At 64.8% G+C, this 115,343-nt stretch carries 99 protein-coding genes and 3 pseudogenes (2 of these 102 cut by a window edge); 59 read left to right on the top strand and 43 right to left on the bottom strand.

Annotated elements, in window-relative coordinates; all coding sequences use genetic code 11:
• The 8 genes from OKW30_RS16315 to kdsD form a co-directional block, all read right to left on the bottom strand.
• Nucleotides 1–100, bottom strand: the 5' end (the start) of a protein-coding gene (locus OKW30_RS16315) for a PTS sugar transporter subunit IIA (RefSeq protein ID WP_429347105.1). 416 nt of this gene lie to the left of the window's left edge; 100 of the gene's 516 nt are visible here — the first part of the coding sequence; its start codon is at nt 98–100; its stop codon lies off the left edge, out of view.
• A 342-nt stretch (nt 101–442) separates the two neighbouring features.
• Nucleotides 443–799 (bottom strand): ribosome hibernation-promoting factor, HPF/YfiA family, encoded by a 357-nt coding sequence (hpf, locus tag OKW30_RS16310; protein ID WP_027199628.1) that lies wholly within the window; start codon nt 797–799, stop codon nt 443–445.
• A gap of 170 nt (nt 800–969) precedes the next feature.
• Complete coding sequence (locus OKW30_RS16305; protein WP_429347762.1) at nt 970–2,487, bottom strand: RNA polymerase factor sigma-54; 1,518 nt, start codon at nt 2,485–2,487, stop codon at nt 970–972.
• A gap of 189 nt (nt 2,488–2,676) precedes the next feature.
• A complete protein-coding gene (gene lptB, locus OKW30_RS16300; protein WP_090805577.1) occupies nt 2,677–3,453 on the bottom strand; it encodes an LPS export ABC transporter ATP-binding protein in 777 nt (258 codons plus the stop codon).
• A 17-nt stretch (nt 3,454–3,470) separates the two neighbouring features.
• Nucleotides 3,471–4,142, bottom strand: coding sequence for a lipopolysaccharide transport periplasmic protein LptA (lptA, locus tag OKW30_RS16295; RefSeq protein WP_090802944.1), 672 nt, complete (start codon nt 4,140–4,142; stop codon nt 3,471–3,473).
• Nucleotides 4,143–4,181: 39 nt separating this feature from the next.
• Nucleotides 4,182–4,769 carry an LPS export ABC transporter periplasmic protein LptC gene (lptC, locus tag OKW30_RS16290; protein ID WP_184067046.1) on the bottom strand — a complete coding sequence of 196 codons (588 nt, stop codon included), beginning with the start codon at nt 4,767–4,769 and terminating at the stop codon, nt 4,182–4,184.
• Nucleotides 4,766–5,326, bottom strand: coding sequence for a KdsC family phosphatase (locus tag OKW30_RS16285; RefSeq protein ID WP_184026959.1), 561 nt, complete (start codon nt 5,324–5,326; stop codon nt 4,766–4,768). Before OKW30_RS16285 ends, lptC begins: the two co-directional genes overlap by 4 nt.
• Complete coding sequence (kdsD, locus tag OKW30_RS16280; RefSeq protein WP_090802947.1) at nt 5,326–6,309, bottom strand: arabinose 5-phosphate isomerase KdsD; 984 nt, start codon at nt 6,307–6,309, stop codon at nt 5,326–5,328. Before kdsD ends, OKW30_RS16285 begins: the two co-directional genes overlap by 1 nt.
• Before the next feature lie 206 nt (nt 6,310–6,515).
• Between kdsD and OKW30_RS16275 the strand changes: the two genes are divergently transcribed.
• The 5 genes from OKW30_RS16275 (at nt 6,516) to purU (ending at nt 11,857) form a co-directional block, all read left to right on the top strand.
• Nucleotides 6,516–8,513 (top strand): cation:proton antiporter, encoded by a 1,998-nt coding sequence (locus OKW30_RS16275; protein WP_187628775.1) that lies wholly within the window; start codon nt 6,516–6,518, stop codon nt 8,511–8,513.
• A gap of 81 nt (nt 8,514–8,594) precedes the next feature.
• Complete coding sequence (locus tag OKW30_RS16270) at nt 8,595–9,161, top strand: adenine phosphoribosyltransferase (RefSeq protein WP_184067049.1); 567 nt, start codon at nt 8,595–8,597, stop codon at nt 9,159–9,161.
• Nucleotides 9,162–9,333: 172 nt separating this feature from the next.
• Nucleotides 9,334–9,948, top strand: a complete 615-nt coding sequence (locus OKW30_RS16265; protein ID WP_184067052.1) for a LysE family translocator — start codon at nt 9,334–9,336, stop codon at nt 9,946–9,948.
• A gap of 73 nt (nt 9,949–10,021) precedes the next feature.
• Nucleotides 10,022–10,903 carry an NUDIX hydrolase gene (locus tag OKW30_RS16260; protein WP_184067055.1) on the top strand — a complete coding sequence of 294 codons (882 nt, stop codon included), beginning with the start codon at nt 10,022–10,024 and terminating at the stop codon, nt 10,901–10,903.
• Between the two features lie 84 nt (nt 10,904–10,987).
• Entirely contained in the window at nt 10,988–11,857 is an 870-nt protein-coding gene (gene purU / locus OKW30_RS16255; RefSeq protein WP_429347104.1) for a formyltetrahydrofolate deformylase, read from the top strand.
• A gap of 58 nt (nt 11,858–11,915) precedes the next feature.
• Here the strand turns inward: purU and OKW30_RS16250 are convergent.
• The 3 genes and pseudogenes from OKW30_RS16250 to uvrA form a co-directional block, all read right to left on the bottom strand.
• Nucleotides 11,916–13,141, bottom strand: a pseudogene (locus tag OKW30_RS16250) (PepSY-associated TM helix domain-containing protein).
• A 283-nt stretch (nt 13,142–13,424) separates the two neighbouring features.
• Nucleotides 13,425–14,510 (bottom strand): AI-2E family transporter, encoded by a 1,086-nt coding sequence (locus OKW30_RS16245; RefSeq protein WP_429347103.1) that lies wholly within the window; start codon nt 14,508–14,510, stop codon nt 13,425–13,427.
• A 34-nt stretch (nt 14,511–14,544) separates the two neighbouring features.
• Entirely contained in the window at nt 14,545–17,418 is a 2,874-nt protein-coding gene (gene uvrA, locus OKW30_RS16240; protein ID WP_184067066.1) for an excinuclease ABC subunit UvrA, read from the bottom strand.
• Between the two features lie 302 nt (nt 17,419–17,720).
• On the opposite strand from uvrA, the gene OKW30_RS16235 reads away from it, so the two are divergent.
• Both OKW30_RS16235 and OKW30_RS16230 read left to right on the top strand, forming a co-directional pair.
• Nucleotides 17,721–18,908, top strand: coding sequence for an MFS transporter (locus OKW30_RS16235; RefSeq protein ID WP_090802960.1), 1,188 nt, complete (start codon nt 17,721–17,723; stop codon nt 18,906–18,908).
• Nucleotides 18,909–19,054: 146 nt separating this feature from the next.
• Nucleotides 19,055–19,585, top strand: a complete 531-nt coding sequence (locus OKW30_RS16230; protein ID WP_090802962.1) for a single-stranded DNA-binding protein — start codon at nt 19,055–19,057, stop codon at nt 19,583–19,585.
• Nucleotides 19,586–19,734: 149 nt separating this feature from the next.
• Here OKW30_RS16230 and OKW30_RS16225 read toward each other — a convergent pair whose 3' ends face one another.
• Nucleotides 19,735–20,535, bottom strand: a complete 801-nt coding sequence (locus tag OKW30_RS16225; RefSeq protein WP_187628718.1) for a hypothetical protein — start codon at nt 20,533–20,535, stop codon at nt 19,735–19,737.
• A gap of 261 nt (nt 20,536–20,796) precedes the next feature.
• Between OKW30_RS16225 and OKW30_RS16220 the strand changes: the two genes are divergently transcribed.
• On the top strand, nt 20,797–22,443 hold the full coding sequence (locus OKW30_RS16220; protein WP_429347102.1) for a methyl-accepting chemotaxis protein: 1,647 nt from the start codon (nt 20,797–20,799) through the stop codon (nt 22,441–22,443).
• 45 nt (nt 22,444–22,488) lie between these two features.
• Here OKW30_RS16220 and OKW30_RS16215 read toward each other — a convergent pair.
• Both OKW30_RS16215 and OKW30_RS16210 read right to left on the bottom strand, forming a co-directional pair.
• Nucleotides 22,489–23,016: pseudogene (locus OKW30_RS16215) on the bottom strand (c-type cytochrome); the annotation flags it as partial.
• Nucleotides 23,017–23,087: 71 nt separating this feature from the next.
• The gene (locus OKW30_RS16210) at nt 23,088–23,975 is read right to left on the bottom strand and encodes a LysR family transcriptional regulator (protein WP_429347101.1); all 888 of its coding nucleotides are present in this window, start codon (nt 23,973–23,975) and stop codon (nt 23,088–23,090) included.
• Nucleotides 23,976–24,070: 95 nt separating this feature from the next.
• Between OKW30_RS16210 and OKW30_RS16205 the strand changes: the two genes are divergently transcribed.
• From OKW30_RS16205 to OKW30_RS16165, 9 genes are all read left to right on the top strand, one after another.
• The gene (locus tag OKW30_RS16205; protein ID WP_429347100.1) at nt 24,071–24,808 is read left to right on the top strand and encodes an MFS transporter; all 738 of its coding nucleotides are present in this window, start codon (nt 24,071–24,073) and stop codon (nt 24,806–24,808) included.
• Nucleotides 24,805–25,431: a hypothetical protein gene (locus OKW30_RS16200; protein WP_429347099.1), complete on the top strand. Its 627-nt coding sequence runs from the start codon at nt 24,805–24,807 to the stop codon at nt 25,429–25,431. Before OKW30_RS16205 ends, OKW30_RS16200 begins: the two co-directional genes overlap by 4 nt.
• A 266-nt stretch (nt 25,432–25,697) precedes the next feature.
• Nucleotides 25,698–26,366: a response regulator transcription factor gene (locus OKW30_RS16195; RefSeq protein WP_184053870.1), complete on the top strand. Its 669-nt coding sequence runs from the start codon at nt 25,698–25,700 to the stop codon at nt 26,364–26,366.
• Between the two features lie 369 nt (nt 26,367–26,735).
• A complete protein-coding gene (locus tag OKW30_RS16190) occupies nt 26,736–27,425 on the top strand; it encodes a response regulator transcription factor (RefSeq protein WP_090802973.1) in 690 nt (229 codons plus the stop codon).
• Between the two features lie 108 nt (nt 27,426–27,533).
• Nucleotides 27,534–28,178 carry a response regulator transcription factor gene (locus OKW30_RS16185; RefSeq protein WP_184053864.1) on the top strand — a complete coding sequence of 215 codons (645 nt, stop codon included), beginning with the start codon at nt 27,534–27,536 and terminating at the stop codon, nt 28,176–28,178.
• A gap of 244 nt (nt 28,179–28,422) precedes the next feature.
• The gene (gene aqpZ, locus OKW30_RS16180) at nt 28,423–29,169 is read left to right on the top strand and encodes an aquaporin Z (protein WP_090805580.1); all 747 of its coding nucleotides are present in this window, start codon (nt 28,423–28,425) and stop codon (nt 29,167–29,169) included.
• Nucleotides 29,170–29,240: 71 nt separating this feature from the next.
• Nucleotides 29,241–33,704, top strand: coding sequence for an ATP-binding protein (locus OKW30_RS16175; RefSeq protein WP_429347098.1), 4,464 nt, complete (start codon nt 29,241–29,243; stop codon nt 33,702–33,704).
• A gap of 440 nt (nt 33,705–34,144) precedes the next feature.
• Complete coding sequence (locus OKW30_RS16170) at nt 34,145–34,579, top strand: CHRD domain-containing protein (protein WP_184067086.1); 435 nt, start codon at nt 34,145–34,147, stop codon at nt 34,577–34,579.
• Nucleotides 34,580–34,711: 132 nt separating this feature from the next.
• Complete coding sequence (locus OKW30_RS16165; RefSeq protein ID WP_429347097.1) at nt 34,712–35,680, top strand: alpha/beta hydrolase; 969 nt, start codon at nt 34,712–34,714, stop codon at nt 35,678–35,680.
• Here OKW30_RS16165 and OKW30_RS16160 read toward each other — a convergent pair.
• A complete protein-coding gene (locus tag OKW30_RS16160; protein WP_184067092.1) occupies nt 35,647–36,486 on the bottom strand; it encodes an EcsC family protein in 840 nt (279 codons plus the stop codon). The genes OKW30_RS16165 and OKW30_RS16160 overlap by 34 nt on opposite strands.
• A gap of 137 nt (nt 36,487–36,623) precedes the next feature.
• Here OKW30_RS16160 and OKW30_RS16155 point away from each other — a divergent pair, with 137 nt between their 5' ends.
• Both OKW30_RS16155 and OKW30_RS16150 read left to right on the top strand, forming a co-directional pair.
• Nucleotides 36,624–38,219 (top strand): MDR family MFS transporter, encoded by a 1,596-nt coding sequence (locus OKW30_RS16155; RefSeq protein WP_429347096.1) that lies wholly within the window; start codon nt 36,624–36,626, stop codon nt 38,217–38,219.
• Nucleotides 38,220–38,249: 30 nt separating this feature from the next.
• Complete coding sequence (locus OKW30_RS16150) at nt 38,250–38,750, top strand: MarR family winged helix-turn-helix transcriptional regulator (protein WP_184067095.1); 501 nt, start codon at nt 38,250–38,252, stop codon at nt 38,748–38,750.
• Nucleotides 38,751–38,854: 104 nt separating this feature from the next.
• Here the strand turns inward: OKW30_RS16150 and OKW30_RS16145 are convergent, their stop codons facing one another.
• Nucleotides 38,855–40,132: an amino acid deaminase gene (locus tag OKW30_RS16145; protein WP_184067098.1), complete on the bottom strand. Its 1,278-nt coding sequence runs from the start codon at nt 40,130–40,132 to the stop codon at nt 38,855–38,857.
• Between the two features lie 155 nt (nt 40,133–40,287).
• Here OKW30_RS16145 and OKW30_RS16140 point away from each other — a divergent pair, with 155 nt between their 5' ends.
• The 3 genes from OKW30_RS16140 to OKW30_RS16130 all read left to right on the top strand — a co-directional run bounded on the left by OKW30_RS16140 (nt 40,288) and on the right by OKW30_RS16130 (nt 43,121).
• A complete protein-coding gene (locus tag OKW30_RS16140; RefSeq protein WP_090802984.1) occupies nt 40,288–41,178 on the top strand; it encodes a MurR/RpiR family transcriptional regulator in 891 nt (296 codons plus the stop codon).
• Nucleotides 41,179–41,181: 3 nt separating this feature from the next.
• Nucleotides 41,182–42,663: an N-acyl-D-amino-acid deacylase family protein gene (locus OKW30_RS16135; protein WP_184067101.1), complete on the top strand. Its 1,482-nt coding sequence runs from the start codon at nt 41,182–41,184 to the stop codon at nt 42,661–42,663.
• Nucleotides 42,664–42,734: 71 nt separating this feature from the next.
• The gene (locus tag OKW30_RS16130; RefSeq protein WP_008923846.1) at nt 42,735–43,121 is read left to right on the top strand and encodes a RidA family protein; all 387 of its coding nucleotides are present in this window, start codon (nt 42,735–42,737) and stop codon (nt 43,119–43,121) included.
• Between the two features lie 93 nt (nt 43,122–43,214).
• Here the strand turns inward: OKW30_RS16130 and queF are convergent, their stop codons facing one another.
• Genes queF through ilvA form a run of 3 tightly spaced genes read right to left on the bottom strand, consistent with a single transcriptional unit; the run spans nt 43,215 to nt 46,527 of the window.
• Complete coding sequence (gene queF, locus OKW30_RS16125) at nt 43,215–44,039, bottom strand: NADPH-dependent 7-cyano-7-deazaguanine reductase QueF (RefSeq protein ID WP_429347095.1); 825 nt, start codon at nt 44,037–44,039, stop codon at nt 43,215–43,217.
• Nucleotides 44,036–44,938: a 5'-nucleotidase gene (locus tag OKW30_RS16120; protein WP_184067104.1), complete on the bottom strand. Its 903-nt coding sequence runs from the start codon at nt 44,936–44,938 to the stop codon at nt 44,036–44,038. Before OKW30_RS16120 ends, queF begins: the two co-directional genes overlap by 4 nt.
• 23 nt (nt 44,939–44,961) lie before the next feature.
• On the bottom strand, nt 44,962–46,527 hold the full coding sequence (ilvA, locus tag OKW30_RS16115; protein ID WP_429347761.1) for a threonine ammonia-lyase, biosynthetic: 1,566 nt from the start codon (nt 46,525–46,527) through the stop codon (nt 44,962–44,964).
• Nucleotides 46,528–47,029: 502 nt separating this feature from the next.
• On the opposite strand from ilvA, the gene OKW30_RS16110 reads away from it, so the two are divergent.
• The 18 genes from OKW30_RS16110 to OKW30_RS16025 all read left to right on the top strand — a co-directional run bounded on the left by OKW30_RS16110 (nt 47,030) and on the right by OKW30_RS16025 (nt 69,502).
• Nucleotides 47,030–51,136, top strand: coding sequence for a DUF3683 domain-containing protein (locus OKW30_RS16110; protein ID WP_429347094.1), 4,107 nt, complete (start codon nt 47,030–47,032; stop codon nt 51,134–51,136).
• Nucleotides 51,137–51,169: 33 nt separating this feature from the next.
• Entirely contained in the window at nt 51,170–51,598 is a 429-nt protein-coding gene (locus tag OKW30_RS16105) for an HIT family protein (protein WP_013088371.1), read from the top strand.
• Between the two features lie 97 nt (nt 51,599–51,695).
• Nucleotides 51,696–52,109 carry a gamma-butyrobetaine hydroxylase-like domain-containing protein gene (locus OKW30_RS16100; protein WP_018419393.1) on the top strand — a complete coding sequence of 138 codons (414 nt, stop codon included), beginning with the start codon at nt 51,696–51,698 and terminating at the stop codon, nt 52,107–52,109.
• Nucleotides 52,110–52,175: 66 nt separating this feature from the next.
• Nucleotides 52,176–52,907: a bifunctional demethylmenaquinone methyltransferase/2-methoxy-6-polyprenyl-1,4-benzoquinol methylase UbiE gene (gene ubiE / locus OKW30_RS16095; RefSeq protein ID WP_090802995.1), complete on the top strand. Its 732-nt coding sequence runs from the start codon at nt 52,176–52,178 to the stop codon at nt 52,905–52,907.
• Nucleotides 52,908–52,944: 37 nt separating this feature from the next.
• Nucleotides 52,945–53,943 carry a TIM44-like domain-containing protein gene (locus tag OKW30_RS16090; protein WP_429347093.1) on the top strand — a complete coding sequence of 333 codons (999 nt, stop codon included), beginning with the start codon at nt 52,945–52,947 and terminating at the stop codon, nt 53,941–53,943.
• A 174-nt stretch (nt 53,944–54,117) separates the two neighbouring features.
• Entirely contained in the window at nt 54,118–54,762 is a 645-nt protein-coding gene (locus tag OKW30_RS16085; protein WP_429347092.1) for a ubiquinone biosynthesis accessory factor UbiJ, read from the top strand.
• A gap of 25 nt (nt 54,763–54,787) precedes the next feature.
• The gene (ubiB, locus tag OKW30_RS16080; RefSeq protein ID WP_429347760.1) at nt 54,788–56,356 is read left to right on the top strand and encodes a ubiquinone biosynthesis regulatory protein kinase UbiB; all 1,569 of its coding nucleotides are present in this window, start codon (nt 54,788–54,790) and stop codon (nt 56,354–56,356) included.
• A gap of 6 nt (nt 56,357–56,362) precedes the next feature.
• Nucleotides 56,363–56,983, top strand: a complete 621-nt coding sequence (locus OKW30_RS16075; RefSeq protein WP_429347091.1) for a methyltransferase domain-containing protein — start codon at nt 56,363–56,365, stop codon at nt 56,981–56,983.
• Nucleotides 56,984–57,156: 173 nt separating this feature from the next.
• On the top strand, nt 57,157–57,474 hold the full coding sequence (locus tag OKW30_RS16070) for an FmdB family zinc ribbon protein (RefSeq protein ID WP_429347090.1): 318 nt from the start codon (nt 57,157–57,159) through the stop codon (nt 57,472–57,474).
• Nucleotides 57,475–57,549: 75 nt separating this feature from the next.
• Nucleotides 57,550–58,206: a DUF502 domain-containing protein gene (locus OKW30_RS16065; RefSeq protein ID WP_184027136.1), complete on the top strand. Its 657-nt coding sequence runs from the start codon at nt 57,550–57,552 to the stop codon at nt 58,204–58,206.
• 75 nt (nt 58,207–58,281) lie between these two features.
• Nucleotides 58,282–60,081, top strand: coding sequence for an aspartate--tRNA ligase (gene aspS / locus OKW30_RS16060; protein ID WP_184067126.1), 1,800 nt, complete (start codon nt 58,282–58,284; stop codon nt 60,079–60,081).
• Nucleotides 60,082–60,267: 186 nt separating this feature from the next.
• Entirely contained in the window at nt 60,268–60,783 is a 516-nt protein-coding gene (gene nudB / locus OKW30_RS16055) for a dihydroneopterin triphosphate diphosphatase (RefSeq protein WP_184067130.1), read from the top strand.
• On the top strand, nt 60,780–62,039 hold the full coding sequence (clsB, locus tag OKW30_RS16050; protein ID WP_429347089.1) for a cardiolipin synthase ClsB: 1,260 nt from the start codon (nt 60,780–60,782) through the stop codon (nt 62,037–62,039). The genes nudB and clsB overlap by 4 nt, the downstream gene beginning before the upstream one ends.
• A gap of 294 nt (nt 62,040–62,333) precedes the next feature.
• Nucleotides 62,334–62,933: a TetR/AcrR family transcriptional regulator gene (locus OKW30_RS16045; RefSeq protein WP_184027146.1), complete on the top strand. Its 600-nt coding sequence runs from the start codon at nt 62,334–62,336 to the stop codon at nt 62,931–62,933.
• Nucleotides 62,934–63,031: 98 nt separating this feature from the next.
• On the top strand, nt 63,032–64,819 hold the full coding sequence (locus OKW30_RS16040; RefSeq protein WP_429347088.1) for an acyl-CoA dehydrogenase C-terminal domain-containing protein: 1,788 nt from the start codon (nt 63,032–63,034) through the stop codon (nt 64,817–64,819).
• 85 nt (nt 64,820–64,904) lie between these two features.
• Nucleotides 64,905–67,340, top strand: a complete 2,436-nt coding sequence (locus OKW30_RS16035; RefSeq protein WP_429347087.1) for a 3-hydroxyacyl-CoA dehydrogenase/enoyl-CoA hydratase family protein — start codon at nt 64,905–64,907, stop codon at nt 67,338–67,340.
• A 74-nt stretch (nt 67,341–67,414) separates the two neighbouring features.
• Nucleotides 67,415–68,614: an acetyl-CoA C-acyltransferase gene (locus OKW30_RS16030; protein ID WP_184027155.1), complete on the top strand. Its 1,200-nt coding sequence runs from the start codon at nt 67,415–67,417 to the stop codon at nt 68,612–68,614.
• Between the two features lie 117 nt (nt 68,615–68,731).
• A complete protein-coding gene (locus OKW30_RS16025) occupies nt 68,732–69,502 on the top strand; it encodes an enoyl-CoA hydratase (RefSeq protein ID WP_187627386.1) in 771 nt (256 codons plus the stop codon).
• A 65-nt stretch (nt 69,503–69,567) separates the two neighbouring features.
• Here OKW30_RS16025 and fdhD read toward each other — a convergent pair whose 3' ends face one another.
• Nucleotides 69,568–70,452, bottom strand: coding sequence for a formate dehydrogenase accessory sulfurtransferase FdhD (gene fdhD, locus OKW30_RS16020; RefSeq protein WP_429347086.1), 885 nt, complete (start codon nt 70,450–70,452; stop codon nt 69,568–69,570).
• Between the two features lie 158 nt (nt 70,453–70,610).
• Between fdhD and OKW30_RS16015 the strand changes: the two genes are divergently transcribed.
• Together OKW30_RS16015 and OKW30_RS16010 are read left to right on the top strand one after the other, a co-directional pair.
• On the top strand, nt 70,611–71,087 hold the full coding sequence (locus OKW30_RS16015; protein ID WP_184067147.1) for a nitrate reductase associated protein: 477 nt from the start codon (nt 70,611–70,613) through the stop codon (nt 71,085–71,087).
• 238 nt (nt 71,088–71,325) lie between these two features.
• A complete protein-coding gene (locus OKW30_RS16010) occupies nt 71,326–74,514 on the top strand; it encodes a sensor domain-containing protein (protein WP_429347085.1) in 3,189 nt (1,062 codons plus the stop codon).
• A 71-nt stretch (nt 74,515–74,585) separates the two neighbouring features.
• Here OKW30_RS16010 and OKW30_RS16005 read toward each other — a convergent pair whose 3' ends face one another.
• Both OKW30_RS16005 and OKW30_RS16000 read right to left on the bottom strand, forming a co-directional pair.
• Nucleotides 74,586–75,197 (bottom strand): glutathione S-transferase family protein, encoded by a 612-nt coding sequence (locus tag OKW30_RS16005; RefSeq protein WP_429347084.1) that lies wholly within the window; start codon nt 75,195–75,197, stop codon nt 74,586–74,588.
• 124 nt (nt 75,198–75,321) lie between these two features.
• Complete coding sequence (locus tag OKW30_RS16000) at nt 75,322–75,717, bottom strand: acyl-CoA thioesterase (protein ID WP_090803024.1); 396 nt, start codon at nt 75,715–75,717, stop codon at nt 75,322–75,324.
• A 206-nt stretch (nt 75,718–75,923) separates the two neighbouring features.
• Between OKW30_RS16000 and OKW30_RS15995 the strand changes: the two genes are divergently transcribed.
• Nucleotides 75,924–77,822, top strand: a complete 1,899-nt coding sequence (locus tag OKW30_RS15995) for an ABCB family ABC transporter ATP-binding protein/permease (protein WP_429347083.1) — start codon at nt 75,924–75,926, stop codon at nt 77,820–77,822.
• A gap of 3 nt (nt 77,823–77,825) precedes the next feature.
• Here OKW30_RS15995 and murU read toward each other — a convergent pair whose 3' ends face one another.
• A complete protein-coding gene (murU, locus tag OKW30_RS15990; RefSeq protein WP_429347082.1) occupies nt 77,826–78,539 on the bottom strand; it encodes an N-acetylmuramate alpha-1-phosphate uridylyltransferase MurU in 714 nt (237 codons plus the stop codon).
• 3 nt (nt 78,540–78,542) lie between these two features.
• Nucleotides 78,543–79,610, bottom strand: a complete 1,068-nt coding sequence (locus OKW30_RS15985; RefSeq protein WP_187627281.1) for an aminoglycoside phosphotransferase family protein — start codon at nt 79,608–79,610, stop codon at nt 78,543–78,545.
• A gap of 225 nt (nt 79,611–79,835) precedes the next feature.
• Between OKW30_RS15985 and OKW30_RS15980 the strand changes: the two genes are divergently transcribed.
• The 4 genes from OKW30_RS15980 to rsmA all read left to right on the top strand — a co-directional run bounded on the left by OKW30_RS15980 (nt 79,836) and on the right by rsmA (nt 85,613).
• Nucleotides 79,836–82,208, top strand: coding sequence for an LPS-assembly protein LptD (locus tag OKW30_RS15980; RefSeq protein ID WP_184067163.1), 2,373 nt, complete (start codon nt 79,836–79,838; stop codon nt 82,206–82,208).
• 65 nt (nt 82,209–82,273) lie between these two features.
• Complete coding sequence (locus tag OKW30_RS15975) at nt 82,274–83,638, top strand: peptidylprolyl isomerase (RefSeq protein ID WP_184067166.1); 1,365 nt, start codon at nt 82,274–82,276, stop codon at nt 83,636–83,638.
• A gap of 13 nt (nt 83,639–83,651) precedes the next feature.
• Nucleotides 83,652–84,662, top strand: a complete 1,011-nt coding sequence (pdxA, locus tag OKW30_RS15970; RefSeq protein WP_429347081.1) for a 4-hydroxythreonine-4-phosphate dehydrogenase PdxA — start codon at nt 83,652–83,654, stop codon at nt 84,660–84,662.
• 108 nt (nt 84,663–84,770) lie between these two features.
• A complete protein-coding gene (gene rsmA / locus OKW30_RS15965; RefSeq protein ID WP_429347080.1) occupies nt 84,771–85,613 on the top strand; it encodes a 16S rRNA (adenine(1518)-N(6)/adenine(1519)-N(6))-dimethyltransferase RsmA in 843 nt (280 codons plus the stop codon).
• 42 nt (nt 85,614–85,655) lie between these two features.
• On the opposite strand, the gene OKW30_RS15960 is transcribed toward rsmA, so the two are convergent.
• A complete protein-coding gene (locus OKW30_RS15960) occupies nt 85,656–86,603 on the bottom strand; it encodes a DMT family transporter (RefSeq protein ID WP_184067174.1) in 948 nt (315 codons plus the stop codon).
• A 219-nt stretch (nt 86,604–86,822) separates the two neighbouring features.
• Nucleotides 86,823–87,218 carry a lactoylglutathione lyase gene (gene gloA, locus OKW30_RS15955; protein ID WP_184067177.1) on the bottom strand — a complete coding sequence of 132 codons (396 nt, stop codon included), beginning with the start codon at nt 87,216–87,218 and terminating at the stop codon, nt 86,823–86,825.
• A gap of 351 nt (nt 87,219–87,569) precedes the next feature.
• Between gloA and OKW30_RS15950 the strand changes: the two genes are divergently transcribed.
• The 5 genes from OKW30_RS15950 to OKW30_RS15930 all read left to right on the top strand — a co-directional run bounded on the left by OKW30_RS15950 (nt 87,570) and on the right by OKW30_RS15930 (nt 91,439).
• The gene (locus OKW30_RS15950) at nt 87,570–88,406 is read left to right on the top strand and encodes a transporter substrate-binding domain-containing protein (protein WP_184034601.1); all 837 of its coding nucleotides are present in this window, start codon (nt 87,570–87,572) and stop codon (nt 88,404–88,406) included.
• Nucleotides 88,407–88,457: 51 nt separating this feature from the next.
• Entirely contained in the window at nt 88,458–89,174 is a 717-nt protein-coding gene (locus OKW30_RS15945; RefSeq protein ID WP_184067180.1) for an amino acid ABC transporter permease, read from the top strand.
• A gap of 21 nt (nt 89,175–89,195) precedes the next feature.
• Nucleotides 89,196–89,840, top strand: a complete 645-nt coding sequence (locus tag OKW30_RS15940; protein WP_184034595.1) for an amino acid ABC transporter permease — start codon at nt 89,196–89,198, stop codon at nt 89,838–89,840.
• Nucleotides 89,837–90,589: an amino acid ABC transporter ATP-binding protein gene (locus OKW30_RS15935; RefSeq protein WP_311539811.1), complete on the top strand. Its 753-nt coding sequence runs from the start codon at nt 89,837–89,839 to the stop codon at nt 90,587–90,589. The genes OKW30_RS15940 and OKW30_RS15935 overlap by 4 nt, the downstream gene beginning before the upstream one ends.
• A 100-nt stretch (nt 90,590–90,689) precedes the next feature.
• Nucleotides 90,690–91,439, top strand: coding sequence for an IclR family transcriptional regulator (locus OKW30_RS15930; protein ID WP_184067183.1), 750 nt, complete (start codon nt 90,690–90,692; stop codon nt 91,437–91,439).
• Nucleotides 91,440–91,448: 9 nt separating this feature from the next.
• On the opposite strand, the gene OKW30_RS15925 is transcribed toward OKW30_RS15930, so the two are convergent.
• The 8 genes from OKW30_RS15925 to OKW30_RS15890 all read right to left on the bottom strand — a co-directional run bounded on the left by OKW30_RS15925 (nt 91,449) and on the right by OKW30_RS15890 (nt 100,722).
• The gene (locus tag OKW30_RS15925; RefSeq protein ID WP_184034589.1) at nt 91,449–92,342 is read right to left on the bottom strand and encodes a M48 family metallopeptidase; all 894 of its coding nucleotides are present in this window, start codon (nt 92,340–92,342) and stop codon (nt 91,449–91,451) included.
• Nucleotides 92,343–92,390: 48 nt separating this feature from the next.
• Nucleotides 92,391–93,149 (bottom strand): lysophospholipid acyltransferase family protein, encoded by a 759-nt coding sequence (locus OKW30_RS15920; protein ID WP_184067186.1) that lies wholly within the window; start codon nt 93,147–93,149, stop codon nt 92,391–92,393.
• 39 nt (nt 93,150–93,188) lie between these two features.
• Nucleotides 93,189–93,743 carry a D-glycero-beta-D-manno-heptose 1,7-bisphosphate 7-phosphatase gene (gmhB, locus tag OKW30_RS15915; RefSeq protein WP_429347079.1) on the bottom strand — a complete coding sequence of 185 codons (555 nt, stop codon included), beginning with the start codon at nt 93,741–93,743 and terminating at the stop codon, nt 93,189–93,191.
• Between the two features lie 10 nt (nt 93,744–93,753).
• The gene (glyS, locus tag OKW30_RS15910) at nt 93,754–95,853 is read right to left on the bottom strand and encodes a glycine--tRNA ligase subunit beta (protein WP_429347078.1); all 2,100 of its coding nucleotides are present in this window, start codon (nt 95,851–95,853) and stop codon (nt 93,754–93,756) included.
• A 15-nt stretch (nt 95,854–95,868) separates the two neighbouring features.
• Entirely contained in the window at nt 95,869–96,876 is a 1,008-nt protein-coding gene (glyQ, locus tag OKW30_RS15905) for a glycine--tRNA ligase subunit alpha (protein WP_008921090.1), read from the bottom strand.
• Between the two features lie 181 nt (nt 96,877–97,057).
• Entirely contained in the window at nt 97,058–98,668 is a 1,611-nt protein-coding gene (locus OKW30_RS15900) for an FMN-binding glutamate synthase family protein (RefSeq protein ID WP_184067191.1), read from the bottom strand.
• Nucleotides 98,669–98,930: 262 nt separating this feature from the next.
• Nucleotides 98,931–100,184 (bottom strand): tRNA 2-thiouridine(34) synthase MnmA, encoded by a 1,254-nt coding sequence (gene mnmA, locus OKW30_RS15895; RefSeq protein WP_429347077.1) that lies wholly within the window; start codon nt 100,182–100,184, stop codon nt 98,931–98,933.
• A gap of 58 nt (nt 100,185–100,242) precedes the next feature.
• Nucleotides 100,243–100,722 carry an NUDIX hydrolase gene (locus OKW30_RS15890; protein WP_184034572.1) on the bottom strand — a complete coding sequence of 160 codons (480 nt, stop codon included), beginning with the start codon at nt 100,720–100,722 and terminating at the stop codon, nt 100,243–100,245.
• A gap of 251 nt (nt 100,723–100,973) precedes the next feature.
• On the opposite strand from OKW30_RS15890, the gene OKW30_RS15885 reads away from it, so the two are divergent.
• The 3 genes from OKW30_RS15885 to OKW30_RS15875 are packed head-to-tail and all read left to right on the top strand — an operon-like array spanning nt 100,974 to nt 103,908.
• On the top strand, nt 100,974–102,116 hold the full coding sequence (locus tag OKW30_RS15885) for a Re/Si-specific NAD(P)(+) transhydrogenase subunit alpha (RefSeq protein WP_184067200.1): 1,143 nt from the start codon (nt 100,974–100,976) through the stop codon (nt 102,114–102,116).
• A 13-nt stretch (nt 102,117–102,129) separates the two neighbouring features.
• Nucleotides 102,130–102,456 (top strand): NAD(P) transhydrogenase subunit alpha, encoded by a 327-nt coding sequence (locus OKW30_RS15880; protein ID WP_018419437.1) that lies wholly within the window; start codon nt 102,130–102,132, stop codon nt 102,454–102,456.
• Nucleotides 102,457–103,908: an NAD(P)(+) transhydrogenase (Re/Si-specific) subunit beta gene (locus OKW30_RS15875; protein ID WP_429347076.1), complete on the top strand. Its 1,452-nt coding sequence runs from the start codon at nt 102,457–102,459 to the stop codon at nt 103,906–103,908.
• Between the two features lie 52 nt (nt 103,909–103,960).
• On the opposite strand, the pseudogene OKW30_RS15870 reads toward OKW30_RS15875, so the two are convergent.
• Nucleotides 103,961–104,050: pseudogene (locus OKW30_RS15870) on the bottom strand (DNA-binding transcriptional regulator); the annotation flags it as partial.
• 174 nt (nt 104,051–104,224) lie between these two features.
• Between OKW30_RS15870 and OKW30_RS15865 the strand changes: the two are divergent.
• Nucleotides 104,225–104,476, top strand: coding sequence for a type II toxin-antitoxin system prevent-host-death family antitoxin (locus OKW30_RS15865; RefSeq protein WP_429347075.1), 252 nt, complete (start codon nt 104,225–104,227; stop codon nt 104,474–104,476).
• Nucleotides 104,473–104,892 carry a type II toxin-antitoxin system VapC family toxin gene (locus tag OKW30_RS15860; RefSeq protein WP_184003177.1) on the top strand — a complete coding sequence of 140 codons (420 nt, stop codon included), beginning with the start codon at nt 104,473–104,475 and terminating at the stop codon, nt 104,890–104,892. Before OKW30_RS15865 ends, OKW30_RS15860 begins: the two co-directional genes overlap by 4 nt.
• Nucleotides 104,893–105,185: 293 nt before the next feature.
• Here the strand turns inward: OKW30_RS15860 and OKW30_RS15855 are convergent, their stop codons facing one another.
• From OKW30_RS15855 to OKW30_RS15820, 8 genes are all read right to left on the bottom strand, one after another.
• On the bottom strand, nt 105,186–105,929 hold the full coding sequence (locus tag OKW30_RS15855) for a helix-turn-helix transcriptional regulator (protein WP_184067209.1): 744 nt from the start codon (nt 105,927–105,929) through the stop codon (nt 105,186–105,188).
• Nucleotides 105,930–105,969: 40 nt separating this feature from the next.
• Nucleotides 105,970–106,353: a VOC family protein gene (locus tag OKW30_RS15850; RefSeq protein ID WP_184034560.1), complete on the bottom strand. Its 384-nt coding sequence runs from the start codon at nt 106,351–106,353 to the stop codon at nt 105,970–105,972.
• Nucleotides 106,354–106,580: 227 nt separating this feature from the next.
• Complete coding sequence (locus tag OKW30_RS15845) at nt 106,581–107,867, bottom strand: THUMP domain-containing class I SAM-dependent RNA methyltransferase (protein ID WP_187627291.1); 1,287 nt, start codon at nt 107,865–107,867, stop codon at nt 106,581–106,583.
• 97 nt (nt 107,868–107,964) lie between these two features.
• Nucleotides 107,965–110,139 (bottom strand): site-specific recombinase, encoded by a 2,175-nt coding sequence (locus OKW30_RS15840; RefSeq protein ID WP_429347074.1) that lies wholly within the window; start codon nt 110,137–110,139, stop codon nt 107,965–107,967.
• A gap of 145 nt (nt 110,140–110,284) precedes the next feature.
• Complete coding sequence (locus OKW30_RS15835) at nt 110,285–111,058, bottom strand: PqiC family protein (RefSeq protein ID WP_429347073.1); 774 nt, start codon at nt 111,056–111,058, stop codon at nt 110,285–110,287.
• The gene (locus OKW30_RS15830; RefSeq protein WP_184067222.1) at nt 111,055–112,716 is read right to left on the bottom strand and encodes an intermembrane transport protein PqiB; all 1,662 of its coding nucleotides are present in this window, start codon (nt 112,714–112,716) and stop codon (nt 111,055–111,057) included. Before OKW30_RS15830 ends, OKW30_RS15835 begins: the two co-directional genes overlap by 4 nt.
• Nucleotides 112,709–113,359: a paraquat-inducible protein A gene (locus tag OKW30_RS15825; RefSeq protein WP_184034548.1), complete on the bottom strand. Its 651-nt coding sequence runs from the start codon at nt 113,357–113,359 to the stop codon at nt 112,709–112,711. The genes OKW30_RS15830 and OKW30_RS15825 overlap by 8 nt, the downstream gene beginning before the upstream one ends.
• Before the next feature lie 7 nt (nt 113,360–113,366).
• Nucleotides 113,367–114,158 carry a paraquat-inducible protein A gene (locus OKW30_RS15820; protein ID WP_429347072.1) on the bottom strand — a complete coding sequence of 264 codons (792 nt, stop codon included), beginning with the start codon at nt 114,156–114,158 and terminating at the stop codon, nt 113,367–113,369.
• Nucleotides 114,159–114,607: 449 nt separating this feature from the next.
• Between OKW30_RS15820 and OKW30_RS15815 the strand changes: the two genes are divergently transcribed.
• Together OKW30_RS15815 and OKW30_RS15810 are read left to right on the top strand one after the other, a co-directional pair.
• Nucleotides 114,608–115,168, top strand: a complete 561-nt coding sequence (locus OKW30_RS15815) for a cytochrome b (RefSeq protein ID WP_187611133.1) — start codon at nt 114,608–114,610, stop codon at nt 115,166–115,168.
• 8 nt (nt 115,169–115,176) lie between these two features.
• A protein-coding gene (locus tag OKW30_RS15810) for a YceI family protein (protein ID WP_184067231.1) crosses the window boundary here: on the top strand, nt 115,177–115,343 show its 5' portion. It continues 397 nt past the right edge of the window; the window shows 167 of its 564 coding nt (coding positions 1–167); its start codon is at nt 115,177–115,179; its stop codon lies beyond the right edge, outside the window.

Genomic DNA, 115,343 nt, shown 5'->3' with positions numbered 1-115,343 from the left:
CGACGTTCTCGAGGGGAAGAAATTTGGCTAAACGATTCATTTTGACAGGCGAAAACGTGGCCTGAGTTCTCCCCACCGGGGCGGTTGAGTGACGTTCCATTCGTTCGATGCTGGCGAAGACGGACGGTCAGAGTCGATCGCGAAAGCGTTGGATTTCGATCGGCCGTACTTCATCAGAGCTGGCTTGACCCCGATGGTAACTGGAACATTATAGAACAGGGTGACGGCCGATGGTGCGGCGCGCCATCTATGCATATCAGGTTTTTCAGCGCTTGCGCCGCGGCACGTGTCGCGCTGCGCAAACCTTTGCGGGAATGGTTGGGGTCGGCCTCGGCGAGACGCACCGCCGGTGAGCGGGAACCGGGGCGCTGAAACGAAAAACCGCCCGGTCGCGGGCGGCTCGACGAGTTCAAGGGAATTGAGGAATTTCCTCTAATTTCTCCTATTGCGGCGGCACGTCCAGTTGCGGCGCCGGCTGATACTTGATCGCTTCGTGCTGATGGCCTTGCAGACGATCCTTGTGGCGTATCACCTGCCTGTCGAGCTTGTCGATCATCAGATCGATTGCAGCGTACAAATCGCTGTCACAACTCTCGACGAAGATATCCTTACCCTTCAGATGGAGGTTGATTTCCACCTTTTGACGCTTGTCCTTTTCCTTATGGTTGTCGACCGAGAGGACCACACTGCCGTCGATGACCTGATCGAAATGTCTTAGCACCCTGTCCAGTTTGGTGATCACGTATTCGCGCAACGCAGGCGTTACTTCGAGGTGGTGTCCACTGATCTTGAGATTCATAGTGCTTCTCCAAGCTAATGGCCGCTTGGTCCGCACAATGACAAAGGTCCGGTCGATCTGACGGCTTGCCTGTGTCGCCCCCCGGTGACGGACATCTGGCAGGTCGCAGCGGCCGGCCTGTCCGCCAGGTGCGGAGCGGCCGGTAAATGCCCGCTGCAAAACGCGGCGGGCTACAGAGACTTGCGCAGGTTGACTGCCGGGATTTTGAGCGCCTCACGGTATTTCGCAACGGTACGCCGTGCGACCACGAAGCCCTGTTCCGCCAGCAGTTCGGCTATGCGACTGTCTGAAAGTGGCGATTTCGGGTTTTCCGCTCCTATCAGTTGTTTGATCAGCGCGCGAATGGCCGTGGAGGAGGCCGCGCCGCCGGTGTCCGTCGAAACGTGTGAGCCGAAAAAGTACTTGAATTCCAGCGTCCCGAATGGGGTCAGCATGTATTTGCCGGTTGTCACACGCGAGACAGTCGACTCGTGTAGGCCCAGCGTATCAGCTATTTCCCGCAAAACCAAGGGGCGCATGGCAATTTCGCCGTGCACAAAAAAGCTCTTTTGACGCTCGACAATTGCCTGCGCAACCCGCAGGATCGTCTCGAAACGCTGCTGGATATTTTTGATCAGCCAGCGTGCTTCCTGCAGTTGCTGGCGCAACGAACCACTGCCCGGATCGCCGCGGTTATTGCGCAGAATATTCGCGTATAGATGGTTAATCCGCAGCTTCGGCACTACCTCCGGATTCAGCTCCGCCAGCCAGCCCTGTGCCGTTTTGCGCACCATGATGTCGGGCACCACGTAGTCCGCTTCGGCCTTGCCGTAGGCCGCGCCCGGAAATGGTTCGAGCGAGCGGATCAGCACATGCGCGTCGCGCAGATCGTCGTCGCTGGCCTTAAGGTGCTTGCGCAGCCGCGTGAAATCGCGCGCGGCGAGCAGTTCCAGGTAATGGCTGACAATGTCTAGCGCAAGCGTGCGCGTGGGCGATGGCTCGAGCCGCAGCAACTGCAGCTTCAGACATTCGGACGCGGAGCGCGCGCCGACACCTGATGGGTCGAAGCTATGCAGCAGCGCAAGCGCGGCGTTCAGTTCGTCGACGTCGACTTCGAGTTCTTCGGGCAGGTCGGCCAGCACTTCTTCGAACGTGGCGGCGAGATAGCCGTCGTCGTCCAGCGATTCGATCAGGAACGTGATGAGCGCGCGGTCGCGCTGGCTCGCCTGGGTGACGCGCAGTTGCGCCATCAGGTGGTCGCGCAGCGACGTGCTCGATTCGTGGATTTGCAGCGGGGGCAGGTCGTCGTCGTCCGACGCGTTGCCGGAGCGGCCGTAGTCGTCCAGGTTCCACTGCGAGGTATCGCCGCCGCCGTCGCCCGAAAGGCCATTGTATTCGTCGACACCCTGCGGCTCGCCGCTTTCGGCTCGCTCGCCGTTGCCCTCGGACGATGCCGAACCGTTGCCGGCCATCGGATCGGCCGGCGCCGAGGAGCCCGGTGTCTGGGCGATCAAGGAACCGTCGGCTGCCACCCGCAACGGGCTCGCGATCCACTCGTCTTCGTTTTCGAGGAGAGGATTCTGCGAGATCGCCATGGCGACTTCCTGCTGCAGTTCGAGCGTCGATAACTGAAGCAGCCGGATGGACTGTTGCAGTTGCGGCGTGAGCGCAAGATGCTGCGATAGGCGGAGTTGGAGGCTGGCTTTCATGGCAAGTTGAGATTCATTGTAGAGAGTTTGCCACGACCGCGATACCTTGCGGCACTCGCAATTTTTGGGTACGCCCAATTTGGCGCGCCGCGCGGCGCCACCCTGCGCCGCCTGACAACGAATGTGCGGGTGCCGCAAAAATGGCGCCGCGGCCGCGCGCGCTCGCGTGGCCGGGGACGCCGTACGTGCTTACATGCGGAAGTGCTCGCCCAGATAGACGCGCCGCACGCTTTCGTTTTCGATGATGTCGCTAGGCGCGCCGGCGGCCAGCACGCTGCCGTCGCTGATGATGTACGCGTGATCGCAGATACCTAGCGTTTCGCGCACGTTGTGGTCGGTGATCAGGACGCCGATATTGCGCTGCTTCAAGAACTTGACGATTTTCTGGATTTCCAGCACCGCGATCGGGTCGACGCCGGCGAACGGTTCGTCGAGCAGAATGAAGCTCGGATTGGTTGCCAGCGCGCGCGCAATTTCAACCCGACGACGCTCGCCGCCCGACAGCGACAGCGCCGGATTTTCACGCAGATGCGCGATCTGAAGCTCGTCGAGCAGCGCTTCGGTGCGTGACGTGATCACGTCTTTGCCGAGGCGCTTGCCGTTTTCGTCGTGCTGCAATTCCAGCACCGCGCGAATATTCTGCTCGACGCTCAACTTACGGAACACCGACGCTTCCTGCGGCAGATATGACAGGCCGAGCGATGCGCGTTTGTGAATGGGCAGCAGGCTGATCGACTTGCCGTCCAGATCGATTTCGCCGGCGTCGAGCGGCACGAGGCCGACGATCATGTAGAACGACGTGGTCTTGCCGGCGCCGTTCGGGCCGAGCAGGCCGACCACTTCGCCGCTCTTCACGTCGAGCGACACGTCCTTGACGACCGTGCGCGAGCCATAGCGCTTCTTCAGATTGCGCACGACCAGCGAACTGCTGGTGCCGGCCGGCTTCCGATGGGGGAGGGGCGCGATGGTGCTGCTCATGGTGCTCACTGGTTCGGCGCTCCCTGGATCGAGTTGGACGGCGTGAGCGTGGCCGACGCGCCGGTCAGCGGCGCGGCGCCGGCGTTGCGCGGCGACAGCATCGCGCGCACGCGGCCGGTCGGGTTGCCCGGACCTGCGACGTCCTTGCCTGACTTCGCGGTGTAGAAGTCGTTCTGGCCGTCGTAGGTGATCACGCTACCGTGCACCTGGTCGAGCAGCGTCGTCATGCCCTGCAGGCGGCGCACCGTCGCGTTGGTGGTCAGCGTGGTCAGATCCTGCTTGCCGTCGTAGTCGATACGGATCGCCGTACCCTCGATGTATTCGTCGAGCCCTTCGCGCTTCTGGCGGAAATACGACAGATTGCCGCCGCTCGAGGTGCCGGTCGCGAATTGGTAGCCCTGCGGGTCTTGCGACACTTCGACGCGATCGGCCTTGATCAGGATCGTCCCTTTGGTGGCCACCACGTGGCCGGTGAAGATGCTGACCTGCCGCAGGTCGTCGTAAGTCATGTTGTCCGCTTCGATGTTAAGCGGCTTGTCTTTGTCGGCGCGGTCCGCGTGCGCAAGCGGCGCGAAGCCGACGAGCGGCAGCGCGACGACGAGCGCAGCAAGTGCGGCGCGGCACGCGGACAGCGCGCGCGAACGGCCGGTATCAAAACGGGGGTGCGATTCGTTCATGCAGTCACGCCTGGAATGGATTACCCGGTATGCGTTGGCTTAGTGGCCGGAATCGGACGCGGCGATTGCGCCTCTTACATTGCCGAACAGTTGCATAAACCGGGTGACATTGTTGTATTTCATGCCGCTGGCAGTCATCACGGACATGCCGCGCTGAAGTTTAACTGGCTTTTCAGTCTCGATCACATCGTCGTTGACGAGGACCCTGAAATGCTCGGAATCGGCCTGCATCTGCGGATCGCCGTCGCCGGGCGCGCGCAGGATGCGCGCGTTCTGGTACAGATTGACGATCGACGCATCCGCGTTGACCGTGCCCGTGTCGCCGGTCGCGGTGACGATCGGCTTGCCGGGCTGGAACGCACGCATCGCCGGCTTGACGAGGTCGCTCATTTCGTCGTCCTCGTAATGGACCAGCGACTGCGCGGTCAGCCGGTACTGCGTCGCGCCTGACTGGTCGAGCTCGGACACCGAAAAGTTGTCGGCGAAGTAGTCCGGCGTGTGTTCCTTCGGGCGCACCTCGTCGTCGGTCTTGCGCGGCAACGTGGCTTGCAGCAGCCACCACGTGATGCCGGCGAGCGCCGCCATCGCGATGAGCGGGATCAGCGAAGTCAGGCGAAACTGGTTCATCCCACGAGGCCCCGTTGCTCGCCGCTGCACGCCGCCGCGAGCAGTGCTTCATATTTGTGCTGGGCACGCAGCAGCGTGTCGCACACTTCGCGCGCCGCGCCGTAACCGCCGCGCGCCTCGCTGACCCAGTGGGCGCGCGCGATCACTTCGGGATGCGAATTGGCCGGCGCGGCCGCGAAGCCGACGCGCAGCATCACCGCGAGATCGACCCAGTCGTCGCCCATGTAGCCGCAGTCCTCGGCGGTAAGGCCGGTTTGCCGCAGCAGGTCGGCGAACGCCTGTGGCTTGTCCTGCACGCCCTGGTAGACATGCGCGATGTTCATTTCTTTCGCCCGCGCGGCCACGATGCCGGACTTGCGCCCGGTGATGAGCGCCGTTTCGATGCCGGCCTGGCGCAGCAGCTTCATGCCGTGGCCGTCCATCGAGTTGAAGCCTTTCATCGTGTCGCCTTCCGCCGTGAACAGCAGGCCGCCGTCGGTCAGTACGCCGTCGACGTCGAAAATCATCAGCTTCACGCGGCTTGCGCGTTCGGTAGCGGTAGGGGGAGCAACGGCCATCAGATCACCTTCTTCGAAAACAGGTCGTGCATGTTGAGCGCGCCGATCAGCTTGCCCGTTTCGTCGACGACCAGCATCTGATTGATACGATAACGCTCCATCAGTTCCACGGCTTCGACCGCGAGATGATCCGGCCCGATCGTGCGCGGGCCCGCGGTCATCACCGAGGCGATCGGCAACTGGCGGAAATCGCCGTCGCGTTCGAGCACGCGGCGCAGGTCGCCGTCGGTGAAGATGCCCGTCACACGGCCCTCGCGGTCGACGACCGAGGTCATGCCCATGCGCTTCGCGGTCAGTTGGAAGAGGGCATCGCTGACGGTTGCCTCAGGTGTGACCTGCGGCAACTGGTCGCCGGTGCGCATGACGTCGCGCACGTAGGTGAGCAGGCGTCGGCCGAGCGCGCCGCCCGGATGTGAGCGCGCGAAGTCGTCGCGGCCGAAGCCGCGCGCGTCGAGCACCGCGACCGCGAGCGCATCGCCGAGCGCGAGCGCGGCGGTGGTGCTGGCGGTGGGCGCGAGATTCATCGGACAGGCTTCCTTCGCGACGCCGGAATTCAGATGCACATCCGCGAGTTGCGCGAGGCTTGAGCCAGGACGGCCCGTCATCGCGATCAGCTTCGCGCCGATCCGCTTGATGAGCGGCAGGATCGCCATCAGCTCCTCGGTTTCGCCCGAATTGGACAGCGCGAGAAATACGTCGTCGGCGGTGACCATGCCGAGGTCGCCGTGGCTTGCTTCCGCCGGATGCACGAAGAACGCGGGTGTGCCGGTGCTTGCCAGCGTGGCCGCGAGTTTGCGGGCCACGTGGCCGGATTTACCGATGCCGGAGACGACCACGCGTCCACGGCAACCCAGGATGAAATCGACCGCGCCGACGAAACTGCCGTCGAGCTGGTCGCGAAGCGCGCGCACGGCGTCCGCTTCGATGTCGAGTACGTCGCGAGCAAGCGTGAGTGCCCTGTCGCCATTGATTTTCGCTATCATTCGCGGAGTATAGCAAAGGCGCCTGTTCGCCGCGCCGGGCCTGCTGTGCCGAGCCGCTGTCTGCATCGGCCTGTCGACAATCCCTTTTTCAGCTGCTTTGCCGCCTTTTTGCAGCTTTTTTGCCGGCCCAATCAATCATCTCGCACGGCGTTCTCGTGCGCGGTTCCGCTGACGAACGAGGACGCTTCACCCATGCGTTTTTGCCGATGATTTCCCCGCTCGAAATGACGCTGTTTCTGCTGCTGGCATCGGTGGCGGGCGTGGTGATCTTTCGCTTCCTGAATCTGCCGCCGATGCTCGGCTACCTGACGGTCGGCATCGTCGTCGGGCCGCATGCGTTCGGGCTGATTCCCGATTCGGCGGGAGCGCAGAATCTCGCGGAATTCGGCGTCGTGTTCCTGATGTTCTCGATCGGGCTCGAGTTTTCGCTCGCCAAGCTGCGCACGATGCGCCGGCTCGTGTTCGGACTCGGCTTGCTGCAGGTGATCGGCACGGTCGCGGTGGCCGTGTCGCTCGGCTTCGTGCTCGAGCGTTGGGTGCATATCACGTGGCAGGGGAGCGTCGCGCTGGGCGGCGCGCTGGCGATGTCGTCGACGGCAATCGTCAGCAAGATGCTCGCGGAGCGGCTCGAAATCGAAACCGAGCACGGCCGTAATATCTTCGGCGTGCTGCTGTTTCAGGATCTCGCGGTGGTGCCGCTGTTGATCATCATTTCGGCGCTCGGCGGCCGCTCGGAGAATCTGGTCAGCGCGCTCGGCGTCGCGGCGATCAAGATCGTCGTGGCCCTCGCGCTGCTGCTGATCGTCGGGCAGCGCTTCATGACGCGCTGGTTCAACGTCGTCGCGCGGCGCCGCTCGCAGGAGCTGTTCGTCCTCAATCTGCTGCTGGTGACGCTCGGCGCCGCGTTCATCACCGACAAATTCGGGCTGTCGCTCGCGCTCGGCGCGTTCATCGCCGGCATGCTGATCGCCGAGACGCCGTATCGGCATCAGGTCGAAGAGGACATCAAGCCGTTTCGCGACGTGCTGCTCGGGCTCTTCTTCGTGACCACCGGCATGCTGCTCAATCCGCGCGTGATCTGGGAGCATCCGCTGGTCGTGCTGGCCTTTTTCCTCGGCCCGGTGCTGCTGAAATTGATCATGATCACCGGCCTTGCGCGGCTCTTCGGCGCGACGCCGGGCGTCGCGATGCGTACCGGTATCGGTCTCGCGCAGGCGGGCGAGTTCGGCTTCGTGCTGCTGAACCTGATTCTCGACCGACATCTCGTCGACGCGACGCTGTTGCAGGCGATTCTCGCCGCGATGCTGCTGTCGATGCTCGCCGCGCCGTTCATGATCCAGAACGCGGACCGTGTCGTGCTGCGGCTGTCGTCGACCGAATGGATGATGCAGTCGTTGCAGATGACGCGCATCGCCACGCAAAGCCTGAAGCAGAGCGGCCACGTAATCATCTGCGGCTACGGCCGCGCCGGGCAGAACCTCGCACGCATGCTCGAGCATGAAGGGCTCTCGTATGTCGCGCTCGATCTCGATCCCGACCGTGTCGCGGCGGCCGCGGCAGCCGGCGAATCGGTCGTGTTCGGCGACGCGGGGCGGCGCGAGTCGCTGCTGGCCGCCGGCCTGCATCGCGCGGCCGCGATCGCGATCACCTACGCGAACACGCCGTCGGCACTGCGCGTGCTGCACAACATTCACGAGATGGAGCCGACGCTGCCGGTCATCGTGCGCACCGTCGACGATGCCGATCTGGAGAAACTGCTCGCCGCCGGCGCGACGGAGGTGATTCCGGAGATCGTCGAGGGCAGCCTGATGCTCGCGTCGCATACGCTCGTCGTGATGGGTGTGCCGATGCGGCGCGTGGTGCGGCGCGTCGAGGAGATGCGCGACGAACGCTATTCGCTGTTGCGCGGCTATTTCCACGGCGCCGACGACATCGACGACGACGACGGCCACGAGCAGGTGCGGCTACAATCGGTGCCGGTCGACGAGAGTGCCGACGCGGTGGGCCGTACGCTCGCCGAGGTGGGCCTGTACGAACTCGGTGTCGAAGTGACCGCGATCCGCCGGCACGGCATCCGCGGCGTCGAACCGGACCCGTCGACGAAACTGCGCGCGAGCGACATCGTGGTGCTGCGCGGTCTGCCCGAACAACTGGCGCAAGCCGAGGAGCGGCTGTCGAAGCATCGCCGCGCCGCCGCGGCTTGAACCCGTGAGCCGGGCCCGTTTTGGCGGGCGACCCTGATTCAAGCTTTTCACCGGACCTGTCGAGGTCCATCCGGAGACATCATGTCCAAGGCGCTCGCGAGCGCGCCGCTCGATGCGGCCGACTACATCAGAAGTCACATTCGCACGGTGCCCGACTGGCCGCAGCCGGGCGTGCAGTTCCGCGACATCACGCCGCTGCTGCGCGAGCCGAAGTCGCTGCGTGTGCTGATCGACCTGTTCGTGCAGCGCTATATCGACGCGAGGCTCGACTACATTGCCGGGCTCGATGCGCGCGGCTTCATCATCGGGCCGATCGTCGCCCATGAGTTGAGCGTTGGCTTCATCCCGATTCGCAAGGCGGGCAAGCTGCCGTACAAGCGGATCTCGCAATCGTATGAACTGGAATACGGTACCGCGACCGTCGAGATTCACGAGGATGCGTGCGAGCCGGGCGACCGCGTCGTGATCATCGACGATCTGATCGCGACCGGCGGCACGATGATGGCCGGCAAACTGCTGCTCGAGCGGCTCGGCGCGGTCGTCGTGGAAGGCGCGGCGATCGTCGATCTGCCGGAGCTGGGCGGCTCGAAGCTGCTGGGCGAGGGCGGTCTTGCGCTCTATACCGTGACGAGTTTCGACGGTCATTGAACTGGGAGGTAGTCACGGCGCGTGCCGTGACGCGCGCTAGCGTTTCCCGCCGTACCAGCGGCTAAAGTCGCATGAGCCGCACAAGCCCCGTTGGCCGGGCAAAACCAACCGGGCTCAACGATATCGCTCACCCATCAGGGTTCACCAGTCGCCCAACCAGAAGGCCACCACGATGCCCAACTTCCTGCTGTTTCTTGCCACCTCGATCGCGATCACCGTGGCGCCCGGCCCGGACAATCTGCAGGTGCTCGCGCGCGGCATCTCGCAGGGCCGCGCGGCCGGCCTGATCGCCGCGCTCGGCTTTGCCGCCGGCATCACGTTTCATACGACACTCGCGGCGCTCGGCGTCGCCGCGCTGCTGCGCTCGTCGCCGCTCGCGTTCGAAGCGATCAAGCTCGCCGGCGCCGCGTATCTGGTGTGGATCGGCATCAAGGCGCTGCGCAGCCAGGGCCTCGCGACCGCGCACGAGCGTGCGCCGCAGCCGCTTTCGACGGTGTTTCGCCAGAGCGTGCTCGGCAATCTGATGAATCCGAAGGTCACGCTGTTCTTCGTCGTGTTTCTGCCGCAGTTCGTGCAGCCGGACGGCGCGCAGAGCGTCACCGTGCAGATGCTGGAGCTCGGCGCGCTGTTCATGCTGCAGACCGTCGTGGTGTTTTCGCTATTCGGCGTGTGCGCGGGGATCATCGGCGGCTGGCTCAGACGGCGGCCGCGCGTGGGCCTGTGGCTCGATCGCGTGGCCGGCGCGACGTTCATCGCGATCGGGATTCGCGTCGCCTTGCGCGACTGAGGCTCGTCACGCCATCCGCCCGCTTCTGCTTTGCCCCGGTTCGCCACCACGGCGGACAGTTTGGAGTTTTCCGATGACTTTGCCCTGCATCACCGCCGCGCGCCGCTTCGACGCGAACGCGCATCGGCCGTTTCTGATCGGCGCCGAACAGGTCGGGTGGATTCGCGAGCGCGACCTGCCGCTGCTCGCGCGCTGGCCCGACGTGTTCGAGATGGCGAACGACGGCGTGACGCTCTCCGCCACGTTCGACACCGTCGATCTGCGCAGCGCGGCGCTCGCTTCCGTGATCGGCGCGCTCGCCGCCGATGGTCGCATCCCCGGCTGGCGCAACGAGACGTACGCGATCCGCAATGCGTTCGACGCGCCGCCGCTCGCGTATATCGAGCGCGCGGCGTCGCGCTTCTTCGGCACGATGACCTACGCGGTGCATCTGAACGGCGTCGTAGAATATGCGGATGGCGGAGCGCCCTTTGGCGGTGCGCCCTTTAGTGGGGCGCCGCAATTGTGGATCGCGCGCCGCAGCGACACCAAGGCGACCGACCCCGGCATGCTCGACAACGTCGTCGCAGGCGGGATCGGCTGGGGCTTCGGCATCGCCGAGACGATCGTCAAGGAGTGCTGGGAAGAGGCGGGCATTCCGGCGCAGATCGCGGCGAGCGCGGTCGCGGGCCGCACCGCGCACGTGCTGCAATCGCTGCCGGAAGGCACGCAGGCCGAGCAGATTTTCATCTACGACCTCGCGCTGCCCGCCGACTTCGCGCCGCGCAACCAGGACGGCGAAGTGGGTGAACACCGGCTCGCGCGCATCGACGAAGTCGCGCGCTGGATCGAGGAAGGCGCGCTGACCGTCGATGCCAGCCTCGCGACGCTCGATTGCCTGCTGCGCCGCCGCTGGATCGACGAGGACGCGTGTGAGGGCATCGACGCGCTGTTCGCGCCGCCGGCGCTGGCCTAGCTCAGGCTCATCAGTCGAGCTCAACCCGTGCAGCCAGTACGCACTGAAACAAACCACGCATTGAAGAAGGGAGTCACCGAGGTCATGTCGACCGATCACAGCTTTATCCTCAAACTGTCGTGCGCCGACCGGCCCGGCATCGTTCACGCCGTGTCGGGCTTTCTGTTCGAGCGGGGCAGCAATATTCTCGACTCCGCGCAGTTCGGCGACAGCCGCACCGGCGAGTTCTTCATGCGCGTGCATTTTCAGCAGGTGGGCGGCGATCAGGGGCTTGACGCGCTGCGCGCGTCGTTCGTGACACTCGCCGAGCAGTTCGGCATGAGCTGGGAATTGCACGACGCGAACGTGAAGCCGCGCGTCGTGATCATGGTGTCGAAGATCGGCCACTGCCTGAACGATCTGCTGTTCCGCTACCGCACCGGTCAGTTGAACATCGACATCCCGGCGATCATCTCGAACCACAAGGAGTTCTACCAGCTCGCCGCGAGCTACGACATCCCGTTCCATCATTTCCCGCTGCTCGGCGGCACGCCCGAAGCAAAAACCGCGCAGGAAGCGCGCGTGCTCGAAGTGATCAACGAGCATCAGGCCGACCTCGTGGTGCTCGCGCGCTACATGCAGATCCTGTCGCCGAACCTGTGCGAGGCGCTCGCCGGCCGTGCGATCAACATCCACCACTCGTTCCTGCCGAGCTTCAAGGGCGCGAAGCCGTACTACCAGGCGTTCGACCGCGGCGTGAAGCTGATCGGCGCAACCGCCCACTATGTGACGACCGATCTCGACGAAGGTCCGATCATCGAGCAGGAAGTCGAGCGCGTGGACCACAGCATGACGCCGGAACAACTGACGGCGATCGGCCGCGACGTCGAGTGTGTGACGCTCGCGCGCGCGGTGAAGTGGCACGTGGAGCATCGCGTCGTGCTGAACGGCAGCAAGACGGTGGTGTTCCGCTAGGAGTCGCGCCAGTAACACTGCGCCGGTCGAGGTCGGCGCGGTCCTTTACCTGCTCGTGTTACGAACGCGCTGCCGCGCCGCCCGTGCTTCTCGCGAGATTCGCGTTTTGCGCGGAACGACGGCGCGCGTTCAGCTTCTTCAGCCAGATCAGCAGGCCCGTGACGCTCAGCACGGCCACCGCCACCCCCACCGCGCTGATCAGAATCCGCCCCCGAGACCGAGGATGCGCCCCGAGTGCAGCGGAAACTGCACCTGCAGGAAGATGTCGCCGGCCGTGCCTTGGCCGGGAATCCGCGCGGCGAGCCGCTTGCCGGTGGCGGCGTCCCAATACATCCACGGGTTGCCGAGGCCGGTGTCGCCGTGGTCGTTGCCGGGCGTGTAGAAGCCGACGCCATACGCGTGCATGAATTCGGCGTAGTAGAGCCCGCCCGGCGGCGCGGCGACATGCATTTCCTTGCCGGCCTGCCCGGCGAGTTCGACGATGCGCTCGCGGCTCACCACCTGATCGCCGGGTTGCGGCGCGCGCAGGATTTCGGGGTTGCTGAACGGATCGGGTGTCAGCGTCGACAGTCGTGACACGATCGGCCGCACCACCTGGGACGACAGATTCATCGAAATCGACGTCAGCGCGACGATCGCCAGCAGGCCCCAGATCCATACGCCGCCGGAGCGGTGCAGATCGAACGTCAACGCATAGCCGCCGCGTTTCAGGCGGAACGTGAACGACTTGCGCCAGGCCTTCAGGCTCGGAAACGACAGGCACAGCGCAATCACGCAGTCAAGGAGCCACACGATGCCGACGATCCCCATCAGCCAGGTGCCAAGGTCGACACCGCCGGTAAACGGCAACTGCAGCGTGTAGTGCAGCTTGTAGATGAACGGAATCAGGTTGAGTCGCGCGAGCGACACGGCGCCCCACTCGCGGCGTCCCAGGATCTCGCCGGTGACGGGATCGACGGCGATCTGATTGAAAACGAGCGGATAGGGCTGCTTCGTCGCCGGATCGGTGCGCGGCAGCACCATCATCTGCAGCGTGTGGCCCGGTTCGACCGCGAGCGGCAGATAGGTCACCCGAAGACGCGGATCGGCGGCTTCGACGCGATTCGCCAGTTCGAGGCCGGACAGCGTCGGCCCGGCCGTGCGAGCCTGGTAAAACGACGGGTTCAGCGCGGCATCGAGCTCGTGGTCCCACGCGATGATTGCGCCCGTCAGGCCCGCGACGAACAGAAACAGTGCGGTCGCGACGCCGAACCAGCGGTGCAGGCGGACAAGCTGGCGTCTCATGCGCGAGCCGGCAACGCGCAACAGGGACCCAGGCGGAGACGTGGGTGGGAGATCAGGTGAAACGTCACGATGCGGACTGGGTGTAAATAGGAATTGTTCGCATCTTAGGGGTTGGCGCGGTCGGCTGCAAGTTTTCTGTCAGCAAGAGGCGACGGTGCAGGGTCGCGGGAAGCAAAAAAAGCGGCACCGAAGTGCCGCTTGCGCTTTCGTCGCCTGCGTGGACTGCCGCGTGTGCTGCAGAGCGCCAGTGAGTGCTGACTTTTGCTACTCGACCCAGCCCAACTCACACCAACCGCAAATAAATGAGCTCCCGCTTGATGTACGCATAAAAAATCGGCGCCGCGACGACCCCGGCGAGACCGAACGCCGCTTCCATCAACAGCATCGCGATCAGCAGCTCCCACGCGCGCGCCTCGATCTGCCCGCCGACGATCCGCGCGTTCAGGAAGTACTCGAGCTTGTGAATCAGGATCAGGAACACAAGTGACATGATCGCCGCCGGAAAACTCACCGACAGCGCGACTGCGACGATGATCGTGTTCGAGATCAGATTGCCGATCACCGGCAGCAGACCCACGATGAACGTGACGAGCACGAGCGTCTTCGACAGCGGCAGCCGGTCATGGAAAACCGGCAGGATCACGAGCAGGAAGATCGCGGTGAATACCGCGTTGAGCGCGGAGATTTTCACCTGCGCGAACACGATGCGGCGAAACGCGTCGGCAAACCGCGTGACGCGCGTGACGAACGCGGTGGACAGCGGCAGTCGCTGGATATGCTTCTGCGCGCCGACCGCGATGATCGCGCCGATGATCATGCCGATCAGCACGTGCGTGAACGCGCGCGCCACGGTCGTGCCGCTTTGCTGCAGCATGTTCGCGTGCGTGTGCATCAGTTCGGCGGCCTTCGTTTTCATCTGCTCGGTGTCGACCGGCAGAGAGTTCGCGACGAATTGCGGAATTCTGCCGCGCGCCTGGTCGATCAGTTGCATGGCCTGATCGAGCAGAGCCTGCACGCTCGGCACGTCGTTCTCGAAATGCGAGATGATGCCGAGCGTGAGTCCCGTCAGCCCGCCGACGATCAGCGTCGACAGAATCACCACCGCGAGCCAGCGCGCCCGCTTGCTCGACATGTGACGCTCGATGCGCGGCGCGATCGTATGCACGAGCTGAAACACCAGCAGCCCGGCGAGCAGCGCGCCGAGCAGCTTCAGTTCGATCACCGCCCACATGCCGAACAGCATCACCACGTAGCTGCCGATCTCGACCGCCGACAGCTTCGGCAGACTCATGTCGCTGGTCAGCCTGACCGGGCGCGGGTGCAGGTCCTGCACCCGATCTTCTTCGCGCGCCTGAATACGCTTGGTCATGGCTTATCCCGTCTCCAACCTCGGTAGTGCAGCGTTACTTTGTGGTGGCGGCGCGCTTGAGCAGCGGCGCCAGATATTTGCCGGTAAAACTGGCCTTCGACTTCGCGACCTGCTCGGGCGTGCCCTGGGCGATGATCTGCCCGCCGCCGGCGCCGCCTTCGGGGCCGAGATCAATGACCCAGTCCGCAGTTTTGATTACATCGAGATTATGTTCGATGATCACGACGGTATTACCCTGGTCACGCAACCGGTGTATGACTTCCAGCAACTGCGCGATATCGTGAAAGTGCAGGCCGGTAGTCGGTTCGTCAAGGATGTATAGCGTGCGACCGGTATCACGCTTGCTCAGTTCCAGCGACAGTTTCACACGCTGCGCCTCGCCGCCCGACAGCGTGGTGGCCGACTGACCCAGGCGAATATAGCCGAGACCCACGTCCAGCAGGGTTTTCAGCTTGCGCGCGACGACCGGCACGGCCTTGAAGAACTCGTACGCGCGTTCGACCGTCATGTCGAGCACTTCACTGATGTTGCTGCCTTTGTACTGGATATCGAGCGTTTCGCGGTTGTAGCGCTTGCCGTGGCACACGTCGCACGGCACGTACACGTCGGGCAGGAAGTGCATTTCGACCTTCAGCACGCCGTCGCCCTGGCACGATTCGCAGCGCCCGCCCTTCACGTTGAACGAGAAGCGGCCCGGATCGTAGCCGCGCTCCTTGGCGGCCGGCACGCCCGCGAACAGCTCGCGGATCGGCGTGAAAAGGCCCGTGTAGGTGGCCGGATTCGAGCGCGGCGTGCGGCCGATCGGCGACTGATCGACGTTGATCACCTTGTCGAAGTGCTCAAGGCCCTCGATCGACTCGTACGGCGCAGGCTCCGTGGCAGAGCCGTACAGATGATGCGCGACCGCGTGATACAGCGTGTCGTTGATCAGCGTCGACTTGCCCGAGCCGGACACGCCGGTCACGCAGGTCAAGAGACCCACCGGCAGATCGAGCGTGACGTTGTGCAGATTGTTGCCGTACGCTTCGACGATGCGCAGGCGCCGCTCGTCGGGATCCTTGCGCTCGTCGGGGTATTCGATCGTGCGCGCGCCGGACATGTATTGGCCCGTCAGCGACGCCGCGTTCTTCTGCACCTCTTTCGGCGTGCCCTCGGCGATCACCATGCCGCCGTGCTCGCCGGCGCCCGGGCCCATGTCGACCACATAGTCGGCCATGCGGATCATGTCCTCGTCGTGCTCGACGACGATCACCGAGTTGCCGAGATCGCGCAGATGCTTGAGCGTCGAGATCAGCCGGTCGTTGTCGCGCTGATGCAGGCCGATCGACGGTTCGTCGAGCACGTACATCACGCCGGTCAGCCCCGAGCCGATCTGGGAAGCGAGGCGAATGCGCTGCGCTTCGCCGCCCGACAGCGTTTCGGCGCTGCGTTCGAGCGACAGGTAATCGAGTCCAACGTTGTTGAGGAACATCAGACGCGCGACGATTTCCTTGACGACCTTGTCGGCGATCTCGCGCTTCGAGCCTTCGAGACGCAGGGTCTGGAAGTAGCCGAGCGCATCGCGCAACGGCCAGCCGCTGATCTCGAAGATGCCGCGCGCGTCGCTGTCCGCGCCGATGCGCACGAAGCGCGCCTCGCGACGCAGCCGCGTGCCCGCGCACGCCGGGCATGGCTGGTTATTCTGGTATTTGGCGAGTTCTTCGCGCACCGCAGACGAATCGGTTTCGCGGTAGCGCCGCTCCAGATTCGGGATGATCCCTTCGAACACGTGCTCGCGCACCGACGTGCGGCCGCGCTCGTTGATGTACGAGAACGGAATTTCCTGCTTGCCCGAACCGTACAGCAGGATCTTGCGGACTTTTTCCGGCAGGTCCTCGAGCGCGGTGTCGATGTCGAAGTCGTAGAACGCCGCGAGGCTCTGCAGCATCTGGAAGTAGAACTGGTTGCGCCGGTCCCAGCCCTTCACCGCGCCCGCCGCGAGCGACAGCGACGGATGCGCGACCACCCGCTTCGGATCGAAGAACGTTATCTGCCCGAGGCCGTCGCATTCGGGGCACGCGCCCATCGGGTTGTTGAACGAGAACAGGCGCGGTTCGAGTTCCTGCAGCGAATACGAGCAGATCGGGCAGGCGAACTTCGAGCTGAACAGGTGCTCCTTGTCCGTATCCATTTCGAGCGCGATGGCGCGGCCGTCGGCGAGACGCAGCGCCGTTTCGAACGATTCGGCAAGGCGCTGCTTCATGTCGGGGCGCACGCGCAGACGATCGATCACGACGTCGATCGTGTGCTTGTCGTTTTTCTTCAGCTTCGGCAGAGAGTCGACTTCATAGATTTTCGCGGTGCCTTCGTTGGCGGTGCCGCCGCCCGAGCGCACGCGAAAGCGCACGAAGCCTTGCGCCTGCATGTCCTCGAACAGATCCGTGTGCTCGCCCTTGCGATCGCTGACGACGGGCGCGAGGATCATCACGCGGGTTTCTTCAGGCAGCGCGAGCGCCGTGTCGACCATCTGCGACACGCTTTGCGCTTCGAGCGGAATCTCGTGATCGGGGCAGTAGGGCGTGCCGACGCGCGCGAACAGCAGGCGCAGATAGTCGTGGATTTCGGTGACGGTGCCGACCGTCGAACGCGGATTGTGCGAGGTCGCCTTCTGTTCGATCGAAATGGCCGGCGACAACCCTTCGATCAGGTCGACGTCCGGTTTTTCCATCAGCTGCAGGAACTGCCGCGCATAGGCGGACAGACTTTCGACGTAGCGCCGCTGTCCTTCCGCATATAGCGTATCGAACGCCAGCGACGATTTGCCGGAGCCCGAAAGCCCCGTGATAACGACGAGCTTGTGACGCGGTAGGTCGAGATTGACGTTCTTCAGGTTGTGGGTGCGAGCCCCACGAATACGGATTTGTTCCACGGATTTATTCCATGAACTGCGGAAAGGGAAAGAGGCCAAACCTGCTACTATAACGACTTTTCCAGACCGCCGTTACGGTGTGCTGACAGCGGGAAAAAGGCGTAACTGGGGCCGTTTTCCGTGAGTACAAGATGCCGCGAGGGGCGAGCGGGGGCGATGGGGCACGGGCTTTGCGCGTCTCGTCGGCGCGGACCCGCCGATATGCCGGGGCTAGCCGCCTGCCTGTTCGTTCTGCTCCACTGTGCCGGCGGCCAAGGCTGTCCCCACGGGCTCGCCGCCCGGTTCATTCAAACAACGCTTCGATGTCCAATCCGTCCGCCATCTCCACACGCATGAGCGCGCCCGAATTGCGCGCGACCGTGTCGCTTGCCGCCATCTTCGCGCTGCGCATGCTGGGTCTCTTCATGATCATGCCGGTGTTCTCGATCTACGCGAAGACCATTCCCGGCGGCGAAAACGTGCTGCTCGTCGGCATCGCGCTAGGCGCGTACGGTGTCACGCAGTCGATGCTCTACATCTTCTATGGCTGGATCTCCGACAAGGTCGGCCGCAAGCCGGTGATTGCGACGGGCCTGCTGATCTTCGCGATCGGCAGCTTCGTCGCGGCGGCCGCGCACGACATGACGTGGATCATCGTCGGCCGGGTGATTCAGGGGATGGGTGCGGTGTCGTCGGCGGTGATCGCGTTCATCGCCGATCTGACCTCGGAGGAACATCGCACGAAGGCGATGGCGATGGTCGGCGGCAGCATCGGCGTGTCGTTCGCGGTCGCGATCGTCGGCGCGCCGATCGTGTTCCACTGGCTCGGCATGAGCGGGCTCTTCACGCTGGTCGGCGTGTTCTCGATTCTCGCGATCGGCGTCGTGATATGGGTCGTGCCCGATGCGCCGAAGCCGGTGCATGTGCGCGCGCCGTTCGCCGAAGTGCTGCACAACGTCGAGTTGCTGCGTTTGAATTTCGGCGTGCTCGTGCTGCACGCCACGCAAACCGCGCTGTTCCTCGTCGTGCCGCGCATTCTCGAAGCGGGCGGGCTGCCGGTCGCTTCACACTGGAAGGTGTATCTGCCGGTGATGGGGCTGTCGTTCGTGATGATGGTGCCGGCGATCATCGCCGCCGAGAAGCGCGGCAAGATGAAGATCGTGCTGCTGTCGGCGATCGCTCTTATCCTGATCGGCCAGTTGTTATTGGGCGTTGCTCCGCATACGATTCTGAGTGTGGCGGCGATCCTGTTCGTGTACTTTCTCGGCTTCAATATTCTCGAGGCCTCGCAGCCTTCGCTGGTGTCGAAGCTCGCGCCCGGTACCCGCAAGGGAGCCGCGGCCGGCGTGTACAACACCACGCAGTCGATCGGTCTTGCGCTGGGCGGAGTGGTCGGCGGCTGGCTGCTGAAGGTTAACGGCCAGAGCGCGGTTTTCTTCGCCTGCTCCGGGCTGGTATTTTGCTGGCTTATAATCGCCGCAAAGATGAAACAGCCGCCGCGCAAGGCATAACACAGCGTACTCGGGGCACCTCCCGAATCATCCAGAACTCACCCGGCGGCGGGCAGAGGCGCTCTTCTGGTCTCGGGCCTGCCGGCCGTGAGACGCGAACCGCGTAGTGCCGCGCCGCCTGCAACAGGAATCAACAGGAGAAATTCATGGCATCCGTGAACAAGGTCATTCTGGTCGGCAACCTCGGCGCCGATCCGGAAGTCCGCTATCTTCCGAGCGGCGACGCAGTGGCGAACATCCGCCTTGCGACGACGGACCGCTACAAGGACAAGGCGTCGGGCGAGATGAAGGAAGCCACCGAGTGGCACCGCGTCGCGTTCTTCGGCCGCCTCGCGGAAATCGTGGCGGAATATCTGAAGAAGGGCTCGTCGGTGTACCTCGAAGGGCGCATCCGCACGCGCAAGTGGCAGGCGCAGGACGGCACCGATCGCTATTCGACCGAGATCGTCGCGGAGCAGATGCAGATGCTCGGCGGCCGCGGCGGCGCGTCGATGGGTGGCGGCGATGAAGGCGGTTATAGCCGTGGCGAGCCGTCGGAGCGCAGCGGCGGCGGTGGTGGTCGCGCGATGTCGTCGGGCGGCGGTTCGCGTGGCGGTAGCGGCGGTGGCGGTGCGAGCCGTCCGAGCGCGCCGGCTGGCGGCGGCTTCGACGAGATGGACGACGATATTCCGTTCTGATCGTTGCGGCTCGATGCCGAGCCGACCAGCGTCCCGCTGATCGACACAAAAACAGAGGCCCGCTTTCTGCCAGGAAAGCGGGCCTTTCTGCCTTCTGTTTGCCGGCTTTTTTTACGTCGTACGCGCGGACGGGGCATTCCGTCAGAAACTCACCGACTCAAATGCTCCAACGTATCCCGCAACGGCAGACTCGAAATCACGATCGGCCCGGTGAACGGCGTGTCGAGATCGACGATCACATAAACCGCCGAGGCAATCGACACCGCTCCCAGCGATATCGTCACCAGCGCCAACGCATTGCGCGGCGCGATCAACCCGAAGCTCAGAAAGATCACGCCTAGCCAGAACGTCAGCGTCTTGAAGAACGGCTGCGAAATCGAGCTGTGCGCTTCCTCGATGATTTTCCAGCGCGCATCGATGACGCGCCGGTACTGCGTCAACGCGTCATCGAGTGCACGTTGCTTCAACGCATCCTGCGTGCGCAGCTGTCGCAATTGCCGCCCCACCGTGGTCAGCATGTCGCCCAGATGCACGTTTTCTAGTTGCTGCGGATTGCCCGGCGGCCCGAGATCGCGCGGATAGTCGCCGCTCGGCGCGGGCTCGCGCGGCCATGTCGAAGCGATCGCCGCCGCCGTGTACTGGCGCAACAGGCGCCGCGATTCGTCGGCCGCGCTGCCGAGTTCGCGCAGCGTCGAGTCGAATTCGATCAGTTCGGCCGCATAGCTGCGCATATCGTTCGACGCGGTGTCGAAGCTCGCTTTCGCCGATGCCGTCATCAAACCCAGCACCAGCGCGGCGAACGTCACCAGCATGCCGATCACGAGCTGCACGAGCTGTACGGTCTCGTGTGCCTTGTGCTCTTCCGGCAGCAGCGGCCGCACCCCGACGCCGAGGCCGGTGGCGATCAGCAGCAGCGCGAACACGAGTACGGCCGAACCGATTTCCGACATGGGCGCGCTCCGGGCACGAAGGGGCTTCGACAGAAGGGCTTCAGCAAACGGGCTTCGAGACTCTATTGATGTAACGCAAGCCGGGCGAGCGATCAACCATAAAGTTTTCGGCCGATACGCCGTTGTCCCGAATGTGCTGTTTGCTTAATTTTCAGATAAGTTGCGGACCGGGCCGAACGGCGTGGGCGCAGCCTGCGTGGCCATGCAGCTATCGTCAACGATACGGAATCATCGGCCGGGCAGCCCAAGGAGACCAGTCCGATGTTGAAAAAGCTGTCGATTCGCACCAGCCTTACCCTGATGATCGTGTTCTTCGGCATCGTGCTGCTGCTCGGCGCGGCCGCGGGATTGTTGTCGCTGCGCTCGTCGAACGCGTCGCTGCAACAGATGTACACGGTCGACACGCCCGCCGTCGCCGACCTCGAAGGTAGCGCCGGCCAACTGCTGCGCCTGCGGCTCGCGCTCGCGACGTACGCGTCGCTCGTCGCGCTGAACGATCAGGACGGCGCGAGCGCCGTGCTCAAGCGCTTCGATCAGTACCGCAAAGCCTCTGACGAGCGGCTTGCCCACTATTTGAGCCATGCGGGCACGGATGCCGATGAGCAGCGTCTGATCGCCGACATGCAGCAGAAGCGCGACGCGTTCCTGCACGACGGCGTCGACCCGACGCTCGCCGCGCTGAAGTCGAGCGACACCAACGCCTTCCAGCAATTGCAGGCGCATAAACTGCCGTCGCTGTACAGCGCGTACGAGAAGGCCATGCTCGCGCTCGAGCAGTTGCAGCTCGATCACGGCGCACAGCGCTACAAGGATGCGCAGGACCTGTTCTACGCGATCAGCACGGCGGTGGCGATCGGCATTGCGCTGTCGCTGGTCGGCGGCTTGCTCGCCCGCTTCGTGCTCGTGCGCGCGATCGTCACGCCGGTCGATGCGACGATCGCGCAGTTCCAGCGCATCGCCAACGGCGATCTGAGCGGCCGCATCGAGGTGCTCAGCGACAACGAGACGGGCCGTCTCGCGGCCGCGCTGCGCAAGATGCAGGAGTCGCTGATCGCGACCGTCAACGCGGTTCGTCAAGGTACCGATTCGATCGATACCGGCGTCAGCGAGATCGCGGCCGGCAACGCCGATCTGTCGCAACGCACCGAGGAGCAGGCGGCGGCGCTCGAGGAAACGGCCGCGAGCATCGAAGAGCTGACCACGACGGTCAAGCAGACGGCCGACAACGCGAAAGAGGCGAGCTCGCTCGCGCAGGGCGCCTCGACACTGGCCGCGCGGGGCGGCGAGCTGACCGAGCAGGTGGTCGGCACGATGCACGGCATCGTCGACGATTCGCGGCGGATTGCCGATATCGTTGGTGTGATCGAGGGCATCGCGTTCCAGACCAACATCCTCGCGCTGAACGCCGCAGTCGAGGCGGCGCGAGCGGGCGAGCAGGGACGCGGCTTCGCGGTCGTCGCGAGCGAAGTGCGCTCGCTCGCGCAGCGCAGCGCGGCGGCGGCCAAGGAGATCAAGGGCTTGATCGACGCGTCGACCACCCGCGTGGAGCAGGGCTCGCAGCTCGTCGAGCGCTCGGGCACGACGATGAACGACATCGTCGGCGCGATCGCGCGCGTCAGTTCCATCATGAACGAGATCGCGGCGGCGGCGCTCGAACAGAGCACCGGCATCGATCAGGTCAATCGCGCGGTCGGTCAGATGGACGAGGTCACGCAGCAGAACGCGGCGCTCGTCGAGCAGGCGGCCGCGGCGGCGAGTTCGCTGGAAGATCAGGCGCGGCGCCTGTCGACGGCGGTGGCGGTGTTCCGGACCGGCAACGAATCGCGCAGCCGTGCTCCGGCGCCCGGCGCGAAGCTGGCCGGTGTTGCCGGCGAGCGGAGACTGGACAGCGAGTTTGTCGCGGCGTAACGCGAGCCGTTGCGCTGCGTCAACCCGCGACCTCTCACCGTCCCACTACTGCATGGCCGCGTAATACCTCGCCACCGCATCGATTTCCTCGGGCGTCATCTGCCGCGCGACATTGCGCATCTGCTCGTTGATGTCGTTGCGCCGCGCGCCCGAAGCGAACGCCTGCAACTGCGCGGCCAGATAGGCCGCCGACTGTCCGCCGAGCCACGGCGCCGCGCCCTTGCGATCGAGTTGGCCATGACACTCCGCACACGGTGCGATATTGCGTTGCGGGTCGCCCTGCATCACGAGCCTGGTTGCGGTCGCATCGGGTCCTTCGCCGGCTCGGGTCTTCTCGGCCGCCGCGGGGAGCGGGAGCGACGCGTAGTACACCGCCAGATCGTGCAGATCCTGGTCGCTGCGTCCCGCGATGATTGCCTGCATGACCGCGCTTTGCCGCTGGCCGCTCTGGAAGTCGCGCAATTCCTTGTAGGTCACGTCGGCGTACTGCCCGGCCAGCGCCGGCGCGGTGCCGAGTACGCCGTGGCACATCGAGCAGTGCTGCGTCGCGATCGTCGCGCCGCGGCTTATCGATCGCAATGCATCATGTAAATGTGATTAGCTGATGTCGATCGATAAATTTTGCTGTGAATTTCATTTGTGCGTCATGCGAAGAGCCGCACGAGCGCATCACGTGCATTGCTGACCAACTCGCTTTCGCCCGGACGCCGCGGCAGCAGATGAAACTCGATGGCGGGCAGCGGTGGCAAGCCGAAGTTCGCGGCACACGCCGCCACGCCGCCGCCGAGCGACGACTCGTTCAGACAGGAAATCCCGAGCCCCGCCTTCAATGCGAGCTGCAGGCCCGCGACGCCCGACGCCGAATGCGACACCACGTACGGTACCTTGTGTTGGTCGAGCAGCTTGACGACGAAACGATGCAACTGACACGTCGACGGCAGCAGCACCAGTTGATACGGCGCGATGGGGCGGGTGGCGGCATCGGCGCAACTGGCCCATAGCAACCTTTCGCGCCGCACGACGATGCTCGCGGCACCGGCACCCGCGCCGCGCGCACGCAGCTGGCCCGTGACGAGCCGCGCCGACAAACCGATGTCGAACGACGCGTGATCGTCCGCGCCGCTGTCGATCACCGCGCTCGGCAGCACCGTCACGTGCAGCTTCAGCCGCGGATGCTGTTCCGAAAACGTCTTGAGGATGCGCGCGATGTCGTGCGGCCGGTAGTAATCGGTGATCGCGATGCGCAGCTCGCCGTCGAGCGAGCGGCCTTGCAGGTCGTCGAAGGCCGCTTCGCTCATCGCGATGATGCGGCGCGCATGCTCGAGCAGGCGCTCGCCCGCGGACGTCGGACTCACACCCTGCCGGCTGCGCACGAGGAGCGGCTGGCCGGCGCGCTCCTCGAGCTTCTTCAACTGCTCGCTTACCGACGACTGCGACAGGAACACGCGCTGCGCGCCTGCCGACACCCCGCCCGATTCGGCGACGGCGACGAAGGTCCGCAACTGCGCAAGGTCGAAACCACGCTGGCTCATGATTCGGTTTTTCCGATGGTGGCGATCTAAATTTCCGGCTTTGCCGATGGAATGCCCAGCCGTAGCATACCCTCGAATGACACACGGAGGGTGTGATGGAAAACGGATCGATGACAGCGTCGGGCGGCACCGGCGAGCGCGGCGCGCGGCATCGCTGGAAGGTGCTGGGCGTTGGTTTTGCCGCGAATGCGAGCTTTTCGGCGGCATTTTCGGGGATTCCGACGACAGCGGTGTTCCTGCGCTCGGACTACCACCTGGGCAACCACGGGCTCGGCCTCGTGCTCGGCATGCTCGGCCTGGGCATTGCGGTCAGCGAGTTGCCGTGGGGGCTGCTAACCGACCGCTGGGGCGATCGCCGGGTGCTGCTGCTCGGCTTGCTGTCGACCGCGATCGCGCTCGCCGGTCTCGCGCTGTTCGTGTCGCCGGGCGGCGCGCATGTGCCCGGCATCGTCCCGCTCGCGCTCGGGCTGCTGTTGGTCGGACTGCTGGGCGGCAGCGTCAACGGATCGAGCGGCCGGGCGGTGATGGCGTGGTTTCGCGAAGGCGAGCGCGGCCTCGCGATGAGCATCCGCCAAACCGCCGTGCCGGCGGGCGGTGGACTCGGCGCAGTGGTCCTGCCGGTGCTCGCCTCGCACTTTGGTTTTGCGAGCGCCTATGCGGTGCTGGCGTTGGCGTGCGCGATCACCGCATGGTTCGGCGCTGGCTGCACGAGCCCGCACACGCGGACGATACGCCGGCGCCCAAAGGGGCGCGCGCGGCTGCGACGGCCCGTGCTGCGGCGGCCAACGGTCGGAGGTTGGACTCCTCGAACGTCAGCGCACCGCCGCCGATGATCTCCCCATTGCGCGACATCGCGATCTGGCGCGTCGCGCTCGGCGCGGGCGCGCTGTGCATGCCGCAGATTGCCGTGATCACATTCGGCACGGTGTTCCTGCACGACTTCGGGCGTGCCGGCGTGTTCGCGATCACCGCGACGATGGCCGCGGTGCAGACTGGCGCCGCGATCGCGCGGGTCTGGAGCGGCGCGTGGACCGACCGGCGCGGCAACCGCCGCGCGTATATGCGGGCATGCAGTCTGGTGACCGCCGTGCTGTTCGTGCTGCTCGCGCTCGCGACCGGGCTCATCGGCCTGCGTCGCGCCGGGACGGTCGCGCCGTTCGCGCTGATGATCGTACTAGGCGAAGTTAGCGCGTCGGCGTGGCACGGCGTCGCGTTCACCGAACTCGCGACGCTCGCCGGTACTCGCCGCGCGGGCACCGCGCTCGCGATGGGCAACACCTGCGTGTTCCTCACGCTGTTCGTGACGCCGCTCGCGATTCCGGCGCTGCTGTCTATCGGAGCATGGCCGCTGGTGTGGACGGTGGCGAGCGCTTGCGCGTTGCTCGCATTGCCGGTGTTTCCGCGCGCCGCGTCGACGCGTGCGATGCGCGCGACGCGTGCTTGCGATGCGGCGTGAGACATGGGGCGAACAGCGCGCGCTTCGCGTTGCCGAATTGATCTTGATTCGATTCGAATCACGGTGCGCATATTGCTTGGTCGAACTATAAATTATCCCGATTATTGATCTGGATTAGGAACGCTCCGATTGTCGTGAATTTGCGAGGGTGATCAGATGGCTGTTCCGGCACGTCGCTTGAGTGCCGCGACGCAGGTCGACGCCTGCCGCCTGCACAGCCACTGCCGCGCGCATTTCGACCATTCTTATAACGAGCGAGACTAATCGTGACAAATCTTCGAATCATTCTGGCGGACGATCACCCGTTCGTCCTGCTTGGCCTGAAATCGACACTGGAGGCGCACGAAGGTCTGTCCGTCGTCGGTCAGGCGCAGATGCCCACTGCGTTGATCGCATTGCTGCAACACACACCGTGCGACGTGCTCGTCGTCGATCTTTCCATGCCGGAGCCCGCCGGCGAGATTGGCGACGGACTCGGCCTGATCCGGCGCATTCGTGGCGAGTGGCCGTCATTGCGCGTCGTCGTCGTGACCGGGCAGACGAATGCCGCGATGTTGCGTGTCGTCGTCGCCGATGCCGCGGTGAGTGTGATCGGCAAAGCCGATTCGCTCGAGGAACTGCCGCAAGCGGTCTGCGACAGTGCGCGCGGCGCGCGCTACCTGGGCCGCTCGGTAGTCGAAACGCTCGCGCGTTTGCAGCCGGACAACGGTCGGTTCGTGTCGGCCCTGCTGCTGTCGAAGCGGCAGACCGACATCCTGCGCAGGCTCGTGAGCGGCGAGTCCATCGTGCAGATCGCGGCGGCGCTCGGCTGCCATCGCCGCACGGTGAGCCGGCACAAGCGCGAAGCGATGGCGCGGCTTGGCGTCAACGACGACCCCGCGCTTTTTTCCTGTGTGCGCGCCTGCGGCACGGTCCTCCTCGAATCGGAAGATTAGGGTCTGTTTACATATGGAACGCACGTGCGTTGCCGCGAGAAGGGCCGCTCGCAAGGACTGTGACGCCGCGAATACTCGACGTATTCGCAAGGAGCATGACGCAGCGAGCGGCCCTTCTCGCGGCAACCCCATTACCTGATTTCATTCCAGGGGAATGCGCGCTATCGGCAGTCCCCTTGGGGGACGGCCGATAGCGGGCATTCGCACGTGCGTTCCATATGTAAACAGACCCTAAGCATCAGGCATACGGTTGTTCGTACCATTTCAGAGCGCTCTGATGTTTGTCGCAATAGAAATGCTCGACCATTGCGTGAGCGCCGGTCACACATAACAAGGTCGAGAAATGAAAGTATCGAGGAGCGCCAGACGATGAACCTCATGGCTGCATCAGGCTCGCCTGTTCGAACGATCATTGCGGATGATCATCCGCTGGTTCTGCTGGCTATAGAAAATCTGATTGGCAACTATCCGGACCTGAAGGTGGTTGGCCGTGCGGCGGATGTCGCCGAACTGTTCATCGAAGTCGATCGCAGTCCTTGCGATATCGTGCTGATGGACCTTTACATGCCAGGAGGGCACAACGACAACCGGTTCGACGTCGTCAGGCAGTTGAAGGCGCGCTATCCCAACGTGGCGCTCGTCATTCTGACAATGGAAACGGAGGCGGCGACGCTGCGCAAAGTGATGTCGCTCGGCGTGGATGGGCTGCTGAGCAAACGTGATCGTATCGATCTGATCCATGTGGCGGTGGTCATGGCGCTGGCGCGCGAATGTTTTGTCGGTCCGGCGGTGCGCGCCATGCTGGCCGATGTCACGCTGACGAAACGTCTCGACTTCGTGCGCGCCACCCTGTCTCGCCGAGAGTTCGAGGTTTTTACGCAATACGCGTCAGGACTCGGCGTCACGGAAATCGCCACGCGGCTGGGACGTAGTGTGAAGACGATCAGCGCGCAGAAGTGCATGGCCATGCGCAAGCTGTCGCTGAATAGCGACGCCGAACTGTTTCGCTTCGCAGTCGAGTATGGCGTAGTGCCGGAAGGGCTTGGTCAAAGCCGTTAAGCGGGCGGCAACATTCTGCGCAGGCGCGCGGCGAATATATCGGCATAACCGGGGGACACATTTCGTGCGGTATGCCCGATCGACACCATAAAAAAGTCACGGAAAAGAATGCCAAACAAGATTCACGTCGTCGTGGCGGACGATCACGACTCCATTCGCGCGGGCGTCCGATCTCTGCTGCGCGACAAGCCGAATATCGAAATTGTCGGCGAAGCTGCCGACACCCGTGGTCTCGCGAAGCTGCTCGATGCCTGCGCATGCGACGTCGTCGTGTCGGACATCGGCATGCCGGGACTCGACGGAGACACCAGCGCGGTGCCGCTATTGCGCCGGCTGCTACGGCGCACGCCGCATCCCCACGTGGTCGTGCTGACCATGATTGGGCGCGCGCATGTGTTGGCCGGCTTGCGCAATATCGGCGTGACTGGAATCGTCGACAAGCGCGACGCCGTGGACGCATTGATCGACGCCATCGAAGCCGTTGCCGCCGGGGGCACCCATCTATCGGAACAGGTTCGGGCCGCGCTTGCGACCGCGGAGCCTGCGCCGCCCCGGCGCGGCGGTGTGATGAGCGCACGCGAGTGGGAGGTGTTTCAACTCTATGTGCGAGGCCTCGCGGTGCACGAGATCGCCACACGTCTGCGACGTAGCGACAAAACCATCAGCACGCAAAAACGCAGCGCGATGCGCAAGCTCGGACTGGAAACAGAAGCCGATCTGATCAACTACGCCACTCAGATTGGGCTGATATGAGGCGCAGCAACGGTCACAAATTCTTGTTCTCGATGGATTTGAGGTAGCCCTTATCAGACTTATCTGATTGCCGTGGCGTGGGGGGCACCCAATAATCTTGGCCGCCTGTCATTGCGCGCCGTGCGCCGCAACTGCCAAGCGGCTGGTTCGTGATCCGATTACCAATGGATCAGGGGAATCCGGTGCAGACCTCTTCGCGCGATCGTTTGGCGTCTGTGCCTCATACTTGATGGACGGGATAGAGATGGTTGCGCTAGGCAAGCGATTGTGCAGCGAGGGTGTGGGTACGGCTTGGCTCGTGTTTGTCGGCTGCGGCAGTACGGTGCTGGACACCACAGGCGTGCTGCAGGGCACTGGCGCGTTGCAAATGTCGTTGGCGTTCGGTCTTGCGCTTGCTACCGGCAGCTATGCCTTCGGCAAGATTTCCGGCGCGCATTTCAATCCTGCCGTCACCATCGGCCTGACGATCGCGCAGCGCTTTCCCGTGCGTGATGTCTTGCCCTATATCGCTGCGCAAATCTGGGGCGCAATAGTCGCCGCGGCGCTTCTCGCCTACCTCGCCAGCGGCCGGCCAGGTTTCGAACTCTCCGCGAGTGAATTCGCGGCGAACGGCTTCGGCGCTCATTCGCCCGCCGACTATCCATTGCATGCGGCACTCGTCGTGGAATGCGTGCTGTCGTTCGTGTTTGTCGGAGCATGCCTGCTGGTCGTCGTTCGAAAAGAGGTGGCAACCATTGCGCCATTCATCACCGGCGCATGTCTGATGCTCGTCTACCTGGTGTCCATTCCGATCACCAATGGAGCGGTCAATCCCGCACGCTCGACCGCGCAGGCGTTGTTCGTCGGCAACTGGGCGCTGGATCAGTTGTGGCTGTTCTGGGCCGCGCCGTTGGCCGGAGCAATCGCGGCTGGCGTGCTGTTTTCGTTTCTGGACGGCGGAGCCGATTCGTCTTCGGTGTCGTTGGTGGACGGGCAGGGTGACGTTTCGTGAGCGAGGGACGGTACTCACCACTTCCGGTGCGTTTGTTGCGGTGTCTTTGGCCGCGCTCGCCGCGCCACTCGATGACGCATTGGCTCGCGTTTTTCCTGCTGGCGGTTACGGATGCGGTCTGCATGGCCGGACCTGCCGGCGCTGCGTCACAGCCACCCGTAATTTCCGCAGTGGGAGCGGGTTCTTCCGCGTCGTCATCCATTGCATTTCCTGCCAGATTGACGGTCGGCATTCTCGAAGGAGGCTGGGCGCCGTTCGACATTCCGCTGGGCGGCCGGCTCGCCGGCGTCAGCGGCGACCTGTTGCGCGCGCTCGTGGGGCCGAACGTCGTCATCGAGACGAAGAGCTTTCCCGACATGGCCAAGCTGGTCGCCGCGGCTTGCGCCGGCGAGGTCGACCTGCTGACGAGCATAGCGCGCACGCCGGAGCGCGAGCGCTGCCTCAGCTTTACGGCTCCTTACTTCCACTCGTTCGCCTCGGCCGTCGTGCGTCGCGACGACGCCCGGCATGTGAACCCCACCGACCTCGCTGGCGCGCGTATCGCGATCGAGCGCGGTTTTGCGCGTGAGCGTTTGTTGCGCGCAGGTTTTCCTCGCGCGAGTATCGTCCCGTTCGCGAGCACGCACGAAGCGCTGAACGCGCTACTGCATGACGATGCAGACGTCTACTTCGGCTTCACGCCGGTCGTGCAATACGAACTGGCGACCGACGCGTATCGCAATCTGCGCGTAGCGTTCGAGCAAGGCGGCAAAGCGCTCGACCTGCGCTTTGCCGTATCGCCTCGCCAGCCTGCTTTGCGCGATCAGCTAAACCGCGCGCTCGTGTCGATGAATCCCGCCGAGGCCGCCGCGATACGCGCGCGCTGGCTGTCCGGCAACTTCAACGCGGCGCCCGCGCCGCATGCACCACGCTTCACGTTGACGCCGGAAGAGAAGAACTGGCTGCGTTCGCTGCCGCCGTTGCAGGTCGGCTTCGACAACGACTGGGCGCCGTTCAGCTATGTTGATTCCGCAGGCCGCCCCGTCGGTCTGACCGCCGATTACCTCACGTACCTGAGCAGCACGCTCGGTGTCGTGTTCAACCGCGCGCGCATGGCCGACTGGGCCGCCGCCGTCGAGGCGTTCCAGCGTGGCGACCTCGCGATGCTGTCCTCCACATCGAGTCGCGCCGCGCTTCTGGTAGGCGCCGACCATAGCCGTGTATACGAGAGCGATCCGCTGGTGATCGTCGGGCGGAGCGGCGCGCCGCCCCCATGCTCGTTCGACGACATCACGTCGTGCCGCGTCGTGATGTCGCCGCATGTGGCCGGCTCGGTGCCGCTCGCGTTGGAAACGGTGCCGGTCGATCACATCGTCGTCGCGGCGAGCCTGGGCGAGGCGATGCGCATGGTCGCGAGCGGCGAGGCCGACGTGCTGGTCGGCAACGCTGCCGCGATCAACGTGCAACTGCGGCAGCACTACGTCGGCGCGCTCAGGGTGCTCGACTCGCTCGGCGAATCCGACTCGTTGTATTTTGCTGTGCGCGAGGATCTGAGCCCGCTCGTCAAGCTGATCGATCGCGCGTTGCAGGCGATGCCGGCAGCCGAAAAGCAGCGCATCCGGCGCAAGTGGGTGAGTCCCGCCGCGCCGGACAACGCCGTATGGAGCGTGACTGCGGTGCGGCTGCTGCCGGTGCTGATCGGCATCGGCGTCGTGCTGCTGGTCACGTTGCGCGCGTACGTGCTGCTGCAACGCGAAGTCCGGCTACGCAAGCAGACCGAGCGCGAACTCGCACTGCAATTGAACTTCCAGGAAACGATGATGAAGACGGTGCCGTATCCGCTCATCGCGAAAGGCCTGGACGGACGGTACATCGCGATCAACGAGGCCTATGAGAAAGCGTGCGGGCTGGAGCGCAAGGACGTGCTCGGGCGCACGACGACCGAGGTCGGCACATGGGGCGACGCAAACAGCCGCGTGCTCGACGACATCACGGGCGAGATCCTGCGCGGCGGCGGCATCGCGAAAGTCGAACTCGAGTTCAAGGACGGCGCTGGCGAGACGCGGCATGGGATTTTCTGGACGAGCGTCTGCGAGGCCAGCGATGGGCAGCCGGCGTACGTGCTTGGCACGATGGTCGACATCACCGACATCCGGCGCGCTGAAATGCGCGCGAGCGAAACCGAACGGCGCCTGTTCGACGTCACGCGCTCGTTGCCCGCCGTCGTGTTCCAGTTGCGGCGCTCGCCGTCCGGCGCGTATTCCTTCCCGTACATCGGCGGCGACACGCGGCATCTGCTCGGCGAGGGTGATTGGCATGGGGGGGCACGAGTCGATTTCCAACGAGTGTCGGAGCTGGATCGGCCGCGCGTTCTCGCCGAGCTCGAGCGTTCCGCGAGCTGCGCCTCCCCCGTGCATATGGAGTTCCGCCTCGAAAACGCCGGTCAACCAAAGTGGGTGCGGGCCGAGCTGGTGCCGCGGCGAGAAGCCGATGGCAGCGTCGTTTGGAGCGGCTATTGGGTCGATGCGAGCGTCGAGCGCGCGCGTTCGGAGGAACTCGCGCGGGCACGCGACGTGGCCGAGGCGGCCTCGCGCGCGAAGGACGACTTCTTCGCGATGATGAGCCACGAAATCCGCACCCCGATGAACGGTGTGCTCGGTCTCGTCGAAGTGCTCGAGCGCACGCCGCTCAGTACCGATCAGAGCGAAATGCTCGGCATGATCCATGAGTCGGCGGGCGCGCTGCTGCAGATTCTCGATGATCTGCTCGATTATTCGAAGATCGAGGCGGGGCGGCTCACGCTCGAAGCCGAGCCGATCGATCTGCGCGAACTCGTCGATAACGCGGTCGGCCTGCTCGCGGGGCGCGCCCACGAAAAAGGGCTGAAAGTGCGCGTCGACATCGCGACCGACGCCGCCGCGACGCTCCGCGGCGACAGCGTGCGTCTGCGCCAGATTCTGTTCAATCTGCTCGGCAATGCGATCAAGTTCACGCCGAAGGGCGAGGTGGGTGTGAGCGTGGCGGTCGTCCAGGATCGCGCGGACTCGCAGACGTTGGAGCTGACCGTTGAGGACACCGGCATCGGCATCGCGCCGGATGTGCAGGCGGGCCTGTTCGAGCCGTTCGTGCAGGCTGAGTCGTCCACCACGCGGCGCTTCGGCGGCACGGGCCTTGGGCTGACGATCTGCCGCAAGCTGATCGACCTGATGAACGGCACGCTCGCGCTGCGCAGCGAACCGGGCCACGGCACGAGGATGATCGTGCGGCTGACGATGCCGATCGTCGAACGGCGCTATTCGATCGACGGTCTGCGCGGCAAACGCGCCGTCGTGATCACGCGAGATCCGCGCATCGGCCGCGCTCTCGCACACTTCGGCGAGGCGCTCGGGCTCGAACTGCGCAGCCTCTCGGCCGTTGGGGCGACGCAGGGCAAAAGCGATTTGCTGAGCCGCGCGGATCTGCTGTTCGTCGGCGAGGACGTCACGTTGCCCGTACGGATCGGCGCAAATGCGCGTGTCGTCACGCTGACCGAAAAGCCGATGCCGACGGGTTACCGCATCCTCGACGACAAGGTGCGCGTGAGCATCAATCCGATTTCGTGGCGCGGCCTCGGCGCCGCATGCGCGGCCGCGATGACGGGCCTGTCGTCGATGTCCCCGCTGGTACCGCGAGCGCGAGGCGTGCCGTTCTCGACCGATGGCGTCGCGCCGCCGCCTGATCGTGAACGCGCGATCGCGAGCGGGCGACTGATTCTTGTCGCGGAAGATCACCCAGTCAATCAGGAGTTGATCCGCCATCAACTCGCCCTGCTGGGGTTCGCGTGCGACGTCGCGAACGACGGCGCCGAAGCGCTTCTCGCGCTCGAGCGCACGAGCTATGGCTGCCTGATCACGGACTGTCACATGCCGAACCTGTCCGGTTACGAACTGACTCGCCGTATCCGCGAAGCGGAGGCACTGCGCGGCGGCGCGCAGCGTCTGCCGATACTCGGCATCACGGCCAACACCGCGCCCGACGACCTGAGGCTGTGCCGCGAAGCCGGCATGGACGACAGTCTGATCAAGCCGACTCGGCTCGCCACGTTGCGCGACTACCTGAGCCGCTGGTTTGGCACCGACACCGTTCGGCACCCCGCCCCGGCAGAAACATGCGGTCGCGAATCGTCTGCGCCGGCCAGCAAGCGGCAGATCACGCAGCGCGTCGGTGTCGCACCGTACGTGCCCGTCGAACTAGCACACATGACGCAGTTATGGGGAAGCGAGTCGACGGTCAAGGCGTTGCTCGGTTCATTCATCTCGTCGATGCGCGAAGACTTCAACGCGCTTGCGACGTTACTCGAACGCGCGGACACGGGGCGGGTGCCCGAGTGGCTGCATCGGGTGATGGGGGCGGCCAGCGTGCTGCGGTATCAGCCACTCGTACACGCGCTCGAAGCCTATCGTCGCGACATTGTCGCGAAGTCGCCCGAGCAGTTGCGTAACGAGGGGCATGCGCTAATCCGCCAATGCGAGGCGATGCTCGATGGCATCGAACAGCAGGCCGCATTGCTCGCCTAGCGGGCGGCGGGCGGTGACCTCGCGCGAATACGCGGCCGATTCAAACGGGCGCGACCAAAATCGGGACGAAAAAAAACGCGGCCGAAGCCGCGTTAAAGATTTGGAGACATCCTTCGATGAAGGAGTCACTTCTCGCAAATCGAAGCATACCAGGAACGGCGTCATTTATTCATTGCAAATCGCGCAATTAACTTTTTGATTAAATCGATTAAAACGATTTCGCACTACGTTTTTGCCGGTATTTTAGGCATATCGCGACGAACGCCTGTGCGCATTGCGCACCTTGCCTTCTGTTTTAATCACAGTCCGGTTCGAATTAAAGCGGCCCGCGCAAGCCACCATCCCAACCTCACCGGCTCCAAATGATTTGCACTAGTATGTGGAAGCTCCGCACGGCCGACACGGGTGCCGCGGCGGCGCGTCAATGTCCGGAGAAGACCATGATTTCGCTGCGAAAATTGAATCTGGCCGTGGTGGTGTGGGCGCTTGCGTCGGGCGCTGCGTTCGCGGATACGGTTGCGCTGAAGGCGAATCTCCAGCCGTCGAGCGAAGTGCCGCCGCGCGTGAGTCGCGGGCACGGCATGCTGAATGCGACCTTCGACACGTCCACCCAATCGCTGCAGTGGACTGTTACTTACGAAGGCTTGAGCAGTCCGGTCACCGCCGCGCATTTCCACGGTCCCGCGCCGGTTGGCCAGAACGCGAAGGTCCAGGTGCCGATCGAGAAGAATGGCCTCGCAAGTCCGATCAAAGGCACGGCGAAGCTGACCGAGCAGCAGGTCACGGATCTGATGGCGGGGCAGTGGTACTTCAATGTTCATACCGCGCAGAATCCGACGGGCGAAATTCGCGGGCAGGTGTTGCCGGCGAACTAGGCGTGGGCCTCGCGTGGGCCGAGCGCGCGTGCCGCGGCCAAAAGCAGCTTCACACCGTTAGAACCCGCCAACCAACGGCGCCCCCGCCACCGCCCGTACCATGACGGGACTTCAACGAAGGAGCATGTCCCGATGAGCTGGCAAAGCGCGCTCGCTTGCTGGTATTTGCGCAGACAGTTCCGGCCCGAAACCCTCAAACCGTCTATCAACGTCGAGCGGGCGCGCGCGCTGACCTCGAAGCGGGTGTGGTCGCCACGCGTGCCGCGCGGCTGGCATCTTCGCGAAACGTATGGCGCGGGCGAGGCGCCGCTCGTCGGCGAATGGCTGGAACGCGTGGACGGCGGCACGGCCGGCGGCGCGGAGCCGACGGTGCTGTATTGCCACGGTGGAGGCTACTACTTCTGCTCGCCGCGCACGCATCGGTCGCTAACGTTCGCTCTCGCTACCCGCGCAGACGCGCGGCTCTTCTCCCTCGACTACCGCCTCGCGCCCGAGCATCGCTTTCCGGCCGCGCTTGACGACGCCACCGCCGCCTATCGACAGCTGCTCGCGATGGGCATCGCACCGAGCTCGATCGTGGTCGCCGGCGACTCGGCCGGCGGCGGCCTCGCGCTCGCCACGCTGGTCGCGCTGCGCGACGCCGGCGCACCGATGCCCGCTGGCGGCCTGTTGTTCTCGCCGTGGACCGATCTGGCGACGACCGGCGCGAGCCTGCGCACCAACGACAGCGTCGATCCGATGTTCTGTGGCGCCTCGATCGAGCGCGCGGCCAAGGTTTATCTCGGCGACGCGCCGGCCACGCATCCGTACGCGTCGCCGGTCTACGCGGACCTGCGCGGTCTGCCGCCGCTGTTCTTGCAGGCGGGCAGCACCGAGGTGCTGCTCGACGACGCGCGCCGCGTCGCCGACCATGCGCACGCGGCAGGAGTCGATTGCGAATGCGAGGTGTGGAAAAACCTGCCGCACGCGTGGCCGATGTTCGCGCCGTTCATGCCGGAGGCGAACCGCGCACTCGATCGCGCGGCCGCGTTCGTGCGACGCGCGACGAGCCGCGCCGCGAACAGGGCTCAGGCGTCGAGCGTGACGTCGAGCGTCCGATAGACGGCTTCGATCGTTTGCTGGCCGTATTGCCGCTCGAGCCGCCGCACGGTGAAGTGCCCGTGCGCGACCTGCTGGAAGTGATCGATAAACACGGTGTTGACCATCGCGCCGAGCACCGCGCCGATCGCGGGAATCGATTTGGCAGCGATCTGTTCGCTGACCTGCACCGAAAAGCGCGCGGCGATCGCGTTGAGCAGCCGCAGCAGCGCCGCCGAGCCGTGGGTCGTGAAGCCCTTGCTGGCCACCTCGGACGACGCCCTCGACACCGCCTGCGCTAGCGCGCCGCGCATGAAGAAGTAGCCGAGGTCGGCGTCGTCGTCCTCGCTCGATGTACCACCCATGCCGAGCACGGTCAGGCATTGCAGCTGCGTGTCGACCGAGGTCAGGTCCTCGCCCTCGCTGCGCGCGATGTCGCAGATCGAGCGGAACATCAGCGTAGTCGTGACCGGCAGCTCGACTGGCAGCGCGATCAATCCAAACGCCCCGCCGGCCGCGCCGGTGGTCGCGACCGCGAACTTGTGCAGCAGGTTGTTCGGCTTGTCGGGCGCGAGAAGCCTGGCGTCGTCGCGCCGGCCGAGCGTGCGTAGCGCGATCGACAGACATTTGCGCAACGCGGCCTGCGTCGCATCGGACACTTTTTGGTTGGCGAACGCCGGGATGCGCGATAGCAGCTTCTCGATCGGCGCGCCGACGACGCTCGCGAGCTTCATCGTGAGCGCGGGGCTTTCGAGCTGGTGTTTCGCGCGCCGCAGCGCGGCGAGGTCCTGCTCCGATAAGTATGGAGTTGCGAGCGAACTCGGCTGCATGGGCCTCCCTGGCATGTCGTGTGTTGCGTACCTGGAGTCAGTCTACCGCGTTGCAAGACGCGTTCCGTCCAGCTTGGAGCGTCGCACCATGGTATGATCCACAATCTTTTGACACGTCAACTTTTGCTCCATCAAAAATGGCTGTCCATACCGCCGCTCACCATTCGAGTGGGCAAGTCTTACCGTTCCGCGAATCCCTGCTGGCCATGCTCGGCATCTCGTTCGTCACGATGCTGGTCGCGCTCGACCAGACCGTGGTCGGCACCGCGCTGCCCACCATCGTGTCCGAACTCCGAGGCTTCGAGTTGTACGCATGGGTCGCAACCTCGTATCTGCTGACCTCGGTGATCACCGTGCCGATTTTCGGGCGGCTTGGCGATTATTACGGGCGCAAGCCGTTCGTGATTGCGTCGATCGTCGTGTTCACCGGCGCCTCGGTGCTGTGCGGCGCGGCCAACAGCATGCTGTTTCTCGTGCTCGCGCGCGGGTTGCAGGGCATTGGCGGCGGCATGCTCGTCGGCACCGCGTTCGCCTGCATTCCCGATCTGTTCCCCGATTCCGTCGTGCGGCTGCGCTGGCAGGTGCTGATGAGCTCGGCGTTCGGCATCGCCAATGCGGTCGGCCCGTCGCTCGGCGGTTTTCTCACGCAGTACTACGGCTGGCGCTCGGTGTTCTATGTGAATTTGCCGGTCGGGCTGCTGTCGCTGTTTTTCGTCTGGCGTTTCCTGCCGCATCTGCGGCACGTCGAACATACCGGCAAAATGCGGCTCGACTGGCCCGGCGCGCTGCTGATCGCGATCGCGCTCGGCTCACTGCAGCTGTTCGTCGAATTGCTGCCGAAGCACGGCATCACGCTGAGCGCGTTCGCGCTGCTCGGGCTCGCCGTCGCGTCGGCCGTCACGCTGTGGAAATGGGAAAAGCGCTGCCCGACCGCGATCCTGCCCGTCGACATGTTCCGCAACCGCAGTCTGGCCGCGCTGTTCACGCTGGCCGTGCTCGGCGGCTTCACGATGTTCTCGCTGCTGTTCTACGCACCGCTGCTGTTCCAGGGCGGCTTCGGCATGTCGCCGAAAGAGGCGGGCCTCGTGATCACGCCGCTCGTCGTGTTCATCACGATCGGCAGTATCGCGAACGGGCGCGTCGTGTCGCGGGTGAAGAATCCGAACCTGATGCTGTACATCGGCTTTGCGATGGTCGCGCTGTCATGCCTTGGCATCGTCGTCGCGACCCGTTCGATGCAGCAATGGGTGCTGATGTCGTTCATGGTCGTCGGCGGCCTCGGGCTCGGCTTCGTGATGCCGAACCTGACGATCTTCGCGCAGCAGACCGCGGGCCGCGAACACCTCGGCATCGCGACCGCGCTGCTGCAGTCGCTGCGGATGATCGGTGGCATGATCGGCACGGCGCTGACCGGCACGCTCGTGACCCACATGTACAAGAGCGGTGTGCGCAATGCGCTCGAAGGCGCGGGCGCGTCGCACTGGTTCGCCGATCTCGGCGATCCGCAGATCCTGATCAACCGCGATGCGCAGACCACGCTCGTCGACCAGTTGACCCACGCTGGCCACAACGGCGCGATGTTGCTCGAAAGTGCGCGCGAGGCGCTGGTCGGGGCGATTCATCTGGGTCTCGCGATGGCCGCGGTGATCGCCGTCGTGTCGGTGTGGCAAACCCGCCGCGTGCCGCCGATCAAGCTGCAGCGCAGGCTCGAGCCGGTGATTCACGCAGACTGATTTTTGAACTTGGTGTTGGACAGGCAGATTATGGAAGAACAGGACCGCGTCGCCGTCATGCAGCAATTTGGTCGCACGTATCGGGCGTTCATGTCGGCATTCGAGGCCCAGGTGGGGCATCCGTTGCCACGCTGGCGCATTCTGCTCGCGCTGCGCGAGCAGGCCGGCGAGTCGTCGCAGAAGCGGCTCGTCGAGCGGTTGCGCGTCGATCCTGGCGCGCTCACGCGACAGCTGAAGGCGCTCGAAGGGTTGGGCTGGATCGCGCGCAGCATGGATACGCGCGATAACCGCGTGACCAACGTGCGTCTGACCGAAGCGGGCCACGCCGCGACCGAAGCGAGCCTGCCGCGTCGCAACGCGTTCTTGCACGACACGATGGCCGGGTTGCCGGATGAGGCGCTCGCGGCGTTGTCGAGCGCGCTGAAAATGTTGGAGACGCGCATCGGCGAGGTGACGGCCAACGCCGGCGCCGCGACCGTGGCCGCCGCGCCGCAGGAGACCGCTGGCGACGAGGCGGCGCAGCGCATGTGATTTTTAGTCCGCGCGTGGCGATAAAAAAGGCTGTGAGCCCAGGGGCGCACAGCCTTTTTCTTTAGCGGAACAGATCGCGCTTGAGTCAGCGCGGCGTGGTCCGATCAGAAGAACGTCTCGATCACTTCCTTCACGCGATACTGCGGATCGACGACCAGCACCTGCTTCCACTTGTCGAACGTCAGGCACGGATGCGAGATGTCGAACGCGATCATGTCGCCCACTTTCAGATCGGCGCCGGCGGGAATCCGCAGATACGCGTGCTGATCCATCAGACCGAAGATTTCCCAGCCCTCGCTCGCGGCGATGTCGCGCGGCGCTTGCTGGCCCGGGCGATAGTGGCGCGCCGGCTCCGGCATGCCTGCGTCGAACGCGGAGTCGCGTTTGCCGAGGCCGATGATCGCGCGATCCGGCTCGGGAATGGACTGCACGTACGCCCACAATTGCAGCGCCGGCAGCAACCCTTCGCCCATTTTCTTCGCGACAGGATTGCGCTTGAAAATGTCGGTCTGCGCCTTGCGATAGATGCCGACGTCATGCGTCAGATAGCAGCCGGGACGCAGCACGACCTCGACCTTGCCGGATTGCGTCGCCTGCGCGAACTCTTCGGCGACCACGTCGTACCACGCCGATCCCGCGCCCGATAGCACCGCCGGCGAGCGCGCGAAACGCCCCTGCTCGACAAGTTCGCGAGTGACCGCAACCGCGCCTTGCAGGAACGCGCGCACTTCGGGTTCTTCCTTCAGCACGCCTTCGTACAGTTCGACCCCCGCGAGCTTCAGCACGTCCGGATAGCGTGCGATCGCGTCGAGCACCGCGTTGCGCTGCGCTTCGTCGCGCACGCCGGTGCGTCCACCCGGCACGCCGAGTTCGAGCAGCACCTGCAGCGGCTTCTTCACCGAGGTGAAGAATTCGCCGAGTTGCTCGACGCCTTCAGCCGAATCGACGAGGCAGAAGAATTCGAAATCCGGATCGCTGAGCAATTCGGCGATCATCATCATGTTGTGACGGCCGACCAGCTGATTCGCCATCAGGATGCGCGAGACGCCGCCGTGGTACGCCGCGCGCACCTGATGAGCGGTGGCGAGCGTGATGCCCCACGCACCGGTTTCGAGCTGACGGCGAAACAGTTGCGGCGCCATCGTGGTCTTGCCGTGAGGCGCGAGCTTGACGCCGTATTCGGCAACGAACGCCTGCATCCACTTCAGGTTGTGCTCGACGCGATCGGCGTACAGCACGGCGGCCGGCAGGCTGACGTCCTCGGCGAGCAGGTTCCACTCGAGGCGCGCGGCGTCCGTCAACTGGATGCTCGTGCCCGGAACCATGCCCAAGCCCTTGCTATAAGGATCAATCGTCGCGCCATGATAGTTTGTAACTTTCATGTCTCCGTGCTCCATCGTCCGGGTAAATTGAGTCAGATTTGACTTTACCATGTTATCGAAAGTACGATGTCTGAACGAATGTTATTTAGTACCATGGGTTTCGAAGGCCGCCGGAAAGGGCCGCGAAAGCCGTGCCGCGAACCCCACCGCCTGCCATGAACCGTAGCGCCGAACCGCTCGCTTTCGACATCGTCGCGCGCATTGCCGAGTGCGCGCCGGAGTTGCGCTCGGCCGAACGCAAGGTCGCCGCGCTGATCCTCGACGATCTGACCGGCGCGTCGCGCGCGAGCATCGGCGCGCTGGCACAGCAGGCCGAGGTCAGCATCGCGACCGTCACGCGCTTCGCGAAGGCGGTCGGCTGCCGCGACGTGCGCGAACTCAAGCTGCGGCTCGCGCAGGCGGCCGCGGTCGGTCAGCGGTTTCTCGAGCGCGACACCGCAAGCGACGCACCCGAGCCGATCGCCACGCGCGTCTTCGACGAGCTGCAAACGGCGCTCGCGCACAATCATCAACTGCTGCGCCAGGCGCCGCTCGCCGAAGCGGCGGCCGCGCTGCGCGATGCGCGCATGATCTACGTGTTCGGCATGGGCGGCGGCTCGACCGCGCTCGCTGACGAAATGCGTTTCAGGCTCGTGCGCCTCGGCCGCCCGGTCGCGACCTATCAGGACGGGCTGTTGCAGCGCATGGTGGCGAGCACGGTGTCGCGCGAGTGCGTCGTGATCGCGCTGTCCACCACGGGGCGCGTGCCCGAGATGGTCGAGAACTGCAAGATCGCGCGCAGCTACGGTGCGACGGTGGTCGCGCTGACGGCGCCCGCGTCGCCGCTGGCGAAGCTCGCCAACTGGCTGATCCCGATCGTCGCGTTCGAAACCGATTTCATTTACAAGCCGTCGTCGTCCCGTTACGCGATGATGATGGCGCTCGATGTGCTCGTCACCGAACTTGCCGTCAGTCAGGGCGACGAAAGCCGCGAATTGCTGCGCCGCATGAAGCACGCGCTCGACGCGCACCGCGGCGGCGGCGATCGACAACCGTTAGGAGATTGATCCATGCATTCGCATCCCGAAGCGGCCGACACGCTGATCGTCGGCGCGCAACTGTACGACGGCACGGGCGCGCCGCCCGTCGAGCGCGACGTGGCGATCCGCGACGGGCGCATCGCCGCGATCGGCAATCTGTCGAACTGGCTCGCCGAAGAGGTGATCGAGGCCGAGGGGCGCGCGCTCGCGCCGGGCTTTATCGACGTACACACGCACGACGACACGCATGTGATCCGCTCGCCGCAGATGCTGCCCAAGATCACCCAGGGCGTGACGACGGTGATCGTCGGCAATTGCGGAATCAGCGCGTCGCCGGTATCGCTGAAGGGCGATCCGCCCGATCCGATGAACCTGCTCGGCGAGCGCGACGCGTTCCAGTACCCGACCTTCGCCGACTATGTGAACGCGGTGAACGCGGCGCGGCCGGCGGTGAACGTCGGCGCGCTGATCGGCCACACGGCGTTGCGCAATAACCAGATGGACCGGCTCGATCGCGCGGCGACTGCCGAGGAAATCGAGCGCATGTGCGCGCAGCTCGAAGAAGCGCTCGCGCACGGCGCGCTCGGTCTCAGCTCGGGGCTCGCATACGGTTCGGCGTTCGCCGCGCCGACCGAGGAAGTGATGGCGCTCGCCGAGCCGCTCGCGGCCGCGGGCGCGCTGTACACGACCCATATGCGCACCGAGTTCGACGCGATTCTCGACGCGATGGACGAGGCCTACCGCGTCGGTCGTCATGCGCGTGTGCCGGTCGTGATCTCGCATCTGAAGTGCGCGGGGCCGTTGAACTGGGGGCGCAGCGTCGAGGTGCTGAAGTCGCTCGAAGGCGCGCGCGGCGGGCAGCCGGTCGGTTGCGACTGCTATCCGTACAACCGCAGCTCGTCGACGCTCGATCTGAAGCAGGTGACAGGCGACATCGACATCACGATCACGTGGTCCGAGCCGCATCCGGAAATGGCGGGCAAGCTGATCAAGGAAGTCGCGGCCGAATGGGGCGTCTCGCAGCAGGAGGCGGGCAAGCGCCTGCAGCCGGCCGGCGCGGTCTATCACAACATGTCCGAAGACGACGTGCGGCGCATCCTGTCGCATCCGGCGACGATGGTCGGTTCCGACGGCCTGCCGAACGATCCGCTGCCGCATCCGCGGCTGTGGGGCGCGTTTCCGCGCGTGCTCGGTCACTATGCGCGCGATACCGCTTTGCTGCCGCTCGAGGAAGCGGTGCGCAAGATGACGAGCCTGTCCGCGCGCCGCTTCGGACTCGCGCAACGCGGCGAAGTGCATATCGGCTATCACGCCGACCTCGTGCTGTTCGATCCGGCGAAAGTGCATGACGTGGCGACGTTCGACAAGCCCCAGCAGCCCGCTGCCGGCATCGACGCGGTGTGGGTCAACGGCGTGCTGTCGTATCGCGATGGCGCGGTGACGGGCGAGCGGGCTGGCCGGTTCGTCACGCGCGGCGCGCCGTCGAAGGGCGATGCGCAGGGCGCGTTCTGATTTTTTATCGATTGATGGCGGCACGCGCGGCGAGGGCGCCGCGCGTGCCCGACTTTTTAAGGAGTGTGACGATGAAGCGATATGGCGTGGAAGGCGGAAAGGGAACGGGCGGTCAGGTGATGCCGTTCGCGCGCGCGGTCGAGGCGGACGGCTGGCTGTTCGTATCGGGCCAGACGCCGATGGAAAACGGCGAAGTGATCAACGGCGGCATCGTCGAGCAATCGCACAAGGCGATCCAGAACGTGTTCGCGATCCTGAAGGAAGCGGGCTATGGCGCCGAGCACGTCGTGCGTTGCGGCGTGTGGCTCGACGATCCGCGCGACTTCGCGTCGTTCAACAAGGTGTTTCGCGAGTATTTTGGCGAGAATCCGCCGGCGCGCGCGTGCGTGGTGTCGTCGATGGTGATCGACTGCAAGGTCGAGGTGGATTGCGTCGCTTATAAGAAGCCGGCGGCCTGATCGCTTTGATGGCTTTCATGTGACGAGGGCGCCGCAGGTCGTGATGGCCTGCGGCGCCCTCGTCGCGTTTACCGCTGTTTTTTTGCGTTGGAGTTACTGCCGCGCGAGCCGCCTGTTGTCCGGCATCGGCAGGTTGTAGTTGGTGCGGAACGGGTTGATGTCGAGCCCGCCGCGGCGCGTGTAGCGCGCATACACGGCGAGCTTCAGCGGTTTGCACATCTTCATGATGTCGACGAAGATTCGCTCGACGCATTGCTCATGAAACCCGGTGTGATTGCGGTACGAGATGATGTATCGCAAGAGGCCCGCGTGATCGATCTGCGGGCCGGCGTAGTGGATCTGCACGCTGCCCCAGTCCGGCTGACCGGTCACCGGGCAGTTCGACTTCAGCAGGTTCGAGAACAGCGTTTCCTCGACCGGCGCTTCGTCGCGCGCCGCGCTCAAAAGTGACGCGTCCGGTTGATAGACGCTCGCCTCGAGTTCGAGCCGGTCGAGCGACAGACCGGCGAATTCTTCCATTTTCAGCTTGCCGAATTCGTGCGGTGTGCTCAGATGTACCGACACGGTCGCGCCGCACGACGCGGACACGTCGCGCCTGATCGTGTCGCGCACGCTCTCGGCCGAGTCGAACGCAGTCTGCGCGAACGAGCCCAGATACAGCTTGAACGATTTCGACTCGACGATGTTCGGCGAGTCGGCCGGCACGAAGAACGTCGCGACGGCGATCTGCGGCTTGCCGCGCGCGTTCAGCCACGACAGCTCGTAGGCGTTCCAGATGTCGGTGCCGAAAAACGGCAGTCGCGCGGTAATGCCGATCGCCTCGCGCGCATGGCTGCGCGCAATCGGAAATAGCAGCGTCGGATCGTATTGTTCGGTGTAAGTCGAGGACTTGCCGAGCGGGGATTGTTCGGGGGTCATGATGCGTTCACGATGCCACTCAGCACGTGCCCGGTCGCGGTTACGACGCGGGCCGATTCGCAGTGGCCGATCTGGTCGTCGAAGAAAAAGTCGGGCTCGAACTCGCGCAGAAATGCGCTTTTGTCGAGGCCGCCGAGGAACATCGCTTCGTCGATTTCGATGTTCCATGCCATCAGGGTGCGGATCGCGCGCTCATGCGCGGGAGCCGAGCGCGCCGTTACCAGCGCCGTGCGAATGCGCATCGGCGCGGCCGCGTCCGCGAGTTTTTGCAGCCGGTGGAGTGCTTCGAGCAGCGGCTTGAGCGGACCGTCCGCGAGCGGCAGATGCTTGTTGTCGATCTCGTGACCGACGAACGCGCGCAGGCCGTCTTGCTGGAAGATGCGTTCCGCTTCGTCGGAAAACAAGACCGCGTCGCCGTCGAACGCAATGCGGATTTCGTCCGGGTATTTGCTCGCCATTTTCGCCGATTCCGGCAACACGCGTGCGGCTGGGAAGCCAGCGGCGAGCGCATCGCGCACGTCGTGCTGATTCGCCGACAAAAACAGCGAAGCGTTCAGCGGCTTCAGATAACCGAACGGCGCGCGGCCGCGCGTGAACACGCCGCGCTCGATCGCGAGCCCGTGTTCGCGGCAGGAATGAAACGCGCGCAGACCGCTGATCGGATCGCTGCGCGACAGGATCACCACTTCGACGCGATGATCGCCGGCGTTCAGCGCAAGCAGCTTGCGGATCAGCGGAAACGCGACGCCCGGTTTCGCGGGCACGTTCAGACGCTCGCGCTGCAACGCTTCGTAAGCCTTCAGGTCGCCGGCCTCGTAGACACGGTTCTCTTCCTCGAAGTCGAACAGTGCGCGCGACGAGATTGCGACCACCAGTTTGTCGACGAGCGAAAGCGCCATCGTTGCGTTCCGGTTCGAAGAGATCAGGCGAGGAAGAGACGATAGACCGGATTTTTCGTCTCTTCCCAGCACGGATAGCCGAGCGTTTCGATGAAGCGCTCGAACGCCGCGTGGTCGCTTCCGGGCACCTGAATGCCGACCAGAATCGAGCTGTAGTCCGCGCCCTGGTTGCGGTAGTGGAACAGGCTGATGTTCCAGTTCGGCGCCATCGACGACAGGAATTTCATCAGCGCGCCCGGACGTTCCGGAAACTCGAAGCGAAACAGTCGTTCGTCGCGCGCGAGCGGCGAGCGGCCGCCGACCATGTAGCGGATGTGCTGCTTCGACAGTTCGTCGAAGGTCAGGTCGACGGTGGCAAAACCGTGCGCTTCGAAGGCGCCGGCGATCTGCGCCGATTCGCTGCGATTGCGGATCTGCACGCCGACGAAAATATGCGCCGAGTTCGCGTCGGCGATCCGGTAGTTGAACTCGGTGACGCTGCGCGTGCCGAGCAGCTCGCAGAAGCGCCTGAAGCTGCCGCGCTCTTCGGGGATCGTCACCGCGAAGACCGCTTCGCGCGCTTCGCCCACTTCCGCGCGTTCGGCGACGAAGCGCATGCGGTCGAAGTTCATGTTCGCGCCCGACGTGATCGCGATCAGCGTCTGGTTCTCGATGCCTTCCCGTTCGGCATACTGCTTGGCGCCGGCCACCGCGAGCGAGCCCGCCGGTTCGAGCACGCTGCGCGTGTCCTGGAACACGTCCTTGATCGCGGCGCACAGCGCATCGGTGTTCACGAGCAGCACTTCGTCGAGATATTCGCGGCACAGACGGAAGGTCTCTTCGCCGACGAGCTTCACCGCGGTGCCGTCGGAGAACAGGCCCACTTCGTTCAGCGTCACGCGCTCGCCCGCCTGCAACGACGCGGCCATCGCGCATGAATCGTCGGTCTGCACGCCGATCACCTTGATCTCGGGGCGCACCGATTTCACGTATGCGGCGACACCGGCCGCGAGACCGCCGCCGCCGATCGGCACGAAGATCGCGTGAATCGGCCCCTGGTGCTGGCTGAGGATTTCCATCGCGACGGTGCCCTGGCCGGCGATCACGTAGGGGTCATCAAACGGATGCACGAAGGTCAGGCCGCGCTCTTCCTGCAGCTTGACCGCGTGACCATAGGCGTCGCTATACGACTCACCGAACTGCACGATCTCGACGGTCGGCCCGCCATGCGTGCGGATCGCGTCGACCTTGAGCTGCGGCGTCGTCACCGGCACGACGATGATCGCCTTCACGCCCATGCGTGCCGCCGATAACGCCACGCCCTGCGCATGATTGCCCGCCGACGCGGTGATCACGCCGCGACTGAGCGCCCCGGCCGGAATATGCGCCATCTTGTTGTATGCGCCGCGCAGCTTGAACGAGAACACCGGCTGGTTGTCCTCGCGCTTCAGATAGACCGGGTTGCGCAGCCGCGCCGACAGGTTCGGGGCGCGTTCGAGTTCGGTCTCGCGCGCCACGTCGTAGACGCGCGCGGTCAGGGTTTTTTTCAGGTAGTCGTGGGAGGCCATGCGGGTGGCGCGGTGCGCTGTGTAAAACGGGAAGACGTCAATGATAGCGCCAACGGTGCCCGCTCTGGCCGTTCGGCGCGCTCCGCGGACGGGTGCCGTGCACTTAACCGGGCCGTATCGGAATCGCGCGATCGAAGCTCGCCCAACCGTCCGGCCGGTCAATGGACGGTATGCGAAAACGCCGCCGGATCCATCGCCAAAACCTCCGAACCCCCGCCGCCGCCCGATTCCCACCGTCAACGCGTGGCGGAATGATGCGGTAGAATTTCGTTTTGGAATAAGGATCGGAAGATGCACTGGCAGCCTCGGATCGCCCATTTAATGCCCGTCCCGCGCGAATCCTTCCCCGCGGCGGAACGGCATGTCCGCCACGCGCGATCGTGTAGCTGTCTCTGAGTGCCGCGAAGCGACCGCCGTGAGTTGGCCGCCGGTCGTGCTCGCTCCCCTTGAAGCCCTAGAAGATTTCAAGCATTGCGCCCTACGCGCATTGTCCGCCGACGCCTCGTGACGAGTGCGCCAGGCTGACCTACCGAGTCGTCCAACCATGAACGCACCTCAAGTTTTCGATCCGCACGGCGCCGCCGGCGCGGTGGCCGCCGATCCCGAAGCGCGTCTGCGCGAAATTCCCTACAACTACACGTCGTTCTCCGACCGCGAAATCGTCATCCGCCTGCTCGGCAACGACGCCTGGGACGCGCTCGCCGAACTGCGCGCCGAACGCCGCACCGGCCGCTCAGCGCGCATGCTGTACGAAGTGCTCGGCGATATCTGGGTCGTGCGCCGCAATCCGTATCTGCAGGACGACCTGCTCGACAACCCGAAGCGCCGCGCGCTTCTGATCGAGGCGCTCAATCACCGTCTCGCCGAAATCGAGAAGCGCCGCCGCGCCGATCTGCGCGAACACGGCGACGAAGCCGGCGTCGAGCGCGCCGCGCGCGTCGAAAAGCTGGTGCAGGCCGCGCGCCGCGCGATCGACCAGTTCGCCAGCGAATTCCAGCAGACCTACGACCTGCGCCGCCGTTCTACGCGCGTGCTCGGCAAGGTCACGCAGAAAGACAACATCAAGTTCGACGGCCTGTCGCGCGTCTCGCACGTGACCGACGCGACCGACTGGCGCGTCGAATACCCGTTCGTCGTGCTGACGCCGGACTCCGAGGCCGAAATCGCCGGCATGATCAAGGCCTGCTTCGAACTCGGCCTGACGGTGATTCCGCGCGGCGGCGGCACCGGCTACACGGGCGGCGCGGTGCCGCTCACGCCGTTCTCGGCCGTCATCAACACCGAAAAGCTCGAACAGCTCGGCCCGGTCGAAATGACCCAGCTGCCGGGTGTCGATCGCAAGGTCGCGACGATTTTCTCGGGCGCGGGCGTCGTCACGCGCCGCGTGACCGAAGCGGCCGAGCAGGCCGGCTTCGTGTTCGCGGTCGACCCGACCTCGCTCGACGCGTCCTGCGTCGGCGGCAACGTCGCGATGAACGCGGGTGGCAAGAAGGCGGTGCTGTGGGGCACGGCGCTCGACAACCTCGCGTGGTGGCGCATGGTCGACCCGGAAGGGAACTGGCTCGAAGTCACGCGTCTCGGGCACAACATGGGCAAGATCCACGACATCGAAGTCGCGCGTTTCGAGCTCAAATGGTTCGACGGCAACTACGCGCCGGGCGAGAAGCTGCTGCGCACCGAAGCGCTGGACATCAAGGGCCGCGTGTTCCGCAAGGAAGGCCTCGGCAAGGACGTCACCGACAAATTCCTCGCCGGTCTGCCGGGCGTGCAGAAGGAGGGCTGCGACGGCCTCATCACGTCCGCGCGCTGGGTGCTGCACAAGATGCCTGCGCATACGCGCACCGTCTGTCTCGAGTTCTTCGGCCAGGCGCGCGAGGCGATTCCGAGCATCGTCGAAATCAAGGACTACCTGTTCGAGACCTCGCGCCAGGGCGGCGCGATTCTCGCGGGTCTCGAGCATCTTGACGAGCGCTATCTGCGCGCGGTCGGCTATGCGACCAAGAGCAAACGCAACGCGTTTCCGAAGATGGTGCTGATCGGCGATATCGTCGGTAACGACGCGGACGCGGTCGCGCAGGCCACCTCGGAAGTCGTGCGCATGGCCAACGGCAAGAGCGGCGAAGGTTTCGTCGCCGTCAGCGCCGAGGCCCGCAAGCGCTTCTGGCTCGACCGCAGCCGTACGGCCGCGATCGCAAAGCACACCAACGCGTTCAAGATCAACGAAGACGTCGTGATTCCGCTCGACCGCATGGGCGAATACACGGACGGCATCGAACGCATCAACATCGAGCTGTCGCTGAAGAACAAGCTGCAACTGGTCGACGCGCTCGAAGCGTTCTTCAAGGGCGGCAAGCTGCCGCTCGGCAAGAGCGACGACGCGAACGAAATCCCGAGCGCCGAGCTGCTCGAAGACCGCGTGCAGCAGGCGCTCGATATACTCGCGCGTGTGCGCACGCGCTGGGAATTCGTGCGCGGCAAGCTCGACCTGTCGCTGCGCGAGGCGCAGCACTACCTGGTTGGCCTCGGCTACGAGTCGCTCGCCGAAAAGTTCGCCGACCGCGTCGACGCGCAACCCGACGCAAACGTATTCCATCTCGCGCAGGACCGCACGATTCGCGTGTCGTGGAAGCAGGAAATCCGCGCCGAATTGCGGCAGATTTTCAACGGCGGCGAGTTCAAGCCGATCCTCGACGAAGCCCAGGCGATCCACAAGCAGGTGCTGCGCGGGCGCGTGTTCGTCGCGCTGCACATGCACGCGGGCGACGGCAACGTCCACACGAACCTGCCGGTCAACTCCGATAACTACGAGATGCTGCAGGACGCGCACACGGCGGTCGCGCGCATCATGAAGCTCGCGCGTTCGCTCGACGGTGTGATCTCCGGCGAGCACGGCATCGGCATCACGAAGCTCGAATTCCTGACCGACGACGAGATCGGCGAATTCCGCAAGTACAAGCAGCGCGTCGATCCGCATGGCCGCTTCAACGCGGGCAAGCTGCTCGAAGGCGCGGACCTGCGCAACGCGTACACGCCGAGCTTCGGCCTGATGGGCTACGAATCGCTGATCATGCAGCAGTCCGATATCGGCGCGATTTCCGAGTCGATCAAGGACTGCCTGCGCTGCGGCAAGTGCAAGCCCGTCTGCGCGACGCACGTGCCGCGCGCGAACCTGCTGTACAGCCCGCGCAACAAGATTCTTGCTACCTCCTTGCTGGTCGAGGCGTTCCTGTACGAAGAGCAGACGCGCCGCGGCGTGTCGATCAAGCACTGGGACGAATTCAACGACGTCGCCGATCACTGCACCGTCTGCCACAAGTGCGTGACACCGTGCCCGGTGAAGATCGATTTCGGCGACGTGACGATGAACATGCGCAACCTGTTGCGCAAGATGGGCAAGAAGAAGTTCAACGCAGGCAACGCGGCGGGCATGTTCTTCCTGAACGCGACGAATCCGCAGACCATCAACCTCGCGCGCACCGCGATGATGGGCGTCGGCTACAAGGCGCAGCGTCTCGGCAACGAACTGCTGAAGAAGTTCGCGAAGAAGCAGACCGCGCATCCGCCCGCCACGGTGGGCAAGCCGGTGATCACGCAGCAGGTGATCCACTTCATGAACAAGAAGATGCCGGGCAACCTGCCGAAGAAGACCGCGCGCGCCTTGCTCGATATCGAGGACAACAAGATCGTCCCGATCATCCGCAATCCGAAGACGACCACCGCCGACACCGAAGCGGTGTTCTACTTCCCGGGCTGCGGCTCCGAGCGGCTGTTCTCGCAGGTTGGTCTCGCGACCCAGGCAATGCTGTGGGAGGCGGGCGTGCAGACCGTGCTGCCGCCGGGTTATCTGTGCTGTGGCTATCCGCAGCGCGGCTCGGGCCAGTACGACAAAGCCGAGCAGATCGTCACCGACAACCGCGTGCTGTTCCACCGTGTCGCCAATACGCTGAACTACCTCGACATCAAGACGGTGGTGGTGTCGTGCGGCACGTGCTACGACCAGCTCGCCGGTTACGAATTCGAAAAGATCTTCCCGGGCTGCCGGATCATCGACATCCACGAGTATCTGCTGGAAAAAGGCATCAAGCTCGATGGCGTGAACGGCGTGCGCTACATGTACCACGACCCGTGCCATTCGCCGATCAAGACGATGGACCCGGTCAAGCTCGTCAATCAGCTGATGGGTTCGGAGCAGGACGGCTACAAGATCGAGAAGAACGACCGCTGCTGCGGCGAATCGGGCACGCTCGCGGTCACGCGTCCCGACATCTCGACCCAGGTGCGCTTCCGCAAGGAAGAAGAAATCCGCAAGGGCGCGGCGAAGCTGCGCGGCATTCCTCTCGTCGCCGAAGCGGGCGCGAATGCGATCAATCCGGCCAATGCATCGGCCGGCGCCGCGGGCGCGCCGAACGGTTCGGTGCTGAAGGCCGGCGACGGTCCGCAGCCCAAGCACGGAAACGCGGGTTCGACCGACGTCAAGATCCTCACGAGTTGCCCGTCGTGCCTGCAAGGGCTGTCGCGCTACAACGAAGACGCGGGTACCGAGGCGGACTACATCGTGGTCGAGATGGCACGTCACGTGCTCGGCGAAAACTGGATGGCGGACTACGTTCAACGGGCGAACAATGGCGGAATCGAGCGCGTGCTGGTTTAATGGCACGATCAACGATTTTTGCCGAGGACGACGATGGACTGCGTTTTTTGCCGTGAAGACGGCGGCGATGTGCTGTGGCAGGACGACGCGCTGCGAGTCGTCCTCGCCGACGAACACGACTACCCAGGCTTTTGCCGGGTCATCTGGAACGCTCACGTCGCCGAGTTTTCGGATCTTTCTGCCGACGAGCGCGATCACGTGATGAAGGCCGTGTACGCGGTCGAGCGTGCGCAGCGGCGCGTGATGCAGCCCGCGAAGGTCAATCTCGCGAGCCTCGGCAACCAGGTGCCGCACGTGCACTGGCACGTGATTCCGCGTTTCTCGAACGACGCGCATTTCCCCCTGCCGATCTGGGCGCCGCGCCAGCGCACGGTGTCCGAAGCGATGTTGTCGTCGCGCCGCGCGCACGCCACGCTGCTGCGCGAAGCCGTGCGGCAGGAAATTGAACAGGCGCTGGGCTGAGCGTCGCTGAACCCGTCGCCGCGCATCGCCGGACTGCCGTCGGCGTGCGAGGCGGCCGATCCGACGTTATCACCCGCCGTTATCTGATGAGGCCAACATGAGCGGATTGACTCCCGAGACGCCGGTGCCGACAGGCGTGATCTTGCATTCGAAGTCGCGCGTGCTCGAACTGCAGTACGCGAACGGCGAAGCGTATCGGCTACCGTTCGAACTGCTGCGCGTGTATTCGCCGTCGGCGGAAGTGATGGGCCACGGGCCCGGTCAGGAAACCCTGCAGACCGGCAAGCGCGACGTGACGATCACGATGATCGAAGGCGTCGGCAATTACGCGCTGCAGCCGACCTTCTCCGATGGACACGCCACCGGTATCTACTCGTGGGACCTGCTGTATGACATGGCCGTGCGTCAGGATGAACTCTGGCGCGCGTATCTCGCCAAACTGGCAGCGGCCGGCATCGACCGCGACACGCCGATGGTGCCCGCCGCGGCTGCGCACGGGCACTGTCACTGATACGATTCGCCCCCGAACGCCGCTCGAGCGGCGCAACATTCAAGAACACGCGAAAGGACGAGCGCGATGAGCAAAACCCACTTCGGCTTTCAATCGGTCGACGAACAGGACAAGGCGCAGAAGGTGGCGGGGGTGTTCCACTCGGTGGCCGCCAACTACGACCTGATGAACGACCTGATGTCGGGCGGATTGCACCGGGCGTGGAAGGTGTTCACGATCGCCCAGGCGAACGTGCGGCCGGGCTACAAGGTGCTCGACATTGCGGGCGGCACGGGCGACCTGTCGAAAGCATTCGCGAAACAGGCGGGCGAAACGGGCGAGGTCTGGCATACCGACATCAATGAATCGATGTTACGCGTGGGCCGCGACCGGCTGCTCGACAAGGGCATCATCACGCCGGCGCTGCTGTGCGATGCCGAGAAAATCCCGTTTCCGGACAACTACTTCGACGTCGTGACGGTCGCGTTCGGCTTGCGCAACATGACACATAAGGACATCGCGCTTGCCGAGATGCGTCGTGTGCTGAAACCGGCCGGGCGGCTGCTCGTGCTCGAGTTCTCGAAGGTATGGGATCCGCTGAAGAAGGTCTACGATCTGTATTCGTTCAAGGTGTTGCCGTGGCTCGGCGAGCGCTTCGCCAAGGACGCGGAAAGCTACCAGTACCTGGCGGAATCGATCCGCATGCATCCGGACCAGGAAACTTTGAAAACTATGATGGAACAAGCTGGTCTCGACGGCGTCAAATATTACAATTTGTCAGCTGGCGTGGTAGCTTTGCATGTGGGGACCAAATACTAGAGTCCCTAACCCATCGATTTTTAAAGGAAAGTGCGAAATGTCCGATTCGAATTTGTTATCTACTCGTAAGGTTAAGGGGGCGCTGGCGAGAAGAATCGGACTGATCGCGATGGTCGGTCTGCTGATGGCCGGCACGCTTGCCTCTCTCGACGCCGAAGCACGCCGCATGGGCGGAGGCCGCAGCTTCGGCCGTCAATCGAACAGTCTGCAGCAGCAGCGACAGACGCCGCCGTCCCAGCCGGCGCAGAACAATCAGGCCACGCAGCAGAGCGCGCAGGCGGCGCCTGCGACTAAGCCCACGCCGCCCGCCGCGCCGAACCGCAATCGCTGGCTCGGGCCGATCGCCGGTCTCGCGGCCGGTCTCGGCATCGCCGCGTTGCTGTCGCATTTCGGGCTCGGCGAGGCGTTCGCCGGCATGCTCGCGAACGTGATCGTGATCGCGTTGATCGCGATTGTGGTGATCTGGCTCATCCGCCGCTTCACCGGCCGTAAGCGCAATGCGGCGCAGCCTGCCTACGCGGGCACGGCGCCGTCGCTGAACACGAAAGGCACCGACTATATTCAGGAGCCGCGTTACACGGCGCCGCCCACCGGCTCGTATCTCGAACCGCAGGGCAACCCGTTGACCACGCCATCGCTCGGCGCGACGCCGTCGGTGCCGGCCGGCTTCGATTCGGAAGCGTTTCTGCGTAACGCAAAGGTGTACTTCGTGCGCCTGCAGGCCGCGTGGGACGTCGGCAACGTCGAGGACATCCGCGAATTCACGACGCCGGAAATGTTCGCCGAAGTGCGCGTCGATCTCGCGTCGCGCGGCACGCAGCCGAGCCAGACCGACGTCGTGCAGTTGAACGCCGAGCTGCTCGGCGTCGAGGAGCGCGCGAACGAATCCTTCGCGAGCGTGCGCTTCTCCGGTTTGATCCGCGAGGAGCCGGGCGCGGCGGCCGAGCCGTTCGTCGAAGTCTGGAATCTGACGAAGGCGAACCGCACTGGCGAAGGCTGGCTGCTTGCCGGCATCCAGCAGGTCGAGCAACACTGACATGCCGAAGCATCGAGTCGCGTTTGCCTCGAAAAGAGCCGGCCACGGCATCGCGATTCCTGACCTCGCGCATGGCTTAGGCCGTTCGGCATAGCAGGCCGCGAAGCGAACGGACGTTACAATGGGAGCCCGCGCAAGCACCTCGCTCGCGCGGGTTTTTTCTTGCCACCTTCGATGACCCTCGCCGCCAAGCCCTTCGCTGCTGCTGTCAATCATCTGCTCGCCCGCGAATCGTGGGCCCGCGAGCGCCTCGCCCCGTACGCGGGCAAGACCGCTCGCCTGTCATGTCCGCCGGTTGTGCTCGCGCTGCTCGTGCAGCCCGACGGCTATCTCGGTACGCTCGACGAAGCCGATGCGCATCAGTTCGACGTGACGATCTCGGTGCCGTCCGACGCACTGCCGGCCTTCCTGCAAGGTGGCCAGGCCGCCGTGATGAAGCACGTGAAGATCGAGGGCGACGCCGAGTTCGCGACCGTGATTGCGAAGCTCGCCGAGCATCTGCGCTGGGAGCCGGAGGAAGATCTCGCGAAGCTGATCGGTGATGGACCCGCGTGGCGCATCACGTCGCTAGTCCGCTCAGTCGGCGAGTATGTGCAGCGCACCGGTCGCAATCTGCTCGACACCGCCGCCGAGTACCTGCTCGACGAAAATCCGCAACTGGTGCGGCGCACCGCGCTCGCGGACTTCAACGTCGAGCTGGCGCGCGCGCGCGATTCGCTCGCGCGCGTCGAAAAGCGCATCGAGCGCATCGAACAGAAGGTCGAAGTCCGCGGCGCGCAAACGCCGGGCGGCGCCGCCACGTCGCGCAGCACGCGCTAGTCACCGGGCCCAGCCATGCGTTTTTCTGCGTTTTCTCAAGATATTTTTCACGGTCATCCGCTTCGGCCTCGACGAAATGATGTTGAGCCGCATCAACGACCGGCGCGTGCGTCTGCTGCTGCGCATCACGACGCTTGGCCGCAAGTTCGATGCGCCGCCGGGCGTGCGTCTGCGGCTCGCGCTCGAAAGCCTCGGGCCGATCTTCGTCAAGTTCGGCCAGGTGCTGTCGACCCGTCGCGATCTGCTGCCGGTCGATATCGCCAACGAACTTGCCAAGCTGCAGGATCAGGTGCCGCCGTTCGATTCGGCGGTCGCGATCGCGCTCGTCGAGAAGTCGCTCGGCGCGCCGGTCGACGTGCTGTTCGACGATTTCGAGCGGGTGCCGGTCGCGAGCGCGTCGATCGCACAGGTCCACTTCGCGAAGGTGAAGGCCGGCCAGCATGCGGGCAAGGCGGTCGCGGTGAAGGTGCTGCGCCCCAAGATGCTGCCGGTGATCGATTCCGACCTCGCGCTGATGCGCGACATCGCCGTGTGGGCCGAGCGTCTGTGGGCCGACGGCAAGCGCCTGAAGCCGCGCGAGGTGGTCGCCGAATTCGACAAATACCTGCACGACGAACTCGACCTGATGCGCGAGGCCGCCAACGGCAGCCAGTTGCGGCGCAACTTCCTTGGGCTCGACCTGCTGCTCGTGCCCGAGATGTACTGGGAGTTCTGCACGCCCACGGTGCTCGTGATGGAGCGCATGGTCGGCGTGCCGATCAGCCAGGTCGATACGTTGCGCGCGGCGGGTGTCGACATCCCGAAACTCGCGCGCGAGGGCGTCGAAATTTTCTTCACGCAGGTGTTCCGCGACGGCTTTTTCCACGCCGACATGCACCCCGGCAACATCCAGGTGAGCCTCGATCCCGCGCACTTCGGCCGCTATATCGCGCTCGACTTCGGCATCATCGGCGCGTTGTCGGACTTCGACAAAAACTACCTCGCGCAGAACTTCCTCGCGTTCTTCAAGCGCGACTACCATCGCGTCGCGACGTTGCATCTGGAGTCGGGCTGGGTGCCGCCGAGCACGCGCGTCGAGGAGCTCGAAAGCGCGATCCGCGCGGTCTGCGAACCGTATTTCGATCGCGCGCTGAAGGACATTTCTCTCGGCCAGGTGCTGATGCGTCTGTTCTCGACGTCGCGGCGCTTCAACGTCGAGATCCAGCCGCAGCTCGTGTTGCTGCAAAAGACGATGCTGAACGTGGAAGGCCTAGGCCGTTCGCTCGATCCCGAACTGGATCTGTGGAAGACCGCGAAGCCCTATCTCGAGCGCTGGATGAACGAGCAGATCGGCTTGCGCGGCTGGTACGAGCGTCTGAAGATCGAGGCGCCGCAGTGGAGCAAGACGCTGCCGCAGTTGCCGCGCCTCGTCCATAACATGCTGGCCGAGCGCCATCATCCGGTGGGCGGCGCGAACGACGACGTGATCCGCCAGATCCTGCTCGAGCAAAAGCGCACCAACCGTCTGCTGCAAGGCCTGCTGCTGTTCGGTGTGGCGGTCGGCGTCGGCGCGATGCTGGCGCGTGCGTTCCTGGTACTGGCTTATGGAGGATAGATTCCGATGAGCGATCCGACCCAACCCGCCGCGCCCGATTTCGCAACCCGCGATCCCGACTCGCCCGAGTTCTGGGACGAACGCTTCGAGCGCCATTTCACGCCGTGGGATCAGGCGGGCGTGCCGTCCGCGTTTCGCGCGTTCGCCGAACGGCACCGCGACGTGGCCGTGCTGATTCCAGGCTGCGGCAGCGCGCACGAAGCGGTATGGCTCGCGCGCCAGGGCAACCCGGTACGCGCGATCGACTTCTCGGCAGCCGCCGTGGCGGCGGCGCGCGAGCAGCTCGGCGCGCATGCATCGCTGGTCGAACAGGCGGATTTCTTCACCTATGCGCCACCGTTCGCACCGGCATGGATCTATGAGCGCGCATTCTTCTGCGCGCTGCCGCCGGCGCGCCGCGCCGACTATGCGCAGCGCATGGGCGAACTGCTGCCGGCCGGCGGGTTGCTGGCGGGCATCTTTTTCATCGGCGCGACGCCGAAAGGGCCGCCGTTCGGCATCGAACGCGGCGAGCTCGATGCGCTGCTCACGCCACACTTCGAGCTGGTCGAAGACGAAGCGGTCGACGACTCGATCGCTGTATTCGCCGGACGCGAGCGCTGGCTCACCTGGCGGCGTCGCGGCTAACGCCACGCGCGCCGCTCTTGAGAGGTCCGGGGGTCGTCCCCATCTGGCGCGGTGGCGGGCGCATCGTGCGCCCGCTTCCCGAAATCCGGGGAACGGACATCGTTTGCGGCTATAATTCAAGGCTTTGCAAGCGTTTACAAGATTTCAGTAGGGATTTGGAGTAAGAAAGGATCATGCCGATCTACGCTTATCGTTGCGGGTCATGCGGTTTGGGGAAGGACGTGCTCCAGAAGATGAGCGACCCCCAGTTGACGCAGTGTCCCGAGTGCGGAAAAGACACCTTTAGCAAACAACTCACGGCCGCCGGCTTCCAGTTGAAAGGCTCCGGCTGGTACGTGACCGATTTCCGCGGCAGCACGAGCGCGCCGGCCGCGTCGGAAGCGAAGTCCGAGCCGACCGCAGCCGCTGCCCCGGCTGCATCGGCTGCCGCGCCCGCGGCGCCCGCCGCAGCGCCCGCCGCCACGAGCCCGAGCGGTTCCGGCAGCGCCTAGTGGGACTGCCGCCCCGCGCGGGCGGCGTATCTACCGCGCATGGGCTTCGGCCTGCGCAGCTTTCTGGCGGTACACATGACGACGAAAAAATTCACGCTCAAATCGGTGTTTCTGACCGGCCTGCTGGTGCTGGTGCCTCTGGCCATCACACTGTGGGTGCTCGGCCTGGTCATCGGCACGATGGACCAGACGCTGTTGCTGCTGCCTACCTCGTGGCAGCCGGAACGCACGATCGGCTATCGCTTGCCGGGCCTCGGCGCGGTGCTCACGCTCGCGTTCATCTTCGTCGTCGGGCTGTTGACGCAGAACTTCATTGGGCAGAAGCTCGTGAAGTGGTGGGAACTGCTGGTCGCGCACATTCCGGTGGTCGGCCCGCTCTACACCAGCGTGAAGCAGGTGTCCGACACGCTGCTGTCGAGCAGTGGCAATGCATTCCGCAAGGCGCTGCTGATCGAGTACCCGCGCCGCGGGTCCTATACGATCGCGTTTCTGACCGGCATCCCGGGCGGCGACGTGGCCAACCATCTGAAGGAAGATTACGTCAGCGTATACGTGCCGACCACGCCGAACCCGACGTCCGGCTTCTTCCTGATGGTGCCGAAAAGCGAAGTGATCGAGCTCGACATGACGGTCGACGCTGCGCTCAAGTACATTGTCTCGATGGGCGTCGTGGCGCCGTCCGCGCCGCAGCCGGCGCCGGTGCGCCGCGCCACCGTCGAGCCCCCGCTCTAATGCCGGCGCGCAACGCTTCATGCAGGATCGTCTGTGGCGCGCCGTTCAACCAATGCAAAACGAAAGACAAACATCATGTCGATGAGATCTGAATACTGCGGTCTGGTGACCGAAGAACTGCTGGGCCAATCCGTCTCGCTGTGCGGCTGGGTAAGCCGCCGCCGCGACCATGGCGGCGTCATCTTCATCGACCTGCGCGATCGCGAAGGGCTCGTTCAGGTCGTCTGCGATCCGGATCGCGCTGACATGTTCAAGGTCGCCGAAGGCGTGCGCAATGAGTTCTGCGTGCAGGTCAAGGGCATTGTGCGCGGCCGTCCGGAAGGCACGACCAATGCATCGCTGAAGAGCGGCAAGATCGAAGTGCTGTGCCACGAGCTGATCGTGCTGAACGCGTCGGTCACGCCGCCGTTCCAGCTCGACGATGACAACCTGTCGGAAACCACGCGCCTCACGCATCGCGTGCTCGACCTGCGCCGTCCGCAGATGCAGCACAACCTGCGTCTGCGCTACCGCGTCGCGATCGAAGTGCGCAAGTACCTCGACGAGCAGGGCTTCATCGACATCGAAACGCCGATGCTCACGAAGAGCACGCCGGAAGGCGCGCGCGACTACCTCGTGCCGTCGCGCACGAACCCGGGCCAGTTCTTCGCGCTGCCGCAGTCGCCGCAGCTGTTCAAGCAGCTGCTGATGGTCGCGAACTTCGACCGTTACTACCAGATCACCAAGTGCTTCCGCGACGAAGACCTGCGCGCCGACCGTCAGCCGGAATTCACCCAGATCGACTGCGAAACCTCGTTCCTGTCGGAACAGGAAATCCGCGATCTGTTCGAGGCGATGATCCGCCACGTGTTCAGGACGACGATCGGCGTCGAGCTCGACCAGAAATTCCCGGTCATGGAATACGCGGAAGCGATGCGCCGCTTCGGTTCGGACAAGCCGGACCTGCGCGTGAAGCTCGAGTTCACCGAGTTGACCGATGCGATGCGCGACGTCGACTTCAAGGTGTTCAGCACCCCGGCCAACACGAAGGACGGCCGTGTCGCGGCGCTGCGCGTGCCGAAGGGCGGCGAGCTGTCGCGCGGCGACATCGACAGCTACACGGAATTCGTGCGCATCTACGGGGCGAAGGGTCTCGCGTGGATCAAGGTCAATGAAGCGGCGAAGGGCCGTGACGGTCTGCAAAGCCCGATCGTGAAGAACCTGCACGACGAAGCGCTGAAGGCGATCATCGAGCGCACCGGCGCACAAGACGGCGACATCATTTTCTTCGCGGCGGATCGCGCGAAGGTCGTCAACGACAGCCTCGGCGCGCTGCGTCTGAAGATCGGTCATTCGGAATTCGGCAAGGCCAACGGCCTCGTCGAGTCCGGCTGGAAGCCGCTGTGGGTCGTCGACTTTCCGATGTTCGAATACGACGAGGAAGACAACCGCTACGTCGCCGCGCATCACCCGTTCACGAGCCCGAAGGACGAGCACCTCGAGTACCTCGAAACGGACCCCGCGCGCTGCCTCGCGAAGGCCTACGACATGGTGCTGAACGGCTGGGAAATCGGCGGCGGCTCGGTGCGTATCTACCGTGAGGAAGTGCAGAGCAAGGTGTTCCGCGCGCTGAAGATCAACGCGGAAGAAGCGCAGGCGAAGTTCGGCTTCCTGCTCGACGCGCTGCAATACGGCGCGCCGCCGCACGGCGGTATCGCGTTCGGTCTGGACCGCATCGTCACGATGATGGCCGGCGCCGACTCGATCCGCGACGTGATCGCGTTCCCGAAGACGCAACGCGCGCAGGATCTGCTCACGCAGGCGCCGAGCGAAGTCGACGAGCGTCAGCTGCGCGAGCTGCACATCCGTCTGCGTACGCCGGAACCGAAGGCATAAAGCCGCGGCCGCTGCGCGCGGCCGGCGGCCGCAAAAAAACCACACGAGCGAAACGAAAAGGCGCTGAGGTGATCTCCACCTCAGCGCCTTTTTCATTTTTTGCGTTACAGTGAAGCCACCGCTTTCCAGACCCTTTCGACCGTCATCCGACATGTACCGCGCGTATCGTCGCGCCCAGTTTGAGCCATGCCGAAACCGCCGAAAATTCCGCAGTCCGTCCTCGTCATCATTCATACGCCTGCGCTCGACGTGCTGCTGCTCGAGCGCGCCGATCATGCGGCGTTCTGGCAGTCGGTGACGGGTTCGAAAGACCGGCTCGACGAACCGCTCGCCGACACGGCGGTGCGCGAAGTCGGCGAGGAAACCGGCATCATGATCGGCGGCGCACTGGTGCCGCGCAGCGGGTTGTTCGACTGGCACTACTCGATCGACTACGAGATCTACCCGGAATTTCGTTACCGCTACGAAGCGGGCGTGCTCTACAACACCGAGCACTGGTTCAGCCTGCAGGTCCCCGAGTGCATCGACGTGACGCTCGCGCCGCGCGAACACACCGCGTATATGTGGCTGCCATATGAAGAGGCCGCATCGCGCTGCTTTTCGTCGTCGAATGCCGATGCGATCCTGCAGTTGCCGCGGCGGCTCGCCGCGCGCCCGATCGACCCGCAATCCGGCCCGCTGACCGGGGAGCGTGGCCGGTGAGCGCAGGCGGCTCGGGCCGTTTGGCGCGTCTGCGGCACACGTTGCTCGGCCGTCGTTACTGGCAGCGCTACCGCTTCACCAGTAGCAACGAGGTCGAGCTGCTGCGCTCCGGCGACGATTTCTTCGACGCGCTGATCGAGCGCATCGACGCGGCCGAGCACAACGTCGCGCTCGAAACCTATATCTTCTGCGACGACGAAGCCGGCCACGCGGTCAGCGAGGCGCTGCTTCGCGCTGCCGCGCGCGGCGTCAGAGTGCGCGTGATCACCGATGGCGTCGGCACCGCACGCCTGAAGATGTTCGAGCAATGGCCGGCCGGCGGCATCGAGCATCGCATCTACAACCCGCATCTGTTCGGCCGCTTCGGCTTTTCGCGCACGCACCGCAAGCTCGCCGTGATCGACGATCAGATCGCGTATTGCGGCGGCATCAATATCGTCGACGATTACGAGAACAACGGCGAGAAGCTGCCGTACCGGCGCTGGGACTTCGCGGTCGAGCTGCGCGGGCCGGTGGTCGCCGACGTGCGCGATGCAATCGACGTGCAGTGGCGGCGGATTCGCGTCGGCCATCGGCCGCTCGATTCGATGAAGCCCGACCTGTCGTCGCAGGACGCCAACTCGCTTGGCAGTCTGCGCAGACGCCGGCGACGCCGCAACGAGGCACTGTGGGCCGGCGGCGAGCCGTGCGTCGCATTCGTCGCGCGCGATAACCTGATCAACCGCCGCGCGATCGAAAAAGCTTATCTGGCCGCGATCGGCCAGGCGCGCCATGAAATCCTGCTCGCGAATCCGTACTTCATGCCGGGACGCAAGCTGCGTCGCGCGCTGATGTTCGCGGCGCGGCGCGGCGTGGTCGTGAAGCTGATCATCGGGCGCAAGGAGTTCAAGGCGCTCGATTACGCCGTGCCGTTCCTGTACCACGCGCTGTTGCGCGCAGGCGTGCAGATCGCCGAATACGAGAAGACGCTGCTGCACGGCAAGGTCGCGGTGGTCGATTCGAACTGGGGCACGGTCGGTTCGTCGAATCTCGATGCGCTCAGCCTGATGCTGAACAACGAAGCGAACGTCGTGCTCGTGAACGATCCGTCGATCCCCAAACTGCGCGACGCGATTCTCGACGCGTTCACGGACGCGCGCCCAATCGATGAAGCGCACTACGAATCGCGACCGGCGCGCGTGCGCGCGCTGAGCTGGATCGCGTACACGAGCTACCGCGTCGCGATGAAGCTGCTGACGGTCGGCGGCTACGACTAATATCGCTCGCACGAGAGCCCGCGCTTGCCGCATCATGTCGGCCATCAATCGGCGCCAGCGAAGCGGGGCAAAGAAATAGAACACGCGCGAGAACACGCGCGCGCCGATCGGCAACCATCGATTCAAGGCAAACGCCTCTAAAAATCTGATTGATCTGATGGTCGAAAGCCGCAAAATTAGAAGCCGGTTAGAAACCGGTTTCTAATAAAGTCCTTGTTTCGCGGACGGCAAGCGCTCAATAATAGTACGGCCGTTCGATTTTCAATTCGGTCACATTAGAACGGTAAAACAGCTATGCGAAAAGGCGAACAAACCCGAGCCGCGATTCTCGACGCAGCACTCGATCTGGCAGGCCGAGACGGACTGGAAGGTCTGACGATTGGTCTGCTGGCCGAGCGCATGCAGATGAGCAAGAGCGGTGTGTTCGCGCATTTCGGGTCGCGCGAGGATCTGCAGATCGAAGTCGTGCGCGAATACCACCGCCGTTTCGAAGACGAGGTGTTTTTCCCGAGCCTGCGCGAGCCGCGTGGTCTGCCGCGCTTGCGCGCGATGATTTCCCGCTGGATCGAGAAACGCATTCAGGAAGTCACGACCGGCTGCATCTACATCAGCGGCGCCGTCGAATACGACGACCGCGCGGACAGCCAGGTGCGCGAGCAGTTGGTGTCGAGCGTGACGACGTGGCGTGCGGCGCTCACGCGCGCGATCTCGCAAGCGATGGAAGAAGGGCATCTGCGCGCCGATACCGACCCGCAGCTGATGCTGTTCGAACTGTATAGCGTCACGCTCGGCCTGCATCACGATGCGCGCTTTCTGCATCTGCCGGATGCGGTGCGTCTCACGTGGGCCGCGCTGGAAAAACTGATTAATTCGTATCAAAGCGAAAGCCGTTAGCGGCGTCGCCGGAATCTACCGGAAACGCGCGGCGCAGAAGGTCCGACCACGGACCCGGCCAACGGCCTGGCTTTTTGTCAAACCAGGGAGAGAGAGTCATGGGACAGTACGCCGCGCCACTGCGCGACATGCAATTCGTGTTGCACGAACTGCTCAACGTCGAGGCCGAACTTCGGCAAATGCCGAAGCACGCCGAACTCGACGCCGACACGATCAACGCGGTGCTCGAGGAAGCCGGCAAGTTCTGCTCCGAAGTGCTGTTCCCGCTCAACCACAGCGGCGACCAGGAAGGCTGCACGTATGCCGGCGACGGCGTCGTGACCACGCCGAAGGGCTTCAAGGAAGCCTATCGGCAATACGTCGAAGCCGGCTGGCCGGCGCTCGGTTGCGACCCGGAATTCGGCGGCCAGGGACTGCCCGCGTTCGTCAACAACGCGCTCTATGAAATGCTGAACTCGGCGAATCAGGCGTGGACGATGTATCCGGGCCTGTCGCACGGCGCGTATGAATGCCTGCACGCGCACGGCACGCCGGAACTGCAGCAGCGCTATCTGCCGAAGCTCGTCGCAGGCGTCTGGACCGGCACGATGTGTCTGACCGAGCCGCATTGCGGCACCGACCTCGGCATTCTGCGCACGAAGGCCGAGCCGAACGGCGACGGCTCGTACTCGATCAGCGGCACGAAGATTTTCATTTCGAGCGGCGAGCATGACATGGCGGAGAACATCGTTCACCTCGTGCTCGCGCGTCTGCCGGATGCGCCGAAGGGCACCAAGGGGATTTCGCTGTTCATCGTGCCGAAGTTCGTGCCGAACGAAGCAGGCGAGCCCGGTGAGCGCAACGGCGTGAAGTGCGGTTCGATCGAGCACAAGATGGGCATCCACGGCAACGCGACCTGTGTGATCAATCTCGACAACGCGAAGGGCTGGATCGTCGGCGAGCCGAACAAGGGTCTGAACGCGATGTTCGTCATGATGAACGCCGCGCGTCTCGGCGTCGGCATGCAGAGCCTCGGTCTCACCGAAGTCGCATATCAGAACTCGCTCACGTACGCGAAAGAGCGGCTGCAGATGCGTTCGCTGACCGGCCCGAAGGCGCCGGAAAAGGCCGCCGATCCGATCATCGTGCATCCGGACGTGCGCCGCATGCTGCTCACGCAGAAGGCCTACGCCGAAGCCGGCCGCGCGTTCTCGTACTGGTCGGCGCTGCAGATCGACAAGGAGCTGTCGCACGCCGACGAAGCCGAGCGCAAGGAAGCCGCCGACCTCGTCGCGCTGCTCACGCCGATCCTGAAGGCGTTCCTGTCGGACAACGCGTTCGAAGGCACCAATCACGCGATGCAGATCTACGGCGGCCACGGTTTCATCGCCGAATGGGGCATGGAGCAGTACGTGCGCGACGCGCGCATCAACATGATCTACGAAGGCACCAACGGCATCCAGTCGCTCGACCTGCTCGGCCGCAAGGTGCTCGGCGACATGGGCGCGAAGATGAAGAAGTTCGGCAAGCTCGTCGCCGAATTCGTCGAAGCCGAAGGCATCAAGCCGGAGATGCAGGAGTTCGTGAACCCGCTCGCCGAGATCGGCGAAAAGGTGCAGAAACTGACGATGGAAATCGGCATGAAGGCGATGCAGAACCCGGACGAAGTCGGCGCCGCGGCCGTGCCGTATCTGCGCACGGTCGGCCATCTGGTGTTCTCGTACTTCTGGGCGCGCATGGCTCGTATCGCGCTGGACAAGGAGGCATCGGGCGATCCGTTCTACAAGGCGAAGCTCGCGACCGCGCGCTTCTACTTCGCGAAGCTGCTGCCCGAAACGGCGATGACGATCCGCCAGGCGCGCGCCGGTTCGAAGCCGTTGATGGACGTCGAAGAAGCGTTGTTCTGACGCTCGCACATCGAGCGAGGCCACACACATCGCGCGAAGCATGGCTGACGCTTCGCGCCATCGCACAACTCTCCGGAGAAACGACGTGAGCAATCTGATCATTCGCAAGGTAGCCGTGCTCGGCGCCGGCGTGATGGGCGCGCAGATCGCCGCGCACCTGATCAACGCCAAGGTGCCCGTGCTGCTGTTCGACCTGCCCGCCAGGGAAGGCCCGAAGAACGGGATCGCGCTGAAGGCGATCGAAAATCTGAAGAAGCTGTCGCCGGCGCCGTTCGGCGTGAAGGACGACGCGCAATACATCCAGCCCGCGAACTACGACGACGACATCGACAAGCTCGCCGGGTGCGACGTCGTGATCGAAGCGATCGCCGAACGCATGGACTGGAAGCACGACCTGTACAAGAAGGTCGCGCCGCACATCGGCCCGAACGCGATTTTCGCGACCAACACGTCGGGGCTGTCGATCACCGCACTGTCCGAAGGTTTCGCGGACGAACTGAAGGCGCGCTTCTGCGGCGTGCACTTCTTCAATCCGCCGCGCTACATGCATCTGGTCGAACTGATCCCGACCGCGACGACGCGTCCGGAAATTCTCGATCAGCTCGAAACCTTCCTGACCAGCGTGGTCGGCAAGGGCGTCGTGCGGGCGAAAGATACGCCGAACTTCATTGCGAACCGCGTCGGCGTGTTCTCGATCCTTGCGGTTATTGCCGAAGCCGCGAAGTTCGGCCTGCGTTTCGACGAAGTGGACGACCTGACCGGCGCGCGCCTCGGCCGCGCGAAGTCGGCGACGTTCCGCACCGCCGACGTGGTCGGTCTCGACACGATGGCGCACGTGATCAAGACGATGCAGGACACGCTGCCGGACGATCCGTTTCTGCCGGTCTACGAAATGCCGGCCGTGCTCGCCGAACTGGTGCAGAAGGGCGCGCTCGGCCAGAAGACCGGCGCCGGCTTCTACAGGAAGGAAGGCAAGGCGATCAAGGTGCTCGATCCGAACACGGGTGCATATATCGACGGCGGCGGGAAGGCAGACGAACTCGTCGGCCGCATTCTGAAGCGTCCGGCTGCCGAGCGTCTGAAGCTGTTGCGCGAAACGCAGCACCCGCAGGCGCAGTTCCTGTGGTCGATCTTCCGCGACGTCTATCACTACATCGCCGTCCATCTGGAATCGATCGCCGACAATGCGCGCGACGTCGATCTCGCGATCCGCTGGGGCTTCGGCTGGAACGAAGGTCCGTTCGAAGGCTGGCAGACGGCCGGCTGGAAGCAGGTCGCCGAATGGGTGCAGGAAGACATCGCGGCGGGCAAGGCGCTCGCCAACGTGCCGCTGCCGTCGTGGGTGCTCGAAGGCGCGGTTGACGAGAAGGGCGGCGTGCACACGACCGATGGCTCGTGGTCACCGGCCACGCAGACCTTCGTGCCGCGCTCGTCGCTCGACGTGTACCGCAAGCAGGTGTTCCGCGCGCCGCTCGTCGGCGAAACCGGCGGCGATCCGAAGACCTACGGCAAGACGCTGTTCGAGACCGATGCGGTGCGCGCATGGGTCGACGATCGCGCGGGCGAGGACGACGTGCTGATCGTGTCGTTCAAGAGCAAGATGAACACGATCGGACCGGCGGTGATCGAAGGGCTCACGCAGGCGATCGAACTGGCCGAGAAGGACTACAAGGGCCTCGTCGTGTGGCAGCCCACATCGCTGAAGCTCGGCACGCCGGGCGGTCCGTTCTCGGCGGGCGCGAACCTCGAAGAAGCGATGCCCGCGTTCATGATGGGCGGCGCGAAGGGCATCGAGCCGTTCGTGAAGAATTTCCAGCAGGGCATGCTGCGCGTCAAGTATGCGAACGTGCCGGTGATCTCGGCGATCTCGGGCATCGCGCTCGGCGGCGGCTGCGAGCTCGCACTGCACAGCGCGAAGCGCGTCGCGCACATCGAGAGCTATCTGGGTCTCGTCGAAGTCGGCGTGGGTCTCGTGCCGGCGGGCGGCGGCCTGAAGGAAGCGGCGCTGCGCGCGGCCGAAGCCGCAAGCCAGGTCGGCGCGACGAACGATCTGCTGAAGTTCCTGCAGAAGTCGTTCGAGAACGCGGCGATGGCGAAGGTGTCGGCCTCCGCGCTCGACGCCCGCGCGATGGGCTACCTGAAGCCTTCCGACACGATCGTCTTCAATGTGTTCGAACTGCTCGACGTCGCGAAGAAGGAAGCGCGCGCGCTCGCCGCGGCGGGCTACCGTGCGCCGCTGCGCGCGACCCAGGTGCCGGTCGCGGGCCGCTCGGCGATCTCGACGATCAAGGCGTCGCTCGTCAACATGCGCGACGGCCGCTTCATCAGCGAGCACGATTTCCTGATCGCGAGCCGCATCGCGGAAGCGGTGTGCGGCGGCGACGTCGAAGCCGGCAGCCTCGTCGACGAAGAATGGCTGCTGCAACTCGAGCGTCGCGCGTTCGTCGAGCTGCTCGGCACGCAGAAGACGCAGGAACGGATCATGGGCATGCTGCAGACCGGCAAGCCGGTGCGCAATTAAGCGGCGACCGCACAATGTGCATGGGACCAGAGTAAGAGCTTTGGCCAACTCTGGTCGACAAAGGAGATTCCCAAATGGCAAAGCAATTGCAAGACGCATACATCGTCGCCGCGAGCCGTACGCCGATCGGCAAGGCGCCGCGCGGCATGTTCAGGAACACACGTCCGGATGAGCTGCTGGTTCACGCGATCAGGTCGGCCGTCGCTCAGGTGCCCGGCCTCGACACCGGCGTGATCGAAGACGCGATCGTCGGCTGCGCGATTCCGGAAGCGGAGCAGGGCCTGAACGTCGCGCGAATCGGCGCGCTGCTCGCCGGTCTGCCGAACACGGTCGGCGGTGTCACGGTGAACCGCTTCTGCGCATCGGGTCTGACCGCGCTCGCGATGGCCGCGGACCGCATCCGCGTCGGCGAGGCGGATGCGATGATCGCGGGCGGCTGCGAATCGATGAGCATGGTGCCGATGATGGGTAATAAGCCGTCGCTGTCGCCGCATATCTTCGATCGCAACGAAGACGTCGGCATCGCGTACGGCATGGGCCTGACCGCGGAGAAAGTCGCCGAGCGCTGGAAGATCAGCCGCGAAGCGCAGGACGCGTTCTCGGTCGAATCGCACCGCCGCGCGATGGCCGCGCAGCAAGCCGGCGAATTCAACGACGAAATCGCCGCGTACACGATCGTCGATCGCGTGCCCGATCTCGCGACCGGCGAGATCAACGTGAAAACGCGCGAGGTGTCGCTCGACGAAGGTCCGCGCGCGGACACGTCGATGGAAGGCCTCGCGAAGCTGCGCGCGGTGTTCGCGAACAAAGGCTCGGTCACGGCCGGCAACAGCTCGCAGACGTCGGACGGCGCGGGCGCGTTGATCGTCGTGTCGGAAAAAATCCTCAAGCAGTTCAACCTGACGCCGCTCGCGCGCTTCGTCAGCTTCGCGGTGCGCGGCGTGCCGCCGGAAATCATGGGCATCGGCCCGAAGGAAGCGATTCCGGCCGCGCTGAAAGCCGCCGGCCTGAAGCAGGACGACCTCGACTGGATCGAGCTGAACGAGGCGTTCGCCGCGCAGTCGCTCGCGGTGATCCAGGACCTCGGCCTCGATACGTCGAAGATCAACCCGCTCGGCGGCGCGATCGCACTGGGCCATCCGCTCGGCGCGACCGGCGCGATTCGTGCGGCGACCGTGGTGCACGGCCTGCGCCGCCGCAACTACAAGTACGGCATGGTGACGATGTGCGTCGGTACCGGCATGGGCGCGGCGGGCATCATCGAGCGTCTGTGAGCCGCTGATCGAACGGGGGATCCTTCTGTGATCCACCAGGGACCGCGCAACGGTTCGCAGGCCGCGCGGCTTGCGAACCGTTTCTACATTCAGCAGGAGCACAAGGAGATGAACGGGATGACGACGGATATTCTGGTCGAGCGCGCCGACGCGGTGCTGACCATCAGCTTCAACCGGCCCGGCAGGAAAAATGCGTTCACGGCCGCGATGTATCAGACGATGGCCGACGCGCTCGTAGAAGCGCAGGGCGACGCGTCGGTGCGCGCGATCCTGATTCGCGGCAGCGCGGGCATATTCAGCGCGGGCAACGATCTCGAGGACTTCATGAAGTCGCCGCCGGTTGGCGAAACCCCGCCGGTGTTCCAGTTCCTGCGCGCGCTATGTTCGGCGGAAAAACCGGTGGTGGCGGCGGTCGCGGGGCCGGCGGTCGGCGTCGGCACGACGCTGCTGCTGCATTGCGATCTGGTCTACGCGGCCGACACCGCGAGCTTTTCGCTGCCGTTCACGCAGCTCGGGCTGTGCCCGGAAGCAGCGTCGAGCCTGTTGCTGCAGCGCGTGGCCGGCTACCAGGCGGCGGCGGAAAAACTGCTGCTCGGCGAGGCGTTCGACGCGGCCGAAGCGCACCGCATGGGCTTCGTGAATCGCGTGCTGCCGGCGGGCGAAGTCGACGCGTTCGCGGCGGCGCAGGCCGCGAAGCTGGCGGCGCTGCCGGCGTCGTCGTTGCGCGTGACGAAGAGCCTGATGAAGCGCGCGAGCCAGCAGGAACTGCAGACGCAGATGACCGAGGAAGCCGTGCATTTCGGCAAGATGCTGCTTGCGCCCGAAGCGCGCGAGGCGTTCAAGGCGTTCTTCGAGAAGCGCAAGCCGGATTTCCGGCGGTTCGACTGAGGGGGGCGACGCTGGCGGGCTTCGGGTGGGTTAGCCGTGAATCGTCGCTGCGCCGCTTCAATCGCTCAAGCCTGCTGCTGCCACGTGTCGTAATCGACGTAGCTGCCTTCGCGGCAGAAGCTCACGAGCCGCACGCCCGCCTCACGCGCGATCGCAATCGCGAGCGACGACGGCGCCGAGATCGTCGCGACCATCGGCACGTCGACGCGCGCGGCCTTGCGCACCAGCTCGTAGCTCGCGCGGCTCGACAGAAACACGAAACCGTCGCGCGTATCGGCGCGGTCGAGCACGAGCTGGCCGATCAGCTTGTCGAGCGCGTTGTGGCGGCCGACGTCCTCGAACGCAGAGTGGATCGCGCCTTGCGCATCACACCACGCGGCCGCGTGGAGGCCGCCCGTCAAACGAGTGAGCGCCTGGTGCTCGGGCAGCGCGCGCGCGGCGCGTGCGATCGCATCGGGCGCGAGCCGCTGCAAGAAGCCAGTGTCGGGCACACGCTGCGGTTTCAGATCCAGCAGATCGATGCTTTCGATGCCGCACACGCCGCAGCCGGTGCGCCCGGCGAGCGCGCGGCGCTTTTCCTTCAAACCGGTGAACGCCTGCTGCACGACCTGCAATTGCACCTCGGCATGCGGCAGCTCGCCGTGCCCGTGCAATTCGACCTCGATTTCCTGAATGTCGCTGCCGCGCTCGACGATCCCCTCCGAAATCGCGAAGCCGACCGCGAACGCTTCGAGATCGCGCGGCGTGCACATCATCACCGCGTGCGAGATGCCGTTGAACACGAGCGCGACCGGCCACTCCTGGCCGACGTGATCGGTGGCGGTTTCAACCGCCGCGCCGCGATGGCGGCGCACTTCGAGTTGCACTACGCCGGGTTGTTCGTCGCTGTCGAGGGCGTGGGGCTGGCCGTTCGCCCGCCCGGTTTGGCGCCCGTTTTCCTGTCCGTTCAAGCTGCTTCACTCCTGTATCAGGCCGCGCGTCAAAGGGTGCGCCGGCCTCGCCGTATGCTTCGCGGCGGCCGCCGCGCGGGGCGCCGTCGCGCGAATAAGGTTCTAAAATACCTCAAGCGACGCCCGCACGCTGTCCGCCACCGACAAGGAGCACTGACATGGGACTCAACGAAGCACCGCTTCTGTTCGACTTCGAAGTCGCGTCTTCGGAGAATTTCACTTATATCCCGATGTCGGTGCGCTTCAATCTCGACCGTTTCGGGCTGCGCATCACGCTCGCGCAGTGGCAGCAACTGCCGCTCGAAGATCGCAAGCTGCTCGCGCGTTTCCCGGTCGAAGACGACACGCAGATCGAACCGAATTTCGATCACGCGCTGTTCGAGATGCTGCGCACGCACGCGAACGTCGAACCGGAGTGGTTTACGCCGGAGGAGTCGCCGGCCTGGCGTCAAACCGACAGCGTGCCCGACGGTGTCGCGCATCAGGCGGGGCTGGCCGGTCTCGCCGCGCCGAGCGTCGCGCGCTGGGCCGAGCTCGAACCTTTCAAGCGCTATGTGCTCGCGAAGCTGTCGCGCAAGCCCGAGGCGAGCCACGATTTCGTCCCGGCGATGAAGGAATTTGGTGCGGCCGGCTAGGTGCGGCCGGCTAGGTGCGGCCGGCTAGGCGCGGCCGGCCAGCCGCTCCCAGCCAGGCGCCCCACCAACTCGCAGCCTTCCCCCCAATCATCAGATTTTTTTCACGCCGACCCTCAACCCGCTTCCGATCGCTGCCGATATCCAAAGGATGGCGCGTAAAAGACTTGCATCGGTGCGGCCCGACGCACCGGCAGCGAGCGCGCTCTCCCGCCCTCGGAACGATTGACGTTCGGAACCCATGAATCCTTTTCTATCGAAGCGACTGCTGATCAATATTGCGGTCGTGGTCGTCGCGGTCGGTGCAAACGCGTTCGTCGCGTACACGCAGATTCGCGGGCAGCGCGACGCCGATGCGCGCCTCGCGCGCTCGACCAGCGTGCGCCAGAACCTCGATGCGTATCACGCCGCGCTCGATAACGCGCTCGCCGCTCTGCACCGCCTGAAAGAATCGGGCAAGCCGGTGCCGCCTGACGCGGCCGCTTCGATGACGAACACACTCGCGAGCCGCGAGCAATCACTGCGCGACGAGCTCGCGAGCGAGCCGTACATGTTGGGGGCGCTCGCCAGCCTGAGCGCGGCGCGGCACGCGTTGCAGCACGATCTCGAGGACACGCTGCGCAACCAGGCGAGTGACCTGCCCGGAGCGGCAAGCGCGGCGTCGGGGGCGGCGCACGCGGCATCGACCGAAGCACCGGGCGCGGCCCCCCTCGACGCGCCATTCGAGGCATCCCTCGACCCTGCGCCGTCGAACTCGCATCTTGCCCCCGCGCTAGAGCGTGTCGAAGCCGCGCTCGCCACGTTGCGCAGCGAGGAAAACCGCTCGTTGCAGACCTCGCTCGCGGCATCGGCGAGCGACAGCGAGCGCGCGATGTTCGTGCTGCTCGTGACGATGCTCACCGGCAGCGTGCTGCTGTTCCTCACGTTCGGCGTGCGCGAGAACAGCGCTCGCGAAAAACTGCGCAGCGCCCGCGCGCTGGTGCGCAACGACGAGCGTTTTCGCAGCCTGTTCGACGATCACACCGTGCCGATGTACATCTTCGATCGCGACACGCTGTGCTTTCTCGCCGTCAACAAGGCCGCGATCCAGCAATACGGCTACACGGAAGACGAGTTTCTCGGCATGACGATCCGCGCGATCCGCCCGAACTCGGAAATCGGCCGCCTGGAGACGCACTTGCAGCGTAGCGCCGATCTCCGCCAGAGCCACACGATGGCGGGCATCTGGCGGCATCGGCGCAAGGACGGCTCGATCCTCAGCGTCAACGTGTCCTATCACGCACTGAACTTCATGGGCCGCGACGCCTCGTTCGTGCTGGCGGACGACGTGACCGACCAGATCAACGCCGAAGCCGAAGCGCAGCGCTCGAATCAGATGCTCGAAGCGGTGATCGACAACATTCCGCAGCGCATCTTCTGGAAGGACCTGAACTCGCGCTATCTCGGCTGCAACATGGCATTCGCGCGCGACGCGGGGCTCGCGTATCCCGAGCAGGTGGTCGGCAAGAGCGACGCCGACCTGGCGTGGCGCGCGTTCGCCGACCTGTTGACCGAGCACGATCGCGAAGTCGTGAGCACCGGCGTGCCCAAGATGAACTTCGAGGTCGACTTCGTGATCGACGGCGTGCACCGCACGACGGTCACGAGCAAGCTGCCCTTCACCGACGGCGGCGGTCAGGTGATCGGCGTGCTCGGCTCGTACACCGACATCACCGAGCGCAAGCGCGCCGATCTCGCGCTGCGTCTGCAAAGCCGGGCGCTCGACGCGAGCGTCAACGCGATCCTGATCACCGCGCCGTCGCCGTCGGGCAATCTGATCGAATACGTGAATCCGGCGTTCATGCGCATCACCGGCTACGATCCCGCCGAGGTGATCGGCCACGACTGCCGCGTGCTGCAACGCGACGACCGTGACCAGGAAGGCGTCGGGTTGATCCGCGAGGCGCTCGCGGCGAATCGCGAGGTCAGCGCGGTGGTGCGCAACTATCGCAAGGACGGCGCGCTGTTCTGGAATCAGCTGTTCATCGCGCCGGTGCCGAACGCGGAAGGCGTGATTACCCATCATATCGGCGTCATCAACGACGTGACCGAGCTGATCCGCTATCAGGAGCAGCTCGAATACCAGGCCAACTACGACGGCCTTACGCGGCTGCCGAACCGCAACCTGCTGCGCGACCGGCTCGAACATGCGCTCGTCGTCGCGCAGCGGCATCATTCGGGCGTCGCGGTCGTGTTCCTCGATCTCGACGGCTTCAAGAACGTCAACGACAGCCTCGGCCATAGCGTCGGCGACCGGCTGCTCGGGGTGGTCGCCGAACGGCTCGCGCGCTGCTCGCGCACGAGCGACACGGTTGCGCGCCACGGCGGCGACGAGTTCGTGATCGTGATGACCGACACCGTCGACGAGCAATCGCTGATCACGTGGATGGAGCGCGTGCGCGCGTCGATCGCCGAGCCGGTGTGGCTCGACGGCACCGAGCTGTACGTCGGCTGCAGCATGGGCGCGAGCCTGTTCCCGCAGGACGGCGAGGATGCCGAAACGCTGATGAAGAAGGCCGACGTCGCGATGTATCGCGCGAAGGACATGGGGCGCAACACGTTCCAGTTCTATCAGCCGGAGATGAATGCGAGCGCGGGCGCGCGCCTGAATCTCGAACGACGCCTGCGCCGCGCGCTGCGCGACAACGAGTTCCTGCTGCACTATCAGCCGCAGGTCGATATCGGCAGCGGACAGATCGTCGGCATCGAGGCGCTGGTGCGCTGGCACGATCCCGAGGTCGGGCTCGTGCTGCCGTCGTCGTTCATTCCGCTCGCCGAGGAAAGCGGGCTGATCGGGCCGCTGTCGGAGTGGGTGCTGCGCGAGGCGTGCCGGCAGAACAAGGCGTGGCAGGATCAGGGCTTGCCGCCGGCGCGCGTGTCGGTGAATCTGTCGGCGCGGGTGTTCCAGCAGCGTGACATCGCGAAGCTCGTGATGCAGGTGCTCGACGAGACCGGACTCGAACCGAAGTACCTCGAACTCGAGCTGACCGAAAGCACGATCATGCGCAACGCGGAAGAAGCAGTGTCGATGCTCAACGAACTGCACGCGCTCGGCATCGGTCTCGCGATCGACGACTTCGGCACCGGCTATTCGAGCCTCAGCTATCTGAAGCGCTTCCCGGTGGACCGCTTGAAGATCGACCGCTCGTTCGTGTCGGATATCGGCGTATCGGGCGACGATGAGACGATCACGTCGGCGATCATCGCGCTCGCCCATTCGCTGAAGTTGCAGGTGATCGCCGAGGGCGTGGAAACGTCGGCGCAACTCGACTTCCTGAAGGAACGCGCGTGCGACGAAATGCAGGGCTTCTATTTCGCGAAGCCGCTATCGACGGAAGCGATTTCCGAACTGCTGCACGGCGGGTTGGTGCCGGAGCTGGAGCCGGCGTGAGGGGAGCGTGACGCGGCAACGGGTGTCGCCGCGTGTCGCCGCGTGCGCCGTGTGGCCGCGTCCAACGCCGGTCACTGAGCCGGCGTGTCCTTGAACACCGGCAGGCTTTCCGCGAACGCGGAAAAGTTCTCGAGCCGCGGATGATCGGCCTTGCTGACCGCCTCCGGCAGCATCATGTGCGTGAACTGCCAGGCTACGGCGACGGCCACGTCCGCCGCGCTGAACTGCCGCTGCGTGTCGGGCAGCGGCCCTTCGCCCAACTCGCGTTCGAGTTCGGCATAGGCGGCGAACAGTTGCGCGCGCACACGCTCGACCCACGGTTCATGCTGCTTCTCCTGAGGCCGCAGATTGCGCTCGTAGACGATCTGCACGCTCTTTTCGCACGCGGCGAGCGCGAGACCCGTCAGACGCGCGGCGCGCAACGCCGCGTCGGCCTGCGTCGGGAACAGCGGAGTGGGGCCGGCGAGCGTTGCCAGATACTGCAGGATCACCGTCGAGTCCATCAGGATCGCGCCGTTGTCGGCGACGAGCGTCGGCGCCTTGACGACCGGGTTGATCTTCGCGAACTGGTCGTAGGTGCGGAATACCGAAATCGACTCGTGTTCGAAGTCGAGCGCGAGCAGCTTCATGCAGATGGCGACGCGCCGCACGTAGGGCGAGTCGAGCATTCCGATCAGTTTCATCTCGTTTCCATGAGAAGAGCGACTATGGGGGCGCCCCGGGCCTCGTGCGCTGATCGGCCGGAACGGCTAGCGGGTGGCGCGGCGCGTGACGCGTGGAATCGCTAGCTTAAGCATCCTCGCCGGCTCAGTCCAGCGCGGGCAGCGCGCGCGGACGGCGGTCGCTGTCGGTGGCGACGTAGGTGAGGATCGCTTCCGTGACCTTGACGACTTCCTGCGAGAGCCTCAACCGCTGCGCGTAGACCTCGACCGACACTGTCACCGACGTATTGCCGGTCTTCACGATATCCGCGTAAAAGCTCAGCAGATCGCCGACGAACACCGGTTGCTTGAACAGGAAAGAATTAACCGCGATCGTCGCGACCCGCCCATTCGCGCGACGGCTTGCCGGAATCGAGCCGGCGATGTCGACCTGCGCCATGATCCAGCCGCCGAACACGTCGCCATGAATGTTCGCGTCCGATGGCTGCGGCATGACGCGCAGCGCGCACGGCTTGGACGGAAGCTGAAGAAGATCGGTCATCGGGACATCCTTGGGAAACGTGTTCGAGTGTATTGACGCGCATTGACGCAATGGCTGGGCCAGTTCGACAGTAGGCCATGCAAAGCGCCGCCAGTCGGCTTCTGCGACAATGGAAAGATCAGGAATTGTACGGGAAAGCACCCAGCGAAGCGCGCGAGCCGCGCGCCGCTGCGAACTCCGGCAGCTCCACACTCTCCCCACGATTTATGCGCCGCGCTCCTTCGTCCGAACCCTCGCCGATTTCCACCGCACCCCGCAACGACTGGCAAACGATCCTGTCGCTGCTGCCATACCTTGCCACCTACAAATGGCGAGTCGGCTTCGCGCTCAGCTGCCTGATCGGCGCGAAGGTCGCGAACCTCGGCGTGCCGATCGTGATGAAGCGCATCGTCGACAGTCTCGCGTCGGTCCGGCATCTGACCGCGCTCGGTCGCGCGCAGGACGCGCCCGGCATCGTGCTGCTCGGCGGCGTCGGCATGCTGGTGGTCGCGTATGCGGTGGCGCGGCTGTCCACGTCGTTTTTCACCGAGCTGCGCGAAATCCTGTTTTCGAAAGTCACGGAAAGCGCGGTGCGCCAACTCGCGCTGAAAGTATTCCGCCATCTGCACGGACTGTCGCTGCGCTTTCATCTGGAGCGGCAGACGGGCGGCATGTCGCGCGATATCGAACGCGGCACGCGCGGCATCACGCAGCTGATTTCCTATTCGCTGTACAGCATCCTGCCGACGCTCGTCGAAGTCGGTCTCGTGCTCGGCTTTTTCGTCGTCAAATACGAGGCCTATTACGCGATCGTCACGTTCGTCGCGCTCGCGGCGTACATCGCGTTCACGGTGAAGGTCACCGAGTGGCGCACGCACTTTCGCCGCACGATGAACGAGCTCGATTCGAAGGCGAATTCGCGCGCGATCGACTCGCTGCTCAACTACGAGACCGTCAAGTACTTCGGCAACGAGGAGTGGGAAGCGAGCCGCTACGACGAGAACCTGAAGCGCTATCGCGCGGCGGCGATCAAGTCGCAGCGTTCGCTGTCGGCGCTGAACTTCGGGCAGCAGGCGATCATCGGCACGGGGCTCGTGTTCATCCTGTGGCGCGCGACCCAGGGCGTGATGGCCGGGCGTCTGACGCTCGGCGACCTGGTGCTGATCAACACGTTCATGCTGCAGCTGTATATTCCGTTGAATTTTCTCGGCGTGGTCTATCGCGAGCTGAAGCAGAGCCTGACCGACATGGACCGCATGTTCTCGCTGCTCGGCGCACCGCGGGAAGTGCCCGACGCGCCCAATGCGGTGGCTTTGCAAGTGAGCGGCGCGCAGGTGCGCTTCGACGACGTGAGCTTCGCGTACGAGCCTTCGCGGCAGATTCTGCACGGCGTGAGCTTCACGATCGCGGCCGGCACGACGACGGCGGTGGTCGGCCACAGCGGCTCGGGCAAGTCGACGCTCGCGCGGCTGCTGTTCCGCTTCTACGATCTCGACCGCGCGACGGGCGGCGCGATTCGCATCGACGGGCAGGATATTCGCGACGTCACGCAGGATTCGCTGCGCGCGTCGATCGGCATCGTGCCGCAGGACACGGTGCTGTTCAACGACTCGATCTACTACAACATCGCGTACGGTCGGCCGTCGGCGACGCGTGATGAAGTGATCGCGGCGGCGCGCGCCGCGCATATCCACGAGTTCATCGAGAGTCTGCCGAAGGGCTACGGCACGCCGGTCGGCGAGCGCGGGCTCAAGCTGTCCGGCGGCGAAAAGCAGCGCGTCGCGATCGCGCGGACCATACTCAAGAATCCGCCGATCCTGTTGTTCGACGAAGCGACGTCCGCGCTCGATTCACGCTCCGAGCGCGCGATCCAGCATGAGCTCGACCTGATCGCGCGCGAACGCACGACGCTGATCATCGCGCACCGGCTGTCGACGGTCGTGCACGCACAGCAGATCATCGTGATGGACAAAGGGCGCATCGTCGAGCGCGGCACGCACGCGGAGCTGTTGCGCGCGAACGGTTTGTTCGCGCAGATGTGGGCGCTGCAGCAGCGCGCCGCGCACACCACGGATGCGGTGGAAAGAGCGGAAGCAGTCGGGGCAGGTGAGAGCCCGGCGAAGTAAAGCTCAGCGCGCGCGCAGCAGCCGATCGAGCGCTTCCAGCTGCGCCTGGGTGCCGATGTTCTCCCACGAGCCTTCGTACAGCTCGCCGCTCGCGAGCCCACGCGCGATGGTCGCGCGGTAATACGGGCTCAGCGCGCGCCGCGTGCCGCGCGGCAGATCGCGGAACATGCGCGTGTCGTACAGACCGAAACTGCCGAACGTGAGGCGCGGCTGCGCGTCGAGCGACAGCACGCTGTCGACGAGACCAAAGTCGCCGTTCGGGTGAAACGCCGGGTTCGGCACCATCACCAGATGCATGCCGGGCTCGGGCAGCGCCTTGAGCCGGCCGGCGTGCGCGTGCAGCGCGGCGTAGTCGTACTCGGTGTACACGTCGCCGGCCACCGCGACGAACAACTGATCCGCGCCCTCGTCGGTCAGTAGCGGCAGCGCCTGCGCGATGCCGCCCGCGGTCTCCAGCGCCTCGTGCTCGGGCGAGTAGCGCAACTCGACCTGCCAGCGCGAACCGTCGCCGAGCGCGGCTTCGAGCTGCGCGCCGAGCCACGCATGATTGATCACGATGCTACGGATGCCGGCCCGCGCGAGCCGTTCGATCTGCCATACGATCAGCGGCTTGCCGCCCACTTCGAGCAAGGGCTTCGGGCACGCGTCGGTCAACGGACGCATGCGCTCGCCGCGGCCCGCGGCGAAAATCATCGCTTTCTTTACGGACATCGTCATCGGTCAGAAGGTGTAGCCGATTTCCTGCGCGCGGCCGTCGAGGTCGTCGAGCAGTTTCGCGAACCCGCGCAGCGGCGCGTAACGCTCCGCCACCTTGCGTGCATAGCCGATGAAGCGCGGCAGGTCGTTCATGTAATGCGCCTTGCCGTCGCGGTAGTTGATGCGGCAGAACAGGCCGAGCACCTTGATGTGCCGCTGCAGCCCCATCCATTCGAGCTGGCGGTAGAACTCGCCGAAATCGGCATCGACCGGCAGGCCGGCTTTTTTGGCGCGCTCCCAGTAGTACGCGAAGCAGTCGAGCTCGAACTCCTCGTCCCAGCTGAGGAACGCGTCGCGCAGCAGCGACACGACGTCGTACGTGATCGGCCCGTACACCGCGTCCTGGAAGTCGAGCACGCCTGGGTTCGGCTCGGCGATCATCAGATTGCGCGGCATGAAATCGCGCAGCATGAAGCTTTGCGGCTGCGCGCGCGCGCTCGCGATCAGCAGCGCGAACATGCGATCGAGCAGCGCGCGCGTGGCGGCATCGACCTCGCGGCCAAGGTGCCGGCCGATGAACCACTCGGGCATCAGCTCCATCTCGCGGTGCAGGAACGCTTCATCGAACGGCGGCAGCACGTCTTCGCGCGAGCTGAGCTGCCAGCGGATCAGCGCGTCGAGCGCGTCGCGCATCAGCGCGCGAGCCGCGCGCGTGTCGCCCGCGGCCTGCGCGTCGGTCAGCGCACCCAGATACGACGCGGTGCCGAGATCGGTGACGAGCATGAAGCCCGCGTCGAAGTCGACCTCGAGCACGCGCGGCACGTGCACGCCGGCGGCGGCGAGCAATTGCGCGATCTGTGCGAATTCGCGGCATTTTTCGGGCGGCGGCGCGTCGACGGCGATCAGCGTGGCCGCGCCGTTGCCTTGCGCCGCCTTACCGGCGAGCCGGAAATAACGGCGGAAACTGGCGTCGGACGAGGCCGGAACGAGGGTGTCGGGCTCGAGCGCATGGCGCGCCGCGTGGCCTTGCAGCCAGGCCTTGAGCAGGGAGAGACGGGTGTCGGTGAAATCTTGGGTGGAAGGCAGCGTCATGAAAAGCGGCGGCAAATTCTTGGGGACAACGTCTTGCCATATAATACCCCACGACTTTTTTGACGCGACTCACACGCCAGCTTTCGCGTGCTCCGTTTCACCGCCCGCCTTATCACTCGGCAAATTTGGAATCCAGACGTGCAGCCGACTCTAACGGTCGCGGTGTGCAGGCGGTGGGATCGTGACGACGAAAGCTTGCGCAGGGGTCGACTCGCCAAACGATACATGCCGCCCAGACAGCTTTCCGATACCACTCCTTCCTGTGCAGCAGTGCCGCGCAAAAGGCGGCTCGTCGCGGCGCTGATCGCCGTTCCGGGTCTGATGCCCGCGCTTGCGCACGCCCAGCTGGTGGGGGAAGCTGCGCAACCGCAGGCGGTCTACCCGCCGTGGGGCATGCAGCTTGCGCCGCAGCTCGAGGATCATCCGTTGCAAACGGGCCAGCGGCCGGCCACCTTCGTGCTCGGCGACCACGCGAGCGGCACGATCGACCAGGATCTGGCCGCCAAGGGCTCGGCGGAAGTGCGGCACAACACGTCCGTGATCAAGGCCGACGCCCTGCACTACGATCAGGACACGGACATGGCCGATGCGTACGGCAATGTCCACGTGATCAATACCGGCAATACCTTCATCGGACCCGAAGCGCATCTGCGCGTCGATTCGACCGAAGGCTTCATGACCGCGCCGAAGTACCACTTCACGCTGACGGGCGGCTCGGGCAGCGCGCAGCGCGTCGACCTGCTCGACGCGGAGCGCTCCGTGTTCACGAAGGGCACCTACACGGCGTGCGCGTGCACGGACAATCCGGCCTGGTACATCAAGGGCAGCGAGTTCGATTTCGACACCGGCGCGGACGAAGGCGTCGCCTACAACAGCGTGCTGTTCTTCCAGGGCGTGCCGGTGTTCGCGTCGCCGTGGCTGTCGTTCCCGCTGTCGGGCGATCGGCGCAGCGGCCTGTTGCCGCCCACGTTCTCGCTGAGCTCGACGAACGGTTTCGAGCTGTCGGTGCCGTATTACTTCAACATCGCGCCGAATCGCGATCTGACGGTCACGCCGCGTCTGATCTCGAAGCGCGGTGTGCAGTTGCAGAGCACGTTCCGCTATCTGTCGCCGACGTATTCCGGGTCGATCACCGGTGAATTTCTGCCCGACGATCGCCTGACGAAGACCAACCGCTACGCGCTGTACATCCAGCACAACCAGAATTTCGGTAACGGCTTCGGCGGCTACATCTATTACAACAAGGTTTCGGACAACACGTATCCGGAAGACCTGTCGTCGTCGGTCAACCAGTTCATGAACGGCACCCAGCTCCTGTATCAGCAGGAAGCCGGGTTGACCTACAACAACGGACCGTGGTCCGTGCTCGCGCGCGAGCAGCACTGGCAGACGCTGGAGCCGTCGGTCGCGCCGTACGGCCGCCAGCCGCAGTTGAACGTCAAGTACGCGAAGTACAACATCGGCGGCTTCGATTTCGGCGCCGAAGCCGACTACACGAACTTCCGCATCACCACCGCGGATCTGAGCGAAGGCCAGCGGGTAGTGTTCAACCCGTACCTGTCGTATTCGGTGGTGGGGCCGGGCTACTTCGTCACGCCGAAGGTGCAGTGGCACTTTGCGTCGTACAACCTGAACAACATCGGCACCGATCTGGCGAACGTGCCGGGGGCGCAGAAGAATTTCACCGAGTCGATTCCGACCTTCACGTTCGACACGGGACTGACGTTCGAGCGCTCGGTGCGCATTTTCGGCGCGGACTATATCCAGACGCTGGAGCCGCGCCTGTACTACGTGTACACGCCGTACCGCAACCAGAACAACGCGCCGCTGTTCGACACCGCCGAATCCGACTTCGGTCTCGCGGAAATCTTCACGCCGAATACGTTCGTCGGTAACGACCGGATCGCCGACGCGAACCGCCTGACCGCCGGTCTCACCACGCGCTTCATCAACCCGTCCACCGGCGACGAGCGCGCGCGCTTCGTGATCGCGCAGCAGTATTACTTCCGGGATCAGCGCGTTACGCTGACGCCGACCCAGACCAGTACCCAGGCCACGCACTCGGACCTGATCGCGGGCGCGTCGATCAAGCTGGGCGCCGGTTTCGCTTCGGAAACGGCGTTCCAATATAATGCGGACAATAACCAGCTCACGAAGACGAGTGTCGGCTTCGGGTTCAGTCCGGCGAGCGGCAAGGTCATCAACGTCGCGTACCGCTACACGCGCGCCAACACCACGCTCGACAACCAGCCGATCAATCAGGTGCTGATTTCGGGCCAATGGCCGCTGACGCACCGGATGTACGGTGTCGGCCGGTTCAACTACGACCTGGGTGGCCACCGTATCGTCGACGGCCTGGTCGGCCTGCAATACGACGCGGACTGCTGGACGCTCGGCGCCGGCATCCAGCGCTACGCGAACGGCCTGAACTCGTCGGGACAGAATCAGTCGAGCACACGGTTTCTGGCGCAGTTGACGTTCAAGGGCTTGTCGAGCGTCGACAACGGGCTGATGACCGCGTTCCGCAGCAGTGTGGCCGGCTACATGCCGTTGCCGCCACCGCCACCGCCGGAGTCGCGGTTCACCAACTACGAATGACGCTCGCCCGGTCATTCACGGCTTGCGAAAAGACGGGCGAAGCGCCCGACATCATTGGAGTATCTGTGGCAATCATGAAACAGCTTCGCTTGGCAATACTCGCGGCGGGTCTCGTCGCCGCGGCGTCCTTCGTTCCAGTCGCGTCGGTACAGGCGCAGGCATTGGGCGGCAATAGCGGCCAGACGGTGGACACCATCGCCGCAGTGGTCAACAACGGTGTCATCACGCAGCGCGAGCTCGACGAGCGGGTCGGTCTGATCGCGCACCGGCTGAACCAGCAGAACGCTCCGGTGCCGCCGACGGACCAGTTGCGCCAGCAGGTGCTCACGCAGATGGTGCTCGAGCGCATCCAGCTGCAGAAGGCCAAGGAAGACGGCATCACCATCGACGACGCGGCCGTGCAGCGCACGCTCGAGCGTCTCGCGCAGGCGAACAACATGTCGCTCGCCATGTACCGCGCGCGCATCGAGGCGCAAGGCGTGCCCTGGACCACCTTCTCGAGCGACGCGCGCACGGAGCTGACGCTGTCGCGTCTGCGCGAGAAGGAAGTGGACAGCAAGATCACAGTGACGGACGCCGAGGTCGCGAACTATATCGCCAGCCAGCGCGGCCCGGGCGCCGGCCAGACGAACGACCTGCACGTCCAGCACATTTTCGTGAAGGCGCCGCTGAACGCGTCCGAGACCGACATCGAGGCGGCGCAGAAGAAGGCCGAGGGTTTGCTCGCCGAAGCGAAGGGCGGCGCGGATTTCGAAAAGCTCGCGAAAGCCAATTCGCAGGCGCCGGACGCGTCGAAGAACGGCGGCGATCTCGGCTTCCTCGCGCCGTCGAAGCTGCCGCCCGAGTTCGTGAAGGCCGCGTCGGCACTGCGTCCGGGTGAGATCAATCCGGATCTGATCCGCACCAACGACGGCTTCGAGATCGTGCGTCTGGTCGAGCGCCGTGCCGGCCAGGGCACCAGCGCGGACGCGCCGAAGCTCGTGCAGACGCACGTGCGCCATATTCTGCTGCGCGTCGGCGACGGTCTGTCCGAACCGCAGGCACGCCAGAAGCTGCTCGACATCCGCAACCAGATCGCCGCCGGCGGCGACTTCGCGAAGTTCGCGCGCACCTACTCGCAGGACGGCTCGTCGTCGCAAGGCGGTGACCTCGGCTGGGTCAGCCCGGGCGAGACGGTGCCCGAGTTCGAGCGCGCAATGAACTCGCTGCAGGACGGTCAGATCAGCGAGCCGGTGCGCAGCGAATACGGCTACCACCTGATTCAGGTGCTCGGCCGCCGCGATGCGCAAGGCTCGATTGCGCAGCAGATGGATCTCGCGCGTCAGGCCATCGGCCAGCGCAAGGCCGAACAGGCGTATGCCGACTGGCTGCGCGAGCTGCGCGATACCGCGTACGTCGAAGTGAAACCGGCCACGGCGAACGTGCAATAACAGAGCCAATGCGATGACGAGCGCTGCCCAGCCCACCCACCGCCCGCTGCAGATCGCGATCACGACCGGCGAGCCCGCCGGCGTCGGTCCCGAGCTGACCGCGCAGGCGCTGGCCGGCGCGGCGGCGCACTGGCCTCACGCGCAGTTCACCGTGCTCGGTGATGCGCAACTGCTCGCTGAGCGCGCGCGCGCGGTCGGCGTCGATTGGGCGGCACTGCTCGCGCCAGGCCCGCGCGTGCGGCTCGAACATCACTCGCTTGGCGCACCAGCGCAGGCAGGCAAGCTCGACGCCGCGAACGGCCGCTACGTGCTCGATCTGCTCGATGCGGCGATCGACGGCGCGGTGGCCGGCAGGTTCGACGCGATCGTCACCGCGCCGCTGCAAAAAAGCACGATCAACGACGCCGGTGTGCCGTTTACCGGCCACACCGAATATCTGGCCGAGCGCACCCATACGCCGCGCGTCGTGATGATGCTCGCGGGCACCGGCAAGCGGCCGCTGCGCGTCGCGCTTGCGACCACGCATCTGCCGTTGAAGGACGTGTCGGCGGCTTTGACGATCGAAAGCCTCGTCGCGACGCTGCGCATCATCGATCACGACCTGCGTCACCACTTCGGCTTGCCCGCGCCGCGCATCCTCGTGACGGGGGTCAATCCGCACGCTGGCGAAAACGGCTATCTGGGCCGCGAGGAAATCGACGTGATCACGCCGGCGTTGCAGCAGGTGAACGGCGAGGGCGTCGACGCGCGCGGTCCGTATCCGGCCGACACGCTGTTCCAGCCGCGTTATCTCGACGAAGCCGACTGCGTGCTCGCGATGTTCCACGACCAGGGCCTGCCGGTGCTGAAATTCGCGACGTTCGGCGAAGGGATCAACGTGACGCTCGGCCTGCCGATCATCCGCACGTCGGTCGATCACGGCACCGCGCTCGATCTGGCCGGCACCGGCCGCGCCGACGCGGGTAGCCTGATGGCCGCCATCGACACGGCGGTGTCGATGGCGCAGCATCGTCGCGCGGGCTGAGGCGCGGGTAGCGTGGGCGGTCGCGGTGCTCGTGACGCGCCGCGTGGCGTCGTGTTTCCAGCGTGACGTCTTTCATTCTCAAGCAGTTTTCTTTCTAGCGTTTCTCCGATGTCCACCAGCAGACAGCAAGGCCGGCACCAGGGCCATCTCGCGCGCAAGCGTTTCGGTCAGAACTTCCTGGTCGACATGGGCGTGATCGATTCGATCGTCGACGTGATCCGGCCGCAGCGCGGCGAGCGCATGGTCGAGATCGGGCCGGGCCTCGGCGCCCTGACCGAGCCGCTGATCGAGCGGCTCGCGACGCCCGAGACGCCGCTGCACGCGGTCGAACTCGACCGCGATCTGATCGGCCGTCTGAAGACGAAGTTCGGCAACCTGCTCGAACTGCACGCGGGCGACGCGCTCGAATTCGACTTCGGCTCGCTCGCGGCACCGGGCGACAAGGCGTCGCTGCGCATCGTCGGCAATCTGCCGTACAACATTTCGAGCCCGCTGCTGTTTCATCTGGCGACGTTCGCGGAGCGCGTGATCGACCAGCACTTCATGCTGCAGAACGAGGTGGTCGAGCGGATGGTGGCGGAGCCGGGCACGAAGGCGTTCAGTCGCCTGTCGGTGATGCTGCAGTACCGCTACGTGATCGACAAGCAGCTCGACGTGCCGCCCGAGTCGTTCCAGCCGCCACCGAAGGTGGATTCGGCGATCGTGCGGATGATTCCGTACGAGCGGCACGAACTGCCGGTGGTCGACGAAAGCGTGCTCGGCCGGGTGGTGACGGCGGCGTTCTCGCAGCGTCGCAAGATGTTGCGCAACACGCTTGCCGCGCTGCGCGACACCGTCGATTTCGACGCGCTCGGCTTCGATCTGCAACGCCGTGCGGAGGACGTGCCGGTCGCCGAATACGTGAGTGTGGCGCAGGCGGTGGCGGTGCGCTCGGCCGCTGCGCCGGAATAGACTCGACGCTCGACGGCGGCAGGGCGCCGCCGTCGAGCCCGCTTACCGTTTCGCCGGCGCGTTGACGAGCGCGATGCCGGTCAGCACCAGCAGCGCGGCGATCAGAAAGCGCGCGCTGAACGACTCGCCGAGCAGCAGCACGCCGAAGGTGACGCCGAACAGCGGCGTCAGAAACGAAAACACCGACAGCCTCGACGCGATGTAACGCGTCAACAGCCAGAACCACAACAGATAGCTGACGAACGCGACGATCACGGCTTGATACGCGAGGCTCGCGAGCGCGAGCGGCGTCACGCTTTCCACGCGCACCTCGCCGAGCCCCAGCGCCAGCGCGAGCAGCACCACCGCCGACACAGTCAGCTGATAGAACAGCGTCTTGCTCGCGCTCGTCCGCGCGAGCCGCGAGCCGCGCACGATCACCGTGGTCGCGGCCCACGCGACGCCGCCGAGCACGCCGAGCGCATCGCCGGCCGCGCCCGCGAGCGTCGAGCCGTGGGCCGCGCTTGCAGCCGTGCCCGCATCCGTGTGCAGGAAGCCGTCCGCGAACGCGAGCGCCATCCCCGCGAACGCGACGACAATGCCGAGCCACTGGATGCGCCGCATGCGTTCGCCATCGACGAACCAGTGCAGGCCGAGTGCCGTGAAACACGGTGCCGTGTACAGAAAGACCGCCATGCGCGACGCGCTCGTCAGCGTCAGGCCGAGAAAGATGCAGACGAACTCGGCCGCGAACAGCACGCCCGCGAGCAGGCCCGCGCCGAGCGTGCCGTCATCGCGAAAGAGCGGCGTGCCGCGCGAGCGTGCCCATGCCCACACGAGCAGCGCCGCGATCGTCGAGCGCAGCCCCGCCTGAAAGACCGGCGGCACCGCCGCATTGGTGGTCTTGATCGCGACTTGCTGCAGCCCCCAGATTGCGCACAGGCCGATCATCAACAGGATCGCGAAGCTATCCGGGGTGCGGCGCGCGGGCAAGGCGGTGGTCGTGCTCATGGCGGTGTGGTGAAGAGGTGGAGAGTGCACGGCGAGCCGGTCGGTCCGGTGCGCGGCGAAAACGCCGAGCGTCAGTAGTCGGCGTTTTTTGATGGCGTCGGCACGAGGCAAGATTGCCGGGCGAATTCGCCCGGCGTCAATTCGCCGGGTGCAACGTGAAGCCGGGCTGTGTTTTCATCGTTCTGGCTGACAGCGCGACTCGTGCTCGCCACCGGACGTTCAGTCGACTCGCCCCTTCTTCTGTATCAGCTCGATCTTGTACCCGTCCGGATCGGCGACGAAGGCGATGACAGTCGTGCCGTGTTTCATGGGCCCAGCTTCGCGCGTAACGACGCCGCCGCGTTTCTTCACTTCTTCGCATGCCGCATAGGCGTCGTCGACTTCGAGGGCGATGTGACCGTAGCCGGTTCCGAGGTCGTACTTGCTCGTGTCCCAGTTGTACGTCAGTTCGATCGCCGCGCTTTCGGATTCGACCTCGTAACCGACGAATGCGAGGGTGAACTTCCCGTCCGGGTAGTCGTTCTTTCGAAGCAGGCGCATTCCTAGAACTTCGGTGTAGAACCGGATCGATGCGTCCAGATCACCGACTCGAAGCATGGTATGCAAGATTCGCATGAGGACTCCTTTGATAGTTTGTCGATAAATGCGTCGACCTCCGGCAATTGTAAATGATTGCCGTATAGCTTGAGCCCGAAGCCGCGCCGCCCGCCCGGCCCACTGCGGACTCGATGCGCATCGTGGAATTCGATCGGATCTATTTGAACAAAAAAGTATGGGCAATAAGGGTTTGTGTGCGGTTGCCGGTTTGATATTAGTGTCCAACACTCAGCATCAATCCGGTTCGTCAGATAGCAGTCTGATATATCGGACAATCGATGCGTGACCCGGCAATTCGTTGAGCGTGCAGACAGGCGCTGAAGCCGATTCGTCCGCTCCGGACCACTCTTCTCCGCTTAGGACCCTGCCATGAAGCTTGCCAAACGAGGCGCCCAAGCCGCCTTTCTGTTCGCTGTTGCTGGATTGCTCGCCATCACCGGCTGCACCAAGGTTGCCACGCCAGGGCAGAGCGCAGCGGCATCCCCCTCGACGCTTCAGGCCGTGCTGCAGCGAGGCACGCTGCGCGTCGGCGACTGCCTGACGTTCGCGCCGTTCGGGTTCTATAACAAGGATGGCCAACCAGACGGCTATGATGTGGACCTCGCGAAGGAACTCGCGAAGCAGATGGGCGTGAAGCTCGAGGTCGTGAATACGACGAGCGCGAACCGGATTCCGAATCTGCAGACCAGCAAAGTGGATGTCGTGTTCTGCAACTTCACGCGTAATCTCGAGCGCGCGAAGGTAATCGAATTCACGACCCCCTACGTGGTTGCCAGCGAAGCACTGCTGGTCAGAAAAAATAGTGGCGTTCAGTCGATCAAGGACATGGGCGGTCGCACGATTGCGACGGTCAAGGGCTCGACCAATGGCGACGAAGTGCGCTCGCTGAATATCCCGATCAAGATCCAGGAATACGACAGCTCGCAGGCCGCGATTCTTGCCGTCAAGCAGGGGCAGGCCGACGCGATGATCGAGGACAACAACTTTCTTGCGTATCAGGCCAAGCTCGATCCTGAACTTGCCGTCACGAACGAAGCGCTGGTCCCGCTCGAATACAACGCGTTCGGCGTCAAGGCCGGCGATCAGGAATGGCTCAACTACCTGAATCTGTTCCTCTTCAACGTCAATGCGTCGAAGCTCAACGCGCAGCTCTACAACAAGTGGTTCGGCACCGATCCGCGCTACCCGCTCAATCCGCAGTTTTGAGGAGCGGGAGATGCCGATATCTATTGAAACCCGAACGATGCGGAGGGTGAGATGAGTTACGAGTGGCTCACTCTGTGGGGCTACGTGCCCGAGTTTTTGAGCGCGAGCTGGCTGACGTTGCAAGTGACCGTGCTGGCATTCGTACTGGCGCTAGTCCTCGGCTTGTTGACCGCGCTTGCCAGCGTTTCTCCGCTCGCGCCATTTCGGTTGATTGCTCGCGGCTACGTTGAAATCATCCGCAACACGCCTGTTCTCCTGCAGATTTTCATCGTTTTCTTCGGTCTGCCGTCGGCGGGTATTTCGCTCGACGCATACTGGGCGGGCGTCATTGCGCTCGGCGTCAACGTCGGTGCTTATCTATCGGAAGTGTTCCGCGCCGGCATACAGTCGGTGCCGCGCGGCCAACTCGAGGCCGCCGGCATTCTCGGTCTCGAACGCGCGCAGATCTTCGTCGAGGTCGTGCTACCGCAGGCGACGCGCGCGGTCTATCCGGCCATCGTCAACTATCTGATCCAGTTGCTGCTCGGTACGTCGCTGCTGTCCGCCATTGCGTTGCCGGAGTTGACCGGCACTGCGACCGTGATCAACTCGCGGACGCTTCTCTACCTTCAGACGTTCAGCGTGACGCTCGTCGCGTATCTCGTGCTCAGTAACGTACTGTCCTGGCTTGCGGGCCAGCTCGGAGCGCGGATCTTTCATCCTCCCCTCGTCATGCCGGCGCGCACCGGTTTCCGGACCGGCTTTATGCGCCGGACGAAACGGGCCTGATTCCCGGATTGGAGTTGGATCATGTCAGTCGAATTGCTGAAAACCAGTTTCTCCATCCTGCTGCAGGGTCTGGTGACGACGCTGTTGCTTTCCATTGCGTCCATCGCGGGCAGCACGCTGATCGGCCTTTTCGCCGCGGTCTTGCGGTCGTTCGGACCGTGGGGCACAGCCCGCATTGCCAGACTCTATACGGAGCTGTTTCGCGGCACGCCGGTACTCATCACGCTGATGTTCATCTATTTCGGCGTGTCGTACTTCGGTTACGCGATCGACGTCTTCGCAGCCGGCGTCATCGGCTTGAGCGTCTATCAGGGCGCTTACATCGCCGAAATCTTCCGCTCAGGGATCGAGGCGGTACCCAAAGGTCAATGGGAGGTATCTCAGATCCTCGGCCTCACGCGGGCTCAGTCGTTCTCGTTCGTCGTGCTGCCTCAGACGGGAAAGATCGTGTTGCCGCCTCTCGTCGGTCAGTATCTGTCGCTCATCAAGGACACGTCGATCGTCAGCATGATCGGAATGTCCGAGTTGATGCATGGTGGCCAGGCGATCGTCGACCGGGTCGGAAAGCCCGTGGAAATCTACGGACTCGTCGCCCTCATTTACTTCGCCGTGTGCTTCCCGCTCTCGCAATGGGTGCGCCACCATGACCGCAGGAGATTGTCGTGAGTAACCAAAGCCAAACCAGACCCATCATTTCACTGACGGGCGTCAGCAAAGCATTCGGTTCGACTCGGGTGTTGAACGAAATCAATCTCGAGGTTCGCTCGGGCGAGGTGCTGGTGCTCATTGGCGCGTCCGGCTCAGGTAAGAGCACGGTCTTGCGAATCATGGCGGGATTGGAGACCACCGATTCCGGCGAGGTCTGGGTCAACGATGTGCCCATGCATGATCCGCGCCGGGCGCGAGAGATTCGTGGCCATGTCGGCATGGTCTTCCAGCAGTTCAATCTGTTTCCTCACAAGACCGCGCTCGGCAATGTCACGCTTGCGCTTATCAAGGCACGCCGCATGAGTCCGGACGACGCGCGCAAGCGCGCCATGGAGACACTCGACCGTGTCGGGCTCGCGGACCGCGCGGCACACTATCCAAGCCAGTTATCGGGCGGTCAGCAGCAACGCGTGGCAATTGCGCGAGCGCTCGCGGTCGAGCCCGGCATCATGTTCTTCGACGAGGCGACGTCCGCGCTGGATCCGGAGCTGGTCGGCGAGGTCACCGAGGTGATGCGTGGGCTCGCGCGCGACGGCATGACGATGGTCGTCGTCACGCATGAAATGGGCTTTGCCCGCAAGACCGCCGACCGCGTCGTCTTCATGGACAAGGGCGTCATCGCCGAGCAGGGCGATCCGGAACAGATCTTCGTCAATCCCGCGAACGAACGCACGCGGCAGTTTCTGCACAGAGTTCTCGACCATTGACCTGTCGCGGCCTGAAAGTCGCTTTCGCGGGTCTGCCGCGCAATAAACTCACGTCGCTTGAAAGACAACCGGTCGGATGAACGCTTTACGGAGTGAACGCATGGCTGTAACCGAATCGTCTCGGGCGAGAGGCGTGGATCGCGTCATCGCGATGTTCCGGCAATTGCACGTCGCCCAACGCCCGCTGACCATGCGCGAATTAATCGAGGCGACCGGCGCGCCGCGTTCGAGCATTTACGAGCTGGTCGCGATTCTCGCGGAAGTGGGCTGGCTCGAGACGGCCGCGGACGGGAGCGTGTTCTTCGGGCGCGAGATGCACTACTACGGGTCCGACTATGCAACGCACAACGATCTGATTAGCCGCGCGCATCAATCCATTCTGGCATTGGTACGGAAGTACGACGAGACCACGCAGCTGTGCATGCTGGAAGGCAACAAGTACACGGTCGTGTTATCCGAGAACAGTGCCCGGCCATTCAACATCAGTTCGGACATCGGCGTGAGAGTGCCGATTCCGTGGACCGCCACGGGACGTCTGCTGCTAGGTCACCTGAATGCCGACGAGATTCGCGCGCTCATTCCGGCCGAAGATTTCATCCTCGACAACGGGGTGAATATCGAATTCGACGAATTCCTGAACGACGTGCAGGCCGCAAAAGAACGAGGCTACTGCTGCACCGAAGGACTCTCGAATGCGTTCAGGCTTTGTATGGCAGCGCCGATTCGCGACCGTGCGGGACTGCCGATTGCGGCGCTGTGTTTCATGACCGGCCGCGACACGAGCCCGGACAGGCGCGGCGTGATGCTCGACGATCTGTTGCAGTCCGCGAAAGCGCTCTCGCATAGATAGCACCCGGCCTCAAAGCGTCGGCAACAGCTCCGGCGGATGCGACTTCAGTGTCTGCCGGGCCTCGCGGAATTCCGGAAAAATCGATTCGACCGTCTGCCAGAAGCGCGGACTGTGATTCATCTCGCGCAGATGCGACAGCTCGTGCGCGACGACGTAGTCGATGATCGACAGCGGAAAGTGGATGAGCCGCCAGTTCAGGCGGATTTTGCCGTCGCTCGAACAACTGCCCCAGCGCGTCGCCGCCGAAGACAACGCATACGCGCGATAGTTGACGCCCAGCTTCTGCGCGTAGATCGCCAGACGCTCGCCGAACAGCCGCTTCGCTTCTCCTTGCAGCCAGCCCTGCACGCGGTCCTTGATCTGCTGCGGGTCGGCTTGCAACGGCAGCGGCAATTGCAGCGCGCCGTGCTCGGCGCTGAACGCGAGCATGCCTTGCGGCGCGCCGAGCGTCACGCGCACCGGCTGACCGAGGTAGGGCACTTCGGCGCCGTCTTGCCAGTCGATCTTCGGCAATGCACGCTGCTCGACGCGCGTTTGCCATTCGATCAGCTTCGTAAAAATCCAACGCTGCTTTTCGGTGATCGCGGTTTCGATATCGGCGAGCGTGACCCAGCGCGGCGCGGTGATCGTGAGGCCGGTGCTGTCGATCGCAAAGCCGATCGAGCGGCGCGCGGAACGCTTGAGCGCGTAATGCAGCGTGCGTGAACCGATGGCGAGACTGCGCAGCTTGCTGCCGTCCGGCGCGAGCGGCGCGACGGGCGGCCGGGCCGGCGCTGAGCCAGATGAACCCGGCGCGGAAGGTGAAGGAGACGACGACGTCGACCCCGGCTCGGCGAAGAGCGGGAGATCGAGCTGCCGGTTTTCGAGCGCCGCGGCGGGCTGCGGCGTAGGAGACTTCTGCATCGGCTTCGCTTCGCGCAATACGCCTTCGGAGTTCGAGGGCGTGGCGCGTCAGATGGGCGCGGCGGCGGAATCGTTAGCCGCCGCGCTGTAGGCAGTCGGATCGATGCGGCGCATTTCGGCTTCGATCCACTGTTCGACGCGCGTGTTCACTTCGTCGGGCGTGAGCCCCGTCGTGTCGATCGGCTTGCCAATCGACACCGTGACTATACCCGGATATTTAAGAAACGAGTTGCGCGGCCACACGCGGCCCGCGTTGTGCGCGATCGGCACGACGGGGGCACCGCTCGCGATCGCGAAGCGCGCGCCGCCGGTCTTGTACTTGCCCTGCTTGCCGGTCGGCGTGCGCGTGCCTTCCGGAAACATGATGACCCATGCGCCTTCGGCCATGCGGGCCTTGCCCTGGTTCGTGACCGATTTGAACGCGTATTTGCCTTCCTTGCGGTTGATGTGAACCATCTTCAGCATGCCGAGCGCCCAGCCGAAGAACGGCACATACAAGAGCTCGCGCTTGAACACGTAGCACAGCGGGCGCGGCATGAGCGCCGGAAACGCGAGCGTTTCCCACGCCGACTGATGCTTCGACAGCAGCACGGCCGGGCCGTTGGGCAGATTCTCGAAACCTTCGATGCGGTAGCGGATGCCGTTCAGGTAGCGCACCGTCCACAGCGTCAGACGACACCAGCCGGCCGCCATCCAGTAGCGGTTTTCCGCGCGCAGGAACGGAAACGCGATGAAGCACGCGGTCGCGTACGGCACCGTGAACACAACGAAATAAATCAGCAGCAGCAGGGAACGGATAAAGCGCATCGGCGTGGTCGGTGGGGGGTGGGAGCGCGGTGCGCGCGTTTATTCCTGAGCGTCGGCGAGAAAGTCGAGCGCGAACGCGCGCAGGTCATCGTGCACGATCGTGCCTTCGGGCAAGCCGCCTGCGGCGAGGGTCTTGCGGCCCTTGCCGGTCAGCACCAGATGCACCGGGTGACCGAGCGCAGCGCCCGCCTGCAGATCGCGCAGAGAATCGCCGACTGTCGGCGTATGCGCCGGATCGACCTCGAATCGCTCGGTGATCATCTTCAGCATGCCGGGCTTCGGCTTGCGGCATTCGCATTGATCTTCCGCCGTGTGCGGACAGAAGAACACCGCTTCGATGCGCGCGCCGACCGCTGCCGCCATCCGGTGCATCTTCAGATGCATCGCGTTCAACGCATCCATGTCGAACAGACCGCGGCCGATGCCCGACTGGTTCGTCGCGATTGCGACGCGATAGCCGGCCTGGTTCAGGCGTGCGATCGCTTCCAGCGAGCCGGGCAGCGGGGCCCATTCGTCCGGCGACTTGATGAACGCGTCGGAGTCGACGTTGATCACACCGTCGCGGTCGAGGATCACCACTTTCTTGATCGGCATGGCGCGGTGCTCAGGCGGCGAGTCGGGAAATGTCGGCGACGCAGTTCATCTGCTGATGCAGCGCGCCGAGCAGAGCCAGACGGTTCGCGCGCAACGCGGGGTCTTCGGCGTTGACCATCACGTCGTTGAAGAACGTGTCCACCGGTTCGCGCAGCGCGGCCAGCGCCGTCAGCGCGCCGGTGTAGTCGCGCACGGCCAGTTGCGATTGCACGCGCGGCGTGACCTGTTCGAGCTGCGCGTTGAGCGCCTTCTCCGCTGCCTCGGTGAGCAAGCTGGGCTGCACGCTGCCGTTCGTCACGCCTTCCGACTTCTTCAGGATGTTCGAGATACGCTTGTTGGCCGCCGCGAGCGACGCCGCTTCGGCGAGTGACGCGAACTCGCGCACCGCGTCGAGGCGCGCGACGAGGTCGTCGAGCCGCGTCGGGTTCAGCGCGAGCACCGCGTCGATTTCGCCGGCCGCGTAGCCGCGTTCGCGCAGCAGGCCGCGCAGGCGGTCCATGCTGAATTCGTAGATCGCGTCGGTCGAATCGGCGACGTTCGGCACGCCGGCGAATTGCGCATAAGCGATGCGCAGCAGCTCGACGAAGTCGACGTTCAGCTGCTTCTCGACCAGAATGCGCAGCACGCCGAGCGCATGACGGCGCAGCGCGAACGGGTCTTTCTCGCCGGTGGGCTGCAGGCCGATGCCCCAGATGCCGACCAGCGTTTCGAGCTTGTCGGCGAGCGCGACGACGGTGCCGGTCGCGGTGGTGGGCAAGGCGTCGCCCGAGAAGCGCGGCTGGTAGTGTTCCGAGCATGCGAGCGCGACTTCTTCCGGCTCGCCGTCGTGGCGCGCGTAGTACGTGCCCATCGTGCCTTGCAGCTCGGGGAATTCGCCGACCATGTCGGTGATCAGGTCGGCTTTCGCGAGGCGCGCGGCGCGCGTCGCGAGCGCGACGTTGGCGCCGGTCAGTGCGGCGATCGCGCCGGCCAGCCCTTCGAGCCGCTCCACCCGTTGCAGCGCCGAGCCGAGCTTGTTGTGATAAACGACGTTCGCGAGCAGTGGCACGCGATCCGCGAGCGGCTTCTTCTTGTCTTGCGTGAAGAAGAACTTCGCATCGGCGAGACGCGGTCGCACCACGCGCTCATTGCCTTCGACGATCTCGACCGGCGTCGCCGTCTCGATGTTCGACACGATCAGGAAGCGCGAGCGCAGCTTGCCGTTCGCATCGGTCAGCGCGAAGTACTTCTGGTTCGTCTGCATCGTCAGGATCAGGCATTCCTGCGGCACTTGCAGGAATTCGTCCTCGAAGCGGCACTCATAGACGACCGGCCATTCGACCAGCGACGTCACTTCGTCGAGCAGCGCTTCGGGCATCACGACCTTGTCGTCACCGGCTTGCGCGAGCAGTTGCGAGCGGATCGCTTCCTTGCGCTTCGCGAAGCTCGCGATCACGCGGCCTCTGTGTTCGAGCGTTTCGGCATACGACTGCGCATGCTGGATCTGCACGAAGCCTTCGGACAGGAAGCGGTGGCCGAGCGTGGTGTCGTCGGCGTCGATGCCGAGCACGCTGACCGGCACGACCTCTTCGCCGTGCAGCGTGGTCAGTCGATGCACCGGGCGCACGAACTGCACGCTCGAACCGTCCGGGCGCTGATACGTCATCGGCTTTGCGATCGGCAGCTTCGCGAGCGTTTCGTCGAGCGCGCCTTGCAGGCCGTCGGCGAGCGTCGCGCCCGGCGCCGCGTAGCGCAGGAAGAACGCTTCGGCTTTACCGTCCTGGGCGCGTTCGAGGTCGTTCACCGTGAAGTCGGGGAAGCCGAGCGCGGCGAGTTTCTTCGCGAGCGGCGCGGTGGGCTGGCCGTCTTTATCGAGCGCGACGGAAACCGGCAGCACTTTTTCGCGCACGTGTTTTTCCGGCGCGACCGCGCGCACGTTGTGAATCGTCACCGCGAGACGACGCGGCGTGGCAAAGCGTTCGAACGACGGCTCGCCTTCGATCAGGTCGCGCGCCGCGAGGCGCTGCGCAATACCTTCGGCGAAAGCGTCGCCGAGACGGGCGAGCGCCTTCGGCGGCAGTTCTTCGGTCAGCAGCTCGACGAGCAGGGTAGCGTGTTGAGATTGAGTCATTGGTTGAAGTTCTCGTCAGTCCTGGTCGATCTTGCGTTCGACTTTCAGCGGCGGCGCCCACGCGGGCATCGCGGCTTCCTGCTCGTCGGTGGTGAGGCCGGGCACGCCGTGCACCGGATTGCCGAGCATCGGGAAGCCGAGCTTTTCGCGCGAGTCGTAGTAGGCCTGCGCGACCAGACGCGACAGCGCGCGAATCCGGCCGATGTACGCCGCGCGTTCCGTGACCGAAATCGCGCCGCGCGCGTCGAGCAGGTTGAACGTGTGGCCGGCCTTCAGCACGAGCTCATAGGCGGGCAGCGCGATCTGTGCATCGATCATGCGCTTCGCTTCCGCTTCGTAGCTGTTGAAGAACGTGAACAGCAGATCGACGTTCGCGTGCTCGAAGTTGTAGGTGGACTGCTCGACCTCGTTCTGGTGATACACGTCGCCGTAGGTCAGGCGGCGCAGTTCGGGGCCGTTCGGGCCTTGTTCTTCCCACTCGGTCCAGACGAGGTCGTAGACGTTCTCTACCTTCTGCAGATACATCGCGAGGCGCTCGAGACCGTAGGTGATTTCGCCGAGCACCGGCTTGCAGTCGAGACCGCCGACCTGCTGGAAATACGTGAACTGCGTCACTTCCATGCCGTTCAGCCACACTTCCCAGCCCAGCCCCCATGCGCCGAGCGTCGGGTTTTCCCAGTCGTCCTCGACGAAACGCACGTCGTTCTGCTTCAGGTCGAAGCCGAGCGCTTCGAGCGAGCCGAGGTACAGGTCGAGAATGTTTTCCGGCGCGGGCTTGAGCACCACCTGATACTGGTAGTAGTGCTGCAGACGGTTCGGGTTCTCGCCGTAGCGGCCATCTTTCGGGCGGCGCGACGGCTGCACGTAGGCGGCGCGCCACGGCTCGGGGCCGATCGCGCGCAGGAACGTATGGACGTGGGACGTGCCCGCGCCGACCTCCATGTCGATCGGCTGGAGCAACGCGCAGCCCTGCTTGTCCCAGTAGGACTGCAAGGTCAGGATGATTTGCTGAAACGTGAGCATGAAGTGCCTTTCGGGCATGGGGCCATGCCGCGTGCGCCTAAGCGCGCGAGGGGGCCGTGGAGCGAAGTGCTAAACCCGACATTTTAACGGAAAGGAAGGGGGGCGGCCCGTTTTGCGGGGTCGGACGGGCCGCGATGCGGTTTTTGGGCGACGGGCGACGCGGCAAGGGCCGCGCGCACGTTCAGCTCGCCGCCAGCTCTGCCTTCGGCGAGAACGAATCGCTTTGCGCGATCGGCCAGTACGTCTCGAACAGCGTATAGCGATAGTTGCCGTTGAGTAGGTCATTCGGTTCGAGATATTTGAGCAGATCCGACATCAGCCGCACCTCATGCGAGGACACGCGCCGCACGATGTGATGCGCGCGCAACTCAGCCGGATGCCGGAGCCCGGCGGCCTGGATGATTTCCTGCAACGCGTGCAGCGTGTTGTGGTGGAAGTTGAACACGCGATCGGCCTTGTCCGGCACCACCAGCGCGCGCTGGCGCACCGGGTCCTGGGTCGCGACGCCGGTCGGGCAGCGGCCGGTATGGCAGGTCTGCGCCTGGATGCAGCCGACCGCGAACATGAAGCCGCGCGCCGCGTTGACCCAGTCCGCGCCGATCGCGAGCGTCTTCGCGATATCGAACGCGGTGATCATCTTGCCGCTCGCGCCGATGCGGATGCGTTGCCGCAGACCGATGCCGACCAGCGTGTTGTGCACGAGCAGCAGTCCCTCCTGCAACGGCACGCCGACGTGATCGGTGAATTCGAGCGGTGCCGCGCCGGTGCCGCCTTCCGCGCCGTCCACGACGATGAAGTCCGGCAGAATGCCCGTTTCCAGCATCGCCTTCGCGATACCGAAGAATTCCCACGGATGCCCGATGCACAGCTTGAAGCCGGTCGGCTTGCCGCCCGACAGCGTGCGCAGCCGCTCGACGAATTCGAGCAGCTCGCGCGGCGTCGAGAACTCGGAGTGCGTCGCTGGCGAGATGCAGTCGCGGCCCATCGGCACGCCGCGCGTCTCGGCGATTTCGGGCGTGATCTTCGCGCCCGGCAGCACGCCGCCGTGACCGGGCTTCGCGCCTTGCGACAGCTTCACCTCGATCATCTTCACCTGCGGTTCGGCGGCCTGCTTCGCGAACTTCCCGGCGTTGAAGGTGCCGTCATCGTTACGGCATCCAAAATAACCGGACCCGATTTCCCAGATGATGTCGCCGCCATGTTCGCGGTGATACTTCGACATCGAGCCTTCGCCGGTGTCGTGCGCGAAGTTGCCTTTCTTCGCGCCGAGATTCAGCGCCATGATCGCATTGGCCGATAGCGAGCCGAAGCTCATCGCCGACACGTTGAAGATCGACATCGAATACGGCCGCGCGCGATCGGGGCCGACGACGATGCGAAAGTCGTGACCGTCGAGCGTGGTCGGCGCGAGCGAGTGGCTGATCCATTCGTGCGCGACCGCCTTCACGTCGATCCGCGTGCCGTATGGGCGGCTGTCGACATCGTTCTTCGAGCGCTGATAGACGATGCTGCGTTGCGCGCGCGAGAACGGCTTCTCGTCGGTATCGTCTTCGACGAAATACTGACGGATTTCCGGGCGGATGGATTCGAAAATGAAACGCAGGTGGCCCCACAGCGGGTAATTGCGCAGGATTGCATGGCGCTGTTGGCTCAGGTCGAACACGCCGAGCGCGACGAGCGCGGCCGGCACGAGGATCCAGAACCACGACAGGTGATGCGTCGCGGCGAGCGCGGCACATGCCGCGGTGAGGGCGATTGCGCACCACATGGCCAGATAGCGTCGAGAAAACATGGGGACTCCAGTGCAGTGAAGATCATTGCGGCGGCATCGTCCGCACGGGGGTGCGGGCGGTATCGGTCGCGAGGGAAAACTGGCGGTTGCGAGTCACGGTGCGACGCGGACCGGCGAAGCCCGAAGATAAGGCCTGCGAATGGAAGCCAAGCGTCGCACGCGAAGGTGAAGTGTGTGTGAATGCGCCAGGCGGGGGAAACATGGTGAACGGCGCGAACCTGTCGGAATGGTACGACCCGCCGCGCCCGCCGTTATGCATCGCTCAACGCGCGCCGAGCAGAGCCGCTTGTTGCCGCGGGGTTTGCGGCTCGTCCTGCGCCTGGCCTTGCGGCTGCTTTGGCTTGTGCGCCTGCTTGCGACGCTGCGCGCGGGTTTGCTTCGGCGCCTGATCCTGCGGCAGCTCGGCCGGTTGCCCGGTCATCGCGCGTTCGATGATGCCGCCGCCGAGGCACACGTCGCCGTCATACAGCACCGCCGATTGGCCCGGCGTGACGGCCCATTGCGCGGCGTCGAAGCTCAGTTCGAAGAGGCCTTGGCCCGAACCGTCTCCCGCCGGGGCGTTGAACGTGCACGCCGCGTCGGCCTGCCGGTAGCGCGTCTTCGCGCCGCACGCGAAGCCGTCGGCCGGCGGCTCGCCCGCGACCCAGCTCGTGTTGCCCGCCGACAGCGTATGGCACAGCAGCCACGGATGGTCGTGTCCCTGCGCGACGTACAGCGTATTCGTCGGAATATCCTTGCCGGCGGCGAACCAGGGCTCGCCGCTGCCGTCCTTGCTGCCGCCGAGACCGATGCCCTTGCGCTGGCCGAACGTGTAGAACGCGAGGCCGATGTGCTCGCCGACGATCTTGCCGTCGGTGGTCTTCATCGGGCCCGGCCTGGTCGGCAGATAGCGGTTCAGGAAGTCGCGGAAAGGCCGCTCGCCGATGAAGCAGATGCCGGTCGAATCCTTCTTCTTCGCGTTCGGCAGGCCGATCTGCGCGGCGATCTCGCGGACCTTCGTCTTGGGAATTTCGCCAAGCGGGAACAGTGTTTTCGACAACTGCGCCTGGTTCAGCCGATGCAGGAAGTACGACTGGTCCTTGGTATGGTCGAGCGCCTTCAGCAACTCGAAGCGGCCATCGTTCTCGCGCACGCGCGCGTAGTGGCCGGTCGCGATCGTTTCCGCGCCGAGCGACATCGCGTGATCGAGGAAGGCCTTGAACTTGATCTCGGCGTTGCACAGCACGTCCGGGTTCGGCGTGCGGCCGGCCGAATATTCGCGCAGGAATTCGGCGAACACGCGGTCCTTGTACTCGGCCGCGAAGTTGACCGCCTCGACGTCGATGCCGATGAGGTCCGCCACCGACACCACGTCGATCCAGTCCTGGCGCGTCGAGCAGTATTCGCTGTCGTCGTCGTCTTCCCAGTTCTTCATGAACAGGCCGACCACGTCGTAGCCCTGTTCCTTTAGCAGCCACGCGGTGACCGACGAATCGACGCCGCCCGACATGCCTACTACGACTTTGCGCTTGCTCATAAGGTACTCACTGGGTGCTGCATGACTGCATGGATCTATGGGGCCGCTCGTGACGGCCTTATTGCTTCGGCGCAACCGAATGCGTATGGACGACGTCGAGCGGGAAACGCCGGCCGGCCAGGTAATCGTCGATGCACTGCATCACGAGCGGCGTGCGATGCCGCTCGGGGCAGGCGCGCAACTCATCGGCGCTCATCCACAGCGTGCGGACGATGTCGGGATCGAGCGAACTCGCCGGGTCCGGTTCGCCGCCCGCGCCGCAATAGGTGAAGCGCAGGTACGTGGTGCCCGCGCGGTCCGGCCGCTCGAAGTGGGTCATGTACATGCCGACGAGCGCCTCGGGCGCGAACGGATGCGCGGTTTCCTCGAACGTTTCGCGGACCACCGCTTCCAGCAGCGTTTCGCCCGCCTCGAGGTGGCCGGCGGGCTGGTTCAGGCGCAGGCCGGCGGCAGTGTGTTCCTCGACTAGCAGGAAGCGCCCGTCACGCTCGACGATCGCCGCGACGGTCACGTGCGGCCGCCAGGTTTCCGGTTTCATGGGTGCGCATTTTACCGGTTATGCGCGCCGGCTGCCTGGTGACCGCTGGCAGCCGGTTTGCAGCATGTTCGAGGTGGGATCGCGACCGATCCGTAACAGTTTGGCGGTCTGCCGCGCATTCGCATCGACCCCGATATTTGTGATGTGGCGGTTTCCGGTTAAAGTGGGGCCTGCGTTAGCCGTTGCATGTGCAAGCCGGCGAGCCTCGTCGGCAGATCTGTCGTCAAACAGGAAGTCGAGGAGGAACAACGATGCACATCGGAGTGCCAGCCGAGACGCGCGCGCATGAAACCCGCGTTGCCGCGACGCCCGAGACGGTCAAGAAGTACGTGGCGCAAGGCCACCGGGTCACGCTCCAGAGCGGCGCCGGCGCCGGCGCGAGCTTTCCCGATGACGCCTATACGGCCGTGGGCGCGGAAATCGTCGATGCCGCCACTGCATTCGGCGCAGATCTCGTCCTCAAAGTCCAATCCCCCACCGATTCCGAACTGCCGCTGCTCAAGCGCGGCGCGACGCTCGTCGGCATGCTCGATCCGTTCAACGCCGACAACGCGGGCAAGCTCGCCGCGGCCGGCGTCACCGCGTTCGCGCTCGAAGCCGCGCCTCGCACCACGCGTGCGCAAAGCCTCGACGTGCTGTCGTCGCAGGCGAACATCGCCGGCTACAAGGCGGTGCTGCTCGCGGCGACGCTCTATCCGCGCTTCATGCCGATGCTGATGACCGCGGCCGGCACCGTGAAGGCCGCGCGCGTGCTGATTCTCGGCGCGGGCGTGGCTGGCCTGCAGGCGATCGCCACCGCGAAGCGCCTCGGCGCCGTGCTGGAGGCGTCCGACGTGCGCCCGGCCGTCAAGGAGCAGATCGAGTCGCTCGGCGCGAAGTTCCTCGACGTGCCCTACGAGACCGACGAGGAGCGCGAGGCCGCGCAAGGCGTGGGCGGCTATGCACGGCCGATGCCGCCGTCGTGGCTCGCGCGCCAGTCGGCGCTCGTGCACGAGCGCGCGAAGCAGGCCGACGTGGTGATCTCGACCGCATTGATTCCAGGCCGCCCCGCGCCGACGCTGCTGTCGGTCGAAACCGTGCAGGCGATGAAACCGGGCTCGGTGCTCGTCGACCTCGCGGCCGGCCGCGGCCCCGAAGTCGACGGCCGGCGCGGCGGCAATTGTCCGCTGACCGAGGCGGACCAGGTGGTGGTGCGCTATGGCGTGCAGATCGTCGGCTATACGAATCTCGCCGCGATGGTGCCCGCCGACGCGTCGTCGCTGTACGCGCGCAACGTGCTCGACTTCCTGAAGCTGATTATCGCCAAGGAAGGCACGCTGAACATCGATCTCGCGGACGACATCGTCGCGGCCACGCTGCTGGCTCGCGATGGCCAGGTCACGCGCAACGCATAAGGGGAAGCCGAAGATGGAAGTCATCAATCACACGGTGATCAACCTGATCATCTTCGTGCTGGCGATCTACGTCGGCTATCACGTGGTCTGGAACGTCACGCCCGCGCTGCATACGCCGCTGATGGCCGTGACCAATGCGATCTCGGCGATCGTGATCGTCGGCGCGATGCTCGCGGCGGGTCTCACCGTCGGCAGCGCCGGGAAGTTCTTCGGCACGATCGCGGTCGCGCTCGCGGCCGTCAACGTGTTCGGCGGATTCCTCGTCACGCGGCGAATGCTCGAGATGTTCAAGAAGAAAGAACCCAGGAAACTACCGGCTGGCGGCAAGGAGGGTACGTAAATGAGCCTGAACGTCGTCACGCTGCTGTATCTGGTCGCGTCGGTCTGCTTCATCCAGGCGCTCAAGGGGCTGTCCAATCCGAAGACCGCGCGCGTCGGCAATACCTTCGGCATGGTCGGCATGGCGATCGCGATTCTGACGACCATCGCGCTGATCTCGCGGCAGGCCGAAGCACTTGGCTCCAATCTCGGTCTCGGTCTCGGCCTGCTGCTGTTCGGGCTCGTGATCGGCGGCGCGATCGGCGCGTTCGTCGCCGCGCGCGTCGAGATGACCAAGATGCCTGAACTGGTCGCGGCGATGCACTCGCTGATCGGTCTCGCGGCCGTGTGCATCGCATATGGGGTGGTATCGGAGCCGGCCGCGTTCGGCCTCGTCGATCCCGACGTGCCGATCGAGGGCTTCCTGCCGTACGGCAACCGCATCGAACTGTTCATCGGCACGTTCGTCGGCGCGATTACTTTTAGCGGCTCGGTGATCGCGTTCGGCAAGCTGTCGGGCAAGTACAAGTTCCGGTTGTTTCAGGGTGCGCCAGTGGTCTACGGCGGCCAGCATCTGATCAACCTGATGCTCGCGCTCGCGATGCTCGGCTTTGGCGTCCTCTTCTTCCTCACGCAGTCGTGGCTGCCGTTCATCATCATGACGATCATCGCGTTCGTGCTCGGCGTGCTGATCATCATTCCGATCGGCGGAGCGGACATGCCGGTCGTCGTGTCGATGCTGAACTCGTACTCGGGCTGGGCGGCGGCGGGCATCGGCTTCTCGCTGAACAATCCGATGCTGATCATCGCCGGCTCGCTGGTGGGGTCGTCGGGTGCGATCCTGTCGTACATCATGTGCCGCGCGATGAACCGCTCGTTCTTCAATGTGATCCTCGGTGGCTTCGGCAACGAGCCGGGCGCGGCCGCGGGCGGCGCGGCGGAGCAGCGTCCGGTGAAATCGGGTTCGGCCGATGACGCGTCGTTCATGATGGGTAACGCGGAAACGGTCGTGATCGTGCCGGGCTACGGGCTGGCCGTCGCGCGCGCGCAGCATGCGTTGAAGGAGCTGACCGACAAGCTGGTCGAGAAGGGCATCGAGGTGAAGTACGCCATTCACCCGGTGGCCGGGCGGATGCCGGGTCACATGAACGTGCTGCTCGCCGAGGCCGAAGTGCCGTACGACATGGTGTACGAGATGGAGGACATCAACGGTGAGTTCGGCCAGGTCGACGTGGTGCTCGTGCTCGGCGCGAACGACGTGGTGAATCCGGCCGCGAAGAACGATCCGAAGTCGCCGATCGCGGGCATGCCGATCATCGAGGCGTACAAGGCGCGCACCGTGATCGTCAACAAGCGCTCGATGGCGGCGGGCTACGCCGGGCTCGACAACGACCTGTTCTACATGGACAAGACGATGATGGTGTTCGGCGACGCGAAGAAGGTGATCGAGGATATGGTGAAGGCGGTCGACTAGATCGCTAGCGGTGAATCGGCGTCAGGATCGCGGTGGGTCACCGCGATCCTTCTCATCTGTTCGGCTTCTCGTTCAGATGCCGCAGCAGATCCGCGAGCCGCCTGCCTTCCTGATCCGGATACGTCTCGAGCACTTCGAGATCGCTGGAGGACCACCTTGCGTTGCTCGCTCTCGATAAGGAGAGCGAGCATAAGTGAGCCGCCGTCGGCGGATTTTTCGCGGACGCGAAAATTTCTCTTTCGGAACTCACAACGTAGTGACTTGTCTACATTCCTGACATGTAGTAACGTTACTACGTTAGGTAGCGGGAGGGAATATGACGATTACGACCTTATCCAGCAGGGAACTCAATCAGGACGTGACCCGGGCGAAAAAGGCGACCAAGGACGGCCCTGTATTCATCACCGATCGCGGCAGGCCCGCCCATGTTTTGCTGAGCATCGAGGAATACTGGCTTCTCGTCAGACAGCGTCGCAACATCGTGGACGCCTTGGCCATGCCCGAGGTTGCTGACATTGAATTCGATCCGCCGCGCGTGGATATATCTATCCGGCCGGCTGAACTCTGATGTTTGTTATCGATACGAATGTCGTTTCCGAACTCCGTAAGGGGCGCAGGGCGGATGCCAACCTCGTCGCCTGGGCAAAGAGCGTCGATGCTTCGGCGCTCTTTGTTTCTGCAATCACGATCATGGAGCTGGCAACGGGCGTTTTGCTGAAGGAGCGCAGCGACCCGAGCCAAGGCGCGTTGCTGCGCGCATGGCTCGATGAGCACGTCTTAACTGAATTTGCGGATCGCGTGCTGCCTGTCGATACGGGCGTTGCCTTACGCTGCGCGCGTTTGCATGTACCGGATCGGCGCTCGGAGCGTGATGCGCTTATCGCCGCTACGGCGATCGTTCATGGTATGACCGTGGTGACGCGAAATGTCGCTGATTTCGTAGCAACGGGCGTCTCCCTTGTGAACCCTTGGCAGGCCGCGTGATTTTTCGCGGACGCGAAAAATTTCGCGTCGGGTCAATGCCGGTAACTGGACCTACCGGAATGCGTTTTACCTGCGATAACCGCCTGGATCGCCAGGCACCCCGGCCGTAAGCCTGATGCGGCGGGCTTTCATAGGGAGCTTGACCCAATGACCATCAACGCATCTACATGGACAAGACGATGATGGTGTTCGGCGACGCGAAGAAGGTGATCGAGGATATGGTGAAGTCGGTCGAGTAGCTCGTTAGCGGTAAACAGACCCTGAGATCGCGGTGCGTCGCGCCGCGATCCTTTTCATATTTTCGGCCTCGCGTTTACGTGCCGCAGCAGATCCGCGAGCCGCCTGCCTTCCTGATCGGGATACGTCTCGAGCACTTCGAGATCGCGCATCTTCTCCAGTCCGAAGTTGCGGAAATCAGCACGCAGCTCGCACCATGCGCCGAGCGTCCAGCGCGCGCCCCAGTACGCGAGCGCGAGCGGCCAGACGCGGCGCTCGGTGTCGGCGCCGTTGGCGTCGGTGTACGCGAAGCGCACCACCTGGCGCGCATCGATCGCGCGATGCAGCGAGTCGAGCTGCGTCGAAAAATCGCCCTTGATGTGAAACGACGGCGCGAAGATCGCGAGCCGTTCGAGCGTCGCGCGCTTGTCGGCGGGCATCGCCGATGCGATTTTGGCCAGCGCGCCCCGCGCGCCGCTCGCGAAGCCCGCGCCGCCCCATGATTCGAGCATGCGCGCGCCGGCGGCGAGCGCGGCGAGTTCGTCGGCGGTGAAGGTCAGCGGCGGCAGACTTGCCGAGCGCGACAGCCGATAACCGATGCCCGCTTCGCCTTCGATCGGCACCCCCGACAATTGCAGATCGCGCACGTCGCGATAGACCGTGCGCGGCGAGATGTTCAGCCAGTCGGCTAGTTGCTGCGCGGTGGTCAGGCGCCGGCCGCGCAGCAGCTCGGCGATCTGGAACAGGCGGTCGGCGCGGCGCGTCATCGTGGGCGTCGGGTAGAGGAGGAAGGCGACGGTCCCGCGATGATAGCGCCGCATGGCGGCCTTCGGTCGGGGCGCAGCGGCTTCAGGTGCGCGCTTAGCCGTTGGTGCGCGAATGCAGGCCGAGGCGGTTGCCTTCGGTATCGGTGAAGAACGCGATATAGCCGATGTCCTGCGGCAGCTTGATCACCGGGCCGTCGGTCTTGCCGCCCGCCCGTTCGATGCGCGCAAGCGCCGCGTCGACGGTGGGCAGCGCGTTCAGGTAGACGGTGACGCCGTCGACGCCGGGCGTCATCGACGGATTGTGGACGATCGCGCCGCCGGTCGCGGGCTCCTCGTAGCTGAACACGGCGATCGGCTGGCCGCCGATCTCCTGGCGATTCAGCGGGGCGTCGAGCGCGGCTTCGTAGAAGCGCACCGCGCGATCGAAATCGACGGACGGGATTTCGAACCAGGCAACGAGTTTGGGCAATGCGGACATGACACTCTCCTTCGGTTGGCAGTAGGCCGTTCAAGCGCCGGATGGCGTGAGAAGGAGTGTGCGGGGGTGCTGCTGACAGCGTGGTGGCAGTAGGGTGCGAAGACGCGACCGCTTCACCCCACCAGCAACTGAAACACGCCGACCACATCGCTCATGCGCGTGGCCTGCTTTTCGAGCGACGCGATGACGACAGGGCGACGACAGCGCGCCGCCTGCTAGAAACAGCCTCAAGCCGCCGGCGTATCGCTTTGCGGACGCTGCCGCACGCTGCCCGCGATCAGATCGAAGCGGAACAGCCGGCATTCGAGCGCACCGTTGAACAGCGGCGTCTTCGTCGATTCGCGCAGCCGCAGTTGCCCCGGAAGCTTGCGATCCGACGTCAGGATGAACGCATGCCATCCGGCAAAGCGCTGCTTCAACGCATTGCCGAGCAACTGGAAAAACTCGCTGTCCGGCGCTTCTTCCTGAATGCGGCGGAAGCCGTCGTCGTCGCGATTGCCGCGGCCTTCGCGAAGCTCGCCGCGCGCATTGCGGCCGCGCACTTCGATCCGCTCGCCATACGGCGGATTCGCGACGAGGATGCCCGGCGCCGAGCCAGGCGGGGTCATGTCGCGCGCATCGAGCTGCTTGAGCGAAATGGCCGGCAAGCCGGCGCGCTCGAAGTTCGCGCGTGCTTTTTCGAGCATGTCACCGGAGATGTCGCTGCCGAAAATCTCCAGATCCGCGCCGCGCGAGCCGCGCGCCGCATTTTTCGCTTCGAGCGCGGCGCCCTTCAGCGCTTGCCAGCTCCGCGCGTCGAACTGTTTGAGCTTCTCGAAGCCGAAGCGCCGCTCGACGCCCGGCGCGATGTTCAATGCGAGCTGCGCCGCCTCCGCGAGGAACGTGCCGCTGCCGCACATCGGATCGTAGAGCGGCGTGCCGGCCTGCCAGCCAGTCAGACGCAAAATGCCAGCCGCGAGGTTTTCGCGCAGCGGCGCCGCGCCCTTGTCGAGACGCCAGCCGCGCTTGAATAGCGGATCGCCGGACGTGTCGAGGTACAGCGTGCAGTCGGTCGCGCTCAGGAACGCGAACACGCGCACGTCGGGCATCGCGGTGTCGATGCTCGGCCGCACGCCGCTTTTTTCGCGCAGACGATCGCAGATCGCGTCCTTCACGCGCAACGTCGTGAACTCGAGACTGCGCAGCGGCGACTTGATCGCGGTGACGTCGACGCGCAGCGTCTCGTGCGCGGAGAACCACTGCTCCCAGCGCTGCTCGAGCGCGAGCGCGTAGATGTCCTGCTCGCTGCGGTAGGGCCGCTCCGCGATTTTCAGCAGCACGCGGCTCGCGAGACGCGAGTGCAGATTGGCGGCCATACCGGCGGCCCAGCCGCCGCGAAAATGCACGCCGCCCGGTACCTGGGCGCCGGCCGTGAAGGGGGCGCCGTTCAGATGTTTGGCGGCAATTTCGGCGAGTTCGGCCGCGAGCGGAGCTTCGAGCCCGCGCGGGCAAGGAAGGAAGAAATCGAAGGACATTGAGGTTGCCGCAAGGCGTTGGATAAGGCGCTATTGTACGCGGTCGGGGTCGGCGGGCCGGCGCGATTGGCGCGCCGGCCCGTCGTCTGTCCTCGCGCTATCTCGCCTCGCGTCCCGCTTTGGCCGGCCACACGAGTTCCAGCGGATGCCGCCTGACCCGCTGCCAGATCGCCCCGCGCAGCGAGCGCACCGCATTGCGCCGCAAATCGCGCGATTTCACCGCCATGTAGAACGCCAGCGCAAAACTCACCGCGACATTGAGAATCGCCATGCTGCCGACGCCCGCCACCGCCCACCACAGAGTCGGCAGCTTCAGCGCGCTTTCGCCGAGCACGCCGAGCGCCACGCCGATCGAGCCGGCAGACAGCGTCACGTGACGCACGTCGAACTTGAACGTGAAGGCGGTGAGGATCGCCGGCACGAGCCCGAGCATCAGGCCGAGCGTGATATTGCCGACCACGCCCGCGACGTTCGCGCGGCACAAGCGCGCGAGACGGTCGGCGCCGGCCACGCCGAGCGTCATGCGTAGGCGCCGGTTGTAGGCGAGCGCGTCGGCGACGCGATGCAGGATGAACCAGTTGTCCGCCCAGCCCGCGAGCAGGCTGGACGACCACAGCAGCACGCCCGTCAACGCCGCATAGAACGGCGTCGGCCCGATCAGCGAGAACGATTGCAGCGTCGCGATCGCCTTGTCGGCCGAAATGAGGTCGGTGTTGAACAGCGCGTGGTACAGCAGATCCACGCACAGACTGACGGGAAACACCAGCAGCACGTTGCCGAGCACCGCCGCGGCCTGCGTGCGCATCAGTGCGGTCACCGAACTCACGAAACTGTCGACGCCGGCCGGCGTGCCGACGCCGTCGAGTTCGCGCGCGAGCGTCGGCGCGGTCATCGCGGGCTGTTTGGTCGCGAGCGAGAAGTGCAGGAAGTGGATCAGCAGAAAGCTCGCCGCGTAGTTGATGCCGGCGAGCACGCCTTCGAGCATCGCGTGCAGATGGGCGCCGGTGATCGCGAACTTCACGCACACGGTGACGACGGTCACGAGTCCGCCGCCGGCCGCCATGCGCATCATCTTCAGATACTCGGCGCGATCGCGCGTGATGTAGTGTTCGCCGGTGTCCGCGCTGTACTCGACGATCTTGCGCGCGAGCAGCGATGAATTGCTGCGCGCGAGATGCGCGACGCTCTGGCTCGCGTGATTGGCGCGCACGAGTTCGGCGGTCAGGCGCGCGGCCGCGTGCAGATCGTCCTGCGCCATCCAGGCATCGAGCAGATGCTCGGCGCGCTCGATGCGCATGCGCATCCGCTCGACCTGGAACACGATGTCGACACTCACGCCGTTGCGGTACAGATGCGCGAACACGTTGTCGGTTGCGCCGCGGCATTCGTCGAGCAGCAGCCGCAGATAGTTGACCTCGCGTAGCAGCGGCTCCTGCGGGGCGCCCGCCGCGTACGCGTCGTGAGCGGCTTCGACCGCGAGCATCGCGCGGGTGAGGCGGTAGAACGGTTGGCTTTCCATGGCGACGCGCACGCCGTTGACGTCGGTGGTTCGTGCGTCGATTACGCGGTCGACGCGGTCGTCGATGCGATCGCCAGGTGGCGCCACACCGCCCAGCCGGCTGCGCACCGTTTGCGACAGTCCGGTCGAGCTGATCTGGCAGGTCAGGTTGTGCAGCGCGGCCAGCAGGTCGAGCGAGAAGGGCGTGCTGTCGCGTCCGTCTTCTTCGTCGTCGGGCGCGTAGTCGAATAGCGCGTGGATACGCACCAGCAGATCGGTGGGCAGCGTGTCGATCCATTCGGCGTCGGGCTCGGAGCCGAACATCAGCGTGACGATCGCGGTGAGGTCGCGGCGGTTCGGCGCGGGCGGAATCAGCGACGCCTCGAGGCGTTCGAACACCGCGCCGAAGAAGCCCGAATGCACCGGCATGCCGGCGTCGCACAGCAGCGAGAGGCCATCGCTTTCGCGCAGCAGCGCGCGCAGGATGCCGGCGACGTTCGCCTTCCACGCGGGGTTGCGATCGAGCACGTGCAGCAGGTAGCGGATGCGCGTATGGGTGGGGTTGGACTGTGGGGCGGCGGTGTCGTCGGTATCCGTCGTGACGGGCCGCATCGTACGGTCGCGGCGAATCCAGTGCGCGAGTTCGATCAGCCACTCGCTGCGTTCCGCATACGGTGCGCTCTTGTCGGCGATCGCGAGCAGGACATCGAGTTGATGGCCGCCGTCGCGCGACGCGCGCCATTTTTTTATCAACCGTGTGATGGAGTCGAACATGGTGTTTTCGTGCAGAGACGCGCGGAATCGGAGGGGCAAGCAGGCATTGCGGATGCGCGTCTGCTGAAGGTGTGCGCTGAAGTGGGTGCGGCCCGGATCAACACGCGTGTGCACGCGGGCACCGGGCTCGCGCCAGCCGGGCCTGTCAGGCGCCGGCTCCCGCGGCCGTCCCCGCCGAAGGACAGGGCGGCACGGCCGGCGCCGCAGCCGGTCTGGCCGAAGACGAAGGCCGGCCCGTCGTGTTCGTGGAAGCGACGGCCGTTGCCGCCATCGCGCGCACGCCCATCGCGATCTGTGTCGACACTTCCGCGAGCGCGCGCCGATGTCCATCGACGAGCGCGTCGTACCCGCCGCCAACCGTCTCGCTGACCACGCTGCGACAGGTCATCACCGCATTGCTGCGCACGGCCCGCACGCTCCACACCGCATCGATCAACGCATGCGAGCCGGGCCACGACTCGAAGCGCTGCACGTTCATGGCGATCCGGTACACGGCCGCGTCGTCGGGGTGCGCGGTGCCGAACGTATCGATGGTGCCGAGCTGCTGCGTCAGATTCGTCGACAGCGCGCGGCGGATTTCATCGCCGGGCAGCGACGCCCAACGCTCCTGTTCGAGCAACTGCACCTGAGTCGGCCCGGTCTGCACGACCAGCTGATTTCTCGCCACCTGCGGCGGCACGTTGACCGGCGCGACTTCGATCAGCCAGGCAGGCGCGGCGCTCGTGCGCGCGACGGCCGGCGCGGTGCCATGCGCGGCGGTGCTTGCGCTATCCGCGCCACCCAGCGTATAGAAACGGCTCGACGGCGACGAGCACGCCGCGATGGCGAGAGCCGCAGCCAATGCGGTGCCGAACGCGACGCCGCGTACGGCACCGCGCACGAGCGCGCGCGGCGGACGGGGGAGCCGGGCAAACATCATGGTTTATCTCCTGATTTACCGCGCAACAGTGATTCGGGATGACGCTCGAGGTAGTCCGACAGCGCGTTCAGCGACTGCAACGTGCGCGTCAGTTCCTGCAACGCCTGATGAACGTCGGACTGCATCGGCGAATCCTGCTGCAAGGTTGCCTGGGCCGAACTGAAGGTCTGCTTCGCGGCCGTCAGCGTGTCGCGCGCCTGCGGCACGACTTCGTTGTCGAGACGCGAGAACAGCTGGTCGGCGTTCTTCAGCGCGGTGTTCAGATTCGCGCCGATCTGGTCGAACGGCACCTTGTCGAGCTTCTTCGCGATGTCGGCGACCTGCAGCTGCAATTCGTCGAGCGTGTTCGGAATGGTCGGCAGCTCGAACGGATCGGTCGTCACGTCGACCTTGGCCGGCGGCGCTTTCGGGAAGATATCGAGCGCCACGTACAGCTGGCTCGTGATCAGGTTGCCGGTGCGCAACTGGCCGCGCAGGCCGTGCCTGACGAGTTCCTGCAGCAGGTTCTCGCCGGCGAGCGTGCCCGGCTGCGGCGAGCTCTCGCGGAAGCGCTTGCCGAGGCGGTCCGGGTACAGGTTCATCGTGACCGGCATCGTGAAGCTCTGCGTCTTCGGATCGTAGTCGATGCCGATATTGGTCACCTGGCCGAGCACGATGCCGCGGAAATCGACCGGCGCGCCGATCGACAGCCCGCGCAGCGACTGGTTGAAGTTCATCACGACGCGCAAGGGCACGCCGTCTGGTTCGCGCATCGCGTCCGCTTCGTCCGAGCCGAGGCGGAAGGTCTGGTTGTTCGGCGCCTGCGGGCCCATGTTCTGGCCGGGCGGCGACTGGAAAGACAGACCGCCGACGATCACTGTCGCGAGCGACTGCGTATTCAGCTTGAAGCCGCTCGAATCGAGCCGCAGATCGACGCCGCTCGCATGCCACCAGCGCGTGTTGGTGCCGACGTACTGGTCGAACGGCGCCGACACGAACACCCGCATCGTCACGCCGGTGCCGTCCCTGTCGAGCGAGAAGCCGACCACCTGACCGACCTGCACGCGCCGGTAGAAGATCGGCGAGCCGATGTCGATCGAGCCGAGCGAATCGCCGTGCAGCGTGTACTGGTGGCCTTTCTGGTCGCCGGTGATGGGCGGCGGCGTTTCGAGGCCGACGAAGTTGCTCTCGCTTTCGGTCGAGCGGCCCGCGTCGGCGCCGATGTACGAACCCGACAGCAGCGTGGTCAGACCCGACACGCCGCTCGCGCCGACGCGCGGACGCACCACCCAGAAGCGCGAGTCCTTGACCGCGAACTTTCCGCCTTCCTTGGTCAACTGCACCTGCACGAGCACGTGCGACAGATCCTGCGACAGCGTGATCGTCTTCACCGCGCCCACGTCGACGTCCTTGTACTTGACCTTGGTCTTGCCTGGCTCGAGCCCTTCCGCGCTGATGAAGCTGATCGTGATCACGGGCCCGCGCTCGGTCACCGACCTGATCACGAGCGCGATGCCGATCAGCGCGGCAATCAGCGGAATCACCCAGACGAGCGACGGCAGCCAGCGGCTGCGTGGCTCGATCTCGGGGTCGGGCAGTTGGGGCGGCAGTCTGGGTCCGTTCGAATCGTTGCGCGGCGCGTCATCGGAAGCGGGCGTCGGTCCTTGCGGGCTAGTCATGGTCGAGATCCTGAGGTGTTGGGGTACGGCTTTCCACGGGGTCCCAGATGAGTCGTGGATCGAATTGCATGGAGGCCAGCATCGTCAGGATCACGACCGAGCCGAACGCGATCGCGCCCGGCCCGGCCGTGATCACGGCCAGCGATTTGAAACGCACGAGCGCCACGGTGAGCGTGACGACGAACACGTCGAGCATCGACCAGCGGCCGATCCGCTCGACCATCCGGTACAGCGTCGTGCGCTGTTGCGGACGCCAGCGCGAGCGGCGCTGAGCGGTGACGGTGAGCAGCACGAGCACCGAGAGCTTCAGCATCGGCACCAGGATGCTGGCGATGAACACGATCATCGCGAGCGGCCAGTCGCCGGAGGTCCAGAAATAGACGACGCCGCTCATGATGGTGTCGTCCTCGGAGCCGAGCAGCGACGACGTATGCATCACCGGCAGCAGATTCGCCGGGATATACAGCAGCGCCGCGGCGATCAGCAGTGCCCATGTGCGCATCAGGCTGTCGGGGTTGCGCGAGTGCAGATGCGCGCCGCAGCGGCCGCAGTGCTGCGGCGTGACCGAGCGGATGCGCGGTTCGACGCGCCCGCACGAATGGCAGGACAGCAGGCCCGCGCGTTTCGCGGTGACGTATTTCATCGTGGGCTCATCCTTCGCGCGGCGTGGGCGGCAAGCCGGGCGGGGTGCCGTCCGCCGTGCTGTTGGTTGTGCCACCAGCGCTGCCGCTGGTCGAGCCCGCGACGCGCGCGGACGGCGCCGGCGGACCGGCGAGCGAGCCGACCGCGACCGCCGCGCTGTCGGCCGACGTGCACGGCAACGGCCGATCGCCGCTCGCGTCGATCTCGTCGGCGACATCCCACAGCACGCGCGGATCGAATGTGACGACGACCGCGAACATCAGCGTCAGCGCGCCGAACGCGAACAGCGCCGCCTCGGGAATCACGCGCGCGAGGCTCACCATCTTCACGATCGTGATCAGCACGCCGAGCATGAACACTTCGATCATGCCCCACGGCCGCACGAACTGGATCGCGCGCAGCACGCGATTGAAGTGCGCGGGCACGTAGCCGGCGCGTAGCGGCACCAGCACGTACAGCAGCGCGACGAGTTCGGTGAACGGAAAGAGGATCGTCGAGCAGAACACCATCACGGCGACGATCTCCATGTCCTCGCCCCACAGCGCGACGAGCGCGCCGAACAGCGTAGTCTGTGACGTGATGCCGTTGGTTTCGAGTTCGACGATCGGAAAGCCCTGCGCGATCACGAACGTGATCAGCGCGGCGAGCGTCAGTGCGCAGATCGCGTCGAGCTTGCGCGAGACGCCGCGATAGAGCGTCGCGCCGCAGCGCGGACAACGCGCGGCGACGCGCCCGACAAGCCGTGGCTTGCGGAACAGCGTATCGCATTCATGGCACGCGATCAGGTTGTCATGTTCCATGCGGCAGATGGGCTAACGACGTAGTGGCGGCGTGCAAGGCCTGCTCGTTTCGAGGGGTCGGACGGCGGTGAGCAGCAATAGTACCAAACGCGGCCTCGCGACCGACGCGAGCCGCGCGCGGCGCGGGGCGTGGCGCCGTCCCCCGCGCGCGCTGGTCCGGGCCTGAGATGGCGTCGCTTCGGGGCTTTCGGTCCCCGAATCGTTCAACGCAAGGGCGGTGACGCGGCGCCCTGGGGCCATTGCAGCGCAAAATTCGGGCCCGTTCCGCCGACGCGCTCCAGCCAGCTTTTCGCGCTTGGGGTAGCATGGCGCCCGTGGCATGCCCGGTGGCCTTTTGTGGCGATGACGTCCGCCGCATCGGCCGCGCGCGCCGCGCCGATGCGCGGCGGTGATCGCGGAATAGCTGGCCGCGGCGCGCCGTTAACTTCTAACTCCTGCGTTGATCTGTCATGACACTCAATCCATCGTTCGGTACCCGGGAGTCGTACACGCGGACCGCCATCGCGTTTCACTGGCTGATCGCACTGCTGATCGTCTGCGGCTTTGCGCTCGGCTGGGTGATGACCGACATCCCGGGCTTCACGCCCACCAAGCTGCGCTATTTCTCGTGGCACAAATGGATCGGCGTGACCGTGTTCGCGCTCGCGATCGTGCGCATCCTGTGGCGCGCGACCCACGCCTCGCCGCCGATGCCGCGCCGCATGCCCACCTGGCAGCGTGGCGCCGCGCATGTCACACATCTGTTGCTGTACGTGCTGATGATCGTGATTCCCGTGTCCGGCTATCTGTATAGCTCGGCGGCGAACGTGCCGGTCGTCTACCTCGGGCTGATTCCGCTGCCGCGGATCATCGCGCCCGATCCGCACCTGAAGGAAGTGCTGAAGAACCTGCACATCGCGTTGAATTACACGTTGCTCGTGCTGGTCGCGCTACACACCGCGGCGGCGCTCAAGCATCAATGGCTCGATCGCGACGGCCTGCTGTCGCGCATGATCCCCTTCCTCAAATAAGGACAACCATGAAGGGTTCGTTTTATCGCTACATGCTGGCCGCGTTCGCAGCGGCGTCGCTGAGCGCCGCGGGCGCGGCGCTCGCGCAGGTCGACGTCGCGAAGAGTTCGGTGACGGCTACCTCGAAGCAGATGAACGTGCCGGTCGAAGGCAAGTTCAACAAGTTCACGGCGCA

The organism is Paraburkholderia sp. Clong3, from assembly GCF_050436485.1.
In the GTDB taxonomy this organism is placed as follows: Bacteria; Pseudomonadota; Gammaproteobacteria; order Burkholderiales; family Burkholderiaceae; genus Paraburkholderia; species Paraburkholderia tuberum.
Note: the sequence above shows the minus strand (reverse complement) of the source record. Positions and strands in the feature narration are given on the sequence as shown.

Bases quoted from the DNA above. Each gene is read 5' to 3' on its own strand.
- OKW30_RS16140 (WP_090802984.1), top strand. From the start codon at position 40,288: ATGAACCGTAGCGCCGAACCGCTCGCTTTCGACATCGTCGCGCGCATT.
- OKW30_RS15850 (WP_184034560.1), bottom strand. From the start codon at position 106,353: ATGTCCGCATTGCCCAAACTCGTTGCCTGGTTCGAAATCCCGTCCGTC.
- OKW30_RS16260 (WP_184067055.1), top strand. From the start codon at position 10,022: ATGACTTTGCCCTGCATCACCGCCGCGCGCCGCTTCGACGCGAACGCG.
- OKW30_RS16265 (WP_184067052.1), top strand. From the start codon at position 9,334: ATGCCCAACTTCCTGCTGTTTCTTGCCACCTCGATCGCGATCACCGTG.
- OKW30_RS16185 (WP_184053864.1), top strand. From the start codon at position 27,534: ATGCCAAACAAGATTCACGTCGTCGTGGCGGACGATCACGACTCCATT.
- OKW30_RS16005 (WP_429347084.1), bottom strand. From the start codon at position 75,197: ATGAAACTGATCGGAATGCTCGACTCGCCCTACGTGCGGCGCGTCGCC.
- pdxA (WP_429347081.1), top strand. From the start codon at position 83,652: ATGACGAGCGCTGCCCAGCCCACCCACCGCCCGCTGCAGATCGCGATC.
- OKW30_RS16170 (WP_184067086.1), top strand. From the start codon at position 34,145: ATGATTTCGCTGCGAAAATTGAATCTGGCCGTGGTGGTGTGGGCGCTT.
- mnmA (WP_429347077.1), bottom strand. From the start codon at position 100,184: ATGAGCAAGCGCAAAGTCGTAGTAGGCATGTCGGGCGGCGTCGATTCG.
- OKW30_RS15820 (WP_429347072.1), bottom strand. From the start codon at position 114,158: ATGGAACATGACAACCTGATCGCGTGCCATGAATGCGATACGCTGTTC.
- OKW30_RS16030 (WP_184027155.1), top strand. From the start codon at position 67,415: ATGGCAAAGCAATTGCAAGACGCATACATCGTCGCCGCGAGCCGTACG.
- OKW30_RS16100 (WP_018419393.1), top strand. From the start codon at position 51,696: ATGAGCGGATTGACTCCCGAGACGCCGGTGCCGACAGGCGTGATCTTG.
- OKW30_RS15865 (WP_429347075.1), top strand. From the start codon at position 104,225: ATGACGATTACGACCTTATCCAGCAGGGAACTCAATCAGGACGTGACC.
- OKW30_RS16230 (WP_090802962.1), top strand. From the start codon at position 19,055: ATGGCATCCGTGAACAAGGTCATTCTGGTCGGCAACCTCGGCGCCGAT.
- OKW30_RS15835 (WP_429347073.1), bottom strand. From the start codon at position 111,058: ATGATGTTTGCCCGGCTCCCCCGTCCGCCGCGCGCGCTCGTGCGCGGT.
- OKW30_RS16065 (WP_184027136.1), top strand. From the start codon at position 57,550: ATGACGACGAAAAAATTCACGCTCAAATCGGTGTTTCTGACCGGCCTG.
- OKW30_RS15875 (WP_429347076.1), top strand. From the start codon at position 102,457: ATGAGCCTGAACGTCGTCACGCTGCTGTATCTGGTCGCGTCGGTCTGC.
- OKW30_RS16220 (WP_429347102.1), top strand. From the start codon at position 20,797: ATGTTGAAAAAGCTGTCGATTCGCACCAGCCTTACCCTGATGATCGTG.
- OKW30_RS15920 (WP_184067186.1), bottom strand. From the start codon at position 93,149: ATGCGCTTTATCCGTTCCCTGCTGCTGCTGATTTATTTCGTTGTGTTC.
- OKW30_RS15880 (WP_018419437.1), top strand. From the start codon at position 102,130: ATGGAAGTCATCAATCACACGGTGATCAACCTGATCATCTTCGTGCTG.
- OKW30_RS15940 (WP_184034595.1), top strand. From the start codon at position 89,196: ATGTCAGTCGAATTGCTGAAAACCAGTTTCTCCATCCTGCTGCAGGGT.
- OKW30_RS16090 (WP_429347093.1), top strand. From the start codon at position 52,945: ATGTCCGATTCGAATTTGTTATCTACTCGTAAGGTTAAGGGGGCGCTG.
- kdsD (WP_090802947.1), bottom strand. From the start codon at position 6,309: ATGATAGCGAAAATCAATGGCGACAGGGCACTCACGCTTGCTCGCGAC.
- OKW30_RS15960 (WP_184067174.1), bottom strand. From the start codon at position 86,603: ATGAGCACGACCACCGCCTTGCCCGCGCGCCGCACCCCGGATAGCTTC.
- lptA (WP_090802944.1), bottom strand. From the start codon at position 4,142: ATGAACGAATCGCACCCCCGTTTTGATACCGGCCGTTCGCGCGCGCTG.
- hpf (WP_027199628.1), bottom strand. From the start codon at position 799: ATGAATCTCAAGATCAGTGGACACCACCTCGAAGTAACGCCTGCGTTG.
- OKW30_RS16285 (WP_184026959.1), bottom strand. From the start codon at position 5,326: ATGGCCGTTGCTCCCCCTACCGCTACCGAACGCGCAAGCCGCGTGAAG.
- OKW30_RS15830 (WP_184067222.1), bottom strand. From the start codon at position 112,716: ATGACTAGCCCGCAAGGACCGACGCCCGCTTCCGATGACGCGCCGCGC.
- OKW30_RS15985 (WP_187627281.1), bottom strand. From the start codon at position 79,610: ATGACGCTGCCTTCCACCCAAGATTTCACCGACACCCGTCTCTCCCTG.
- OKW30_RS16085 (WP_429347092.1), top strand. From the start codon at position 54,118: ATGACCCTCGCCGCCAAGCCCTTCGCTGCTGCTGTCAATCATCTGCTC.
- OKW30_RS16205 (WP_429347100.1), top strand. From the start codon at position 24,071: ATGGAAAACGGATCGATGACAGCGTCGGGCGGCACCGGCGAGCGCGGC.
- OKW30_RS15925 (WP_184034589.1), bottom strand. From the start codon at position 92,342: ATGCAGAAGTCTCCTACGCCGCAGCCCGCCGCGGCGCTCGAAAACCGG.
- OKW30_RS16190 (WP_090802973.1), top strand. From the start codon at position 26,736: ATGAACCTCATGGCTGCATCAGGCTCGCCTGTTCGAACGATCATTGCG.
- OKW30_RS16245 (WP_429347103.1), bottom strand. From the start codon at position 14,510: ATGACCAAGCGTATTCAGGCGCGCGAAGAAGATCGGGTGCAGGACCTG.
- nudB (WP_184067130.1), top strand. From the start codon at position 60,268: ATGCCGAAACCGCCGAAAATTCCGCAGTCCGTCCTCGTCATCATTCAT.
- glyQ (WP_008921090.1), bottom strand. From the start codon at position 96,876: ATGCTCACGTTTCAGCAAATCATCCTGACCTTGCAGTCCTACTGGGAC.
- aqpZ (WP_090805580.1), top strand. From the start codon at position 28,423: ATGGTTGCGCTAGGCAAGCGATTGTGCAGCGAGGGTGTGGGTACGGCT.
- OKW30_RS16075 (WP_429347091.1), top strand. From the start codon at position 56,363: ATGAGCGATCCGACCCAACCCGCCGCGCCCGATTTCGCAACCCGCGAT.
- OKW30_RS16235 (WP_090802960.1), top strand. From the start codon at position 17,721: ATGTCCAATCCGTCCGCCATCTCCACACGCATGAGCGCGCCCGAATTG.
- gmhB (WP_429347079.1), bottom strand. From the start codon at position 93,743: ATGCCGATCAAGAAAGTGGTGATCCTCGACCGCGACGGTGTGATCAAC.
- OKW30_RS16015 (WP_184067147.1), top strand. From the start codon at position 70,611: ATGGGACTCAACGAAGCACCGCTTCTGTTCGACTTCGAAGTCGCGTCT.
- purU (WP_429347104.1), top strand. From the start codon at position 10,988: ATGTCGACCGATCACAGCTTTATCCTCAAACTGTCGTGCGCCGACCGG.
- OKW30_RS15945 (WP_184067180.1), top strand. From the start codon at position 88,458: ATGAGTTACGAGTGGCTCACTCTGTGGGGCTACGTGCCCGAGTTTTTG.
- OKW30_RS16040 (WP_429347088.1), top strand. From the start codon at position 63,032: ATGGGACAGTACGCCGCGCCACTGCGCGACATGCAATTCGTGTTGCAC.
- OKW30_RS16270 (WP_184067049.1), top strand. From the start codon at position 8,595: ATGTCCAAGGCGCTCGCGAGCGCGCCGCTCGATGCGGCCGACTACATC.
- OKW30_RS15890 (WP_184034572.1), bottom strand. From the start codon at position 100,722: ATGAAACCGGAAACCTGGCGGCCGCACGTGACCGTCGCGGCGATCGTC.
- OKW30_RS16130 (WP_008923846.1), top strand. From the start codon at position 42,735: ATGAAGCGATATGGCGTGGAAGGCGGAAAGGGAACGGGCGGTCAGGTG.
- OKW30_RS16105 (WP_013088371.1), top strand. From the start codon at position 51,170: ATGGACTGCGTTTTTTGCCGTGAAGACGGCGGCGATGTGCTGTGGCAG.
- OKW30_RS16160 (WP_184067092.1), bottom strand. From the start codon at position 36,486: ATGCAGCCGAGTTCGCTCGCAACTCCATACTTATCGGAGCAGGACCTC.
- aspS (WP_184067126.1), top strand. From the start codon at position 58,282: ATGTCGATGAGATCTGAATACTGCGGTCTGGTGACCGAAGAACTGCTG.
- OKW30_RS16025 (WP_187627386.1), top strand. From the start codon at position 68,732: ATGACGACGGATATTCTGGTCGAGCGCGCCGACGCGGTGCTGACCATC.
- OKW30_RS15900 (WP_184067191.1), bottom strand. From the start codon at position 98,668: ATGTTTTCTCGACGCTATCTGGCCATGTGGTGCGCAATCGCCCTCACC.
- OKW30_RS16070 (WP_429347090.1), top strand. From the start codon at position 57,157: ATGCCGATCTACGCTTATCGTTGCGGGTCATGCGGTTTGGGGAAGGAC.
- OKW30_RS16275 (WP_187628775.1), top strand. From the start codon at position 6,516: ATGATTTCCCCGCTCGAAATGACGCTGTTTCTGCTGCTGGCATCGGTG.
- OKW30_RS16165 (WP_429347097.1), top strand. From the start codon at position 34,712: ATGAGCTGGCAAAGCGCGCTCGCTTGCTGGTATTTGCGCAGACAGTTC.
- OKW30_RS16210 (WP_429347101.1), bottom strand. From the start codon at position 23,975: ATGAGCCAGCGTGGTTTCGACCTTGCGCAGTTGCGGACCTTCGTCGCC.
- OKW30_RS16305 (WP_429347762.1), bottom strand. From the start codon at position 2,487: ATGAAAGCCAGCCTCCAACTCCGCCTATCGCAGCATCTTGCGCTCACG.
- OKW30_RS15845 (WP_187627291.1), bottom strand. From the start codon at position 107,867: ATGTCCTTCGATTTCTTCCTTCCTTGCCCGCGCGGGCTCGAAGCTCCG.
- OKW30_RS16120 (WP_184067104.1), bottom strand. From the start codon at position 44,938: ATGGCGCTTTCGCTCGTCGACAAACTGGTGGTCGCAATCTCGTCGCGC.
- OKW30_RS16200 (WP_429347099.1), top strand. From the start codon at position 24,805: ATGATCTCCCCATTGCGCGACATCGCGATCTGGCGCGTCGCGCTCGGC.
- ubiE (WP_090802995.1), top strand. From the start codon at position 52,176: ATGAGCAAAACCCACTTCGGCTTTCAATCGGTCGACGAACAGGACAAG.
- OKW30_RS15885 (WP_184067200.1), top strand. From the start codon at position 100,974: ATGCACATCGGAGTGCCAGCCGAGACGCGCGCGCATGAAACCCGCGTT.
- lptC (WP_184067046.1), bottom strand. From the start codon at position 4,769: ATGAACCAGTTTCGCCTGACTTCGCTGATCCCGCTCATCGCGATGGCG.
- OKW30_RS16150 (WP_184067095.1), top strand. From the start codon at position 38,250: ATGGAAGAACAGGACCGCGTCGCCGTCATGCAGCAATTTGGTCGCACG.
- OKW30_RS15815 (WP_187611133.1), top strand. From the start codon at position 114,608: ATGACACTCAATCCATCGTTCGGTACCCGGGAGTCGTACACGCGGACC.
- gloA (WP_184067177.1), bottom strand. From the start codon at position 87,218: ATGCGAATCTTGCATACCATGCTTCGAGTCGGTGATCTGGACGCATCG.
- OKW30_RS15995 (WP_429347083.1), top strand. From the start codon at position 75,924: ATGCGCCGCGCTCCTTCGTCCGAACCCTCGCCGATTTCCACCGCACCC.
- OKW30_RS16155 (WP_429347096.1), top strand. From the start codon at position 36,624: ATGGCTGTCCATACCGCCGCTCACCATTCGAGTGGGCAAGTCTTACCG.
- OKW30_RS15855 (WP_184067209.1), bottom strand. From the start codon at position 105,929: ATGCGGCGCTATCATCGCGGGACCGTCGCCTTCCTCCTCTACCCGACG.
- OKW30_RS15840 (WP_429347074.1), bottom strand. From the start codon at position 110,139: ATGTTCGACTCCATCACACGGTTGATAAAAAAATGGCGCGCGTCGCGC.
- OKW30_RS15930 (WP_184067183.1), top strand. From the start codon at position 90,690: ATGGCTGTAACCGAATCGTCTCGGGCGAGAGGCGTGGATCGCGTCATC.
- OKW30_RS15980 (WP_184067163.1), top strand. From the start codon at position 79,836: ATGCCGCCCAGACAGCTTTCCGATACCACTCCTTCCTGTGCAGCAGTG.
- rsmA (WP_429347080.1), top strand. From the start codon at position 84,771: ATGTCCACCAGCAGACAGCAAGGCCGGCACCAGGGCCATCTCGCGCGC.
- OKW30_RS15825 (WP_184034548.1), bottom strand. From the start codon at position 113,359: ATGAAATACGTCACCGCGAAACGCGCGGGCCTGCTGTCCTGCCATTCG.
- OKW30_RS16225 (WP_187628718.1), bottom strand. From the start codon at position 20,535: ATGTCGGAAATCGGTTCGGCCGTACTCGTGTTCGCGCTGCTGCTGATC.
- OKW30_RS15950 (WP_184034601.1), top strand. From the start codon at position 87,570: ATGAAGCTTGCCAAACGAGGCGCCCAAGCCGCCTTTCTGTTCGCTGTT.
- OKW30_RS16010 (WP_429347085.1), top strand. From the start codon at position 71,326: ATGAATCCTTTTCTATCGAAGCGACTGCTGATCAATATTGCGGTCGTG.
- murU (WP_429347082.1), bottom strand. From the start codon at position 78,539: ATGACGATGTCCGTAAAGAAAGCGATGATTTTCGCCGCGGGCCGCGGC.
- OKW30_RS16175 (WP_429347098.1), top strand. From the start codon at position 29,241: ATGACGCATTGGCTCGCGTTTTTCCTGCTGGCGGTTACGGATGCGGTC.
- queF (WP_429347095.1), bottom strand. From the start codon at position 44,039: ATGACCCCCGAACAATCCCCGCTCGGCAAGTCCTCGACTTACACCGAA.
- OKW30_RS16000 (WP_090803024.1), bottom strand. From the start codon at position 75,717: ATGACCGATCTTCTTCAGCTTCCGTCCAAGCCGTGCGCGCTGCGCGTC.
- OKW30_RS16135 (WP_184067101.1), top strand. From the start codon at position 41,182: ATGCATTCGCATCCCGAAGCGGCCGACACGCTGATCGTCGGCGCGCAA.
- glyS (WP_429347078.1), bottom strand. From the start codon at position 95,853: ATGACTCAATCTCAACACGCTACCCTGCTCGTCGAGCTGCTGACCGAA.
- OKW30_RS16045 (WP_184027146.1), top strand. From the start codon at position 62,334: ATGCGAAAAGGCGAACAAACCCGAGCCGCGATTCTCGACGCAGCACTC.
- OKW30_RS16145 (WP_184067098.1), bottom strand. From the start codon at position 40,132: ATGAAAGTTACAAACTATCATGGCGCGACGATTGATCCTTATAGCAAG.
- OKW30_RS16110 (WP_429347094.1), top strand. From the start codon at position 47,030: ATGAACGCACCTCAAGTTTTCGATCCGCACGGCGCCGCCGGCGCGGTG.